The organism is Candidatus Kryptoniota bacterium, assembly GCA_036567965.1.
In the GTDB taxonomy this organism is placed as follows: Bacteria; Bacteroidota; Ignavibacteria; order Kryptoniales; family JAKASW01; genus JAKASW01.
The window spans coordinates 1-115,343 of sequence record DATCTN010000012.1 but is presented as its reverse complement, the minus strand read 5'-3'; the positions used below and the strand labels follow the sequence as shown (position 1 = coordinate 115,343).

General features: G+C 50.1%; 92 protein-coding genes, 3 tRNA genes, 3 rRNA genes and 1 riboswitch (1 of these 99 running past the window's edge). Of the genes, 23 read left to right on the top strand and 75 right to left on the bottom strand.

Annotation, left to right across the window (positions count from 1 at the left end):
• The 13 genes from pyrB to VIS48_04735 form a co-directional block, all read right to left on the bottom strand.
• A protein-coding gene (gene pyrB / locus VIS48_04795; GenBank protein ID HEY9165457.1) for an aspartate carbamoyltransferase crosses the window boundary here: on the bottom strand, positions 1-612 show its 5' portion. It extends 297 nt beyond the left edge of the window; 612 of the gene's 909 nt are visible here — the first part of the coding sequence; it begins with the start codon at positions 610-612; the stop codon falls past the left edge of the window.
• Positions 609-1,565, bottom strand: a complete 957-nt coding sequence (gene arcC / locus VIS48_04790) for a carbamate kinase (GenBank protein ID HEY9165456.1) — start codon at positions 1,563-1,565, stop codon at positions 609-611. The genes pyrB and arcC overlap by 4 nt, the downstream gene beginning before the upstream one ends.
• A 15-nt stretch (positions 1,566-1,580) precedes the next feature.
• Positions 1,581-2,501, bottom strand: a complete 921-nt coding sequence (gene argF / locus VIS48_04785; GenBank protein ID HEY9165455.1) for an ornithine carbamoyltransferase — start codon at positions 2,499-2,501, stop codon at positions 1,581-1,583.
• 26 nt (positions 2,502-2,527) lie between these two features.
• A complete protein-coding gene (locus tag VIS48_04780; GenBank protein ID HEY9165454.1) occupies positions 2,528-3,859 on the bottom strand; it encodes a cyclic 2,3-diphosphoglycerate synthase in 1,332 nt (443 codons plus the stop codon).
• Between the two features lie 298 nt (positions 3,860-4,157).
• On the bottom strand, positions 4,158-4,898 hold the full coding sequence (locus VIS48_04775) for a hypothetical protein (GenBank protein HEY9165453.1): 741 nt from the start codon (positions 4,896-4,898) through the stop codon (positions 4,158-4,160).
• 70 nt (positions 4,899-4,968) lie between these two features.
• Positions 4,969-5,499 carry a hypothetical protein gene (locus tag VIS48_04770; GenBank protein HEY9165452.1) on the bottom strand — a complete coding sequence of 177 codons (531 nt, stop codon included), beginning with the start codon at positions 5,497-5,499 and terminating at the stop codon, positions 4,969-4,971.
• 174 nt (positions 5,500-5,673) lie between these two features.
• On the bottom strand, positions 5,674-6,330 hold the full coding sequence (locus VIS48_04765; protein HEY9165451.1) for a CoA pyrophosphatase: 657 nt from the start codon (positions 6,328-6,330) through the stop codon (positions 5,674-5,676).
• A 42-nt stretch (positions 6,331-6,372) separates the two neighbouring features.
• Entirely contained in the window at positions 6,373-7,230 is an 858-nt protein-coding gene (gene panC / locus VIS48_04760; GenBank protein ID HEY9165450.1) for a pantoate--beta-alanine ligase, read from the bottom strand.
• Positions 7,231-7,236: 6 nt separating this feature from the next.
• On the bottom strand, positions 7,237-8,142 hold the full coding sequence (rocF, locus tag VIS48_04755) for an arginase (GenBank protein ID HEY9165449.1): 906 nt from the start codon (positions 8,140-8,142) through the stop codon (positions 7,237-7,239).
• Positions 8,143-8,148: 6 nt separating this feature from the next.
• Positions 8,149-8,988 (bottom strand): acetyl-CoA carboxylase, carboxyltransferase subunit beta, encoded by an 840-nt coding sequence (accD, locus tag VIS48_04750; protein HEY9165448.1) that lies wholly within the window; start codon positions 8,986-8,988, stop codon positions 8,149-8,151.
• On the bottom strand, positions 8,988-9,701 hold the full coding sequence (tsaB, locus tag VIS48_04745; protein HEY9165447.1) for a tRNA (adenosine(37)-N6)-threonylcarbamoyltransferase complex dimerization subunit type 1 TsaB: 714 nt from the start codon (positions 9,699-9,701) through the stop codon (positions 8,988-8,990). The genes accD and tsaB overlap by 1 nt, the downstream gene beginning before the upstream one ends.
• Complete coding sequence (gene tsaE / locus VIS48_04740; GenBank protein HEY9165446.1) at positions 9,698-10,126, bottom strand: tRNA (adenosine(37)-N6)-threonylcarbamoyltransferase complex ATPase subunit type 1 TsaE; 429 nt, start codon at positions 10,124-10,126, stop codon at positions 9,698-9,700. The genes tsaB and tsaE overlap by 4 nt, the downstream gene beginning before the upstream one ends.
• Before the next feature lie 13 nt (positions 10,127-10,139).
• Positions 10,140-11,711 carry a bifunctional response regulator/alkaline phosphatase family protein gene (locus VIS48_04735; protein ID HEY9165445.1) on the bottom strand — a complete coding sequence of 524 codons (1,572 nt, stop codon included), beginning with the start codon at positions 11,709-11,711 and terminating at the stop codon, positions 10,140-10,142.
• A gap of 601 nt (positions 11,712-12,312) precedes the next feature.
• On the opposite strand from VIS48_04735, the gene ilvB reads away from it, so the two are divergent.
• From ilvB to VIS48_04665, 14 genes are all read left to right on the top strand, one after another.
• Positions 12,313-14,046 (top strand): biosynthetic-type acetolactate synthase large subunit, encoded by a 1,734-nt coding sequence (gene ilvB / locus VIS48_04730; protein HEY9165444.1) that lies wholly within the window; start codon positions 12,313-12,315, stop codon positions 14,044-14,046.
• The gene (ilvN, locus tag VIS48_04725) at positions 14,043-14,534 is read left to right on the top strand and encodes an acetolactate synthase small subunit (protein ID HEY9165443.1); all 492 of its coding nucleotides are present in this window, start codon (positions 14,043-14,045) and stop codon (positions 14,532-14,534) included. Before ilvB ends, ilvN begins: the two co-directional genes overlap by 4 nt.
• Before the next feature lie 121 nt (positions 14,535-14,655).
• On the top strand, positions 14,656-15,648 hold the full coding sequence (gene ilvC / locus VIS48_04720) for a ketol-acid reductoisomerase (GenBank protein HEY9165442.1): 993 nt from the start codon (positions 14,656-14,658) through the stop codon (positions 15,646-15,648).
• 20 nt (positions 15,649-15,668) lie between these two features.
• Positions 15,669-17,279, top strand: coding sequence for a citramalate synthase (cimA, locus tag VIS48_04715; protein HEY9165441.1), 1,611 nt, complete (start codon positions 15,669-15,671; stop codon positions 17,277-17,279).
• Positions 17,276-17,506, top strand: a complete 231-nt coding sequence (locus VIS48_04710) for a hypothetical protein (protein HEY9165440.1) — start codon at positions 17,276-17,278, stop codon at positions 17,504-17,506. The genes cimA and VIS48_04710 overlap by 4 nt, the downstream gene beginning before the upstream one ends.
• A 23-nt stretch (positions 17,507-17,529) precedes the next feature.
• A complete protein-coding gene (locus VIS48_04705; GenBank protein ID HEY9165439.1) occupies positions 17,530-19,089 on the top strand; it encodes a 2-isopropylmalate synthase in 1,560 nt (519 codons plus the stop codon).
• Positions 19,090-19,142: 53 nt separating this feature from the next.
• Entirely contained in the window at positions 19,143-20,438 is a 1,296-nt protein-coding gene (locus VIS48_04700) for a 3-isopropylmalate dehydratase large subunit (protein ID HEY9165438.1), read from the top strand.
• Between the two features lie 21 nt (positions 20,439-20,459).
• A complete protein-coding gene (locus tag VIS48_04695) occupies positions 20,460-21,041 on the top strand; it encodes a 3-isopropylmalate dehydratase (GenBank protein HEY9165437.1) in 582 nt (193 codons plus the stop codon).
• On the top strand, positions 21,034-22,101 hold the full coding sequence (leuB, locus tag VIS48_04690; protein ID HEY9165436.1) for a 3-isopropylmalate dehydrogenase: 1,068 nt from the start codon (positions 21,034-21,036) through the stop codon (positions 22,099-22,101). Before VIS48_04695 ends, leuB begins: the two co-directional genes overlap by 8 nt.
• A gap of 186 nt (positions 22,102-22,287) precedes the next feature.
• Positions 22,288-23,220: a nucleoside recognition domain-containing protein gene (locus VIS48_04685; protein ID HEY9165435.1), complete on the top strand. Its 933-nt coding sequence runs from the start codon at positions 22,288-22,290 to the stop codon at positions 23,218-23,220.
• Complete coding sequence (locus VIS48_04680) at positions 23,217-23,753, top strand: spore maturation protein (GenBank protein HEY9165434.1); 537 nt, start codon at positions 23,217-23,219, stop codon at positions 23,751-23,753. The genes VIS48_04685 and VIS48_04680 overlap by 4 nt, the downstream gene beginning before the upstream one ends.
• 18 nt (positions 23,754-23,771) lie before the next feature.
• Positions 23,772-25,094 (top strand): hypothetical protein, encoded by a 1,323-nt coding sequence (locus tag VIS48_04675; protein HEY9165433.1) that lies wholly within the window; start codon positions 23,772-23,774, stop codon positions 25,092-25,094.
• 56 nt (positions 25,095-25,150) lie between these two features.
• Positions 25,151-25,534 carry a c-type cytochrome gene (locus tag VIS48_04670; GenBank protein ID HEY9165432.1) on the top strand — a complete coding sequence of 128 codons (384 nt, stop codon included), beginning with the start codon at positions 25,151-25,153 and terminating at the stop codon, positions 25,532-25,534.
• A 1-nt stretch (position 25,535) separates the two neighbouring features.
• Positions 25,536-26,624, top strand: a complete 1,089-nt coding sequence (locus VIS48_04665; protein ID HEY9165431.1) for a hypothetical protein — start codon at positions 25,536-25,538, stop codon at positions 26,622-26,624.
• Positions 26,625-26,647: 23 nt separating this feature from the next.
• Here the strand turns inward: VIS48_04665 and pyk are convergent, their stop codons facing one another.
• From pyk to VIS48_04590, 15 genes are all read right to left on the bottom strand, one after another.
• Positions 26,648-28,078, bottom strand: coding sequence for a pyruvate kinase (gene pyk / locus VIS48_04660; GenBank protein ID HEY9165430.1), 1,431 nt, complete (start codon positions 28,076-28,078; stop codon positions 26,648-26,650).
• Positions 28,053-28,811, bottom strand: a complete 759-nt coding sequence (locus VIS48_04655) for an NAD-dependent deacylase (GenBank protein HEY9165429.1) — start codon at positions 28,809-28,811, stop codon at positions 28,053-28,055. Before VIS48_04655 ends, pyk begins: the two co-directional genes overlap by 26 nt.
• Positions 28,808-31,231: a penicillin acylase family protein gene (locus VIS48_04650; protein HEY9165428.1), complete on the bottom strand. Its 2,424-nt coding sequence runs from the start codon at positions 31,229-31,231 to the stop codon at positions 28,808-28,810. The genes VIS48_04655 and VIS48_04650 overlap by 4 nt, the downstream gene beginning before the upstream one ends.
• 49 nt (positions 31,232-31,280) lie before the next feature.
• The gene (locus VIS48_04645) at positions 31,281-31,967 is read right to left on the bottom strand and encodes a hypothetical protein (protein HEY9165427.1); all 687 of its coding nucleotides are present in this window, start codon (positions 31,965-31,967) and stop codon (positions 31,281-31,283) included.
• 8 nt (positions 31,968-31,975) lie between these two features.
• Positions 31,976-33,436 carry a hypothetical protein gene (locus tag VIS48_04640; GenBank protein HEY9165426.1) on the bottom strand — a complete coding sequence of 487 codons (1,461 nt, stop codon included), beginning with the start codon at positions 33,434-33,436 and terminating at the stop codon, positions 31,976-31,978.
• A gap of 101 nt (positions 33,437-33,537) precedes the next feature.
• Positions 33,538-34,665, bottom strand: coding sequence for a hypothetical protein (locus VIS48_04635; protein ID HEY9165425.1), 1,128 nt, complete (start codon positions 34,663-34,665; stop codon positions 33,538-33,540).
• A gap of 5 nt (positions 34,666-34,670) precedes the next feature.
• The gene (locus tag VIS48_04630; protein HEY9165424.1) at positions 34,671-34,949 is read right to left on the bottom strand and encodes a hypothetical protein; all 279 of its coding nucleotides are present in this window, start codon (positions 34,947-34,949) and stop codon (positions 34,671-34,673) included.
• Positions 34,950-35,061: 112 nt separating this feature from the next.
• Positions 35,062-35,835, bottom strand: a complete 774-nt coding sequence (locus tag VIS48_04625; protein HEY9165423.1) for a YjbH domain-containing protein — start codon at positions 35,833-35,835, stop codon at positions 35,062-35,064.
• Between the two features lie 13 nt (positions 35,836-35,848).
• Positions 35,849-37,240 (bottom strand): amidohydrolase family protein, encoded by a 1,392-nt coding sequence (locus tag VIS48_04620; protein HEY9165422.1) that lies wholly within the window; start codon positions 37,238-37,240, stop codon positions 35,849-35,851.
• An 11-nt stretch (positions 37,241-37,251) separates the two neighbouring features.
• Positions 37,252-38,268 (bottom strand): N(4)-(beta-N-acetylglucosaminyl)-L-asparaginase, encoded by a 1,017-nt coding sequence (locus VIS48_04615; protein ID HEY9165421.1) that lies wholly within the window; start codon positions 38,266-38,268, stop codon positions 37,252-37,254.
• Positions 38,265-39,734, bottom strand: a complete 1,470-nt coding sequence (gene cysS / locus VIS48_04610; protein ID HEY9165420.1) for a cysteine--tRNA ligase — start codon at positions 39,732-39,734, stop codon at positions 38,265-38,267. Before cysS ends, VIS48_04615 begins: the two co-directional genes overlap by 4 nt.
• Positions 39,731-41,446, bottom strand: a complete 1,716-nt coding sequence (recN, locus tag VIS48_04605; GenBank protein ID HEY9165419.1) for a DNA repair protein RecN — start codon at positions 41,444-41,446, stop codon at positions 39,731-39,733. The genes cysS and recN overlap by 4 nt, the downstream gene beginning before the upstream one ends.
• A 3-nt stretch (positions 41,447-41,449) precedes the next feature.
• Positions 41,450-43,228 (bottom strand): vitamin B12 dependent-methionine synthase activation domain-containing protein, encoded by a 1,779-nt coding sequence (locus VIS48_04600; protein HEY9165418.1) that lies wholly within the window; start codon positions 43,226-43,228, stop codon positions 41,450-41,452.
• A gap of 5 nt (positions 43,229-43,233) precedes the next feature.
• Complete coding sequence (locus tag VIS48_04595) at positions 43,234-45,057, bottom strand: homocysteine S-methyltransferase family protein (protein HEY9165417.1); 1,824 nt, start codon at positions 45,055-45,057, stop codon at positions 43,234-43,236.
• A 5-nt stretch (positions 45,058-45,062) separates the two neighbouring features.
• Positions 45,063-45,356, bottom strand: coding sequence for a hypothetical protein (locus tag VIS48_04590; GenBank protein ID HEY9165416.1), 294 nt, complete (start codon positions 45,354-45,356; stop codon positions 45,063-45,065).
• Positions 45,357-45,484: 128 nt separating this feature from the next.
• Here VIS48_04590 and VIS48_04585 point away from each other — a divergent pair, with 128 nt between their 5' ends.
• A complete protein-coding gene (locus tag VIS48_04585) occupies positions 45,485-46,468 on the top strand; it encodes a hypothetical protein (protein ID HEY9165415.1) in 984 nt (327 codons plus the stop codon).
• A 129-nt stretch (positions 46,469-46,597) separates the two neighbouring features.
• Here the strand turns inward: VIS48_04585 and VIS48_04580 are convergent, their stop codons facing one another.
• The 9 genes from VIS48_04580 to VIS48_04540 all read right to left on the bottom strand — a co-directional run bounded on the left by VIS48_04580 (position 46,598) and on the right by VIS48_04540 (position 57,498).
• The gene (locus VIS48_04580) at positions 46,598-47,146 is read right to left on the bottom strand and encodes a hypothetical protein (protein ID HEY9165414.1); all 549 of its coding nucleotides are present in this window, start codon (positions 47,144-47,146) and stop codon (positions 46,598-46,600) included.
• A gap of 259 nt (positions 47,147-47,405) precedes the next feature.
• Positions 47,406-48,950 carry a YifB family Mg chelatase-like AAA ATPase gene (locus VIS48_04575; protein ID HEY9165413.1) on the bottom strand — a complete coding sequence of 515 codons (1,545 nt, stop codon included), beginning with the start codon at positions 48,948-48,950 and terminating at the stop codon, positions 47,406-47,408.
• Positions 48,951-49,059: 109 nt separating this feature from the next.
• Positions 49,060-49,467 carry a transposase gene (locus VIS48_04570; GenBank protein HEY9165412.1) on the bottom strand — a complete coding sequence of 136 codons (408 nt, stop codon included), beginning with the start codon at positions 49,465-49,467 and terminating at the stop codon, positions 49,060-49,062.
• A 528-nt stretch (positions 49,468-49,995) separates the two neighbouring features.
• Complete coding sequence (locus tag VIS48_04565) at positions 49,996-51,690, bottom strand: glutamine--tRNA ligase/YqeY domain fusion protein (protein ID HEY9165411.1); 1,695 nt, start codon at positions 51,688-51,690, stop codon at positions 49,996-49,998.
• Between the two features lie 5 nt (positions 51,691-51,695).
• Positions 51,696-53,150, bottom strand: a complete 1,455-nt coding sequence (gltX, locus tag VIS48_04560; GenBank protein ID HEY9165410.1) for a glutamate--tRNA ligase — start codon at positions 53,148-53,150, stop codon at positions 51,696-51,698.
• Positions 53,147-53,374: a helix-turn-helix domain-containing protein gene (locus tag VIS48_04555; GenBank protein ID HEY9165409.1), complete on the bottom strand. Its 228-nt coding sequence runs from the start codon at positions 53,372-53,374 to the stop codon at positions 53,147-53,149. The genes gltX and VIS48_04555 overlap by 4 nt, the downstream gene beginning before the upstream one ends.
• Positions 53,375-53,376: 2 nt before the next feature.
• On the bottom strand, positions 53,377-54,918 hold the full coding sequence (locus tag VIS48_04550; protein ID HEY9165408.1) for a response regulator: 1,542 nt from the start codon (positions 54,916-54,918) through the stop codon (positions 53,377-53,379).
• A 118-nt stretch (positions 54,919-55,036) separates the two neighbouring features.
• Positions 55,037-56,167 carry a homoserine O-acetyltransferase gene (gene metX, locus VIS48_04545; GenBank protein ID HEY9165407.1) on the bottom strand — a complete coding sequence of 377 codons (1,131 nt, stop codon included), beginning with the start codon at positions 56,165-56,167 and terminating at the stop codon, positions 55,037-55,039.
• Positions 56,164-57,498 (bottom strand): O-acetylhomoserine aminocarboxypropyltransferase/cysteine synthase, encoded by a 1,335-nt coding sequence (locus VIS48_04540; GenBank protein HEY9165406.1) that lies wholly within the window; start codon positions 57,496-57,498, stop codon positions 56,164-56,166. The genes metX and VIS48_04540 overlap by 4 nt, the downstream gene beginning before the upstream one ends.
• Before the next feature lie 82 nt (positions 57,499-57,580).
• A riboswitch (SAM riboswitch) is annotated at positions 57,581-57,699 on the bottom strand.
• 191 nt (positions 57,700-57,890) lie between these two features.
• Between VIS48_04540 and VIS48_04535 the strand changes: the two genes are divergently transcribed.
• Positions 57,891-58,334 (top strand): hypothetical protein, encoded by a 444-nt coding sequence (locus VIS48_04535; GenBank protein ID HEY9165405.1) that lies wholly within the window; start codon positions 57,891-57,893, stop codon positions 58,332-58,334.
• 6 nt (positions 58,335-58,340) lie between these two features.
• On the opposite strand, the gene VIS48_04530 is transcribed toward VIS48_04535, so the two are convergent.
• From VIS48_04530 to VIS48_04500, 7 genes are all read right to left on the bottom strand, one after another.
• On the bottom strand, positions 58,341-61,262 hold the full coding sequence (locus VIS48_04530; GenBank protein HEY9165404.1) for a S8 family serine peptidase: 2,922 nt from the start codon (positions 61,260-61,262) through the stop codon (positions 58,341-58,343).
• A 109-nt stretch (positions 61,263-61,371) separates the two neighbouring features.
• Positions 61,372-62,337, bottom strand: coding sequence for a DUF6588 family protein (locus VIS48_04525; GenBank protein HEY9165403.1), 966 nt, complete (start codon positions 62,335-62,337; stop codon positions 61,372-61,374).
• Between the two features lie 69 nt (positions 62,338-62,406).
• The gene (locus VIS48_04520) at positions 62,407-63,060 is read right to left on the bottom strand and encodes an adenylate kinase (GenBank protein ID HEY9165402.1); all 654 of its coding nucleotides are present in this window, start codon (positions 63,058-63,060) and stop codon (positions 62,407-62,409) included.
• Positions 63,057-64,172 (bottom strand): 23S rRNA (adenine(2503)-C(2))-methyltransferase RlmN, encoded by a 1,116-nt coding sequence (rlmN, locus tag VIS48_04515; GenBank protein HEY9165401.1) that lies wholly within the window; start codon positions 64,170-64,172, stop codon positions 63,057-63,059. The genes VIS48_04520 and rlmN overlap by 4 nt, the downstream gene beginning before the upstream one ends.
• Before the next feature lie 26 nt (positions 64,173-64,198).
• Complete coding sequence (locus tag VIS48_04510; GenBank protein ID HEY9165400.1) at positions 64,199-65,146, bottom strand: ornithine cyclodeaminase family protein; 948 nt, start codon at positions 65,144-65,146, stop codon at positions 64,199-64,201.
• Positions 65,146-66,153, bottom strand: a complete 1,008-nt coding sequence (locus VIS48_04505) for a YpdA family putative bacillithiol disulfide reductase (GenBank protein HEY9165399.1) — start codon at positions 66,151-66,153, stop codon at positions 65,146-65,148. Before VIS48_04505 ends, VIS48_04510 begins: the two co-directional genes overlap by 1 nt.
• A gap of 182 nt (positions 66,154-66,335) precedes the next feature.
• A tRNA-Thr gene (locus VIS48_04500) sits at positions 66,336-66,407 on the bottom strand.
• A 144-nt stretch (positions 66,408-66,551) separates the two neighbouring features.
• Here VIS48_04500 and rimO point away from each other — a divergent pair.
• From rimO to VIS48_04485, 3 genes are read left to right on the top strand one after another with little or no spacing between them, the layout of a single operon-like run.
• Positions 66,552-67,838 (top strand): 30S ribosomal protein S12 methylthiotransferase RimO, encoded by a 1,287-nt coding sequence (gene rimO, locus VIS48_04495; protein HEY9165398.1) that lies wholly within the window; start codon positions 66,552-66,554, stop codon positions 67,836-67,838.
• Between the two features lie 11 nt (positions 67,839-67,849).
• On the top strand, positions 67,850-69,148 hold the full coding sequence (locus tag VIS48_04490; GenBank protein ID HEY9165397.1) for a GWxTD domain-containing protein: 1,299 nt from the start codon (positions 67,850-67,852) through the stop codon (positions 69,146-69,148).
• Positions 69,145-71,256: a glycoside hydrolase gene (locus VIS48_04485; protein HEY9165396.1), complete on the top strand. Its 2,112-nt coding sequence runs from the start codon at positions 69,145-69,147 to the stop codon at positions 71,254-71,256. The genes VIS48_04490 and VIS48_04485 overlap by 4 nt, the downstream gene beginning before the upstream one ends.
• Here VIS48_04485 and VIS48_04480 read toward each other — a convergent pair.
• The 12 genes from VIS48_04480 to VIS48_04425 form a co-directional block, all read right to left on the bottom strand.
• The gene (locus VIS48_04480) at positions 71,250-72,080 is read right to left on the bottom strand and encodes a hypothetical protein (GenBank protein HEY9165395.1); all 831 of its coding nucleotides are present in this window, start codon (positions 72,078-72,080) and stop codon (positions 71,250-71,252) included. The genes VIS48_04485 and VIS48_04480 overlap by 7 nt on opposite strands.
• Before the next feature lie 35 nt (positions 72,081-72,115).
• Positions 72,116-72,715 (bottom strand): sigma-70 family RNA polymerase sigma factor, encoded by a 600-nt coding sequence (locus tag VIS48_04475; protein ID HEY9165394.1) that lies wholly within the window; start codon positions 72,713-72,715, stop codon positions 72,116-72,118.
• A gap of 6 nt (positions 72,716-72,721) precedes the next feature.
• Entirely contained in the window at positions 72,722-74,050 is a 1,329-nt protein-coding gene (locus VIS48_04470) for an inositol-3-phosphate synthase (GenBank protein ID HEY9165393.1), read from the bottom strand.
• A complete protein-coding gene (locus VIS48_04465) occupies positions 74,031-74,714 on the bottom strand; it encodes a CDP-alcohol phosphatidyltransferase family protein (protein ID HEY9165392.1) in 684 nt (227 codons plus the stop codon). The genes VIS48_04470 and VIS48_04465 overlap by 20 nt, the downstream gene beginning before the upstream one ends.
• Positions 74,711-75,436 (bottom strand): 16S rRNA (cytidine(1402)-2'-O)-methyltransferase, encoded by a 726-nt coding sequence (gene rsmI, locus VIS48_04460; GenBank protein ID HEY9165391.1) that lies wholly within the window; start codon positions 75,434-75,436, stop codon positions 74,711-74,713. Before rsmI ends, VIS48_04465 begins: the two co-directional genes overlap by 4 nt.
• Positions 75,436-76,269: an NAD+ synthase gene (locus VIS48_04455; protein ID HEY9165390.1), complete on the bottom strand. Its 834-nt coding sequence runs from the start codon at positions 76,267-76,269 to the stop codon at positions 75,436-75,438. The genes rsmI and VIS48_04455 overlap by 1 nt, the downstream gene beginning before the upstream one ends.
• A gap of 105 nt (positions 76,270-76,374) precedes the next feature.
• Positions 76,375-78,873, bottom strand: a complete 2,499-nt coding sequence (locus VIS48_04450; protein HEY9165389.1) for a YfhO family protein — start codon at positions 78,871-78,873, stop codon at positions 76,375-76,377.
• Positions 78,870-80,207, bottom strand: coding sequence for a glycosyltransferase (locus VIS48_04445; protein ID HEY9165388.1), 1,338 nt, complete (start codon positions 80,205-80,207; stop codon positions 78,870-78,872). The genes VIS48_04450 and VIS48_04445 overlap by 4 nt, the downstream gene beginning before the upstream one ends.
• A 71-nt stretch (positions 80,208-80,278) precedes the next feature.
• Positions 80,279-81,085 carry a class I SAM-dependent methyltransferase gene (locus tag VIS48_04440; GenBank protein HEY9165387.1) on the bottom strand — a complete coding sequence of 269 codons (807 nt, stop codon included), beginning with the start codon at positions 81,083-81,085 and terminating at the stop codon, positions 80,279-80,281.
• Positions 81,082-82,212 (bottom strand): glycosyltransferase, encoded by a 1,131-nt coding sequence (locus VIS48_04435; protein HEY9165386.1) that lies wholly within the window; start codon positions 82,210-82,212, stop codon positions 81,082-81,084. The genes VIS48_04440 and VIS48_04435 overlap by 4 nt, the downstream gene beginning before the upstream one ends.
• Complete coding sequence (locus VIS48_04430; protein ID HEY9165385.1) at positions 82,209-83,342, bottom strand: glycosyltransferase family 9 protein; 1,134 nt, start codon at positions 83,340-83,342, stop codon at positions 82,209-82,211. The genes VIS48_04435 and VIS48_04430 overlap by 4 nt, the downstream gene beginning before the upstream one ends.
• Before the next feature lie 4 nt (positions 83,343-83,346).
• The gene (locus tag VIS48_04425; protein ID HEY9165384.1) at positions 83,347-84,345 is read right to left on the bottom strand and encodes a glycosyltransferase family 2 protein; all 999 of its coding nucleotides are present in this window, start codon (positions 84,343-84,345) and stop codon (positions 83,347-83,349) included.
• A gap of 288 nt (positions 84,346-84,633) precedes the next feature.
• Here VIS48_04425 and VIS48_04420 point away from each other — a divergent pair, with 288 nt between their 5' ends.
• On the top strand, positions 84,634-84,798 hold the full coding sequence (locus VIS48_04420; protein ID HEY9165383.1) for a hypothetical protein: 165 nt from the start codon (positions 84,634-84,636) through the stop codon (positions 84,796-84,798).
• A gap of 48 nt (positions 84,799-84,846) precedes the next feature.
• Here VIS48_04420 and VIS48_04415 read toward each other — a convergent pair whose 3' ends face one another.
• The 3 genes from VIS48_04415 to VIS48_04405 are packed head-to-tail and all read right to left on the bottom strand — an operon-like array spanning position 84,847 to position 89,856.
• Positions 84,847-88,014: an efflux RND transporter permease subunit gene (locus VIS48_04415; protein ID HEY9165382.1), complete on the bottom strand. Its 3,168-nt coding sequence runs from the start codon at positions 88,012-88,014 to the stop codon at positions 84,847-84,849.
• Between the two features lie 37 nt (positions 88,015-88,051).
• Complete coding sequence (locus tag VIS48_04410) at positions 88,052-89,116, bottom strand: efflux RND transporter periplasmic adaptor subunit (GenBank protein HEY9165381.1); 1,065 nt, start codon at positions 89,114-89,116, stop codon at positions 88,052-88,054.
• Entirely contained in the window at positions 89,113-89,856 is a 744-nt protein-coding gene (locus tag VIS48_04405) for a TetR/AcrR family transcriptional regulator (protein ID HEY9165380.1), read from the bottom strand. The genes VIS48_04410 and VIS48_04405 overlap by 4 nt, the downstream gene beginning before the upstream one ends.
• A gap of 187 nt (positions 89,857-90,043) precedes the next feature.
• On the opposite strand from VIS48_04405, the gene VIS48_04400 reads away from it, so the two are divergent.
• Positions 90,044-92,134 (top strand): M28 family metallopeptidase, encoded by a 2,091-nt coding sequence (locus VIS48_04400; GenBank protein HEY9165379.1) that lies wholly within the window; start codon positions 90,044-90,046, stop codon positions 92,132-92,134.
• Between the two features lie 87 nt (positions 92,135-92,221).
• Here VIS48_04400 and VIS48_04395 read toward each other — a convergent pair whose 3' ends face one another.
• Positions 92,222-92,662: a GNAT family N-acetyltransferase gene (locus VIS48_04395; protein HEY9165378.1), complete on the bottom strand. Its 441-nt coding sequence runs from the start codon at positions 92,660-92,662 to the stop codon at positions 92,222-92,224.
• Positions 92,663-92,862: 200 nt separating this feature from the next.
• Between VIS48_04395 and VIS48_04390 the strand changes: the two genes are divergently transcribed.
• The gene (locus VIS48_04390; GenBank protein ID HEY9165377.1) at positions 92,863-94,827 is read left to right on the top strand and encodes an ABC-F family ATP-binding cassette domain-containing protein; all 1,965 of its coding nucleotides are present in this window, start codon (positions 92,863-92,865) and stop codon (positions 94,825-94,827) included.
• Positions 94,828-95,573: 746 nt separating this feature from the next.
• On the opposite strand, the gene VIS48_04385 is transcribed toward VIS48_04390, so the two are convergent.
• From VIS48_04385 to VIS48_04360, 6 genes are all read right to left on the bottom strand, one after another.
• Positions 95,574-96,311: a class I SAM-dependent methyltransferase gene (locus VIS48_04385; GenBank protein ID HEY9165376.1), complete on the bottom strand. Its 738-nt coding sequence runs from the start codon at positions 96,309-96,311 to the stop codon at positions 95,574-95,576.
• A 312-nt stretch (positions 96,312-96,623) separates the two neighbouring features.
• A 5S ribosomal RNA gene (gene rrf, locus VIS48_04380) occupies positions 96,624-96,740 on the bottom strand.
• A 73-nt stretch (positions 96,741-96,813) separates the two neighbouring features.
• Positions 96,814-99,855 (bottom strand): 23S ribosomal RNA (locus VIS48_04375).
• A 268-nt stretch (positions 99,856-100,123) separates the two neighbouring features.
• Positions 100,124-100,196: transfer RNA gene (locus VIS48_04370), tRNA-Ala, on the bottom strand.
• Between the two features lie 63 nt (positions 100,197-100,259).
• Positions 100,260-100,333 (bottom strand) — tRNA-Ile (locus VIS48_04365).
• Between the two features lie 118 nt (positions 100,334-100,451).
• Positions 100,452-101,989 (bottom strand): 16S ribosomal RNA (locus VIS48_04360).
• The 16S, 23S and 5S rRNA genes sit together here with 2 tRNA genes alongside, the layout of an rRNA operon.
• A gap of 512 nt (positions 101,990-102,501) precedes the next feature.
• Here VIS48_04360 and VIS48_04355 point away from each other — a divergent pair.
• Positions 102,502-103,239, top strand: coding sequence for a FlgD immunoglobulin-like domain containing protein (locus tag VIS48_04355; protein HEY9165375.1), 738 nt, complete (start codon positions 102,502-102,504; stop codon positions 103,237-103,239).
• A gap of 143 nt (positions 103,240-103,382) precedes the next feature.
• On the opposite strand, the gene VIS48_04350 is transcribed toward VIS48_04355, so the two are convergent.
• The 9 genes from VIS48_04350 to VIS48_04310 form a co-directional block, all read right to left on the bottom strand.
• Entirely contained in the window at positions 103,383-106,070 is a 2,688-nt protein-coding gene (locus VIS48_04350) for a carboxypeptidase regulatory-like domain-containing protein (GenBank protein ID HEY9165374.1), read from the bottom strand.
• 92 nt (positions 106,071-106,162) lie between these two features.
• Positions 106,163-106,543 (bottom strand): response regulator, encoded by a 381-nt coding sequence (locus VIS48_04345; protein ID HEY9165373.1) that lies wholly within the window; start codon positions 106,541-106,543, stop codon positions 106,163-106,165.
• Between the two features lie 7 nt (positions 106,544-106,550).
• The gene (locus VIS48_04340) at positions 106,551-107,843 is read right to left on the bottom strand and encodes a type II and III secretion system protein (GenBank protein HEY9165372.1); all 1,293 of its coding nucleotides are present in this window, start codon (positions 107,841-107,843) and stop codon (positions 106,551-106,553) included.
• Between the two features lie 12 nt (positions 107,844-107,855).
• Positions 107,856-108,740: a hypothetical protein gene (locus tag VIS48_04335; GenBank protein ID HEY9165371.1), complete on the bottom strand. Its 885-nt coding sequence runs from the start codon at positions 108,738-108,740 to the stop codon at positions 107,856-107,858.
• Positions 108,741-108,750: 10 nt separating this feature from the next.
• Positions 108,751-110,277: a hypothetical protein gene (locus VIS48_04330; GenBank protein HEY9165370.1), complete on the bottom strand. Its 1,527-nt coding sequence runs from the start codon at positions 110,275-110,277 to the stop codon at positions 108,751-108,753.
• Between the two features lie 21 nt (positions 110,278-110,298).
• Positions 110,299-111,540, bottom strand: coding sequence for a PilT/PilU family type 4a pilus ATPase (locus VIS48_04325; GenBank protein ID HEY9165369.1), 1,242 nt, complete (start codon positions 111,538-111,540; stop codon positions 110,299-110,301).
• A 114-nt stretch (positions 111,541-111,654) separates the two neighbouring features.
• Entirely contained in the window at positions 111,655-113,451 is a 1,797-nt protein-coding gene (locus VIS48_04320; GenBank protein HEY9165368.1) for an ATPase, T2SS/T4P/T4SS family, read from the bottom strand.
• Between the two features lie 89 nt (positions 113,452-113,540).
• On the bottom strand, positions 113,541-114,881 hold the full coding sequence (locus tag VIS48_04315) for a type II secretion system F family protein (GenBank protein ID HEY9165367.1): 1,341 nt from the start codon (positions 114,879-114,881) through the stop codon (positions 113,541-113,543).
• Positions 114,882-114,967: 86 nt separating this feature from the next.
• A partial coding sequence (locus VIS48_04310; GenBank protein HEY9165366.1) for a hypothetical protein occupies positions 114,968-115,343 on the bottom strand: 376 nt, incomplete at its 5' end.

Below are 115,343 nucleotides of genomic sequence, written 5' to 3'. Positions count from 1 at the left end.
ATGCGAGAGGTAGTCAATGATATCCTGTTTCATCTGTAAACTTTTAGGCGCTACGAAGTAGAGTTTCACCCGCTCAAATTTTCCGAGGAGGTAAGCGAGTGATCTGACAGTTCTCCCGTCCGCAAGGTTTCCCACCATAGCGATCCTGACGCCGTCAATTGTTTTTGTTTCGCGATAGATGGTGTATAGATCGAGCAACGCCTGTGTAGGGTGTTGTCCGCCTTTACCGTCTCCGGCATTTATGATGGGGACAGAAGAGACTGCGGCAGCTCTCGCGCACGAGCCGATCTCGCTGTGTCGCAGAACGATGACGTCGGAATAATTGCTCACGACACGAACAGTATCCTCGAGTGTTTCGCCGTGCATTACAGACGAAAACTGGTGAGCGCTTTCGGTTCCGATAACTTTTCCACCCAACCTCATCATTGCCGATTCGAAAGAGAACCTGGTCCTCGTAGAATGCTCGTAGAAAAGAAGTGCCATCAGCTTGTTCCTGTAGTCGTCGGTCCCGCCCCTGGCAACTACGCGTTCCATATCATCTGACATCTTGAAGAGTTCCATCAGCATCGGGACCGTGAACTGTTGCGATTCGATAATGTGATCCAATTTCATTTTCCACCCCCTGCGCTCGGTTTTCTGATATGCGTTCCCGATTCGCCCGTCAACGACTGGGCGAGATGAACAGGATCGGTTATGATCACTTCTTTACCGCCCCGTCGAATGAACTCCAGTGCCGCCTCGATCTTCGGGCCCATGCTCCCGCGTGAGAATTCACCGGCTCCAAGATATTCTTCAGCCTGGGACGGCGTCATCTCGCGGATTGCCTTCTGGTCGGAATGCTTGAAGTGGACGTACACAAATTCGACGTCCGTCGAAATCATCAGCACAGGAAAGCCCATTTCATTTGCAAGGAGAGCGGAGCTCTTGTCCTTGTCGATAACCGCTTCGACCCCTTGTATATTCGCGTCCTTTTCGAAAACGGGAATTCCCCCGCCACCGACGGCAATGACGATGATATTATTCTCAACGCATTTGCGGATGGCGTCAATTTCTACGATCGCTTCAGGCTCCGGAGACGGGACAACTCTCCTGTATCCCCGAGCGGCATCGTCCAAGATCTGCCATCCGAGTTCGTCTCGTTTATGTTCTGCATCCTCTTTATGATAGAACGGACCGATCGGTTTGGACGGACTCGAAAACGCGGGATCATCGCGATTTACTTTGACCTGGGTGATCATTGTGACAACCGGGGCAGTGATCCCTCTTTTTCCGAGTTCCGACTGAAGGGCATTCTGGAGAACGTATCCGATCTCGCCTTGCGTGGCGGCAACGCAGATGTCAAGTGGTTGCGAGTAAGTTTGCGATGAGCCGGCTTCCGACCGAAGGAGCTGTGCGCCGACCTGCGGTCCATTACCGTGAGTTATGACGAGACTGTTACCCAAAGCAGCGATCTCTGCGAGCTGCGCTGCAGTCTGACGGATATTCTCGACCTGTTCCGCCACGGTACCTCGTTGACCCGCTCTTATCAGCGAGTTACCGCCCACAGCCACCAGAACTTGTCCCAAGAAAATCCTCGAGTTTTATCTTCCTTTTAACAGCGTATACAGGATCGCCTTCTGCGAGTGAAGTCTGTTTTCGGATTGATCCCAAACGACCGACTGTTTAGAGTCTATGACGTCGTCTTCAACCTCCTCGCCTCTGTGCGCAGGGAGGCAATGCATGAAAATTGCCGACTTGCGAGCCAGTTTAAGCATCTCCCTGGTCACTTGATATCCCTGAAACGCCTGCAGCCGCTTTTCTTTCTCTGATTCCTGGCCCATGCTCACCCAAACATCCGTGTATATCACGTCGGCGCCGACGAGTGCAATTCTCGGATCGCGTTCAACCGCCACACTCGCGCCGCTCTTCCTGGCATCCTTTCTCGCCATAGCGAGGATTTCCCGGGCAGGCTCATAACCGGCGGGAGTGGCCGCCACAAAATTCATTCCCATCTTCGCAGCCATCAGCATGAGTGAGTTGCACACATTGTTGCCGTCCCCGACGAATACAAATTTTTTCTTCTTGAGATTCCCCAGATATTCGCGCGCAGTCAGGAAATCGCCGATAGCCTGGCATGGGTGTTCGTAATCGGTAAGCGCGTTAACGACAGGAATCTTCATATATTTGCCCATGTCAACACAATTCTGGTGAGCATATGTTCGGACTACAACGGCATCCATCCACCGTTCGAGATTTTTCGACACGTCGTAAATGCTTTCGCGCTTCCCCAGGTTTATGTCGGATTGCGTCAGATAAACCGAGTGTCCTCCGAGCTGGTATATTCCCACATCAAACGTGACGTGGGTCCGGAGCGACTGCTTTTCAAAAATCAGCGCTACGGATTTCCCCAGGAGGGCTTTCTTGAATTTTCCCGGATTCGTTTTCATTTTTTCCGAAAGCTCAACTAATGCGATCAAATCCTTTCCGGACCAGTCGGCAATACTCAGGAAATCTTTCTTCATTCCGATTCTCCTTTTAGGATGTGTTTCTAAGATAACTTATGCTCCGTCAAAAATCCCTCTAACACCTCCTTGAGGTCAGGCTTTGTTATCTCGGCGAGTTCATATCTCACTCTGACTGACGGCTTCTTTATTTTGATAACGCGCCTCAGGTCGATCGGGGTCCCGATTATTACTGTGTCACAGTCCACCTTATTGATGGTGGCTTCCAGGTCCTTTACCTGTTTGTCACCGTATCCCATTGCGGGCAGAAGGGTGCCCGTCTTCGGATATTTCTTGAAAGTCTCGGAAATTGTGTCGACTGCCCACCTGCGAGGATCAACGAGCTCTTTCGCGCCGAACTTTTGAGCGGCAATCACGCCCGCGCCGTATGACATCCCGCCGTGGGTCAGGGTGGGCCCGTCTTCGACGACGAGAACTCTCTTGCCGCGAATGAGCGACTCATCTTCGACTGAAACCGGGGACGCGGCTTCGATTATTCTGGCCGTCGCGTTCACGCTCAACACGTTATTTCGTACAATTGCCACATTCTCCCGGGTCGCTGATTCGACCTTGTTGATCACCACGATATCTGCAAGCAAGGTATTTACCATGCCCGCGTAGTACGAAAGCTCATGGCCGGGGCGGTGAGGATCTGCTACCGTGATAGTCAGGTCCGGCCGGTAGAATGAGGTGTCGTTGTTCCCTCCATCCCACACTATTACGTCGGCCTCCTTCTCGGCTTCCCGTAGAATTGCCTCATAGTCGACTCCAGCATATATGATTGTTCCATTTGTAATGTGCGGCTCGTACTCCTCCATTTCCTCGATGGTGCATTCGTATTTCTTTAAGTCATCGATGCTGGCATATCTCTGGACTTTCTGTTTAACCAGATCTCCATACGGCATGGGATGACGTACGGCGACAACGGTCAATCCCTTTGCCCTAAGTATGTCACATACTCGACGAGAAGTTTGGCTCTTCCCCGCACCAGTTCTGACCGCGACGACCGCAATTACAGGTACTTTGCTCTTCAGCATTGTGTTCTTCACGCCAAGAAGTTTGAAATCTGCTCCAAGTGAGGTTACCTGCGATGCTTTGGTCATTACGTAATTAAACGAGATGTCGGAATATGCGAAGACCACTTGATCAATGTTGTTGTCTTTAAGGAGCTGGGGAAGTTGTGCCTCGGGATAAATCAGAATCCCCTTTGGGTAAAGTTTTCCTGCCAGTTCAGCAGGATACTTGCGTCCGGATATATTAGGAATTTGCGTCGCGGTAAATGCGACGACTTCATACTGCTCATTATCCCTGAATACCGTATTGAAATTGTGGAAGTCTCTTCCTGCCGCGCCGAGGATTATTACTCTTGTCCGTTTCATGATTAATCCCTTTCAATGTTTTTGAGAAGAGAATGTCTTAGGAACTGAATACGGATAAAACGCTATGTGTGGGAGTGGTTTGAGGTATTCGTCAAGGCGGGCTTGTCCATTGCCGGCTTTATTAGTAGCAATGCGTCAACGGGCCCTAGTAACATACCTACAATAGGTTAGAAGGAACGGAGGAAAGTTTCAAGGACGCAAGACGTGCTGGCCATTTTGAAAGACCGGAAACGCCTCTCCCACGGAATAGTCGGTGTCAGGTGGTGACTCATCGACGTTTACGGGGCTACGTGTCAGTTCAATGTAAACGGTCTACAGCAGTCGGAGCATAGATCGCAGCTTTCACGATGAACCTGTTGTCGACCACGTCGAGCTGCGCTCTTATTGATCCGCCCGTTGGGCAACAGTACGGGTCTCCAGGTTTGAACAAGGGGAGAATGATCGACATGTTGTCAAGATCGATTACGCTCCCGCGACACAATGTGAAATGGTCAGGAAGGTACGACTTCAAAAGCTGAGACCAATCTGGAATATCAATTGAGTACCACGATCCGGACCGTCTCAAGAAATAGAATCCCATGTCCCACCCGCCGTTGCCGTTAGTCATAAAAACGTGGATGAAGGTTCCGAGTCGGGTTTTCACAAACTGTGGCGCAGTCAGGGTGAAATCCCGCGTGGATGCACCAATTTCCCAGACCTTCCTGACCGTTCCGCTGATTTTCATTCCTTCGAAAAGTGCGATTGAGATTGTAAGTCCTTTGCCCATGTGAAGACTGTCCTGAAGTGAATCAGGTACGCCGCTCTCCTGCCTTGAACAGAGGGTATAGTAAAATGTGAGTCCATCGACCGTACCGAGCAAATCGAATTCACTGACCACGCAGGGAGTGGTATCGATACCGCAAGAGGCGCACTGATGAGGAAGAGATGATATAGAGTAACTGCAAGTGTCACTCCTGTCGAAACAATCCTGCTGTGCGAAAGCAAATGCCGGTGCTAACGAAATGAATAGAAAGAAGAGAAACCTTCCGAATCCGATCATCCGCGAGTCAACATCTGAGTTCACACCTTTGTCAAGTCAATCAAACCTACGCTGGGAGTAATATACTACGTCACGTGCTGCGTTTGAGCATCTCACCGAAATGTTCTTCTCTGCAGCTGGGGCAAATCCCGTGGGTGAACATAGCAGTTGTGTGTGCCATGATATACTTCTCCATCGGCTGCCACTCCTCTTTCTCATCCCTGATCTTCTTGCAGTAGGAACATACGGGAAGAAATCCCTCGAGTAGGCGGAGCTCTTTTGAAAGCATGCGGGTTTGAGATGACCTGCGATCGACAACGACAGCAAAGGAGGAGAGCACCAGGACTCTGATGAACATGTTTACGCTCGCCTCCCCTACCGACCATGGAACTGTCCAGAATTCAACATTAAAGTAGAGTCGAACGAGTGGGAACAGAATCGCAAACGTGATTCCTGCCCAGCGCCCATTGTACCAGGATGCTAATGCCACTGGGACAAGGTAAGTAATCGGGAACTGGATGAATGGCCCGGCGATATAGTCGCCGATAACGAGAATGAGTGAAATTCCCAGCCATAAAAGGAGTAACCCGGGTTTCGGCGGTGATAATTCATTTGTTTTCATGGCACGACCAGTTTCGTTTCATATAGGTTTGACCAGTCCGATTGCAAAATGCTCACGCATCTGCGGCCACTAGAACCGGATCGCGTGAGACAGAACCTGTTACTCGGACGCTTCGTTATCTCTCTGCCGCACTGACATGTTATCAATCCATCAGCCTTTTCGATAGTAGCGTCTTCATCTCATCCTTTTTATGAAATCAATAATGATCCTTGCCGTAATTCCCCAGATTGTGCCCTCCGAGGTTTTGAACACATAGACTTTGTGCCTTGCTCCACCCCACGACTTCCAATACCGTTCGGGCAGCCCGAGTTCCTTCGACGGAAGAAGGACGACCTCGTCGTTGGTCTTGGCGTCTGTGAATGAAGGATAAATTCTGGTCATCAATTCATAAGTCTCCGGCTGGTTGTGCTGAAAGTGCGACACGGGGATGAGAAAAGCCTTTTCGACTTCCTTTGGGTTTGCAGTGATTTCACTTTCTGAAACGTCGGACACTCCTACAAATACATTTACCATGACTCCTAGCGGCACGATTACCGAATCGAGCCTTCCAATAATCTTGATCTTGCTTCTTGGAATCCCCACTTCCTCTTCGACCTCCCTCAGCGCAGCCATTTCAAGAGTCCCGTCGCTCTCATCGAACTCTCCGCCCGGCAGCGAAATCTCCCCCCCTTGCCTGATCGAAGGTGCTCTCTTCTCGAAAAGGATGTGGTACTCCCCATCGATCGGAACCAAAAGAAGGACGACCACTGAGACAAAGTACTCTCCACTCGCGTTGAGACCGGGATTTTGTGGAAGCTTGTTAGCCAATCCGGCGAGTTCGTTCAGCTTCATCTCAGCAGCCGTAGCTCAAATTAGAGACAGAGACCATGCCCATTAGTGCCCCAGGTCGTAAAGCATATTGTCTATCAGCCTCGTCTTTCCAAACCTGACCGCCAGTATCGCTTGCGCCTTCTCGAGTCCATCGGTCGACTCTACACGATCGAAAGTCGATGTGTTCACAAAACTCACGTAGTCGATCTTCGCATCGGAAACGCTGTCAATAAGCCTTATCATCTCTGACCTCACATGAACGAGGTCCGTATCACCTTCTTTGAGGATCCTCTCGGCAAGCTTCAGCGATCTGTAAATCACCGACGCCTGAGCGCGCTCCGATTCGGAAAGGTAGACATTTCGCGAGCTCATGGCGAGACCGTCGGGATCACGAACAATCGGGGCGACGCGGATACGGACGTCGAAATCCAAATCGCTGACTAGTTTTTGGATGATGAACACCTGTTGAGCATCCTTTTGTCCGAAAACAGCAACATGCGGCCTGATGATATTGAAGAGCTTCGTAACAATCGTAGCAACTCCTCTGAAGTGTCCCGGTCTGAATTCTCCTTCAAAAAGATGAGAGACCTTGTCGAGTTCGACAAACGTAAGAAAGCCTTCCGGGTACATTTCCCTGTCGACCGGCTCGAACAAATATTCGACGCCACGTGCAGCAGCCATTTTCTCGTCACGCTCCAGATCGCGAGGGTACCTCTCGAAGTCCTCGCCTCTCCCGAACTGCGTCGGGTTTACGTATATGGACATGACAACGACATCCGACTGTTTCTGCGCTTCATCCAAAAGGCTTAGATGTCCCTCGTGGAGGTATCCCATAGTCGGAACGAGTCCGATCCTTTTTCCACCGACGCGGAGTTCTCCCGCAATCGATTGCATTTCAGCGATAGAAGTTATTGTCTTCATCTATTCTCAAATGATTTTTTTCCCGAGCGCGGATGCGACAACCGCGGTGGCGAACTCAGCGGATTCGTTCCTCACGTCGAATATCGGGTTAACTTCGGTGACTTCGAGCGAGCTCATGCACTCGCAATCTGCTATCGTTTCCATTATGAGGTGAGTTTCTCTGTAGCTTAATCCACCGGGCGACGGTGTTCCGACTCCTGCTGCTACGGATGGGTCAACGGAATCGATATCAAAACTAACGTGAAGCAGGTCGACATTCTCCTTGAATTCTTTCAGTGCCCGTCCGATTATCCTGTGAGCACCGTATTTATCAATGTCAGCCATGGTGTAATACTTTATTCCGGTGCGCTTCATTATCTCCTTCTCCGCACGGTCTATATTTCTAACACCTATCAGAACGGCGTTTTTCGGGTCGACCTTCCTGAAGTCGCCGCCTATCGTCGTCAGCTCCTTGACGCCTTCGCCAAGGACTGCAGCGAAGGGCATCCCGTGGATATTTCCGGAAGGGCTTGTCTCATTCGTATTCATGTCCGCGTGAGCATCGATCCAGATGACTCCGAACCTCAAGCCGTTCTTCCGCGCGAAGCCTGATAACCCCGAAATTGTTCCCATCGCGATCGAGTGGTCCCCGCCGAGCACCAGCGGGAATTCCTTTTGCTCCATGATTGTCCCGATCTTGTGGGCGAGTATTGTCGATACTCGGACAATTTCGGGGAGGTACTTCAACTTCGGGTTGTCGATCTCCGCGCTTTCAGGAACCTTTACCGGAATATCGCCGTCGTCGAATACGGTGTGCCCGATTTCACGGAGCCTCTCGGCGATACCGGCAATCCTCAGCGCGGACGGACCCATATCGACCCCGCGCCTCCCTGCGCCGAGATCCATCGGCACTCCGACAATCCTGATGGTCATTGCGGATTACGATTCCAGGAGATCTAACAGCTGTGTTACTTTGCCCTTAAGTTCTTTTCTATGCGCGATAAAGTCGACAAATCCCTTGTCGAGAAGGAATTCGGATCTTTGGAATCCTTCCGGAAGGTCTTTACCCACTGCTTGCTTAATCACTCGCGGACCAGCAAACCCGATGAGTGCTCCGGGTTCCGCGATATTGAAGTCGCCCAGCATGGCAAAGCTCGCGGTCACTCCTCCCGTGGTCGGATCGACCATGATCGAAATGTACGGAAGTCCGGCCTTATGTAATCTCGTCAGACGAGCGCTCGTCTTGGCCAGCTGCATGAGAGAAATCGCTGCTTCCATCATTCTCGCCCCGCCGCTTTGAGAAATCAAAATCAATGGTCGCTTGAGCTTGACCGCGCGATCGACGGAACGTGCAACTTTTTCACCGACTACAGAGCCCATGCTACCGCCGATGAACTGGAAGTCCATACAGCCGAACACGACCTTGTGCCCATTTATCTCTCCGGTTCCCGTCCTTATTGCATCGACAAGTCCGGTCTTCTTCTGAGCTTCGGCAACTCTAACTTTGTACGACTTTGTATCCGTGAACTTCAGAGGATCGTTCGACTTCAGTGCCCTGTCTGTCTCTTTGAAGCTTTTCTTGTCGAGAAGGAGCTGAATATACTCTTTGCTCCCGATCCTGAAATGGTAATTGCACTTGTTGCATGTCCAGAGATTGTCCTGTAGCTGCGATTTGTGAAGTACCTCTCCGCACTTTTCGCATTTCACCCATGAGCCTTCCGGCAAATCTTTTTTTTCGCCGGAGACAATGTTCTGTTTAGACCGTTTGAACCAGGACATCAGATTCTCTCCATGATTTTTTTTAAGGGATTGCCTTTAACGGTCACGAAGTCCTTGACATACATCGGCACCAATGTTCTAAGGTCTGAAAACTCCTGCCTGTCGAACTTCTCCTGGGCCGCCATGCCCACCTCCACAGCCGAGGCGGTCAATTCGCAGAATGAGCGCTCACCGAATTTCACGTTTATGCAATCCTCCTTGACAAGTTCGGCCACGCCTTCGCCGACGAAAATCGTTTCGGAGTCAAATTCCTCGGCGATTCCCGCTGGACCAGAGACTTTATAATCGCCCGACCTCTCCGGAAATGAATTTACGAATTTATATCTGCAATAATAAAATTCCCTTCCTCTGGCGTGAAGTACCGGGACAACGGTCTTCCTATCAACCAGTATACGGGCGCGCAAAGCCAGCGCATCAAGCGTCGGAACTGCGATGATCCGCTTGTCTTCCGCAAAGGCTATTCCTTTAGCGACGCTGAGCCCGATCCTGAGACCGGTGAAGCTGCCGGGACCATTCGAGACTGCGATCGCATCCAGATCGCTGTACTTCAAGCGAAGATTCTTCAGCAGATCATTGATCACTGACACGAGCCGTTCGACATGTGCGTGCGGAACGTATATCGAAAACTCTCCCGCGACCACGCCGTTCTCAGAAACTGCGACGGAGCAAATCTTGGTCGCTGTCTCGAGCGCCAGTATCCTGTTCGTACTCATTCGCCTTCGTTTAGAGATGCTATTGAAATTTCGCGGGTCGACTCATCCACCACCGCCAACTTCACGTCGAATCTCCTGCCCGGTATGATACCGTCGAGCTTCTCCGCCCACTCCACGAGACAAATCCCGCCGGCCTCGAGGTATTCGTCAAATCCAATTCCTAAAATCTCGTCCACATTGCTTAGCCGGTACAGGTCGATGTGAAATACCGGCATCGTACCATGATACTCGTTCACTATGGTAAAGGTCGGGCTGTTTACGACTTCCGTCACTTTGAGCGCCTCGCAGACACCTTTGACAAATTGAGTCTTGCCTGCGCCGAGCTCGCCGTATAACGCAACGAATCCCCCTTCCTTCAACTGACCGGCGAACTTCTTGCCAAGTGCAATCGTTTCGCTTTCAGCTTTTGAGATGTGGATTTCCATCTTATTCGGGCTCTTACCTTGGGTCCAGGAAAATTACCGGCAGAATCATCTCCTCAAGAGAGATCCCCCCATGCTGGAAGCTGTCGTGATATTGCTCCAGGTACTTATGATACTCCGTGGGATAAACAAAATAAAAATCCTCTTTGGCGATAATGTAATTGATCGTCACACCGCGCCTCGGGAGCATGTAATCCTCCGGGTTCTTCACGAATATCGCCTGCCTGTCGTCGCATTTTAGGTTCCGTCCAAATTTGTAGCGGAGATTCGTTGACGCCTCTCTGTCACCAAGAACCTTGGAGCCCCTGAGGCTCCTCACACTCCCATGATCGGTTGTGACCACTACAGTCGCATTTGTCTCGGCCAGCGCTTTGAACAGATCGAGGAGATATGAATGCTGGAACCACGATTTCGTCAGCGACCTGTACGCACTTTCGTCGGGCGCAATCTCCTTCAAAATGTCCGAGTCGGAACGCGAATGAGCCAGTATGTCTACGAAATTTACGACTATCGTGGTCAGAGGTAATCTGACAAAGCTGGAAATATTCGATACGATATTCTTTCCGAAATCAGGATCGATGATCTTGATATATTTCGGTTCCACTCGAATTCTCTTCCGCTGAAGCAGATCGGTCAACAATTCCTTTTCATACCTGTTCCTGCTCGAGTCGTCGTCTGAATTTCCTTTGTCCCAGATTTCAGGGAACCGCTTTTCCATTTCAAGAGGAAGAAGCCCGCTGAAGATCGCGTTGCGCGAATAGGGAGTCGCCGTGGGCAATATCGAATAATAGAATTCTTTGTTGATGGCGAAATCGTCTCGCAGGTAATCTTCCATGATCAGCCACTGGTCGAGCCGCATGCAGTCGATTACGATCATCACAACCGGTTTTCCAGGAGTCATCTTCGGCATTACGTAGGTTTCGAATACCTCATGCGAGAGTTTCGGCTTCTCGGATTTCGAATTGACCCAATTCTTGTAAACGCTTTCGATGTATTTCCCGAACGCGGCGTTCGCTGCTCGCCTTTGGTCTGTCAGCGGGTCCTTCAAGCCGGTCTCAGGATGCTCGTCGATCTCGAGCTCCCAGTAAGTCAGCTTCTGGTGAATCTCCACCCATTCTTTATAGGTGAGTTCACTATCGAGCTGGCTCGAAATATCACGGAAGTCAGTAACATAATCACGCGATACGCGCTCACCGGTGATCCTGTGACCGTCGATGATTCGTTTTGCCGTAAGAAGAATCTGACTGGGGTTCACGGGCTTCGTAAGATAATCGGTTATCTTCTGTCCGATCGCCTCTTCCATAAGAGACTCGGCTTCATTCTTCGTAATCATGACGACAGGTATTTCAGGAGCAATTCCTTTGATCGCCTCAAGTGTTTTCAGACCGCCCATTCCGGCCATCATTTCGTCAAGCAGAATGAGATCGTAGTTTTGGTCGCGGAAGTTCTGGCGAACGAGTTCGATTGCATCCTGTCCGTTTGTAGCTGTATCCACCTGGAAACCTTTGTCCTTCAGGAAGATGACATGCGGCTTCAAAAGCTCGATTTCATCGTCTACCCATAGTATTCTATGCTTTTCCCCGGGCATTTTGACTCCTCTCTTCGACTATTTCGTCCGACTCGCAAAAAAATTTATCGCTGACGCCGCTAATAAACAATCCGCCATTTCAGCCACCGGGACGTATTATCTAGATCTTTGATCAAGAACTGATCGGGATGATCAATCCGGCAGAAGATAACTCCCTTAACTTAATGCAGGTTTAACAAAATAATTCCGATGAAACTATTGACAACGGCTACACCATTTCTTATACTCTATTAAGGAAAGATGATAACCAATAGCACTACATATGAGTCATTAGTAGCGGGAACGGCTTACCCGCTGTCCGAAAGTGTTGTCGGTTCTTATCTTCGTGGCCTCATTTCCATTATTTCCATCCTTATTCTCCTCCTCCTTAGCGAGGGGAATATCCTACTCGGCATTATTAGCTAAATAGCCGAAGGTTATTCCCCAGAAGCAAACCTGAACTAAAATCCAAAATCGACGAAGCGGGAATAACCTGAAGCTCAGTACTGTGCCGGGCGCGTATTGAGGTCTTTGGATTTGTTCATTTAAAAAGCTGTAAGACTGAAGCGGGTGGACATGTGACCGAATCAGACAACCTATAGAAGAAACGGAGACATGAAATATGAGCACGAACGAAATTACAGGCGCCGAGATTTTTGTAAAAGCCTTGATGGAGGAAAAGGTCGAATACATTTTCGGATATCCGGGAGGCGCCGTGATCGGTGTCTACGATGCAATGCACGACATGTCTGACATCAAGCACATTTTGACAAGACATGAACAGGGAGCAGTACATGCGGCCGAGGGATATGCGAAGGCTACCGGCAAAGTGGGAGTAGTTGTGGTAACGTCGGGCCCCGGCGCCACGAACACGGTGACAGGGATTGCCGACGCGTATATGGATTCCGTACCGATCGTTGTGTTCACCGGCCAGGTCGCGACTCATTTGATTGGCAACGATGCGTTCCAGGAAGCCGATATAATCGGGATAACAAGATCTATCACGAAACATAATTTCCTGGTGAAGGACGTTCGTGAACTTGCATGGACGATCCGGGCCGCGTTCCATATTGCTGCGACCGGCAGACCGGGTCCCGTTGTTGTCGACATGCCGAAAGACGTGATGGCGTCACGAACGGCATTTTCGTATCCTAAAGAAGTTAAGTTGAGAGGTTACCACCCGTTCTACTTCGGGCACATGGGGCAAATAAACAAGGCGGTTGAGATCATTAACGCATCGAAAAAACCGGTCCTGTATGTCGGTGGGGGCGCCATTGCTTCGAACGCCTCCAAGGAAATTGTTAATCTCGCGAAGAAACTGAACGCGCCGGTTACCATGACGCTGATGGGACTCGGAGCATTCCCAGGCGAAGACGAACTCTCGATGGGAATGCTCGGTATGCACGGAACATGGTACTCGAATATCGCCGTCGACCAATGCGATTGTCTCGTGGCGATCGGTTCCAGATTCGATGACCGCGTCACCGGCAATCCTGCGTCCTTCTCTCCGAAATCCAGGAAAGTTCACATCGATATCGACCCATCGGCGATTAGCAAGAACGTCAAGGTCGATGTGCCGATCGTCGGCGATGTCCGCCATGTGCTCGAGAGGTTGATTCCTCTGGTGAAGCCGCTTGACACTAAGGAGTGGCTCGAACAGATACGTACGTGGAAGAATGAACATCCGCTAAGGTATGAAGACGGCGATAGGATTCGGGCACAGTATGTAATTGAAAAGATCTATGAAGTGACCCATGGCGAAGCGGTAGTGACTTCAGATGTCGGACAGAACCAGATGTGGACGGCACAGTTCTACAGGTTCAAGAACCCGAGATCGAACATTACGTCAGGCGGCCTGGGCACGATGGGGTTCTCCTTCCCTGCTTCCATAGGTGCGGCGTTCGGAGTAAAAGACAGACCCGTCTTCAGCATAAACGGGGACGGAGGAATTCAGATGAACATCCAGGAGCTGGCGACGGCCGTTGGTCACAAGCTCCCGATAAAGATCGTGATCCTGAACAACGGTTTTCTCGGAATGGTGAGGCAATGGCAGGACATGTTTTACAAAAAGCGATACAGCCAGGTTTCGCTCGGGAACAATCCGGATTTCGCGAAACTCGCGGAAGCGTTCGGAGCCGCCGGGTTCGTTACTGACAAACCCGCCGAAGTTGCCCCGATCCTCGAAGAATCGATGAAGATAAACGACAGGCCGGTACTGATAGATTTTAGGACGACAAGCGAAGACAATGTCTTCCCGATGATCCCGAGCGGAGGAACGGTCGCCCAGATAATGGATTATCCGAAGAGCGTCGAAGAACTCAAGAAATTACATTCCCATATGGAGACCGTGAAGTGAAGAAACATACCATATCCGTACTTGTTGAAAACAAATTCGGCGCGTTGAACAGGATCGTGGGCTTGTTCAGCGCACGCGGATACAACATCGACAGTATTTCGGTCGGAACAAGCGAAGATGATTCAGCCGCGCGTGTCACGATAGTCTCGAAAGGCGACGACGACATTATCGAACAGATCATTAAACAGTTGAACAAACTCATCGACGTTACGAAAGTTGTGGATCTCACTTACGACAGCTTCATGGAGCGTGAGCTGATCCTGATTAAAGTCTCAGCGAACAAAACCACCCGTTCCGAGCTGATGCAAATTTCGGAAATCTTCCGATCCAAAATCATTGACATAAGTCAGCGGTCAATCACAATAGAGGCCACCGGGAGCGAGAAGAAAGTGGAAGCAATGATAAAAATGCTGGAACCGTTCGGCATCAAAGAAATCGCACGGACCGGCCGCGTCGCGTTGAAGCGAGAATTCGAGGGTGAGGTTTAGAAATGAGACAGCGGGATCCAGAACATAACTCACGGTACAGGCAGCTGATTGCTGCTGTTCCCTCATCCGTAACCCTCACCTTGTCAAATCATTCACAATCTCAAAAGTCAAAGGAACACAAATGAAAGTGTACTACGATGCTGACGCAGATTTATCTTTACTCACGGGAAAAACTGTGGCAATTATCGGCTACGGCAGTCAGGGACACGCGCATGCGTTGAACCTCCGCGACAGCGGTGTAAAAGTAGTCGTCGGCTTGCAGCCCGGGAGCAAATCAAGAGCGGCAGCTGAAGCTGAAGGACTTCAGGTAATGACGCCGTTCGACGCGTCCGCAGCAGCAGATCTTATAATGATTCTCGCCCCCGACATGGCACAGAAGAAGCTGTACGAGACCGAGATCGCGCCGAATCTTTCTGCCGGAAAGGTCCTTGCATTCGCTCACGGCTTCAATATCCACTATAAACTGGTACAGCCCCCGAAGGATGTCGATGTAATAATGATAGCTCCGAAGGCTCCGGGGCATCTTGTGAGAAGAGTGTTTACGCAGGGAGCGGGTACACCTTGCCTTATCGCAGTACAGCAGAACCACTCCAAACAGGCACTCGAGTATGCGCTCGCCTATGCGAGAGGAATCGGCGGAACAAAAGCGGGAGTTATAAAGACAACTTTCAAAGATGAAAGTGAGACCGATTTATTCGGCGAGCAGGCGGTACTTTGCGGCGGGTCCGAAGAATTGATAAAGGCGGGGTTCGAAACACTTGTGCAGGGTGGTTACCCGCCGGAGCTTGCGTACTTCGAGTGCATGCACGAGTTGAAGCTCATTGTCGACCTTTACTACGAAGGCGGACTCTCGAGGATGAACTTCTCCGTCAGCGACACCGCCGAGTATGGAGGTTATACGCGGGGTCCTCGTATCATCACAAAGCAGACCCGCAAGGAGATGAAAAAGATCCTAAATGAAATTCAAACAGGCAAATTCGCGAAGGAATGGATAAACGAGACTTTTGTGAACAAGCAGAAGAAGTTTCTCAAGATGCGGAAGGAAATGAACACGCACCTTGTCGAGAAAGTCGGATCCAAACTTCGCGCAATGATGAGCTGGCTAAGGAAGTAACAACGTCCGAGAGGATAAACATGAACGACAAGATATACATATACGACACAACGCTCAGGGACGGAACCCAGGGCGAGGAGATCTCCTTCAGTGCGGAGGACAAGGTCAAGATCGCTCAGCATCTGGACTCGTTCGGAGTCGATTTCATTGAAGGCGGCTGGCCCGGATCGAACCCGAAAGATATGGAGTTCTTCGAGCGGATGAAGTCGATCAAGCTTCATCACGCGAAGCTTGCGGCGTTCGGGAGCACATGCCGCGCCGGCTCGACTCCGGAAGCCGATGAGAACGTGAACCAGCTCCTGAGGGCAGAGACGCCGGTCGTTACGATTTTTGGCAAGTCATGGGATATGCACGTCAAGGAAGCGCTCGGAACAACCGAAGAGCGCAACCTCGAGATCATTCACGACACCGTAAAGTATCTCAAGAGCAGGCACAAGGAAGTCGTATACGACGCTGAGCATTTCTTCGACGGGTATAAATCGAATCCCGAGTATGCTCTAACGACTATTCGCGCCGCCGAATCCGGCGGTGCCGATTTCATCGTCCTGTGTGACACCAACGGCGGAACCATGCCTGATGACGTAGCCAGGATAACTGAAACTGCGGCAAGCACGGTAAAGATTTCCCTGGGAATTCATGCACACAACGATTCTGAACTTGCCGTAGCAAATTCTCTCGCGGCAATAAAGGCCGGATGTGTCCAGGTCCAGGGCACGATCAACGGATTCGGCGAGCGATGCGGGAACGCAAACCTCTGCTCCATAATCCCGAATCTACAGTTGAAAATGGGCCGCGAGGTTCTTTCGAAGGAAAGGCTGAAGAAACTGACCGAGTTGTCGAGGTACGTCAATGAAGTGGCAAATCTTCAGCCGCGGAAGAATCTTCCATACGTCGGCCAGAGCGCTTTCGCTCACAAGGGTGGAGTCCATGTAAGTGCAGTCATGAAATCTGCGCGGACGTACGAGCACATCGAGCCGGGTGTGGTGGGAAACTCGAGGAGGGTACTTGTGAGTGACCTATCCGGAAAGAGCAACGTGCTTTATAAAGCTCAGGAGCTTGGTGTAGGTATTCCGGGGAGCAACGGTCAAGCAACTGCAATTGTAAACGAGCTGAAGGCTCTCGAGAATGAAGGATACGTTTTCGAAGACGCCGACGCGTCCCTAGCGATCCTGATGAGAAGAGACGTGGGCGAGCTCGAGATTCCATTTGAACTCGAAGCACTCCGGATCATCACCGAAAAGAAGGCGAATGCCGGCGTGACTCACACAGAAGCCGTCATAAAGCTGCGGGTCGGCGACAAGATAGAGCACACTGCGGCGGAGGGAAACGGACCGGTGAACGCCCTCGACAACGCGCTCCGGAAGGCACTCTTACAGTTTTATCCACAACTCCAGGAGACGAAACTGTCAGACTACAAGGTGCGCGTGGTAGACGGTAACGAGGGTACAAGCGCGAAAGTGAGAGTCTTGATTGAAACAACGGATGAGGATTCGAATTGGAACACGGTGGGAGTTTCCGAAAACATTATAGAAGCCAGCTGGAAGGCTATGGTGGACTCCATTGTCTTCAAGCTGATGAAGGATAACGATAAAAGTAAAAGCAACAAAAGTCATTCGGAGGTAGTGAAATGAAAGCCCAGACACGAATCGAGATGCTCGAGAAAGCCTTGAGCAATGAAATGGAGACAATACGTCAGTATAACGATCACGCTGAAATCTCGGAGGATAACGAAACGAAAAGACTGTTCCGTTCGCTTGCGAGTCAGAAGTACGAGCATTATCTCCAGATAGAGCGGCACTTGAGACAACTTAAGGCCCACAACGACATCACGGACGCAATTAACAACATGTTTCAATAAAAGGCCGAGAGGTGGTCGATAACATGAAGGATAAGATTTTCATATTCGATACGACGCTGCGCGATGGCGAACAATCTCCTGGTTGCAGCATGAACACGAAGGAGAAGTTGAGAATGGCGCGCCAGCTGGAAGCTCTCGGCGTCGACATAATAGAGGCGGGTTTCCCGATTGCCTCTGACGGCGATTTCGAGGCTGTTCGTGAGATCTCGAAGGAGGTAAAGGGGTGCACTATCGCCGCGCTCTCAAGGGCGACATCCCTCGACATTGACCGCGCGTTTGAAGCGCTGCAATATGCCGCGAAGCCGCGCATCCACACATTCATCGCGACAAGCGACATCCATCTCAAACACAAATTAAAAAAGACAAGAGAGGAAGTCCTCGAGCAGTCGATCAATGCGGTCTCGCACGCGAAGAAATTGACCGGCGAGGTCGAATTCAGCTGCGAAGACGCGAGTCGAAGCGATCTGGACTACCTATGCCAGGTCATCGAAGCTGTTATTGACGCGGGTGCAGTCGTAGTCAACCTCCCCGATACGGTCGGATACTCCATCCCGAGTGAATATGGAAACCTCATAAAGACCGTTCGGGAGAGGGTCAGGAACATCGATAAAGCCGTCCTGAGCGTACACTGCCACAACGATCTCGGACTTGCGGTCGCCAATTCGGTCTCGGCCGTATTGAACGGTGCGCGTCAGGTTGAGTGCACAGTCAACGGGATCGGCGAGCGCGCGGGCAACGCTTCGCTCGAGGAATTCGTGATGGCTCTCCGGACAAGGCCGGATGCCATTCCCTTCCACCACGACATCAATACGGAAGAGATTTACAAGTCGAGCAGATTGCTTTCGACGCTGACAGGTATGATGGTACAGCGGAACAAAGCGATCGTGGGCGCCAATGCGTTTTCTCACGAAGCCGGCATCCACCAGGACGGAATAATAAAGAGCAGGATGACATACGAGATCATGACCCCGGAATCGGTCGGGATAAAACATTCTACTCTGGTCCTTGGCAAGCATTCCGGACGGCACGCGCTCAAAAAAAGATTTGAAGAGCTCGGATACTCGCTGAGCGCGGAAGAACTCGATAATGTCTATACCGAATTCACAAGACTTGCCGACAAGAAGAAAGAAATTCTCGACGAAGACCTGGTCGCGATTCTGAACAATGAACTCGATCAGGAAGAGTCGAGCTATACTCTTTCGAGCCTACAGGTCATGACCGGAACAGGCGTGAAGTCGACCGCCGTACTGGAGCTCACTGACGGAGAACAGAAATATTGTGATTCCGCCACGGGTGATGGACCTGTTGACGCAGCTTATAAGGCGCTTGAAAGGATCATGAATATCAACGGCCAGTTGGTCGACTACACCATCAAATCGGTAACCTGGGGCGGTGACGCAGTCGGGGAAGTGTTCGTGAAAGTCATCTTCGACAACGTGATCTTCACGGGACACGCAGCGAGCACGGACATCGTCACCGGAAGCGTAGAAGCCTATCTCCAGGCTGCAAATCGCGCGATCTCGGCGAGAACAAAGAAGAGTTCAGCGCATTCGACAGAAACAACTCAACTCAATGCCGTCTGAATTCATAAGACCTCTTGAACATACCATAAAGAGTAAAGGATGAGATTCTTGACATGGGAATGACAATTACAGAGAGAATAATCGCGAACCACTCAGGCAGGGATAAAGTACAACCGGGCGAGAATGTCTGGATCGACGTCGATGTGCTGATGACTCACGATGTGACCGGTCCCGGAACGATTTCAATATTCAAAAAGGAATTTGGTGAGCATGCGAAGTTATGGGATAGCGAGAAAGTCGTCGTTATCCCGGACCACTACATATTCACGGAAGACCAGCATGCAAGGCGAAATGTTGTCTTCTTGCGTGACTTTGTGAACCAGCAGTCGATACGGAATTTCTACGACGTTGGCACCCCAAGGTACAAGGGAGTGTGCCACATCGCGCTTCCGGAGGAAGGGTTCACGAGACCCGGTGAGGTACTTTTCGGGACGGACTCTCACACCTGCACTGCGGGAGCATTCGGAGAGTTCGCCACCGGAATAGGAAACACCGATGCAGCGTTCATAATGGGTACCGGGAAATTATGGGTGAAAGTCCCGCAGACGATGCGCTTCATCTTCAATGGAGAAATGCCCGGTCACCTGATGGCGAAGGATCTGATCCTCAGAATTATAGGCGACATCGGTGTCGATGGTGCTTCGTACAGGGCAATGGAATTCGCCGGCGATGCAGTGCACAGTCTCAATATTGAAGAGAGAATGACTCTCTGCAACATGGTCATCGAGGCAGGTGGAAAGAACGGTGTGATCACTCCCGATGAAAAGACAACGTCATATGTAAAGGCGAGGACGCAAAAGCCATTCACGGCGATTAAGAACGACTCCGACGCTAATTTTGAATCAGAGCGCGTGTACGACGTCTCTAAGATCTCCCCGCTTGTTGCCAAGCCGCATTCACCGGATAATGTTGAACCGGTCGAGAATCTATCAAATGTAAAGGTAGACCGCGTGTACATCGGTTCATGCACAGGCGGAAAGCTCACGGATTTTCTTTCGGCAGCAAAGATCTTGAATGGCAAACCCGTTGCAGTAGATACGTTCATCGTACCGGCGACAACGGACATCACAAATGCTTTGCACAGCACAATGCTTGGAGGCAAATCTCTTTATTCAATATTCGAAGATGCGGGCTGCAGGATCGGAAACGCGAGCTGCGGCGCATGTCTCGGAGGGCCGGAAGACACGTTCGGCAGGTTGAACGGCTCTGAGGTCTGCCTGTCGACGACAAACAGGAATTTTCCCGGCAGGATGGGCTCAAAGAACTCACAGGTATTCCTCGCTTCTCCCCTCACCGCGGCTGCCACTGCGCTGACAGGAAAGATCACCGATCCAAGAATTTACATCTGAAAATTTTCCAGGAAGGTTAAAATGCAGGGAAAAAGAATCATCGGGAAGGTATACGTTGTCGGGGACAACATCGACACTGACCAGATAATACCGGCGAAGCATCTCGTTTACAACACGCATTCGCCGGAAGAAAGAAAATTATATGGAAAATTTGCAATGAGCGGCGTGCCGGACGAAAAGTCCGGACTCCCAACCGGCGGCATAAAACTGGTTAAAGAAGGCGAGTATCAATCCGAATTTAAAATTATTGTCGCTGGAAAAAACTTTGGCTGCGGTTCATCGCGGGAACATGCACCCCTTGCCTTGCAAGTTGCAGGCATCACGGCGGTCGTCGCGCAAACGTACGCACGAATATTTTACAGGAATTCTGTCGACGGTGGATTCCTCATGCCTCTCGAGTCGGTGGAAAACATTTACAGGCAATTCAAAACCGGTGAAGAAGTAACCATTGACCTCGAGTCAAATACAATTTCTTCGAATTCAAAAGCTACGTGCAAGCTCAGCCCACTTGGTGATGCCGCGGACATCATAAACGCAGGGGGACTGTTCGCCTATGCCAGACAAATAGGAATGATCAAGTCGACGACGGGCACCGATGTTTAATATTGCTGTCATACCGGGTGATGGGATAGGCACAGAGGTTACATCGCAAGCGGTCAGGATTCTGAAGAAGGCATCACGGATACTCAATGAAACGATCGAGTTCAGCGAGCTCAAGGCGGGCGGAACAGCAGTCGACATATTCGGCAAGCCTCTCCCGGAGGAAACACTCGCAGCCGCGAAGGCGAGCGATGCGGTGCTGCTGGGAGCGGTCGGAGGACCGAAATGGGATTCGCTTCCGTACGACCTGAAGCCGGAACAGGCTCTGCTTGGATTGAGGAAATCACTCGGCCTGTATGCGAATATTCGACCTGTAATCATGTTCGACTCTCTCATCGGGTCTTCATCGCTCAAGCCGGAGGCGGTGAAAGGAATCGACATAGTGGTTGTCAGGGAATTGACAGGAGGAATTTATTTCGGGAAGCCTGCCGGGATATTTGAGGAAAACGGAACCAGGCGCGGTGTCAATACTATGACGTACACCGAGGAGGAAATCGAGCGAATAGCTATTACAGCGTTCAAGCTCGCAGCCGCGAGGAAAAAGAAAGTAACGTCGGTAGACAAAGCGAATATTCTTCATACCTCCATGTTATGGAGAGAAGTTGTAAACAGGGTTCACAAGAACAACTTCAACGAGATAGCTCTTGAACACATGTACGTCGACAATGCTGCGATGCAGCTCGTCAGAAATCCGAAGCACTTCGATGTCATATTGACAGAAAATATGTTCGGAGATATACTCAGCGACGAGGCCTCAATGTTAACGGGGTCGATCGGTATGCTCCCTTCGGCAAGCATTGGAGAGAGGCACGCTTTGTACGAGCCGGTACACGGGAGTGCTCCCGACATTGCCGGAAAAGGTCTCGCCAATCCTATAGCAAGTATCTTGTCGGCCGCGATGTTACTTGAATATTCACTCAAGCATAAGGATTTGGCAAAAAAGATCTTTCTAGCCGTAGAGACAGTGCTCAACGAGGGTTATCGCACTGCCGACATAAAATATGACGGCGGCCCTCATGTCTCGACTGAAAAGATGGGCGAGTTGATCGAAAAAGCAATTTGACCCGACGTCTTCATTATCGACCGGCTGACGTTAGCTCCTCCACACAGGCGATTCCAATCTCCCAGAAGCCTTCCAACAGTTGAAAGCATAAAATTAAGCGTTTATATTCAACCCATGGTGAAATGTGCACTTATGATTTGCCCGGACGGGCAGGCAGATTTCTGAAGAAGTGAGCAGGTTTCCCCGATGCTGAATTATGTGTGGATTGGTTTGGTCGTGATAGGCGTTCTCGCGGCTGCGGGGAGCGATATCTACGATTCGGCTAGCGACAGATACCGCAACGGTCAGGAATTCGAAGTCGCATTCGACAGCCTAGCCCCAGGCAGCGGAAATGTAAAAGTATCCGGCCAGCGGCTTGCCAAATTTTACGGAGCGGAGTCGGCCGACACCACGCTTCTTCAATTCCCTGCCACGACGAGCGGAAACGACATCACTTTGAAACTTGGGGAGCTGGCGCCGCAGATATGGAAGACTATTGCGGAAACTGCCGGTGACGCGACGCAGTTGACAGCCCACGTCGATCGTAGAGAAGGCTCGAATCTTTTCGTGGTCTTTCCAAAAACCTCGCTAGTGAAGACGAAAGCTGTCCTCGACGCGGTGATAAGTTACAGTAAGACAGCCGTTGAAATAGCGATTGGACTGATAGGTGTAATGGCTTTCTGGCTCGGCATCATGAAACTTGCCGAAGACAGCGGGCTGATCAAGATAATCGCGCGTGTGATGCAACCAGTAATGGTAAGGCTGTTTCCGGATATCCCACCTGACCATCCGGCAATGGGTTCAATCATAATGAATGTCGCTGCAAATATCCTGGGACTCAGCAATGCTGCCACGCCTCTGGGCCTGAAGGCGATGGAAGAGCTGGATGAGTTGAACCCGAAGAAAGGAATTGCAACAAACGCTATGGTGACCTTTCTCGCGATAAATACCGCTGGGCTCACGCTGATTCCTGCGACGGCGATTGCGGTCCGGGCCGCGCTCGGCTCGAAAGATCCCACGATCATTCTAATGACCTCCTTCTTTGGGGCAGGGCTTGCCACTATCGCGGGTATTGCTGCATCCAAGATTCTGCAACGCCTGAAGGTATATCGTTCTCAGATAACACCGGAATCTAAATGATAAAGGAAATACTCGGTGAGTTATCGATAGTTGCTATCCCTCTTATCGTGGCCGCGTTCGTAGCTTACGCTGCATCGAAAAAGGTTCCGGTTTATGAGTCGTTTGTCGCCGGGGCAAAAGGCGGGTTCGACGTCGCGGTAAGGATCATTCCATATCTTGTCGCGATGCTTGTGGCAATCGGGATCTTCCGCGCCAGCGGTGCGATGGATTTAATGGTAAGCGCCCTATCTCCGCTTGCAAAACTTATCGGCATGCCGCCCGAAGCGCTGCCGATGGGGTTATTGCGTCCGCTCAGTGGAAGCGGCTCTCTCGGGCTCATGACGGAGATAATGAAAAAATTCGGTCCCGATTCGTTCATCGGTGTTCTCGTGTCAACAATGTACGGTAGCAGCGAGACCACTTTCTATGTCATAGCTGTGTACTTCGGTGCCGTGAATATCTACCGCACGAGACACGCTGTTGCTGCCGGATTGATAGCGGATTTTGTCGGCATGCTGGGCGCACTTGCGATTTGCAGAATCTTGTTTTCATAAGAAGTAAATGAGACCAATATGAAATCCGTAATTTCACTTCTTGTTTTGACAGCAGTGTTCTCATCTATTTCATACGGGCAGCAATATCCACGGCCCTTATTGGCGCCGGGCCAGAGCCAGATTTCCGGCGGGCTGGGCGTATCCTGGATTGATGGTACTCCATATTACATGATCGGGGTAATGCCGGACCTATCTTTCGGCAAGATCGGTGTCGGACTTGACCTCACGCTACGCATAAACAGCCAGTCCAACAAGATTAGAAAAGTCGACTGGTCTGACGGCGCATACAGAAAGATAATCAGGTACGTGCGATGGGGTGACAAGCACGATCCGGTCTACGTACAGGTCGGACAACTTGACATGGCAACTCTCGGCCACGGGTTGATCGTGTACAATTACAACAACAGTGCAAGCTTCGACGACAGAAAGATCGGCGCTGAAGTGGATATTGATTTCACCAAATACGGTTTCGAGGCGATGTATGGCGACTTCCAGCAGGCCGGACTAGTCGGAGGAAGAGCGTACGCCAGACCGTTGAGGTTCACCCAGCTTGGGGCGATCCCGATCATCGGCGGATTTGAAATCGGCGCGACCTACGTGACAGACCAAAACAAGAATTCTGCAATTGTTATGGTACCAACTATGACCATGCGTCCTGGGCCAACTTATGGGTCGGTGGGAAGGATGTCTGAATATGGATTCGATGCCGGATTGCCAGTTCTCCGTACTCCGTTTGTCGATGCGGATCTATACTATGACTACGCGCAGTTTGTAGACTTTGGACATGGTAACGCAGCCGGTATACTCGGCACGTTTCGAGGGCTTGGTGCGGTGACAGCATCAGTGAAACTCGAGCGCCAGTGGATCGGCGACAGATTCATTCCGGAGTACTTCGACCAACTGTATGAAATCGAACGATTCGATGCCGACTCATCAGGAAATTTCTTGTCGAGCAAGGCTGAGCAGCTCGATGGCACGAAGAAATCGCAGGGCTGGTACGGTTCGTTGCTCGTGTCTGTTCTTGGACAGTTCTATATTGTCGGTGCTTACCGCGGGATTGATCATGATCCGAACGGCGGGCTGCTCCACCTTGAGACGCAGCTCCCCAATGTAATTCCAATCGTTGTATTCAGTGCGGGATATGACAGACATACGAACAACACTCTGAAGGACGCTTTCAAGCTGGACGGCCATTCACTCTTGTACGCTTTTTTCGGTTACAAGCCGTATCCGTTTATGACAGTTGGATTTAATTACTACTGGACATTCACACCAGTCGAAGGCCACTATGTCGTTCAGAGAAGAATTGAGCCGCGAGTTATGTTCAATTTCACATTCTAACAGGAACCTTTTCCTCAATTCAATCTGTTAGGTTGGGAAAAATGGAGAATCACTTTTTGAAAAAATCCTGGTTTATATTACTTATCCTAGTGGGCATCGGTATCGGCGCGCTGCTGGCCCACAAGAGGGTGTATGCGACTCAGCAATCTCAACCCGCATTCGCGAAGAACCTTCAGGTCCTCAAGTTCGTGAAGTCGAAAGATGAACTGAAGGGCTGGATGAAGATGATAAAGAACAGTCTTGGCGTGGATTGCGATTTTTGCCATAACACCGACGATTTTCCCAGCGATGAGAAGCCCGAGAAGCGCAAAGGAAGAATGATGTTGAAGATGCTCGTGCAGATTCAGCAGGATTACTTCGCATACCCGAACGCGAAGGAGCCGACATGTTACACGTGCCATCACGGACAAAAAGAGCCGGTAAACTCTCCTGAGAATTGAAATGATAAGATACTTGCCGGTTGTACTGATTCTAATCGCGGGACCCGTCCTCGCGCTTCCCCGCTTTTCGATACTCACAGGAATGCAATGCTCCAATTGCCATGTCAATCCCACTGGCGGCGAGCTGAGGAACAGTTATGGCAGTTCCGACTTCGTCGACGACCACTTACGCCTTGTCCCGGCTCACAGCGGAGATCTCAATTTCAATCCTCAACTGAATGACAACATTCTTCTCGGTGGAGATGTGAGATTTCAATATCTTTACGATGGATATCAGAAGAGGACGACCTTCCAATCGATGGAGGGATCCATTTACTCGCTCGTCCGACTTTTCACATCGACAGATTTTTTCCTGAAGTACGACATGGTTAATACCGCATACGAGGCTTACGGCAAATACAGTTTTAACTCCGGTGAATCGTATGTTAAGCTCGGAGCGTTCTCGCCTTCATACGGGATCCGGCTCGACGATCACACCGCTTACACCCGTGGCGGCAATCTCGGTTTTCTCCAGGGGCTCCCCCAGGTCGGGTTGATGTTTGTTCCGGATTACCGGGACCTCGGTATCGAAGTCGGTACGCGGTTCGACAATTTTTTCGTGACTGTCGACGCTACCAACGGTGACGGACTCAGCAATCTGAATTTCACATCGAACAAGGCGTTCATTGGAAGAGCGGAATATCTCACGAAGAGTTTCATGAACCTCATGATCGGAGCGGAAGGATACCTGACAAGCGCGACCAAAATGTACGGGGTGCACGCAGGTATTGGCGCATCCGAAAGATTGTCAATATTAGCCGAATACGATTGGGCAAGTTCCCTGCCCGGCGTGCTTCCTGCCAACTCAAATTCAAATGCGGCATTTGCGGAGGTAACTTACAGTTTCGTCAACGGGTTGTATGGAATGGCAAGGCTGGACTATTTCAGAAGTTACGCGGGGGGACCGTCCTACACTCGCTACATCGTCGGCTTGAATGTTTACCCTCTTCCTCACCTGGATTTGATGCCGCAGGTGCGGTTCGACAATTCAATTCTCCCGGGTTCGGGACACGTAGTTGAGGCGCTCGTGCAATCGCACGTCTATTTCTAGGCAAGGGTGCGAGGAAAGACCTATCAGAGAATCTTTTCTATCCGCAGCGTATTTGTGGTCCCCCTTGAAAGAAGCGGCGTTCCAGCCGTGAGAATGTATGTGTCGCCGGGGACCGCCAGCGCCTTTGATTTGAGAATGGAGCTGACCTGTGCCAGCATCGCGTCGGTATCAGACAGAGATTCCACTTCCACCGGAACAATTCCCCAAATCAGAGCAAGTTTTCGAACTACAGCAAGACTTTCAGTAAGCGCGTAGACAGGCACCTGTGGCCGGTATTTCGAGAGTGCCCGAGCCGTCGTGCCCGTATTCGTTATTGAAATAATAAAAGAGGCTTCAACAGACTTTGCCAGCGACCACGCGACTTCTGCGATCGCGTCAGTGAAATCATCGCGGACTTTTTTGTAGTTGAGTTTATGCTGTACCATGTTTAAGCGTGATTCTGCAGCCTTCACTATCTGAACCATTGTCTTAACCGATTCGACAGGAAAGATGCCCACGGAAGTTTCGCCGCTCAGCATCACGGCGTCGGTGCCGTCGAAGACTGCGTTAGCAACGTCAGTCGCCTCCGCTCTTGTCGGACGCGGTTCACGAATCATTGAGTCGAGCATTTGAGTCGCGGTGATAACCGGTTTACCATGCTCGTTGCATTTACGAATTATGGTCTTCTGAAGAATCGGGACTTCTTCTATCGGGACTTCCACTCCGAGATCTCCGCGCGCAACCATAATAGCGTTGCTGGCGGCGACAATGGCGTCGATGTCCTTAACGGCCTCCGGTTTCTCAATTTTCGAAATTATGCCCTGATTCCCGCCTAATTCTTCCAGTCGTCTCCTCAAACCCACGACGTCCGATGAATGACGAACAAATGACAATGCAATGAAATCAAAATCCTGTTCGACTCCGAATTTGAGATCTTCGATATCTTTTTCAGTAAGAGAAGGTATGCTTACTTTCACTCCCGGCAAATTTATTCCTTTATGAGATGAAAGCATACCGCCGTTGACAACCGTACATGAAACTGTTTTCCCCGAAACGGAATTCACTTTCAATTCAAGAAGACCGTCATCCATCAGAATTCTATCGCCGGGGACGGCGTCTTTCACCAATCCACCATATGTCACAGGAATAGTATTTCCAGAACCCTGGACATTTTCTGTTGTCAGAACCACGACGGCATCGCGCTTCAGCAGAATCGGTTCGATCAGCTGCCCGACTCTGATTTTCGGCCCTTGAAGATCCTGGATCACGGCGAACCGTTTTCCCGTTTCGACTTCAAGTTCCCTGATGATGCCTAATTGTGCGGCGTGCTCCTCGTGAGTTCCGTGAGAGAAGTTGAGTCTGAACACATCGGCGCCCGCATCTATGAGCGATCTTATTTTCTCTCGGGTGTTGGAAGCAGGTCCGAGTGTACAGACAATCTTGGTTTTCTTATTTTGTTTCTTTTGCAGATCCACGGTACTCCCTGATTTTTTTTACGACCTCAGTAAGAACTACTGACGCGGGCCCCTGAAGGGAAAGGTCCGCCAGCTCTGTTATCGGAGTTTCCTCGATGTTTACTTCAACGATCGCGCCTCCATGCCTCTTCACGGTCAGAGGCAGCTCGGCTGCGGGATACACCACAGCGGAGGTCCCCACCACGAACATGAAATCCGCCTCTTCAGAAAGTTTCTGCGCCATCTGCCATTGGTCGAACGGAATCATCTCGCCGAACCAAACGATATCCGGACGGATGAGCCCTCCACAATCTGCGCATCTAAAAGAATTATTCCGGTCGAAATCTTCGCCGTCGTATCTCTTTCCGCAATTGAGACAATAGTTCTTTTCAATGTTGCCGTGAAGCTCGGCTATCTGTCTCGAGCCGGCCCTCCGATGTAAATTGTCAATATTCTGTGTCACGACTGCGAATCGCGGAAAGAGCTTCTCCATTTCTACGAGTGCAAAATGCGCAGGGTTCGGCGTGACGGAACGCGTAACCTCTCTTCGATGCTTGTACCACTTCGACACGAGTTCCGGGTTTCTCAAGAAGGCATCGAAGTTTGCCAACTCTTCCGGTTTCAATTTCGACCACAAGCCGTCAGTTCCCCTGAAAGTTGGAACACCGCTCTCGGCAGAGATTCCTGCCCCCGTCAAAGCCACCACTCGTTCTGCGGACGCGAGCGATTCGAGAAAATCTGCAGTGATCATCATTGCAGAGGAATGAGTTCAAGTCGGTTCATTTCCTCACCCAGGGGAATCCGGGTCGGGAAAAATCTCACATCACCTCGAAGGTAATCGTTCATCAGGTCTGAATAGTGCAGACTTAACAACTGCCCGCATTCTCCTCCGGGCAGAGAAAAATAAGCCCCTTGTCTCCCGAGATCAACGATCATTCTCATCGACGGACCGATAGTCATTTCGTACGGATCGTCGAGGGAAAACTCGCCGTTATTTAAGGTTGTGCTGTTGCCGCCTCTTTCGTAGGGACCTAGATCGTAGAGCCTCTTTATTACGGAATTTGAACTCAAGGGATGCTTCAACTCCAAAGTGTGCAGTCTCCCCCACGTCCAGTTTATCGGGTCCGCACCGAACCGCTGACGGAGAGATTGCAACGCGTTGTTAAAGCTCTCGGCGGTCTTGAAGTTCAAAAGACTATCACCGTTGTCTGCTCCGTACAGTTTGCCGACTAATCGGGGGTCATTGATGTAAGCGTCGAGCATTCTGGTGGGAACATTTCCGATCAGGACGTATTTCCTGTAGAGCGAAGTCCCCAACTCCGGTTCAAATACGTCCCTGATCAACTCGACAAAAGTCGCGTTCAAGATTGAAGCCGCTGTGCTTTTCGCGATTATGTTTCCATCAAAGTTCCTGAGATAGACGAGCTCCTTCGGGGAGAAGTTTTCGCTGTCGCAGGCAGCGAGAATCTTCCGACTCAGCTCCACCATATATTCGGAATAGTAATCGAGCTGGAGAGTCTTGCTGAGTCCCAAGTTCATCGTATCGTGGGAAGCGATGAAAGAGTTTATTCTGTCGATCCTTGACGAGGCTTCGTACAAATTGGTGAGGTAATAGGGAAAATTCTCGGGTATTGTCTTGTTATTTGCCGTCGCATAGAAGCCGCCGGCAGGATTCAAATTCTGCGGAAGAAGTTCAAATGGGATAAAACTTTCCCAAACGAGTTTACTGTTGTTACCCGCCTGAGGTAGAAACGGGAGAGGATACTTCCGCAATGGAATATTTCCAGCGGCTTTGAATCCTATATTCCCATTCACGTCAGCAAAGACGAAGTTCTGTGCAGGAGCACCGAAATTTTTCAGCGCGGCGAGGAACTCCTCGTAGTTGTTTGCGGTATTCAGTAAGTAGATAGCCCTGATCTCGTCGCTGGGCCAGTACGCTGACCAGCGGAGGGCGACAATTCCGGAATCCTCCGACGATTGTGAATGCAGAGAACTCATCTTATACGAGTTGGACAGGACGTCGCTGACGACCGGACCCTGCTCCGCCTCACGTTTGATGAAGACGTACGCTGGTTTATCCTTTATCTCGATTGTGTCAACCTTGTTTGCAAATGCCAGGAGTTTGCCGTCATACTGAAAGGAATCCGGATTTGCCGAGTCAGGTTGAACTTCATAAAAATCGGCGTCATCTGCCATAACGTTTGTCATGCCCCATGCGATCCGATCGTTTCTTCCAATTACGATTCCAGGCGCGCCGGGAATCGAAACGCCGATCACATGAACAGTTGGGGAGGCTATGGAGACTAAGTACCATCTCGCAGGGAGACTGAAAGCGAGGTGCGGGTCATTGCAGAGAATCGGATAGCCCATCCCCGTTCTCGTGGGGGAAATAACCCAATTGTTGCTTCCGATACCGTCCGGGGATTTCGAGCCTTCCAGGAATGAGTATGCCTCGGAGTTGATCTCAATAAATCTCTCCAGCGATGTGTATGTGCCTTTTCGGTTTCGCTGAGGGAGTTTTAGATTCTGACGGTCTGAGAAAAGGGGGATCAGGACTGAGGCCTTGTCGGGACCAAGTTTATTGTAGATTTCACCGAAGACCGGCTTGGTCCACCAGGCGAGATTGAGATCCCAGGCCATCAATCTTGCCACAATGAGGCAGTCTCTTGGCGTCCACTCCCTTGGATGGAATTCCAACATCGTGAACTCCGCAGGTAACGCCTTCGTCGTCTCAATATATGCGTTTACGCCTCTACAGTACCAATTAAGTAAGTCTCTACTTATCGGTGACACGGTTTGGTAGAGTGAATCTGCGAGCTCAGTGAATCGAAGCGTCCGAAAAAGCAGATCGATATCCAACGTTCTCTCACCGAAAATCTCGGATAGTCGTCCTTCACCGAGCCGTCGGTACACCTCCATTTGAAAGAGTCGATCCTGGGCATGGACAAAGCCGAGCGCAAAGTAAGCGTCCGAGTCCGATCGCGCCTCTATATAAGGTACACCGACACTGTCCCTGTACACTACTACATTGGACCCGATGCCCGCAAGAGCGATATGCCCTTTTTCCTGGGGCAGCGAAGAGGTGCCTATCTTCCGAAGCAGGAGGAGAATACTGACGAGAATAATAATCAACGTGAGGGACGCGATGGCGAGAACCAACTTAAACCGTTTCACTTTGACAATTTAGTGAACGGAAAAACAATCTAACAGAAAAATGAGAAGACTATCCGGCGATGTTGAAGTAGAAACCTATAGCAACCGAGGGGACAAGGAAGCGCGATCTCGGCATGAACGACGAAGAAAACAAATCGAAATAATTCATTCCGCCATTGAAGTACAATCCAAGATATTTGTCGAAGCGAAGCGAGTTTCCCAATCCGAGGTATGCGGTTGCCCCGCTGGTGAATCTGGAGTTCGGAATTGTATAGTTTAAGAATGACCCGTTCGTGGGAAAAGCCCAACCCAATAACAGTCCCGCGCTGGTTTCGGCGTAGAGCGTATATGAAAGAGTCCCTAGCTTTGAGTTGATTATCGGGATCCTGAGGCCAAATTCAACAGGCAGAATGACACTCTGGTAATAGGGCGAAGTGTATCCGTCAGAACTCAAGTTCAGAATCGATGCGCGCAGGATGTAATTCTTGTACACCGGTACTTCCCCCACGGCTCCGACTCCTATCGACGTCGCGTTCAACATTACCGGAAAATACTGCGGCGCGGAAATCAAATGTTGCTGGGCAGAAAATGGGGAAAGGTCATCCTGAAAGCCGGTCTGTCCGAAATTCACGGAGCGGTATGAACTGGATGTGGCAGGAGGGCAAATTCCCTGCTTAACATCCTGTGCGCGTGCGGAACAATCTATAGTGAGTAACAACAAGAAGGTCGCCAGTCCACGGAAATACGCATTCGTCATGGTTCACCTCAGAAATTATAAGCGAATGTAAACATGAAGTTCGTGTTAGTAATCTTTTCGCTTGTTGTACTATACGAATCATACAACTGATGCGTCGTATTCCACCACCCATACTGGTACGCGAAATCCAGATCGATGCTGTTCTGCAATTTAACTCCAACTCCGCCCGACAAGAACTTCTGGGCCTGGTTGGTGCCGTCGCCGACATAAGGTGACTGTATGTATTCACCTCCGACCCTGAGGAACGGGACAAAAAGGGAATATTGCGGGTCGGTGAGAGCAAACTCCAGTCCAGCGCCGACGTTGGCGGTGGCCCTGAATTCAGACTTTATCTGGGAATTCAAGCCCGCGATAAAATCCGACGGAAGATTGGAATTCCCGAATTGGAGTTGTGACCAATCTTCATATTTTAAATCCGCCGCCAGCAGGAGTTGGGATGTTCCGCCTGATACACCGACTCCAAATTCAAACGGAGTGGTTACGTCGTACTGGCTGTTACCGCCCGGGGTATTGTATGATATCGTCGTACCCGACAGATATGATGCCGTGCCGCCGTCGGAGTAAGTTTCGTTAACCGTAATGAAAGTGGGAAATTGGATTGTGACGCCAAATCTCGCAATAGTGTTTCCGCGGTCGTCAGGCAACCGATAAAGCAAGCCGACCTTCGCGTTCCATCCGCTCAAGTCCTGATCTACCTGATCGCTCAGAGCAAAGCTTCCAAAACCGACAGCTCCCTGGAGATCGGACAACTGTCCCGTGTAGAGGTGCCTTGGATCGGTCTCAGTGAACGAACGATTATACTTATATGATCCGCTGACCAGGTTCAACGTCAACCCTATTGAAAAGTCCTGAGCTATATCCACCGCGCCCGCTGCCAGCCAATGATTCAACCCACCCGATTCATACACTGTTCCGGACTGTCCGACATTTTTGTTCACAATAATATTCCCCAGTGTGTCTTCGAGGCCGACATTATAGGGGATGTCATACGTCCCTTGAGGATCTGTCTTGGGATCGGTCTTCAGTGTCGGAATAATCGAGCTGCTCGGATTAAACCCATTAAAACTCAGAGCCGAGTTGAAGTCCGTGCCGCGATTATAGCCGAGGGCGATTACAAAACTTCCTCTCATTGTCGGGAATGGATAAACGAGCCCAAGGTTGGAGAGATCTGTCTGAGAGCTTGAGCCGGTGGTACTTTGATTGTAGTAGGTCACGTCGTTGTTATAACCGAGGAAGTTCAACCCCATCGCAAATTGTGATTGGCGCGACTGGGCCAACCCGGCGGGATTAAAAAAGGCGGCATCATAACCCTGCGACAAACCCACCATCGCGTTGCCCATGGACATCGATCTAGCGCTGACTCCGTATTCGCTCTGTCCGAGTCTGAGAGCGTCTTCCGGATATTGAGCAAATGCGTTGAGCGAAATCGAAAGAGTAATGATTGCGACTGTTATTAATTTGCTTTTCATGATGCTTCCGTTCCGATTAAGATATTTTAGAGTCGTGTACTTTCAAGTTTGCTGTATCGCAAAAAGCAAAACTAATAAATCTAGATTGTCAAAAGACAGAGCTAGCGTCGGGACCTTCCACCACCACTCGAACCGCCACTGCGTGCGGGCGCGGCGCTTGCCCTCGGCGCGCTGTAAGAGCGAGGTGCGCTCTCAACTCGGCGTGCTTGTGGTGCTGCGTAAACACGAGCCGGGTTCGAACCGTAGAACGTCCGTGCAGGTGCATATTGGCGCGTCTGAGTCCTCGTCAATACACGGTTCGATGGTCCGTAATATCTCACTGAAGGGCCGTATTGGTATCCGCGATACTGTGCAGAGATCCCTCTTCCTCTGCTTCTCGGCTGCGATTGCGGTTGTGACTGCGGCTGCGAGGGAGGTGGAGAACTCGGCGATGGATTCTGTGACGGCGGAGGCGTGCTCTGCCGTGTGGGACCTGTGTCTCGAGTGCGCGGCTGCGACTGAGGTTGAGACGGACTCTGTGAGGGAGGCGGATTGCTGCTGCCTGATCTCGTCCGCGGCTGGTCCGCATTGCCGTTTGCCGGCGGATTATTACCGGTCGTTCTTGTCCTGGTCGATGTAGAGGCGCCCGCGGTTCCGGTCGAGCTGCTTGTGTTGTTCGCGCTTCCAGTGCTGACTCCGCTGCCCGGCAGAACAGTGGTTGGGGTAGTACCACCACCATAGTTGTCCCGTCCGAAACGAGTATCTCCCGAACTTCTCACCCGTCCGTTTGATGCCGGATTGCCGTTCTGATAAGCGTAGTAGCCGCCGTAAGGTGAATACGGATAAAACGGGCTGTAATAATACGGCGAGTAGTACGAGTAGTAGGGGCTTCCATATCCAAAACCACCGTACCATGACCCGGGACCTCCATACCACGAATTCCACCCGAGACCGAAGTACCAGTTGTCCGAGTACCACCATGCAGGACTTGGAGTGTACCAATTATCGTTCCAGCCATAATAATTATAAGGATAACCATAATCGTTATTATCATAGTAATTATTCACAATTGGCGCACCGGTAGAATCGTACGCATAAGTCGTATCGTTGTAGCCGTATCCCGAGTTGTTGTCGTTCGAGTATTCGTAATTGTCTCCGCCGTTACTCGTCGCCGCGAACTCAGTGTAACATCCACCGAAAGCGAATGCGGCCCAAGCTGAAAAACTCAAAACTAACATTCTCGTTTTCATGACATTCACCTCGTATTTTTTTGACGCGGCGGATCGTCCAAACGCTTAACCGATCCGGACCTGCCTGCGTCATCCCCTTCGTACTGAAACCTCTTCTCCTCTTCGGAGAACTCGTGGAACGTTTCGTATATGCTTAAAGGAAGAGTACCACTTTGGCGCCGGCAAAGAGCACTCGTGCTGATGACCGCCGGCTGATCGAGCATCTCGCACTTTCCCGAACCGGACTCTTTGCTCAACCGACCGTCCATCGCACCCCCGTTCATCTCCGCCGTCATATTTGTCATCACACTACTTCCTTTGCTCAATTTCAATAACATCTAATTTGAAAACAAGGCGCTCAGGAAGCCTTAAAATAAATTAATACCAAAACCATAGACGAGTGATGAAGTAGGATGGTTACATCGATTGGACGTATTCGATCCTGATTGTGCGGAGGCTCCCGGTCTTCTTAAGATCGAGTAGGTTCTTATAATCGAATTCGACTGTGAAGCCGTTCCCAACGCTCCATTTCACGCCCGCGTTCATGAACCCGCGCCCGGGCTGCGCCAAGCGAAGCGTGTCCGTAAGGTTATCGTTAAATCCGAAATTATACTCCAGCATTACCGAGATATCGCTGCCGATTGTCTTGTCGGCGCCCACTGAAAAATTTATGTTCTTGTTTCCGTCTCCGTCTTCCAGCGAATAGTTGACAGCCCCGTGAACGCCCAGGTAACCAAGCATTGTGAAATACTTCGATCCGGAAGCGAAGAAGCCCGGCGATTTGTAGGAATACCGGCTGTATTGCGAGAGATACTCGTCTTTCCCCTGGGAATCGTAGCCGATCGCAAGCGCGGGAAAGTCGGGCGTCTCATCGATCAACCGGAATCTGATATTGACTCCGGGGTTCTTGTTCCAGCCCACGGGACCCGACCCGATCACGTTAGTTCCTCCGTAACTCAGGCCGAATGTCAACCTATTAAACGCACCCGCCTCCAGTGAAACCAGTAGCCCGCTCATCTCATAAAAGTGCACATTCATCCCGATCATTCCGTTGTGTAAAATGCCTGCTGTCGGCATGTCGATCAAATAGCGCGATTCGATCTGACCGTTGCTGCCGGCGCTGCCATTGACCCCACCCGCAAACGCCGCGGAGGACAGAACAAATATGGCTGCAAAAATCGTGGACTTCATCAACTGTCTCCTTTTATATTTCGTCTTCTCCAAAAACCTTCCGCGTATTCTTTGGCAGCTCAATTTTCTGTGCTTCGTCGTCCAGCTCCGAAAGGTTTTCCCCTCTTGTCTGAGGCACCTTCGGAGAATATGACTTGCTTTCGGACACCATCGTCTGTTCTTTGTACTTGTTCAGCACCTCTGTTAATTCGTTGTGTTCCCTCATCAAATCCGACTCGCTGAATATCAGAAGCTTTCTATCCTTATAAACGAACTCGCCCTCGACCATGACATCGGACACGTCGGAGTCGGAGTAATCTTCGAGCAGGGCGGAAATGGCCTCCTTGTGCGGGAGCTTACTGAGCCTGCGAGCGGAAATCTTTTTCGCATCCACGAAAGAGAGATTAGCCAGCTTACCGGTCTCGATGCTTCCGAGTCTGGAGCCCATGTTGAACATCCCAGCGCTTACTCTGGTCGTGCTGGCGAGTGCTTCTTCAGGCGGGCATCCGAATTCGAGGAGCTTTCTCATCTGACCGAATAGACCGGGAGTCTCCCAGTCGGATCCGATTGCATATTTGTCGAATACGTTCCTGATCGTTCTATAGCTTTGCGCGTTGAGGCGGCTCGGTACAAGTATGATTTTTGCGCTGGCATTTCTCGCAATCTTCAGCGAGTTGGGAGGAGTGTCGTTCATCCCGACTAAGAACGTCGCCGCGCGCAGGAGTCCGCTTCTCTTGAGAAGTTGGATCAGGTTCGCGTTGAAATTCGTCTTGGTGGTTTGGACATCTTCGGAATCCTCATCTATGTGCGAGAGGATCCAACCCGGCGCATCGGAATTTGTCCGAGACACTGCGCTGATGCCGAAGAGTGTAAGATCTTTCTGGTAAGGTACGAACAATCCGATCTTGAGGTGACTATCGACTGCCTTCTTCAGAAATGCCGATTGCGATTCGCTCTCGGCAAACGCGACCGCCTCGATGCCAGTCAGCTTGACAGCCGAGAACATTCCTCTCGCTCCCGCTTCGTCGCCAATTATCGAGAAGGCGATACCGCAAACCCCGGATTGAAGGAGCCCGAAAAAAGCGAGGTGATACATCTTCTCGTAGAAGCTCTCCGGCTGCGCGTCCAGCACCGATTCTACTTTGAGCAGATACTCATCCCGCCACTGCGAAACCGGCCGGCGCGGTTCAATGAACCTGCAGATGATAGCTTCAGGATGATAGTGCGCATTGAAGAAAGCCGGCAGGAGAATTTTACCTGCGGTATCTACAATTTCGGCTTCAGGATATTTCCTCCGCAACAACTCGATATCTTTTGAGACTTCGCCGACGAGGTTCGACCGGACCAGCACATTATATAACCCGCTCTGCATTTCATCGTTGCAAGTGAAAACATACGCCCCGGTCAGGATCTTTGTGGAGTTCATTGCCTTCTCAGTTAATCATTATACAGGAACTTGCAGTCGTAGAGTTGATTGACGCCGCTTCCGCGTAGCGCATATTGGAATCCTTTTCTAATGGCCGCACCGCCCACATCGCCATCTGCGTTCAGTGCAATATAAGCAAGTTGGAACGTTTTATCAGCCTTTATCAGTTTCGAATGCACATCGATGGCCCTCTTGACAGCAGTCTCGCACGCTTGTTGCGGTGTCATTCCGCCGCGCATGCTTTCGACAACGAGATGACTTCCAACAATGCGTATGTTCGCCTCACCGACGCCCGTGGAGGCAGCTGCTCCCACTTTACCATCGACGTAGAGTCCGGCCCCTATAATCGGCGAATCACCGATCCTGCCGTGAATCTTGAAAGCAAGTCCGGACGTAGAAACGCCCGCGCAGAGATGTCCTTTCGCATCGAGGACGAGGAGCCCTATCGTGTCATGGTTGTCGTTGAGATCGTTCATGTCGTGCTCGGGAACCCAGTTGTCCTTATCGCTCATGCTCTCTTTCCACTCGAGCCATTTCTTCCTTGCTTCGTCGGTGAGGAGATCGGTGTGCTTGAAGCCCTGAGCAAGAGCAAATTTATATGCGCCTTCTCCGGCCAGCATGACATGCTTGGTGCGCTCCATGACTTTTCTGGCAACCCCGATCGGGTTCTTGATGTTTTCAATAGCGCCGACAGCTCCGCAGTTACCGCGCCAATCCATTATGGACGCGTCCAGGGTCACTTTCATATCTTCGTCGGGGAGTCCACCGTACCCTACACTCATGATAGACGGATCGTTTTCGATCGTCATTATCCCCTGTTCCACGGCGTCGAGTCCGCTCCCGCCATCACTCAAGGTTTTCCAGGCCGTCTCATTTGCCTGCATTCCGAAATTCCATGTCGACAATACTACCTGGGAACCCATCCTTCCTCCGTTTCTCGTAATGATTTTCGGCATCCCTAATTTCGTTGCAGCGTAGGCTCCCACTCCCGCCACGGCGCTCTTCTTTATGAATTCGCGTCTCCTCATCCGGTCACCTTGTATCGTGTCCCGTCTTTCCCGTCTTCAAGAACAATTCCGAGGCCGATAAGCTCATCGCGAATCCTGTCGGCAAGCTTGAAGTCTTTATTCAGTCTGGCTTCCGCTCTTAGTTTCATCAAAAGCTCGACAAGCCCGGCCTCCAGCTTCTCACGGCCCTGAAGACTTGCAGCCGACGGCACAATGCCCAATACGTCGCCGGCAAGCTTCATAATGAAAGAATAAACAAGACCCGCAGTCTCGCGCGACATCGGGGTCGACGATGATAGAATGGTGTTGATGTCCTTGACCATCTCGAAGAGTGATGCGATCGCAAGAGGTGTATTGAAATCATCAGCCATTGCGGCAAGCCACTCGCCGTAATACCGGCGCAAATTAACTGGTTCCTCCGGGAGATTTTCAAATTTCACATCGGAAATACTTTCCCCGGAAATACTCGTCAGTAGTCTGATCACATTCCTGAGGCGGTCAAGACCTTTTGCTGCACCCGATATTGCCTCATCCGAGTAGTCGAGCGGACTCCGATAGTGGCTTTGTAAAATAAAAAATCTCAAAGTAACGGGATCGAATTTCTTAAAAGCGTCCTTCAGGGTAACAAAATTTCCAAGCGACTTACTCATTTTGACGCCGTCTACCGTAACCATATTGTTGTGCAACCAGTATTTCACGAACGGCTTGCCCGTTGCCGATTCACTCTGCGCAATTTCACATTCATGGTGAGGGAATTCATTGTCTAACCCTCCTCCATGTATGTCGAACGACTCTCCGAGATACTTCATGCTCATTGCGGAGCACTCGAGGTGCCAGCCCGGAAAACCTTCACCCCAAGGGGACGGCCATCGCATGATATGTCCGGCCTCAGCTTTCTTCCATAGCGCGAAATCTGCAGGGTTCGCCTTGTCGCTCCTCACATCCACTCGAGTACCCGTAATCAGATCTTCAATCTTTTTTCCCGAGAGTTTCCCATACTCGGGGAATTTCCTTACATCGAAATAAACATTCCCTCCGGTCTCATACGCGAACCCTTTTGCGACGAGCTTCTTCGCGAGTTCGATCTGTTCCAGAATATGGCCGGTGGCACGCGGAGAGATATTGGGCCGTTGCACGCCGAGCATGTCCATGTCTTCGAAATAACTCCTTATGAACATTTCGGCTATCTCCATCGGATCGATCCGGTCCTTCCTGGCTTCGCTTTCAATCTTGTCGTCGCCTTCGTCGGCGTTGTCCGTCAGGTGGCCCACGTCGGTAATGTTCTGGACATACAATACCTTATACCCCACAAATCTGAAGAACCTTACAATAGTGTCGAAGGAGACATAACTCTTGCCGTGTCCGATATGTGAATGGTTATAAACTGTCGGACCGCAAACGTAAATTCCAACCCTGTCGTTGTGAACCGGAACAAATTTTTCCTTTTTCCTCGTGAGCGAGTTGTACAGATAAATTTCAGTTTTCATTTCATCCCGATGAGTTCTTTTGCACCCGAGATACTTGCCTGTGTGACATCTTCGCCGCTTAACAGACGAGCGACCTCAAGTACCCGCTCGTCCTCCGACAGTCTTTCTACGCGCGTAACTGCCCGTTTGCCTTTCACGACCTTCTCCACTCTGAAATGAACGTCAGCCTGTCCGGCAATCTGCGGGAGATGAGTGATCGCGACAATCTGATGAAAGCCGGAAAGATTTTTCAGCATCTTCCCCACTTTCGCACCAATCCGGCCACTAATACCGGTATCGATTTCATCGAACACGAGGAGCGGAAGCCGATCGCTCTTGGCAAGGATCGATTTGAGAGCAAGCATGATCCTTGAAATCTCACCGCCCGATGCAACCTTTGCCAGTGGGCGCGGCTCCTCGCCAACATTGGTCGAGACGTAAAATTCGACCGAATCAAAACCCTTTTCGGTCGTGTCGTAGAAATCTCTTCCGAGTCTGACAAGCGGCTTCAAAGCCGCATCAGCGCCTTGGTACGATTTATTGGAAATAACGACTTCGAATTTCGCCTTTTCTATTCCAATTTCGCCCAGAACGCCGACAATGCTGCGACTGATTCGCTCGGCAACCTCCCGTCTCTTTGCCGAGAGTCTTTCGGCAGTCTCGGACAGGCCGGATCTGACCGCTTCGACTTGAGACTCGAGTTTCCGGATCTCGTCGTCAAAATTTTCCGCAAGCGAAAATTCCCTCCCTATCTTCTCCCTATATTCGATCGCCGCCTCCAGAGAGCCGCCGTACTTTTTCTTGAACAAGGTCAGGACCCCCAGCCTCTCCCGAATTTCCTCGAGCCGCTGAGGATTGAAATCGATCTTGCTGCTATAGCTTTGCACGAATCTGGTTATGTCGTCCACAACTGCCTTTGCGGTCTCGGTTTCGTCACGAAGAGGTTCGAACGATTTGTCGATTTGTGCCAAGTCTTCAAGTTGGTTCCTCACCACGACGAGTTGATCGTGGACGGAATTTTCGCTGTCGTATAAGAGCTCATACAGTTTCGCCGCAGCCTCAAACAACTTCTCGGCGTTCTCCAAAATCTTCAGCTCCGACTCGAGCAGATCGATTTCACCCGGCTTTGGGTCGATGGAATCAATCTCCTTGATCTGGAACGCGTAGAGATCCTGTTTCTCTTTCAAAGCATTCCGCCTTGAGACGAGGTCCTTCATCTCACCGATCAGATTCTCGAGCTCGCGATATGAGCCGCGAAAATTTTTGAGGAGCATCTCGAGACCGCCGAAGTCGTCTATGAGATCGATATGCGTCTCGGGGCGAAGGAGTGACTGGTGCTCATGCTGGCCATGAAGATCGACGAGGGAATCTCCGAGCTCCTTAAGTTGCGAGACCTGGAGCGGGGTGTCGTTTACGAACGCGCGGCTCTGTCCCTTCTGGTTGACCTCACGCCGGACGATCACTTCGTCTCCGCACTCGATGCCCGATTCTTCAAGAAGCCGCCGGACCTTCTTGTTACCCGTAACCGTGAATATGCCCTCAACGATCGACTTGTCGGCGCCGCTCCGGACATCCTCGACGTTGGCGCGCTCGCCGAGAATCAGACTGAACGCATCGATTATGATGGACTTGCCGGCCCCGGTTTCGCCGGTAATGATATTCAGACCGCTGCCGAACTCAATCTCAAGTTCCTCGATCAAAGCGAAGTTCTTTATGGTAAGATTCTTCAGCATGTTCTATTTGACATTAAAATACTTCGCCTCCGGGTGATGAACAACAATTGCCGTAGTGCTCTGTTCCGGGACGAGCTGATATTCCTCGGTCAGAGTCACGCCGATTCGCTCCGGGCTGAGAAGCTTAAAGAGCTTCGACTGGTCCTCGAGATTCGGACACGCGGGATATCCAAATGAATACCTCGAGCCGCGATAGCCCTGAGAAAAGAGTTTCCTGACATCACCGGCATCCTCAGATTGGATACCGAGTTCAGTTCTTACGATCTTATGCCAGTATTCCGCCAGCGCTTCCGCGCTCTCCACACTCAGGCCGTGAAGATAAAGATAGTCCTGGTAATTCCCTGCGTCGAACATGTGGTGCGTGTACTCGCTCGCCCTGGTCCCGATCGTCACGGTCTGCAACTCAACTACATCATATGTTCCCGAACTTACGGACTTGAAATAATCTGAGATGCAGAGGAACCTGTCGTCGCTTTGTCTCGGAAAACTAAACCGTACCCATTCAAGGAGTTGTGTCTTAACGGGAGCTCCGGGTTTCAGCGATTTCCATTTCGAATATAGATCGTTTTCATCCACAGGACGATATATAATCAGATCATTTCCATCGGATTGACATGGGAAGTAACCATAAACAACTTTCGGCTCGAAAAGTCTTTCTCTTTTCACTTTCAATTTCAATTCGGAAAGAGCAGGGTAGACTTTGTTTTCTAGAAGCCGGTTATATTCCCCTTCGTCCTTTCCCTTCTTTCTGAATTGCCACTGTCCACGTATGAGCGCGACCTCGTTCAAATATTCCCAAATCTTCTCAACCTTAATGTCGCTCACTATCGTGCTCCCAAAGAAGGGAGGGATCGGAACCGGAACATCCGCACTGACTTTGCTGCGGTGGGACCGATCGCGCTCCGGTTCTACTTTCCTGGTCCGATTCAACTCGAGGGCTTTATTCAGAGATGACGAGGACGTGGTGGCGCCTTTGAGTTCCGCGACATCGATCTTTCCCGATTTGATGTCTTCTCCCGCTCTATTTGTATTTGAATACGCGGGATCCCTTAAGCGGGACATGAAATGGAGACCGTCGAACGCATCGTTGGCATACGAGAGGTAGCCGTTGTAGACGCTTCGGAGATCATTCTCCACATACCTGCGAGTGAGCGCCGCTCCGCCCAACACCACAGGAATTTTCAAGCCGCGATGTTCCATCTGCTCGAGGTTTTCTTTCATGACTACGGTCGATTTCACGAGCAGACCGCTCATCCCAATGGCATCGGCGTGATTTTCCTCCGCGGCTTCGATGATCTGCTCGATCGGTACTTTTATTCCAAGATTGACTACTTTGTAGCCGTTATTCGTGAGTATGATGTCGACCAGGTTCTTGCCGATGTCGTGCACATCGCCCTTGACGGTCGCAAGGACCATGATGCCTTTCTGGACTCCCTCGAGCCGGTCCATGAAAGGCTCGAGGTACTTGACAGCAGTTTTCATGGTCTCGGCGGATTGAAGTACAAACGGAAGCTGCATTTGCCCGCTTCCAAAAAGTTCTCCGACCACTCTCATTCCATCAAGAAGAATCTCGTTAATAATTCTGAGAGGCGGATATGTCTCAAGAGCTTTTTTAAGTTCGCTGTCTATCCCGATTTTGTTGCCGTCTACAATCCTTTTCTTAAGCCCATCCTCAAGGGAGAGCGATCCGGTGTCTTCCTCCCCGCCGGGTTGGGACTTCGCACCCGAGTAATAATTCATCAGCTCAACGAGCGGGTCATAAGTACATTTGAGTTCAGCCATAACTCTTATGCCACCTCATATTTCCGCTCGTCATAAATCAACTGTCGGCAAAGTTCTCTACCACGTTCGTCTATCTTATACAGCGGCATGATCTTCTGGGCATTTACAATTGAAAGGTCAAGCCCCGCTTCGATCGCATAATGCAGAAAAACGGAATTAAGTACATGCCGCACGTGGGCGTTCAGGCCGAATGAAGCGTTGGATACTCCAAGGATCGTGTACGACTTCGGAAACCGGCTCTTGATCATCCTGATCGCTTCGACCGTTTCGATTCCCGATTTGCGGAACTCCTCGTCGCCGGAACCCAGAGTAAAGGTCAACGTGTCGAAGATCAGGTCTTCCTCGCGCATTCCGTACTTATCGATCGCGAGATCATGGATCCTTTTAGCGACCTCGAATTTCTTCTCTCGCGTCTTGGCCATGCCGGATTCGTCGATGGTCAGAGCGATGACAGCTGCCCCATATTTTCGGCAAAGCGGCAGGACACGTCTGAGCCGTTCCTCGCCATCCTCGAGGTTTACCGAGTTGACAATTGCTTTACCCGCGTAACGCTTCAGCGCTTCCTCAATCACGGCATACTCGGTGGAGTCGATCATAAGCGGCAGAGCGACCTGCGTGTTAAACCGCATCATTACCTCGCGCATATCGCGGACTTCATCCCTGCCGACATACGCGACGCATACATCCAGGATGTGAGCTCCTTCTTTCATCTGTTCCTTCGCCAACTGGACCATGGCATCGTAATTCTCTGCAAGGAGTAGCTCTTTGAACTTCCTAGAGCCATTCGCGTTGCACCTCTCGCCGACAATCACAGGCGCAGGATCGAGATGAAGAGCAACACTCGAGTAAATGGACGAAACCGAAGGGACATAAGCGAACTCACGTTCTTTCGGTCGAGATTCCGCCGCGATTTTCGTGAGACGCGCAATATGCTCGGGAGTCGTTCCGCAGCAGCCGCCGATTATGCTTACTCCGAATTCATTCACAAATCTCCGCATCCAGTAGTCCAGCTCGTTCGGAGTGAGATGATAGCAAGCTTGTCCTCCGATGTTCTCCGGCAGTCCGGCGTTCGGCATGACGAACACAGGCTTTGGGGAATTCTCACAGAGGTAGCGGACATTCTCCTCCATCTCTTTCGGGCCGGTGGCACAGTTCATACCGAATACGGTCACGATGTTGTACGGCTCTATCGTTGTGAGTGCGGCTGAGATTTCCGTCCCCATGAGCATCGTTCCCATTGTCTCAATCGTAATTGAGAGGATGACTGCCACCTCTGTTCCGCTCTCAGACATAAATTCGCTTATTGCAGCGAGCGCCGCTTTCGCCTGAAGAAGGTCCTGACATGTTTCCACGATCAGAAGATCGGCACCGCCGTCCACGAGGCCTCTCACCTGCTCTTTGTATGAATCACGCAGTGCATCGAAACCGATATGGCCGAGCGAAGGAAGTTTCGTTGTCGGGCCCATTGAACCTGCAACGAGCCGTCGTCTTCCATTTGAGGAATACTCGTCGGCGATTTTTCTGGCAATTTCAGCGGAACGTTTGTTTATTTCATATGCGCGCTCAGCAAGTCTGTACTCCACAAGAACCACCGATGTAGCGCCGAACGAGTTGGTTTCAATAACGTCCGCTCCCGCATCAAGAAATCCTCTGTGGACTTTTTCGGGAGCTTGGGGAAATGTCAGGTTCAAGTATTCGTTGCATCCGGCAAAACTCTCACCTCCGAAATCGGCGGCTGAGAGATTTTGCGATTGAAGGCTTGTCCCCGTGGCACCGTCGAAGACAAGAATTCTATGTTCAATAATCTCTAAAAGTTCTTTGCTTGTCATTTGGCTCAATTTTCAATCAATTTAGCTTCGATTATGGGAAATTCAAACGGATCGCTCAACACGAAAAAGTCTGCACCAGATGATGTTTCGCGCATTGACGAGTCGAAGATAAAACCGATAGAACATTCCGACAAATTCCACATCATATGAGGAGCTCCACGCTCTGGTTCTTCTGTCGATGGCGTACCGTTGTGAATGGTCTGCGGATTTTGCTCCAAACCCAACATGTCTCGTTTAGCATGCAACCATGTTCCATTTACGCTGACGCGGGCAGAGTTGTTAGCAATTTGCAAACCCATTCCAACCGCAGCGGCTTGGTTGATGCAAATCTTATTGCAAATATGCCCGATGTCTGCGATATTCTTGCGGAGGCAGTCCCAATTGGATAATGAGAGCGGTTCAAATTGACTTAGAGGAGGTTTGATTTATGCCAAAGTCGTTCAAGCCAACTGTCGTATTTGTGTTTATCCTTGCGGTAGTGTTTGCCGCGTTCTTCTTCGTGAGCAAGCATGTTACTGCTCTCGCGCGTGTAAATCCGTTTTCAGAAGATCCGTTCGACGCGGTCGGTGGATTCGGAGTTCAACTTACACTCTTTACGGCTATCGTTTCAATGCTGAGAGTTTTCATCCCGCGTTCAACGAGTGACATATCCGCAAGTCAAAAACTCCTCGTCATCCGAGGATGCACCGTTTCCGTGCAGTCTGTCGCTGTAACACTCGCAGCTTATGTAGTCGCAATGATCAGGTATCCTTCGGAATGGATATTTTCACCTCAAGGACGAATTCTCGCCTTTCTGGTGGCTGGTATGACTATACTCGCTGCGATCACGGCGTGGCGTATCGATTTGCTCGCTTACAATGCCGGCTTGTCCGCCGACCTTCCGGCAAGAAGGATGGCGCTCATCAACTGCCTCGTAGGAATACTCATACTCGGGATATATCCTGCCGAATGGCGACAGACCATTTTTGGTTCTATCGTGACTGCAGTTCTGGGAGTCGTGGTGCTTCTCCTCCTCACCTGGGCACTGGCCGCTGCGCTCTCTCCGCGGATCGATATACACATCGAGGATTTCCTGGACGATCTTGGTAGTCTGGGCAAATGGTTGGAGAGTAAAGGGAAGGTCCTTGCGGGGATCGTAAAGGGTCTCGGGAAGATTTTGTCAGTTGCTCCGGCCGAGTCGCGAGCGCTGGGCATCAATCCGCGCAAGCACCCGTGGAATTTTGCAATAGTGGTTTCACTTGTCGCGGGAATACTTCTTGCGCTATTCAAGGCGTCGACCGAAGGTCTGTTCCATGATACAAGCAGACTTATCCTTGTCTCGGTAACCATGATAGGGATTGAATTCGTCGGCGTTCTCCTTGGCCACTTCTTGTTCACCCGGTACCTCGGAATATTCCGGGTGGAGGAATAGTCACTGGAAGAAGTTGCGCTGAGTTGAAGCCGTCACGCTGAGCAGCGTGATGTAAGGTTGTGGGTCCGCAGAATTATTAGGGCGCATCCAACACTTTAAGTTAAGCTGGAACAGCGAATAAGACCTTTCTCAGAATCTCCAGCCGAGTCCGACATAGACCGTGTTCACGATTTTCATGAGCTTTCGGTATTCGAGTGTAGAGGTTTCCCCCGGTGCCCATGCAAGAAAACCGCAGTTGACGCAATTCCTCGTGTCCACCATCCACATCTTCTCTCCGGATACGCTGACGTAAAATGCTGAGCGACCAAGCGGAAGAAGTGCACCGATCCGATAGGAGTAATAATAATCCGGCTTGAAGGGGTCAACGTCTGATTGATATACCATGTAGCGGGGGAGCCCGATGTTTAGCTGTCCAAAAAAATATTTTACCGGATACAGAGTCGCTCCCACGCCGGCACTCGACGGCCCGATACCTACTCTCAGATCAGCGCTCGTGAAATAATAAGGGAAAAAACTCTGCTGGAATTCAAAGCCGTCGAGTCCCACGCGTATTTCGGAGGCGAACCGAGGAAACGAAACGGCAGTTGTTGCACGCGCAGCGGAGTCTACAGATGTCGCGTTCGAATCAGGCGGACACGCCGCGACAGTCAGTAGCATAATCAACGAGGCAAATGTCATCTCGTGCACCTCCCGCTAAATGAATCTGCTCATCTCGCCGGCGGAAAGATCTTGGACGAGCATACCAGCATCTAAATAATATTTCAGCCTAACATGAAAATCAATTCTGCACATCTGGCGGAGTAGTCTCCGGTGAATCAATTCCTAACGCCGTATCGTGTTATTAACCGCACAGCAGAAAGCGGCTGACACTCGAGCTGCTGGTGATAAGTCATTCATAGATCCATTGCCAAGTTACCAACTCTGATATTGATCTCGCCTACACCTCCAGGTACAGCTGCCTGTCGAGAGTTCTGTACTGAATCGCCTCCGCAATGTGCTCCGGCATGATATCTTTACTCTCTCCAAGATCCGCGATCGTCCTCGCAACTTTCAGGATTCTGTCATAAGCACGCGCGCTGAGTCCGAGTTTCGTTATCGCCTGCTTCAGTAATTCTTCGCCCTGTTTGTCCGGCTGGCAGAATTCTCTAATCTCTTTGCTTTGCATGTCTGCGTTCTTGAACAGACCTTTTCGCCCTTCGAACCTTTTCCGCTGAATGCACCGCGCCTTCTTCACTCGCTCTCTCACAGCGGCGGATAGCTCACCCGATCTCTTGCTCGAGAGCTCCGCGTATTTCACAGCAGGAACTTCGATATGGATGTCGATTCTATCGAGAAGCGGCCCGCTTATCTTGGACATGTAGCGTTGTATCATGGTCATGGTACAATTGCAGGTCGCCGACGGGTTCCCGTAATTTCCGCATGGACATGGGTTCATTGCGGCCAAAAGCATGAACTGGGACGGGTAATCGAGTGACAACTTCGTCCTGCTTATTGTAACGTGACCGTCTTCAAGCGGTTGACGAAGGACCTCAAGAACGCTCCTGTCAAATTCCGGAAGTTCATCAAGGAACAAGACTCCATGATGTGCAAGCGAGATCTCGCCCGGCTTCGGTATCGTTCCTCCTCCGACGAGCGCGCTATCCGAAATCGTATGGTGCGGCGATCGAAAAGGACGCGTCGCAACCAACCCCGCATCGACCGGAAGGAGCCCCGCTACCGAATGTATCTTAGTGGTTTCCAGGGCTTCGTCGAAGGTCATGTCCGGAAGAATAGTGGGGAGTCTTTTCGCGAGCATTGTCTTGCCGCTTCCGGGCGGACCTATCATGATGACATTGTGACCGCCAGCCGCAGCGACCTCCAGAGCGCGCTTAACATTTTCCTGTCCCTTCACGTCGGCAAAATCGAGAGGATATATCTGCTCCTGGTTGAATAATTCTTCCTTATCAACGTGAAACGGCTCGAGAAATTTGTACTCGCCGTTTATCAATTGTATCGTCTCGGCAAGTGTCTCGACTGGATACACGTTAATCCCATCCACCATAGCCGCTTCTTTTGCATTTCCTTTTGGAAGTATTATCGCCTTCTTCCCCCGGTCGCGTGCCTCGACGGCGATCGGAAGTACACCATGGATGTGCCTGACAGTTCCGTCGAGTGCGAGCTCGCCAAGTATAACGAAGTCGTCAAGCTCGCCGCTTTCCACTTGTCCCATGGCCGCGACAACACCCACGGCAATCGGAAGATCGAATGCGCTCCCCTCTTTCTTTATGTCGGCGGGCGCGAGGTTGATGATCACTCTCCTGCTCGGGAACTTGAACATCGAATTCTTGACCGCTGCTGAAACCCGCTCTCGGCTTTCCTGCACAGCGCTATCGGGCAAGCCGACAACTATAACTTTTGGAAGACCCGATTCGATGTGGACTTCGACGTCGACCATGAATGCGTTTACGCCGTAAGTCGCCGCACTTACCAAATGCGAAAACATAGCCCCTCCCTGACTTTTCTGACTCGAATCTATTTTTTGTTGAGACCACCAAAAAATGACAATACGTTCTTCGACAGTTGTACTGTCGAAGAATATTCGCGGTGGAGATCTACTCCAGGCGGTCGATGGTCATAATCGATTCATCGTCGAGATAGTAGTTGCGAGCGCTCGAATAAAGCCAGTGTTCCGGTCTGTCAACGAATCCCTTGCGAACGGGATTTAAGTGTAAGTAGTCCAACTTTTGCTGAAAGAATTCATGACTGAGGAGACCCACCGGGTGGCATCCCGTCTGCCACACCTTGAAATCATTTCCTCTCCCGGCCCTGTTCGCTGCTACTTTGAAGTATCGGATGAGTTTCTGATCGTTCCGTTCAAGTAGCAGACGCGAAATCTCAGCAGAGGTAAACCTTTTATGATCGCGCACGATTCCCGACAAAATCGCTTTCTCCGATGAAAGGACTGCGTGCACATGATTCGGCATAATAACATAACCGTGGATCCGTAGCCCTTTCATCATCCGGCAGAACTTCAGGGAGTCGATAATCACGTTAAAGAAGTCCGGGGAAGTGAATATGCATTGCCATCCAACAATCGTATCAGTGCAGAAATAGTATCCAGTCTGTTCTGAAAATGAACAAGGTGTCATTTCATTTAGCGCTGCCTGACAAGAGTTAAACTCTTGTTGGATCAAGTTCGACAGTATAACTGTCGAACAGCTTACCATGGACTTCGACGTCGACCATGAATGCGTTTACGCCGTAAGTCGCCGCACTTACCAAATGCGAAAACATAGCCCCTCCCTGACTTTTCCTATTCGACGCCTTATCTTACTCAAATCCCGGGATAAAGGAAAGCCTTTGGAGAAGTTTGCAGGATGATTGGACGTGAATAATTCAACCACCGGGACATGGCGACACGGAGGTAAAGACGGACAAGAGTGCCTGATTTGGAGGGCAGGAACCACGGGCCGGCGGTGAAAGGTACGCTCTCTGCAAAACCTCCTTGTCCCCTTTGTCTCCGTGATTCAATTTCGATCCCCTCTTTCTCATGACTTTTGAATCTTCGCCCAAGTATCGCGGAGAGTCACTGTCCTATTGAATATGAGTCTTCCCGGTTTCGAGTCGTCGTCGACGCAGTAGTAGCCAAGCCTCTCAAATTGAAATCTGTCCTGAGGCTTTGCAGTTGAGAGCCCCGGCTCAAGCTTGCAGTTACTCACGATTTCTAATGAGTTCGGGTTTATGAATGATTTCCAATTCTCACCCGCTGGATCTTCAACGCTAAACAGCCTGTCGTACACCCTCGCTTCCCCGTCAACCGCATGTTGGGCAGAGACCCAGTGGATTGTCCCTTTCACTTTTCTCTGGCTTGCCGGTGAACCGCTCTTCGTTTCGGGATCATAAGTGCAATGAACTTCCGTTATGACCCCCGTCGTCGGATCCTTCACGAAATTCGTACATTTAATTATATACGCGTAACGAAGTCTGACCTCCGCTCCGGGTGACAACCTGAAATATTTCTTCGGAGGATTTTCCCGAAAATCATCCTGTTCGATGTATAAGATTTTCGAGAACGGAATCTTGCGTGTCCCCATCGATTGATCTTCAGGATTATTTACCGCTTCCAGCTCCTCCACATGCTTATCCGGATAATTATCGATTACAAGTTTTAGAGGATGAAGGACTGCCATTACTCTCTTAGCTCGTTTATTTAAATCTGCTCTCAGGCAATCCTCAAGAACCGACACGTCGATGATGCTGTCGGCTTTCGAAACTCCGATACGATCGGCAAACATTCGGATCGCCTCGGGAGTATATCCTCGCCTTCTCAAACCTGAAAGCGTCGGCATCCGCGGATCGTTCCAGCCGCTCACATTCCCATCCTGCACAAGCTGCAGCAATTTCCTTTTGCTCATCACTGTGTAAGTGAGATTCAGTCGGGCAAACTCAATTTGTCTCGGGTGATGTATCCCGAGCTGTTCCACAAACCAATTGTAAAGGGGTCGGTGGTCCTCAAATTCAAGCGTGCAGATAGAATGCGTGATCCCTTCAATCGAATCCGATTGTCCGTGGGCCCAATCGTACATCGGGTAAATGCACCACTTGTCTCCGGTCCGGTGATGTGTTGCATGAAGTATCCTGTACATAACAGGATCCCGCATATTTATGTTAGGCGACGACATGTCAATTTTAGCCCGGAGCGTTTTCGAGCCGTCCGGAAATTCTCCTTTTCGCATACGCTCGAAGAGATTCAGGTTCTCTTCAATGCTCCTGTTGCGATATGGACTCTCCTTTCCAGGTTGAGTAAGTGTACCCCTATGTTCACGAATCTGGTCGGCGTCAAGTTCATCGACGTACGCAACGCCCTTCTTGATCAGAGCGACCGCGTAGTCATACAATTTGTCAAAATAGTCCGACGCATAGTATTTTCTGTCGTCCCAGCTGAAACCCAACCACCTTACGTCTTCTTCGATCGAGTCGACATATTCAACTTCCTCTTTTGTCGGGTTGGTGTCGTCGTAGCGCAGATTGCACCGGCCGTCATAATCCTTCGCAGTGCCGAAGTTGAGACAAATCGATTTCGCATGACCTATATGAAGATATCCGTTCGGTTCCGGTGGAAAACGGGTGTGGACCTTCTTGTACTTTCCGCTCTTCAGATCTTCATCGATTATGTCGCGGATGAAATTCCTTCTCTCCGGCGATTCAGTTTTCTGCGATTCCTGATTCTTCTCGTTTTCCATTTTGCTCACTTGATCTTCTCGATTGCCGAATCAATTCTTCTGATGGTCTCGTCCCTTCCCAGTATATACACGATATCAAAGAGGCCCGGTCCTTCGCCCATCCCCGATACCGCTAAGCGAAGCGGATGGATCAGCTCGCCGTTCGGGATCTTCAGCGATTCAGCCACTTTGTGGAGGGCAGATTCGTAGTCTTCCTTTCGTGCGGCGGAAATTCGGGAGAACTCTTTGGAGAGCGCATTCAGATACTTTCCTGATTCGGGTTTCCATCTTTTCCTGACAACTCCCTCGTCATACTCAAGCGGCGGCCTGAAGAAATACGGGCTCTTCTCATAAAAGTCCTTCACAAAAGAAACTCGGTCCCGCATTGCGCTAATGACCCGCAGCAAGTACTCATCTGCGAAATTTCTTGAGTCAATTCCGGATTTCACAAGGAATTCTTTAAGCATTGAAAGCACATCCGCATCCGGTTTCAGGCGAAGGTGTTGGAAATTCAGCCAATTCAGTTTCTCAATATTGAACACCGCTCCGGACTTGTTCACCTTCTCGAGTGTGAATTCCTTCTGTAGTTCTTCAAGTGTGAAGACTTCGCGCTCATCTCCGGGGTTCCAGCCAAGGAGGGCGATAAAATTGACGAGTGCTTCCTTTAAATAGCCTTTTTGCTCATAGTCTTCGACCGCAACATCTCCCTGTCGCTTGCTCAATTTCGACCGGTCCGGATTTAGAAGGAGCGGAAGGTGAGCAAAGATCGGAAGCGTCCAGCCGAAAGCCTGGTACAATAAAACATGTTTGGGTGTGCTCGAAAGCCATTCTTCCCCCCGGATGACGTGTGAAATCTCCATCAGGTGATCGTCCACGACATTGGCAAGATGGTACGTAGGGTAGCCATCCGATTTCAACAAGACCTGATCGTCGATCTGTTCGCTTTTGAATTCCACGTCTCCTCGAATAACATCGGAGAAACGGACCGTGACGTTGTCCGGTACTCTCATCCGGACGACATAGGGTTTTCCCGAAGAGATGTTCTCACGGATTTCGGAATCAGGGAGCCGGAGACATGTCCGGTCATATTTTGGAGTTAGCTTCTTCTTCTGCAGTTCTTTTCGCATCGCCTCCAGCCGTTCCGTGGTGCAGAAGCACCTGTAAGCGGCGCCCTTCTCCAAAAGCTCGTCGACATGTTTACTGTAAATTTTCGTCCGCTCGCTCTGAACGTAAGGCCCGAAGTCTCCTCCGGCGCCCGGGCCTTCATCATAATCCAACCCGGCCCACTTCATTGTCTTGATGAGGTTATCCACGGCGCCTTCGACATACCTGTTCCGGTCGGTATCCTCGATCCTGAGGACGAATCTTCCGCCGTTCTTTGCCGCGAAGAGGAAATTATAAAGCGCGGTCCTGAGTCCGCCGACGTGAAGAAAGCCTGTCGGGCTCGGCGCGAACCTTACCCTGACGATCCCTGAAGTCATCCGCCTGATCCCGCGGACGCTTCCTTTTTGGGCTCGTACTTGATCCTGAGCTGCTGCATCCGGTAGCGGAGCCTCGAGCGTGTCAGCCCGAGAATCTTCGCAGCCTGTATTTGGTTTCCGCCCTTGATGACCGAGACGTCTTCGTAGCCCCTCCTGGTAAGGACTGCGTTGAGTGAGTTGTTCAGAAGTTCATCATCGTCAACGATGAGGACTTTGCTGGCCACTCTTATTTCTCTCTCTGGAATCGAACAGTGACAGTGGTGCCTGCCCCCGGCCGGCTTTCGCACACCAGGCTCGCGTCATTCAACTCGAACAGACGATTGGAGATAGAGAGTCCCATTCCGGTGGCGCCCTCTTTCGTCGTATAGAACGGCTCGACCGCAAGCTTCGCGACATCTTCGTCCATTCCCACTCCTGTGTCGACAATCTTGAGGAGGATTTCATCCTCCACGTCCGATTCCTCGAGTTTCATTTGCAGCTTTCCGCCGTTCGGCATCGACTCGATTGAATTCTGAACGATGTTGAGCAACGCATGGAGAATTTGCGACTTGTCCGCAAGGACGATGTCCTGCATGTCGCTCTTTTCAATCTCGAGAGTGATCTTGGATTTCTGCAGCGAGGTCCGGGACAGTCCCGCAATTTCCGAAATGAGCGGTCCGAGCCTGAGTCTCGACCTCGCGGGAGTTTGCGGCTGTGCGAAATTCATCGTCTCTCTGATCACTTTTTCAATCGCCGAGACACCCGCAAGTGCAGCCTTCGTGAAATTCTTTTCGGGAGATTCCTCACCCAGGTTTTTTTCCAGATATTGCAGGTTCACCGACACGACATTCAACGGATTCCTTATTTCGTGAACCAGACCATTAGAGAGCCTGCCGAGCGCCCGGAGCTTGTCGAGAGATATGAATCTCTCCAGCCATTCCTTTCGGCGGGTTACATTTCTGAGTATGATGAGGTACAGGTTCTCCTCGGTGGGTACGTGCGACCCACTGATGTCAAGAAAGATCCTGCTCTTCCCGCTCTCATACGTGCTTTCAAATTGAACAGGCTCACCGCGGGAGAGCTTCTCGAGAAGAAGCTCGCCGAAAGGCTTCAACTCGTTCAACTTCTTCTGACCTATTGATTTTTCGTTCAACCCGAGGATCTTCTTCGCATGGGCATTAACTTCGACTATGGTAGCGGCGATTTGGCTGACCAGGAGTATGCCATCGTTCGCCGACATGAACAACTGATGATACTTCTGTCGCTCACGATCGAGCTGAACGTTTTTCTCCACGAGCTTCCGGTTTGTCTCCTGAAGCTCCTTCATTTTTGCTTCAAGTCTTCTGAAGAGTACGGTTGAGTAGCCCTTCAGGTATTCTTCTTCCGGAATAATCCTGCCGGAAGGAGGCGCGGCTTTCGTAACCGCCGAATTCTTAATCTGGACAAGCGCTTTCAGAAGTTCATCCGCATCCGCCGTTTTTCTTATTACTTTGGCAGCTCCTACACTCAACGCGAATTGGATGTCGGACTTGTCCGTATATTCGCCGGTGACAATAATGACCGGAATATTTTTGTACTCGTCCTCCTCTTTAAGCGTCCTGCACAGAACGAACCCATCCATCCGGGGCATGAGAGCGTCGGATATGACGGCGTCGAATTTCCCTTTGCGTACCACCTCCAATGCCTCGTAACCGTCGGACGCCGTTTCGACCGTATACCCTTCGCCTTTCAACACTTCGGAAAGGGCCAGGCAGTTATCGGGGTCGTCATCTACTAAAAGGATGTGCATTTTCAGTGAATTTTGAGAATAGTTTAACTAACACGTGTAAAAATTGCAACGAGCCCCCCTCACCCGTACCTCCGTTTTGCAGTACCACTCGCTCCAGATGCGCAACAGCAAGTGCCTGCTAGATTTTCAGATTGCTCTCCAGAAAATCGGTTATAATCCTGTTTAACTGATCGAACTCGATGAGAAAAGCGTCATGACCGTGAATTGATCTGATCTCAGCATATCTCGCACCGGGGATCATAGCGGCAAGCCCGCGCTGCTCTTCCGCCGGATAAAGCACGTCTGATGTAATTCCAATACATAACGTACGGCACTTGATGCCGCGCAGAACATCCCTGAGTTCTCCCCTGTCACGCGCGACGTCGTGCATGTCCATCGCCCTGCTTATGTAAATGTAAGTGTTCGCATCAAATCGCTCGACCAGTTTGACGCCTTGGTAGTGCAGATAGCTTTCGACCTGATAAATATTTTTGACATCGAAGAAATTCGCTCCGTTGTCCTCACTCAATCTTTCCCTTTGAAACCGAAGCGTGAACGACTCCGGACTCCTGTAGCTTATCATCGCGATCATTCTAGCGAGCGCAAGTCCACGAGACGGTTGGCCGAACGCATAGTAGTTCCCGTTTCTGTAAGCGGGATCGTTAAAAATTGCCTGCCGGGCGACTTCGTTCAAGGCAATTCCCCAGGCTGTATGGCTTGCACCTGTGGCTATCGGAGCGACACGTTCGACCATCTCGGGGAATGAAACCGCCCATTCGATTGCCTGCATGCCGCCCATCGAACCTCCGATCACGAGCTGCACCTTCTTTACGCCTAGCCAGTCGAGGAGACGTTTCTGGACGCGGACCATGTCCCTGATTGTGCCGGGAGGAAAAGCGTTCCCGTACTCCTTAAGAGTCTTCGGATCGAGAGTGCTCGAGCCGGTTGTCCCATAGCATCCGCCAATGACGTTGGAGCAGACCACAAAATACTTTGAACTATCGATAGACTTACCGGGACCGATGATGCTGTCCCACCAGCCGGGGACTTTGTCTTCGTCGGAGTTGTAGAAAGCAACGTGTGCATTTCCCGTCAACGCGTGACATATAAGGATGCAATTCGTGCCGCTCGAGTTCAACTCGCCATATGTCTCGAACGCGACGTCGACAGGTCCGAGCTCATCTCCCCTTTCAAAGTGAAAAGGTTCGGCTTCAGTATAAAGCCGAACCTTTTGTGTTTTGACGATCGTTTTGCTTAATGTTTCGATCATGCCTTCACGGTCTGTTTGACTGAATTAAGCGCTTCATCGAAATCATAAATAATATCGTCTATATGTTCAATCCCAACCGAGACACGGACCATGTCGGGTGTAACGCCCGCAGAACGCTGTTCCTCCTCCGACAACTGCTGATGAGTGGTTGAAGCAGGATGGATGGCGAGGGTTTTTGCATCACCGACATTCGCGAGGTGGCTCGTCAGTTTCAGGTTATCAATGAAAGCCTTCCCGGCTTCAAGTCCGCCCTTGATTCCGAAAACGAGAATGGAACCGTAAAGACCTTTCCTGAAATACTTCTGCGCTCTCAGGTGATCCGGATGGTCCTCGAGTCCGGGGTGAATTACCCAGTTGACCAGCGGATGCTTCTTCAAATGCTGAGCCAGTTTCAATGTGTTTTCGTTGTGCCGCTCGACTCTCAGGGATAGCGTCTCCAGTCCCTGGGTGAAGAGGAATGAATTGAACGGGCTGAGCGAAGGTCCGATGTCACGGAGCCCCTCAACTCTTGCCCTTATTATGAAGGCGATGTTGCCGAACGGACTTGAAGGTCCGAACACTTCGAAAAACTTCAAGCCATGATATCCCGGACTCGGCTCGGTGAAGACCGGGAAGTTGCCGTTCCCCCAATCAAATTTTCCGGAATCCACGATTACTCCGCCGATCGATGTGCCATGTCCGCCTATCCACTTGGTCGCGGAATGGACCACTATGTCGGCGCCGAAATCAATCGGACGGCAAATATACCCTCCTGCGCCGAATGTGTTATCTACAATCAACGGAATTCCTTTCGAGTGCGCCAGTTTCGCGAGCGCCTCGAAGTCGGGAATATTAAGCTTCGGATTGCCGATCGTCTCAATGTAGATAGCCTTCGTCTTCTTGTCGATCAACTTCTCGAATGCCGAGACTTCGTCACCTTCCGCAAATTTCACATTTATTCCGAGTCTGGGGAATGTCACCTTGAACTGGTTGTACGTTCCGCCGTATAGGTCGGATGTGGAGACTATGTTTTCGCCTGCCTGTGCGATTGTGGCGATCGTGAGAAATTGAGCCGCCTGTCCGCTGCTCGTCGCAAGCGCAGCGGCACCTCCTTCAAGAGCTGCGATCCGTTGCTCGAACACATCCGTAGTCGGATTCATTATCCTTGTATAAATGTTGCCGAACTGCTGGAGGCCGAATAAGGCGGCTGCATGTTCCGCGTTGTTGAAAACGAATGAAGTAGTTTGATAGATCGGGACCGCACGCGAATTAGTCGCCGGGTCAGGCTTCTGGCCCGCGTGAAGTTGGAGAGTCTCAAAGCGATACTTCCTCTCTTTACCGTTACTGCTCATATCTTTCTCCTCTTTTTTCCTCTATATATGAAAAAACCTCTCCATGCATTTCAGAAAGATAGCAAGAAGAGGTTCTGATTCTGGCTCATCTTTCCCATGCAGAATATCATGGGCAGGAGTTAGCACCGGACTCCCCGCAATTGACGGGGACGGTTGCCAGGGTTTCGTCGGGCCTGATCCCTCCACCCTTCTCGATGAAGTTAAAATGATTTGTAAAGAACTAATTCAATATAATAATCTGGAAAGAAATGTCAAGTATAAATTAAATATTTTTTTCGCGAGACTTCATTTTGTTTTCGCGGAGCAAGGCGGAAAGTCGATTCCGTTTTGCAAGAGGTACGGCAGTTCGCTATCTTCTGTCCGTGAAGATGACAGCCTATCTCTCAGGAGGAATGGAGTATGCAGAAAATTACGGGGCTGATTGGAGATCGGGAATAGAGGAGTGGCTGAAAGAGTCTCTGGCTCACGAGTCGTTCAATCCCGTGAGGGCGAGCGAAGTGTTTCTCTCAACTGAACATCCCGGATTAGATTTCAGACTAAGCAAGCAAGAAGATCTGACGATTCACCGGAAGGTCGCGCGAGAAATCGTAAACCTGGATAGCCGGGAAATAATTCTGCGCAGCAATTACCTGATTTGTTTTTATGATGAAAGCGCGCAGCGCGGGGCAGGGACGAAGGGAGAACTTACGGTCGCGGCTTTATTCGGCAAGCCCGTCTATTTGGTGCTCGGTATGCCGGTTTCGAAAATACCGAGTTGGGTGATCGGGTGTGCCGATGATATTTTTTCCGACTTCGATTCGCTTAAGAAATTTCTGCTGGGTCGATTCCGCAAATAGTTAAACTCATTTTATTATGGCAATTTTGATCCGGTCGATGTAAGTCTGGGTTCCGGAAACCGCTTTCAGCTGGACGAAGTAAGCCCCGCTTGGCAGACTCTCAGAATTAAAAATGAAATTGCGAATGCCGGCCTCAACTTCTTGGTCTGCAATAGTTCTCACTTTCTGACCCAGGATGTTGAAGACTTCCAGCGTAATTCTCGACTTTGAGAAAACGTTTGCCTGGATTGTGGTGCTGGGGTTAAATGGATTTGGAAAGTTCTGGGCAAGTGAAGCTATCACCGGAATGGGCGGCGGAGTCACGACCTGAGTCGGCGTGCCATAGATTTCTCTTGCCACTACTACCGCGCGCTCGAGATCTTGCAGCGTATCCCCCGCTGCCAGGATGAAGACCAGCGCCGTATCTTGATTCGGTGGAATAACAACAGGGCCTGCCGATACGACCATCGACACATCGCTCGGACCCGCTTTCGGATCAAGTATACCTTCCGACATCGCCTGCCACTTATGGAGCTTCGTGAACCCCTGGTAGATTCCGTTGACAGGGTCCGCGTTATCTATTGCCGTGAAATTTGGACTCCCGCCCTGCAGTAAGGCGCAACCGGCAAATGTCCTTTGAGAGCGCGTCGTATCGTACGCGTAACCGAGTTGGTAAGATCTGTCATACGCCGCAATGTTATTCGCGCCATTGGTACCTACATCCCAATCGAGAAAGAGCCCGCCGAAGAAATTGTTGATCGGTGTGGGATTGAGATTGTGAATTGTGTATTTGAGGATGACAAAATTGCTTGTCGAATCCCTTTCAAACGCATAGGTGTGGAGAGTAACATGAATTCCCATCATATTTTTTAATGCGATGCTATCGCTGAAAACAGCAACACCTTCCTGATCCGCCGTTGGACCGGGTGACTGTACCGTCACCAACGCCGACGGTAGAAAATCGTTCGACTCCTCATTACCGGTGGAATCGCGGGCGACGTCCACTACGTTTGAGCTTGACTTCCCTGCCATGAACGCTCCCTCGAAGAGGACATTGTTAACGTCCGGCGAATAAATAAATCCTATGCCTTGTGAATTATCCGGATAATCGTTGAAGCCAATATTTCCTTTCGCCGTTATAGTTGTTAGGACATCGTTTGCCTTCAGCTGGTTGAAAAGAGGCTTCAGCAAGACAGCGAACACTTTGTAGTCACTATAGCTCCCGTCCCGAATCTCAATGAGAAATGTAGCTATGTGTCCGGCGGGTACACCATCCGCGACTTTGAAGCTCATGGGATTGCTGTTCAGACTCTTGCTAGCCAGTGTCTGAAGAGCCCCAATAGTCAAATTACTATTTACGACGGTGACATAGGGATCAGAGGAAGTCAGAGTGAGCTGGAGGTTTGTCGCAGGATTCAACAAGTCGGTGGCGGTCCCGAATACCTGGATAGTCTCGCCGTCAGTAAAATTGCCGTCGTTATTTCCAAACACCGAGTCGCTGCATACGATATTGTCTATCTTCACTGCGGGTGAAGAGACGGTGACGGCACGATACGCGTTTACGCGTCCGTAACCTAACATATGGACATAGCCGGTATTTGTATTTATTGTATCGATATTATCCGAGGTGACTCGAACCTGTTCAAGTATTTGCTCCGGTGTATAATGCGGGAATTTGCTCGCAACAAGGGCTGCTACCCCGGACGCACATGGCGTTGCCATCGATGTTCCACTCAGCTCTGCGTAGGTATTGGTACCCCAGGTCGACCAGATTGACATTCCTGGAGCCGAAACCGAGACATTGTAACTGTAATTTGTAAAATAAGTCTTTGAGTCTTGAGCGTCGGTTGCTGCAACAGAGAGCACATTGTCATAATAGGCAGGTGTCTGGAATTCCTGATTACCATCATTTCCTGCCGCCGCCACGACGAGAGCGCCCTCCGAAGTTGCATAGTTGATCACGTCCTGTTCGAACTGAGAATAACCGACGCCGCCCCAGCTGCAGTTTATTACTCTCGCGCCGTTGTCAGCCGCGTACGCAATCCCCTCAAAGCCATAGAGAATGTACGGTTCACCGGAGCTCGGATCTACCTGGTCGCCCTCTGCAACTTTAACCGCCATTATCTTGCAGTGCGGCGCCACGCCGGCGATACCTATGGAGTTATTCGAAACTGCGGCAGCGATACCCGCAACATGTGTTCCATGGTACGGTGCATCTTCCATGGGATTGTTGTCCGGGGCGCCGCTGCTCCCGCCGAAATCCCACCCAATAGAGTCAGCGACAAAGCCGTCAGCGTCACCGCTCCATCCGCTATTGATGTCCTTCCAATTGTGCCAGATGTTCGCGTACAAATCCGGATGCATCCAGTCCACTCCCGTGTCAACGATCCCTATTGCGACCGATGTGTCGCCCTGCGTAACGTCCCACGCCTGAAATGCCTGTATCAGCGGAAGCGCATACTGATCTGAGAGAAGTGAATCGTTTGGAGTGAATGTGACATCATTGATTTTGTAAATGTAGTGAGGTTCTGCGTACAAAATATCCGGGTTCTTCATTAAGGACTGAGACAGAAATGCCGGAGTAATTGAGCCGGAATAATGGATGATGTAAATATTATTCAAGAGCGCTGAGGACTTGTCCAATTTGATCCTCAGCATTTGGAGCATCGGCTTCATTGAAGCGAGATCGGCTTCCTTCAAGATCCTGCCCGGAAGCTCGGGCACGTTGTAGAGATCCTGCAGCGATTGTTGAACACCAGGCTTGAACTTGACTACCACGACTCCGGGAAGGGCAAGTTTTGCGGGATTTATTGTCGTGGTCCTCTCCTGCGGCGCAGATGCACGGTTGCCGCCATGCGCGTTGGCAAGAGCGCGTGCACACATGCAGGCGCTCGCAATGAGGACCGCAAAGACGACAAACGCGGCGCGGGAAAGAAGTCGAAGTCTCAAATGGTGCTCCTTTTAAATAAATCTAGATTCATTGTCTAGTCAAATCAACAAACAAAAAAGGCTGCAAGGTTTCATCAATCTTGCAGCCTGTGAGATTTATTACTCGAGACTAAATGGAAAAACCAACGCCCACAGTCGCCGAGCTGACTGCGCCAAGGTCATAATCGCCGTTTATTGTTAATGGGCCAAGTCCGAGGCTGAGTCCGGCCAGAACTCTAAAATGGTTCTTGCCTTTCATGTTGAATGATACCGGTATCGGAGTTGCACCTGGATTCGGAGTAAACGAATAAGTAAAATCGACGCTTGAACTTTCGTATTGAAGTCCGCCATAAATGGTGAGGATAGCAAACGTCTTGCTCACTTCAACGTTGGCCGCAAAAGCGGAAGTCTTCAGGAGGTTTCCACCCGTCGAGTCTTTGATTGAGAAATTCTGGATTCCGAGTTGCACTGCGACATCTACCGGCACCAGAGGAATATACTGACTGATGCTGTGTCTTATGGTGAAGCCGAAGAGTTGCAAAGAACCGTAGCTCGACAATTTGATCTTCGGAAGGAATCGTACCATGACGTCAGTTCCGAAGAGTGTCCCCAGTCCGAGTTGGGGAATCGGAAGAGGAGCGATGCTCGTGCTGACCAATCCGCCTATCGTTGGCTGAGTTGTCGTTGGAAGTAGTGCCTCATGTGGAGTGTAAGTGACAGACCCGGGAGTCTTGTCCCCAAAGATTGTCGGTCCCTGGGCGGTCACCGTGGCAGGATGAGCGGTAGTTACACCGCCGATCGTTATGTACTCGGTGTCCTCATAGCTGAGGGAGAAAGACTTGTCGGCACTCCCGACAAAAGCTGCGCCGACCTGTACGCCTATATAAAGGTGAAGTCCCAAGGGGAGCAAGCCGGTCATGGTCGCTCCATGGAAGAGACCGGAATTCATATCAACGCCAAACGAATTAACAAACGGGGCAACGTACGCTTGGGCGTACGGGGATGCCACTTTGCCCAGGCTGGAACCGAGATCCTGCGCGTTCGCAAAGCCAGCAAGCACGAAGACCACCATAACTGCGGAAATGGTTTTACGCATATTTCCTCCTTGATTTTATGAAGAACTTAGAGCCTGATGAAAATAACAAAAGTGCCCGTAATCAACAATTCAAATTTTGCGACTTCTTGAGACGGCTTCGTCCAGCCTTTTTGTCACATCATCTATTTCTCCGATGCCATCCACTTCGATAAGCATTTTCTTCTTTGAATAGAATTCTCTGACCGGTTTTGTCTGTTTTTGATAGACTTCGAATCGGCGCTCAATAGTCTCGCGTTTGTCGTCGTCACGCTGATAGAGCTCGCCGCCGCATTTCGGGCACTTCGGACCGGCAAGATGGTCCGCCTGCAGGTTAAATATCGATCCGCAGTTCCGGCAGACGCGCCTCGAAGTGAGCCTTTCCATCAACACATCCTTGTCGACTTCCATGATCACAACACTGTCGACTCGTATCCCCGATCTTGAGAAGACCTTGTCGAGCGCTTCAGCCTGGGGCAAGGTCCTTGGGAATCCGTCGAGCACGAATCCCTTCAGCGCATCTTTTTCTTTTAGCCTGTCCTCAATGATACCTATTACGACATCATCCGGGACGAGTTCCCCGCGATCCATGAATGATTTCGCTTTCTTCCCGAGTTCCGATCCCCGCGCGATGGCTTCTCTTAAAATGTCGCCGGTCGCGATATGGACAATATTATTTTTCCTCGACAGAATTTTCGCCTGCGTTCCCTTTCCGACGCCCGGCGGCCCGAACAGAATGATTATCATACATTCACCTTTGCGTATTTTTTCTTTCGATTGTTTTTTGCTGCAAGTTGACCGCAAGCGCCATCGATGTCTTCTCCTGCGTTCGATCTGACGAACACAGTTATCCCCGCTGACCTGAGGATGTCCGCAAATTCCTCAATTCGATCACTTGGTTTCAACCCGAGCGCTTCTGGATTTATCTGCAAACCGACTTTGCTCAAATGATCGAGCGGATGGTATCGAAGAAGATTTATCTTTAGCGGAATCGTGCGTGACAATTTTATGAGTCCAGCCGCATCCGATTTTTTGTCGTTCAACCCGTCAAAGAGAATGTACTCGAAAGTGACCCTGTCCCGCCTGCGTCGGGCGAATTCCGACACCGCAGGAATAAGCTTGTCCAACCCGTGCTTCCGGTTTATGGGCATTAACATGTCTCTAATTCCGTCGTCGAGACTGTGAAGTGAGACAGCCAACCTGAATTTTATTTTCTCATCCGCGGCGGCGGGCAGTTTGTCCACAATGCCGGCAGTTGATACGGTTATCGCTTTTGCTCTTATGTTGACCGACCTGTCATCGGTCAATATTCTTATCGCTCCGAGCACCGACTCCAGATTCAGAAGCGGTTCACCCATGCCCATGAAAACTACATTCGTAATCCGCTTCTTTGCGCGGCGTTGGGCAATGTAAACTTGCGACAGTATCTCACCGGCTGTTAGATTGCGCGAATATTTCATTGCACCGGTTGCACAAAACAGACAATCAAGAGGGCAACCGACCTGCGTGGAGACACAAACGGTCTCGCGAACCAGTCCTCCCTCTTCGGGGGATTTTTCTTTCGGGATCAGGACAGTCTCTATGTTGTTTCCATCTGAGAGTTGGATTAGGAACTTTATGGTTCCATCGGTCGGCGATTCCTCCGTGCGAACAACCTCCGGATGCCTAATCTCCGCGATGCTTTCAAGTTTCATCCTAAGCGATTTAGTGAAATCAGTAATCGTGCTGAAGTCATTAACGCCGCGTTGATATATCCACCCGAATATCTGCGCACCCCTGTAAGAAGGTTCTTCGATCGACGAGAAATATCTTTTCAGCTCGTCGACAGTCATGCCGAAGAGATTGACTTTAGATGACAATGAGGAAATTATTTCGTGGCTCGGGGTCATAAGTCGATTTGTCGTCCGGCCTTTTCCTCTGTGGCCCGCTGGTACAAGAATTTCGCAAGGGAAACGTCCCATGGTGCGATTCCCTGGGATTTGAAGATAGTAATTTCTTTTTCGCTGCTCCGCTTCGCATGTCCGTTGAAGAGATCCTGGAATTCTAGGATGTTGTTCCAATGAAGCTTGCCCTTCTCGGTGAGAGGAATAAAATCCCCGCACTCGAGTTTTCCCTGCTCGCGGCTGTCGATCACAATTACGCCCGCCCGCTCGACAGTCTTCTCGTCGAGTTCTCTCTTGATCAGCGTGTTTGCACCGATAGCATTGACATGACAGCCGACTCTCAAATAATCTCCGTTCAGGACCGGCGTAGCAGCGGAGGTGGCAGTTACGATCACATCAGCCTCAGCGACCTCGGTAACATCCTTTACCGCCTTCAGTGAAAGTCGGACCTCTTTCTGCATTTTTTCGCAGAATTCTTCGGCGTGGTCATGGTTTCTGCTGAACACCTTCGCTGCCTTGAACTCCCTGACTCGGGCAAGAGCCATCAGCTGAGTCTCGGCCTGATAACCCGATCCAATCAATCCAAGATATTCCACATTTTTCTTTGAAAGGACCCGCGTGGCCACACCGCTTGCGGCCCCGGTTCTTAGTTGACCCAGCTTGTCAGCCTCGATCACCGCGAGGAGTTTGCCCGAACTATTATCGAACAGGTAGACAAGGAATTTCGACTGGCCCCGAAAGCTTGTGTATGCCTTGTAACCGAAAACACCCTCCTTCTCAAGAGATGCCGGCATAAAATGAAGAAATCCGTTTTGCATGCGGAGTCTATTCCTGGGAGTGAATACCACCTCTCCAGCCGCCATCGATCTCCCGACGCTTTCAACTGCCGATAGCGCGTCATCAATTCCGACCAGCCGCGATACATCGTGCTCAGTTAGATGAAGCGGCATCAAATCACTCCGGAGTGAGCGCGCTCGCGCATTATCCCGGCAGCGATGAGTTTGCCGTGCTCTCTCCCGTTCTCTATGAATATTTTGTTGCAATCAAATCCAGCAACGATGGACCCCGCGACATAGATCCCACCGACATTTGTTTCAAGGGTGGACGGATCGTGGTGTGGAACACCCGTATTTGAATCAACCATTACGCCGAGTTGACCGAGAAATTCTACATTAGGATGGTACCCGGTTAGCAAATACACGAAATCGCTTTCCACCTCGAACTTCTCCCCACCCATCTCCGTGATAATCCTGTCCGATCTTATCGCGATGATTTTCGAATTGAAGTGCGTCCGGATCTCCCCTTTGCGGACCCGGTTCTCAATGTCCGGCAGGATCCAATACTTGACGCTCTTCCCGAACCAGTCCTGCCTGTGAATCAATATCACGTTGACCCCGTGTCTATAGAGGTCAAGCGCAGCTTCTACGGCGCTGTTCTTTCCGCCGACGATTACGACTCGCTGTCCATAGTGCCGACCCGGTTCGCCATAGTAATGCGAAACATTGGGGAGCTCTTCACCGGGCACCTTGAGCAAATTCGGATTGTCGTAGAATCCGGTTGCCACAACGACATTATCGGCGGATACAAAATCCGAGAGTGATGCGGAGTCTCGCATCATCTCCACGACGAATCGGCCTTCACGATTTCCGCGCGGTTCGACTGAGAGCGCCCGTGTATTGCCATTGAACTCAATTGAATGCGCCCTTGTGACTCTTGTGTAGTAGCTGACCGCCTCCGCCCGCGTCGGATGCGTAGCCGTCGAGATGAATGGTACGCCCGCGATTTCCAATAACTCAGCGGTTGAGAAGAATATCATTTCTGTCGGGAAATTTTGAATCGAATTTACAATCGCTCCCTTGTCAATTAGCAATACCGAGAGGCCCGTCTTTCCCGCCTCGACTGCGGCGGAGATCCCCGCCGGACCCGCACCGATGATTATTAAGTCGTACTTCTTCAATGAATCTTATCCATTTCTAAATTCGTGTGAGCAAGTTGTGATTCATACTCAGGGAACAACAAAATAGAGCAACTAATTCAACTTGGGTCATGTTCAGAACAACCTGGCAGGAGGAATTCAGATCAAAGACCGTTCCTTCACGCTCAGCCGCCACGGCGATAAAGGCTGCATTCGGAGAGGAGAGCTGAAGGTGGGATTTGAACCCACGACCTGCGGTTTACGAAACCGCTGCTCTACCGCTGAGCTACTTCAGCATAAATAACATTCTTACTTGAAGCTATGGACTAATATAATTTGCAGCGGCCGAAGTTTCAATTTTCAAATGTTTGAAGGGATTCGGCGCTCCATCCGCCTCTTTGCACCATTGGAATGAATTCAAGGCTACGGTAAATTGATGCATGAGGGAAAAGAAAATTCATCTTATAACGCTCGGCTGTCCGAAGAATCAAGTCGACAGCGAGGTCCTCGCTGCACAGCTGAAGGCGAACGGATTCGGGTTCGCAGCGAGTGCTAAGGACGCAGACATCGCCGTCATAAATACGTGCGGGTTCATCGATGCGGCAAAGCAGGAATCGATAGAGACGATTTTAAAGGTCACTCAGCAGAAGAATTCGGGCAGACTTAAGAAGGTAGTTGTTACCGGGTGCCTCGTTGAGCGCTATAAGAAAGAACTTCGGGAAGGAATGAATGAAGTCGACGCGTTTTACGGTACGAGAGAACTCGCAGACATTTTGGAGGAGCTCGGAGCTGAGTACAAATATGAAATGCTTGGCGACCGTGTGCTATCCACTCCTTCTCATTATGCGTATCTAAAGATTTCGGAAGGATGCGACAATCCGTGTTCGTTCTGTGCAATCCCCTCTATGCGCGGAGTGCACGTGTCGAAACCTGTGGAGCAGGTAATCCATGAGGCCGAGCTTCTCGCGGAAAAAGGTGTGAAAGAACTGATAGTTGTCGGGCAGGACACAACCTGCTACGGCCTGGATATCTATGGGAACCGCGAGTTGGCGGGACTTCTATCTAAACTTGATGCGGTTCCGGGGATCGAGTGGATAAGACTTATGTACGCTTACCCCTCGAAGTTTCCCGAAGAAGTACTCGATGTCATGAGTGCGAGCAAGAAGATCTGCAAGTACATCGACATTCCTATTCAGCATATTTGCGATCCGGTCCTGAAGTCCATGCGCCGGGGAATTACCAGGCGAAGACTTGAAGAATTACTGACCAGGATCCGGGAAAAAGTACCGGGGATCGCAATCCGGACCACCCTGATTGTCGGTTACCCTGCTGAAGGAGAGAAAGAATTTGAAGAGTTGTACAAGTTTGTGAACGAATTCAAGTTCGATAGGCTGGGTGCTTTCACCTATTCGGTCGAAGACGGGACGACTGCAGCGATACTCGGAGATCCGGTGCCTCAGGAAGAGAAGGAGAGGCGGCACGCGGCGATTATGGAAGCACAAAGGTCGATCATATGGAATCTGAACAAGGAGAAAATGGGAAAAAAGCTGAGAGTCCTGGTCGACAGGGAGAATAATGGTGAATTCATAGCACGTACGGAATTTGATGCCCCTGAGATCGATTCCGAAGTGGTGGTCGCACCCGGAGGAAACGCGAAGGTGGGAAGTTTCGTTGAAATGATTATAGACGACGCATACGAACACGATTTGTACGGCACCGCCGTCTAAGGAGGTGGATGATGTCCGTTAAGTGGTTAATCGCGCTTGTTCTTCTATCGACTGGGGTTTCAGCGCAAGTCGAGATGCAGTCCAACCAATCATACTCTCTTCCGCACTTCTATTTTGATGCGCTCAATTTCAGATCCGCTACAAGCGAGAGCAGGCTCGATTTCTATTTTCAGATCCCTTATAACGAGCTGCAATTCGTAAAGGAAGGAAATGAATTTTATTCCGCGTACGAGATTTTTCTTCAATTAACGGACAGCGACGGGAATCCGGTATTGTCGGAAAGCTGGAATGAGAAGGCTGTCGCTAAGAAGTTTGACGAAACCGTCGATCCGAATATATTCTCGTCCTCACAAAGACATTTTACCGTCAAACCTGGCTCGTACACCCTGCAGGTCGCAGTCACCGATTCGGAAACCAAGAAATCATATATGGCGCAACGTGCTTTTGTGGCACGAGATTTCTCAAGTGAACCGGAGTCGATGTCAGACATAATGCTGTTGAAGGGCTCATCGCAATCTGAGGGGAAACACGTCATCGTCCCGAATGTCGATGAGAACGTAATATCTCAGAAGAAATCGTTCCCAGTTTTCTATGAGATCTACTTTCAAAAGCCATCAGATTCGGTTCTCGCGGTCACGGAGATTTTCGGTCCGAAGAACTCTGTGGCCTACTCGAGCGGCGAATGGATGAAGGGTGCTGTCGGTGCCAATCAGGAATTTGCATCCATACCGAAGGACTCGCTCGCGATGGGCGCGTACAGGTTAAGCATCAGTCTCAAAAGATCTTCGAGTGAAGATGCCGAAGTGCTGGCGGCCGCAACGCGCTTCTTTACGATCCATTTCCCTGAGCTCCCCCTGACAATAACGGATCTCGACAAGGCGGCTGACGAAATGCTTTACGTCGCGAGAAGCAGGACGATCGACAGCATAAAATCTCCGCCTGACATTTTCGTTAAGGAAAAGAGATTCATCGAATTCTGGCAGAGATTCAATCCGAACCCCTCTTCGCATCAGAATCCTCCGATGGAAGTCTACTATGAACGAGTCGCATATGCCAACGCTCACTTCAGCCGCTACTTCCCTGGGTGGAAATCCGATATGGGCATGATATACATAATGTTCGGGCCGCCAAATAGTGTCGACAGGCATCCCTTCGAGATCGACAGCAAACCCTACGAGGTCTGGTACTACTACCAGAGGAATCGGACGTTTGAATTCCTGGACGACACGGGCTTCGGCGATTATCGTCTTCTTAACCCGCAGTGGGACAGCGAATCTCCACCCTACGGCCCCGACTTTTCCCCAAGGTGACCGGCGTCGATAAGCTGAAGGTAATCTTCATCTGGCATCATCACCAGCCTTATTACAAGACTGACGGCACGTACCTCATGCCGTGGGTTAGAATGCACGGCATCAAAGACTACTGGGACATGGTGAGAATCCTCGACGATTACCCGACAATCAGGCAGACGTTTAATTTTGCGCCGTCCCTCCTCGAACAAATCGAAGACTACCTGACGACGGGGGCAAAAGACTTAGCACTTCTCCTTTCGCAGAAGGACCCGGAGTCTTTTACTGATGAAGATAGAATAGAGGCGTTGAAGACTTTCTTCTTCGCGAACGAATCCCGCATGGTCCGCCGATACCAGAGATACGAGGAGCTCCTGGAGAAGCGAGGGCCGGTGAAGAATGAGCGGGATCTTTATTCATCGGCAAAGAGATTCACATCGCAGGATTTCCGCGATCTCCAGGTATGGTGGAACCTGGCATGGGTCGGCGAATACTCCCGATTTGACCCGCCGTTCAAGCAATATCTCGACAAGGGAAGGAATTTTTCGGAATCGGAAAAGAAGGATCTCCTCGACGCCCAGATGACAATTCTAAGAAGGATTGTCTCCCATCATCGGAAGGCGGCTCGTGACGGACAAATTGAAATTGCCATTTCACCGTTTTATCATCCAATATTACCTCTGCTCTGTGATACCGAAATAGCGAAAAGAGCGGACCCGGGAATCAATCTTCCGATTACACATTACAGGCACCCGGAAGACGCGAAGTACCAGATCGAATCAGCGTTGCGTTACGCAAAGAAGGTGTTCGGAAAAAATCCTGCGGGGATGTGGCCGAGCGAAGGTTCAGTGAGCGATGACGCCCTTGCCCTATTCGCAAAATCAGGGGTAGGCTGGGTCGCAACCGACGAAGGTATCCTCCGGAAGACTCTCGCAAATCAGGGACGCGCCTCCGCAGGCGAATTCGCGGAGAAGTACTTTGCTTACAGGTATCAGTCCGGAAAATCGGCAACAAATATTTTCTTCAGGGATCATACACTTTCAGATCTCATCGGCTTCGCTTATTCCCGATGGAGCCCTGACGATGCAGCGAGAGATTTCATTTCGCGCTTATTGAAGATCAGAGAAATGATATTGAATAAGGGTGGACCGGCATTACTGAAGTACGCGTCGGCGAATATCGTGCTTGATGGAGAAAATGCCTGGGAGTTTTATCAAAGTGACGGCAAAGACTTCTTGCGAACGCTCTACCATCTTTTCGAGCATGAGGACCGTCTTGAAACTGCTTTGCCTTCGAAAATGAAAGTGAAACCGGGAAACGTATTGAAGCACATCGAGCCCGGATCCTGGATAAACGGAAATTTCAACATCTGGATCGGACATCCGGAAGACAACAAAGCATGGGACCTGCTCCACGACGCGCGCGAGTCGTTCAGTAAGGCAGGAAAAAGGATATCGAAAAAAAAGAGAGAGCTGGCCTACAAGGAAATTATGATCGCCGAGGGTTCAGACTGGTGCTGGTGGTACGGTGATGAGCATAAGTCTGTGGAGTCTGTGAAGTTCGACGAACTCTTCAGGTACCATCTGAAACGAATGTATCTCCTGATCGGTGAGGAGCCTCCTAAAGTCCTGAACGATCCGATCAAACGCAAGCTCCCAGGTTTGGTCCAAACCGAGCCCAGCGGAATTATTACTCCCGATATCAATCGCCCCGATCGTCTCCAAGATTGGAAACAGGCCGGATCGATCGGTCACGAGGATGACAGCGGATCCATGCAGCGTTCAGGGTTGACGATTCGGCGATTGATGTTCGGGAACGATCAACAAAGTATTTATCTCAGGATTGAACCTTCAAGAGAATTGGCTTCCGAAAAAATTATTGTAGATTTCTATTCACCGTGGAGATTGAAATTTGAGGTGGGCAGGGACCCTGTTTTCAGATGCGAAGCCTACGAGCCGGGGAAACGCATTACTCTGAGCTGTAATATGAACAAGAACATCGCAATCGCACTCAACTGCGGCGAGATGAGTTCTGCTGAGGCATCGTTCTCTTTAGTGGTACTTGAGGGGAAGGATCAGATCGACAGCTTGCCACAGCAAGGAGTCGCTAAGTTCAAATTATTTCAGTAGCTCTTGATATTTACTCCGCCCATTCCGGATTCAATCATGATATGAAGGTAGGGACCGGTTGTCATCTTTGATCGATAGACACCGCCGCCCTCCGAATAGAATCCCGCCACATCGACGCCCGTCAGAAAACTCTCAGGAGTCGTGATGGTAGTATTGATATCCGATGGGATTGAAATATCTACCGATCCGAGACCCGTCTTTATTCTTACATCGCAGTCAGTCGTGAACTTTCCGCCGAAATCGACCTTGATCGAACCGATCCCGCCCTCGAGGTCGATCGACTTTGCGCGTGCGTTGGCGAAGTCATTGACGGAGATGCTCGAGATACCCGCTTTTATCGTGACCTTCTCGCATTGAATTTGGTTCGGGGTGGAGAAGTTAAGAGAGAAACTGCACACTCCGGTGGAAAACGCCGCGTCGGTGACTTTCATTCCACCGAGGTCGACATTGGCGTCGCACACCCCAAAATTTGCAGTCATCGACATCGGGACAGATTGTGACAGCTCAAGATTCACTGAGTCTTTCGTATTGTGGAAACGCCAGAAGGAATAATCGTCATCCCCTTTGTTGTTCGACAAACGGAAAGTTCCCTCATCACCGTCCACATCGTAGCTCAAGCGCGGCACTTTCTCCTCCTCTGAGTACGAATAGAAAATCTTGAATGCTTTTGACGGATCATTGCTCTTTCTCAGTCCGAGGTCTACCGCTCCGAGCTTTAAAATCACGGTAATGTGTTTGGCACCGCGCAGGTCCTCATCCGTTTTGAGATTTCTTTGAGCTAGTGCGGTTGATGCCACCAGTAGTACTGCTATTAGAGTCTTCACCTTAATTGTCAATACGGTTCGGAGCTCATTTTGTTTCAGTAATGCCTTATCCTGTCTTTCAGAAATTTGTACATCATTTCACGCGCGCGAAAGAGTTGGACCTTGATTGTGTTTACGGGAAGCCCGGTCTTCTTGGCGATTTCCTCATAACTAAGCTCATCTTGATGCCTTAGGACGATCACTTCACGGTATTTCTTCGGCAATGATTCGATGGCTTGTCTAATAAGCTTCGACTTCTGTTCGCGTAGCATGTTAAGATCAGGTTCGTAGGTGGAGTCCGGAATCTCATACTCCATTTCGCCATCATCGGTTCTGATTTGTTCGTCTATGGAGTACACCCTGAGCCGCTTCTTCCTGATGTAATCGATGCAGTGGTTATTCGTGATCTTGAATAGCCACGAGGCAAACTGGTGTTCGTAGTCAAAATCCCCCAGGTGCTGGAACGCCTTTATGAATACTTCCTGAGTAAGATCTTCGATCTGACTTCTGTCCTTGACAAGCTTATATACTATCTGAGCGACGGGATTCCTGTATCTTCTGATCAGCGCCTTGAAAGCTTTCTCGTCGCCGGCAATTGCCTCTCGTACGAGAACGGCGTCCTCTTCAGCTCGTTTGTGGCGCTCTTCTTCTTTCATTCGCTCTTACTTGTAATACTCAACACCAAGATGCGTAATCAATTCCTCTCCCATCAGATATCGCAGAAAATTCTTCAGCTTGGTGAGCTGTATGAAAAGGTCGTGTTCGGGATAGAGCTCGGGTGCACACATCGGACTCTTGAAATAAAACGAGAGCCACTCCTGTATCCCGGAAAGTCCTGCGCGCTTCGCAAGATCGAGGAAGAGAATCAGATCGAGTAGAACGGGAGCTGCGAGAATCGAATCACGGCAAAGGAAATTCACTTTGATCTGCATTGGGTATCCAAGCCAGCCAAAGATATCTATGTTATCCCAGCTTTCCTTGTCGTCTCCGCGAGGCGGGTAATAGTTGATCCTGACTTTGTGATAATAGTTCGAATAGAGCTGCGGGTATAGCTGCGGCTGAAGGATATGCTCCAAAACGGACAGCTTGCTTTTTTCTTTTGTCTTGAATGAACCGGGCTCGTCGAGGACCTCACCGTCCTGGTTGCCGAGAATGTTCGCGGAGAACCAGCCGTTCAGTCCGAGCATCCTTGCCTTGAGCATCGGCGCTATTACGGTCTTGAGGAGAGTCTGGCCGGTTTTGAAATCCTTTCCTGCTATCGGCACTCCGCTTTTTTTTGACAGCTCAATCATTGCAGGAACATCCACCGTAAGATTTGGAGCACCATTCGCAAACGGGATCCCTTCCGACAAGGCGGCATAAGCATAGAGCATGCTCGGTGGTATAGAGGGGTCGTTGTCAGCAAGGGCTCGCTCGAAACTTTTCAAAGTCTGATGCGCCCTCCCTTGCTCGATGTAGGTCTCGGTGCTCCCACACCACACCATTACTCCTCTTTGAGAGTTGTGCTTTTTCATCGTGGCTCTGATATCCTCGCGAAGCAACCGGACCTGTTCCTTTTTCGAGCGAGTATTCTTGATCACCTTCGGACGCAATCGCTTCACGTAGTCCTGCTCGAAAACCCCGGGCATGATCTCAACACTTTGCAAAAATGGCTTGACTATCGAAAGGTCCGCTTGGTTGAGCACACCCGCTTTCTTTGCTGCTTCGTAGGCGCTACCGCCGAATATGTCCCAACCGGCAAACACCAGGTCGCTTACTTCCGCGAGAGGAACAAATTCTTTTAACCTGGGACTGCGGTTCTCGGTCCTTTTTCCGAGCCGGGCCGTACCTAGCTGAGTAAGGGAGCCGACCGGTTGTCTGAGACCTTTTCTCACGAGATCTACTCCAGCCATTAGTGTTGTCGAAACGGCCCCGATTCCCGGTAGGAATACAGTCAGAGGTCCTTCGGGCCTGATAATTTTTTTCCGGCGACTAAGACTGAGCTTTTTCATTTTTGAATTGCCTGTAGACATAGAACAACCTTTGAACTGCAGTGATATTTGTTAGTAATGCCAGGAGGACAATGGAGACCGCAAGCAAGAATGGAGGATGCTGAAAACCCTTTCCCAGTGCGTTGTCGATTAATGGTCGGAAAATGCGCTCAAAGAAATCGTCAAACACATTCAGGACGAGTCCTGCGCCGAGTATGACAACTCTTTCCTGCCTTCGCGCGAGCCCGACATTTGCCTTGAAGCCAAGGGTTTCAGCGCGAGCTCTGATATAACTCACCATTATCGATCCGCCGATCGCGAAAAACGCGGCAATCGAGGTGAGATAGAAATGATGTCCGACCAAATAAAATCCTAGTCCAAAGAATACCGTGACTTCAGAGTACCTGTCGATCGTGGAGTCGTAAACCGCTCCGTATCTTGTCACCCTTCCGGTTTTTCTGGCCACCGCGCCATCGATCGTGTCGAAGAGTCCGCTTATCAAAACCAGTATTCCGCCGATTTCCAGCTCGCCCACCGCAATCTCGCGGGCGGCATAAATGCTCATCAGAAATCCCAAAGTTGTCAGCCAATTCGGGTTCGCGTTCCGTGCCCCCAGCCACCTCGCCAGCGGTTCGAGTATCGCCTTGAATTTTGTTTCGAGCCATTCGGGAATCAGACTGATCAATTATCCGCCCCCTCGATCATAACCACGAATTCTCCCCGCACTTCCGACGGTCTGATAAGTTCGCGCATCTCCGAAATTTTTCCCCTGTAAAAAGACTCATGAATTTTCGTGACCTCGCGGGCGATAACGCATCTCCTGTCTCCAAAGTGCTCGAGGAGTTCTCCGAGAGTTTTCACGATTCGATGAGGGGACTCGTAGAAGACCACGGTCCTGGCTTCTTTTGAAAGCAGGGCCAGCTTCTTTTGTCTCCCCTTCTTGAGAGGAAGAAAGCCTTCGAAAACAAACCGGTCAGTTCTCAGTCCGCTCGACGAGAGTGCCGCGATAAAGGCCGCGGGACCGGGCAAAGGTGTTACCTTGATTCCAGCTGCGACGGCGTCGCGTACGAGAACATATCCAGGATCCGAGATACCCGGAGTACCGGCATCTGTGATTAATGCCGCGGATTCTCCGCCCAATATCCTTCCGACTATTTCCGAAGATCGGCCGGCACCGCTTCGCGAATGGAAGCTCAACATAGGCTTTGAGATTCCATAGTGCTTCAAGAGTACCGAGCTCGTTCGTGTATCCTCGGCGGCGATGAAGTTGACGGACTTGAGCGCCTCCAGCGCCCGTAAAGTGATGTCTGATAAATTTCCGATGGGTGTGGCAACAATCAGAAGCTTGCCGGGGTTATTTCGAGTTTCGTGAGATGGTCCGGCCAGATCGGACCTGGGTTCTGACACTACGCTCCCCAGTCTCTCAAGTACCTGAAATCCACGTTGATAGTCCTGTGGCCGACCTTCGCGATGATCGGCGGCCTCCGCTTGAATTGACTCCGAACAATCATACGATGAAGACTCTTCACCATCTCTGCCGGGTGACCAAGTGAAGTGACTTCTTCCACACTCATCTTTTGATCGACAAGCAGATAGAGAACCTCGTCAATCTGCCGGTATGAATACCCGAGTTCAGCCTCATCGGTCTGTCCTACCCAGAGATCAGCAGTCGGCTTCTTCTTTACGATTGAGTCGGGAACCCCGACAAACCCGGCCAACTGCCAGACCTGAGTCTTGTAAAGGTCACCGATCGGGTTTATGGCATGTGCCATGTCGCCGAACAGCGTTCCGTAGCCAAGGAGCAGCTCCGTCTTGTTGCTAGTCCCGAGTACGAGGGATTTGTCACGCGCTGAAATATCATAAAGAGCAATCATTCGTATCCGCGAGAATATATTTCCCTTGCGGACATTTCCCAGCCCGGGCTCCCTGGCGATTATTTTGTCAGCGGCCTCGCTTATATCGAATGTTTCAGTCTTTAATCCAAATTTGCTCGCGAGCAGATTCGCATCGGATGCACTTTCCTTGGAAGATGTCCTGTACGGCAGTATCACACAGAGCACGTTTGCCTTTCCGATCGCTTCTGCAGCGAGCACAGCCGATAGAGCTGAATCTACGCCGCCGGAAAGACCAACCACAACTCTCTTAAATCCGGCCTTTTCGACCTCCTCGCGAATGAATCGCACCAGCAGATCCTTCACGAGTGCCGAATTGATCTTCAGATCCTTTACCTGGGTTTCCATGCAATCAAAAATTAAGAAACGGCAGCCCGTTAATCAACGAGGACACGAATCGTGACCCGACTGACGACTTCAAGCCGCACGCGAGCATTGCGTCACTTTTCGAAGTCACGCGGCCGCGGCCGGTTCAACCCTCTTACGCCTCTTTGCGATGACGCCGGGCAAAGTCGACACCAGGAGAAGTATGACCAACCCGTTCGATGCCAGCGTGAGACCTCGACCGAGTGAATACATCCTCGGCTCAAATTTCAGTTCTATTTCATGATTTCCTTTAGGAACCAACAATGCACGGAGGAAGTAGTCTGCCTTATAAATTTGCGCTGGATGGCCATCTATATAAGCTTTCCAACCGGCCGGATAGTAGACATCGCTAAGGAGGAGAAGATTGTTACCAGATGTTGTTGCTTCCATCTTCATCGACTGGAGTTCGTAATCCGTAAACGTGACCCGGCAACCCGTGTCCGTTGGATCGACTTTCAAGCCGGGATCCTTCTCGAACATGACTGTCTTGCCTGGATCGAACGCACCCGTGCGAATAGAATTTAGAATAACCAAACCGGATTCGACTCGATAATTATCCACAAAGAACGCTCGCGGCAGCGTGTTGTCGTTCTCCTCTACGATTCTCGACCCCTTGAAAACAATTTTCCCGAGCGACGGGTCGGGTTTATCCATTATGACATACTTGATTCCAAGGAGTCGCATCAAATTAGGATTTGTCAGGCCGACTACATCGATCATATCCTGGTACACTCTCAATTTCGCGCCGGAATAACCGTTCGCGCCCTGCACAAGATAGGTCGCAAGCTCCAACGATGTGGCGGGCTGACCCCTGTCCAGAAGAAGCGTTCGGCAAAGGCTGCTGTCGCTCTTCACAAACTGGATATAATCGGGCGTAACGAATTGCTCCTGTTGAGTCTTGCGATCGTAAAGCTGCATCGGCAGGTAATCCACCCGCCACAAATCAATTATAAGAAGCAGCGACAGGATACCACCACCGATCAGGGCAGTGATCTTTCTGTTAATGAAAAAGTAAATCGTGCCGCAGGTAATAAGACATATTATCAGCGACGCATATAAATCGCCCGACATGTTGTTAAACAAGAGCGTGAAGAGCGCATCCTGGACCTGTTTACCCTGCGATTGAATGACCCCTCTGTAGTAATCCTGGAGGGCGCCCTGAAGGAGGAGAGCCAGCAAGATCAAGACGCCGAAAACAATTGTCGATGTCATCATACGTTTCGCCAAAGCAGAATCAGAGTTCTCGCGAGCTTTGGCCACTGCATCGACACCGAATGCTGCCAGCACCGGTACGAATATCTGTACCAGGACAAGAATCATGTTCGGTGATCTGAACTTGTTAAAGTACGGGAAGTAGTTGAACATCAGGTCGTACAGTACCGGAAACTCACGACCGAACGAAATGAGGAGCGAGATAAAGATGATGACCAGGCTGGCGATTACCAGTGGATTCTTCCTGTTCCTCCAGAATCCGATCACGGCAAACAGCAGGACGATCACGCCCATGTACGGCGACGCAACCATGAATGGTTCGGGACCAAAATAAGTATTGGGATGAACCTCCTGGTTGTTCGACAGCGGGCCGTTGTACGTGATGTCGCCGAAACCGTAAAACGACGGCACGAAGAAAATCGCCATCTCTTCGGGGGCGAAGGACCAGTTCGTCGCGTACTGATAGTCGAGCCCGCCGCCCGTTTGAGTTTTGTCTTCGGCCGTCTGAACAATCGGAGACGAGCCGCGTATCGAGTACTTACTGTACTCATAGGTAGAAAAATAGAGATCGGATGACATGAGAAGGGCAATGACGCTGGCAATAACCAACACGCCCGCAGATCGAAGCGTACCAACGACCTTTTCCTTCTTGACAAGATTCCTGACAAACATGTAAATCAAATAGATTCCGATTGCAAAGTAAGAATAGAAGATCATTTGTATATGGGTGGACTGAAATTCAAGATGGAGTGCGACAGCCAGCGCTACAACGTAAATCCATCTGAAGCGCCGACCGAGTTCAATGACCAGGAGAAAGATGAACGGGAAGAAGGCGATGGCGGCAATCTTTGTGTTGTGCCCTACCATTATCCAGTTGATTATAAATGTCGAAAATATCGCCGCAGTTGCGCCGAAGAACGCCGCAAACTTTGTGAGGTTGAATCGCCTTAACAGCCAAAACATTCCAATCCCGAAAAGAAAATAGTAAACCAACACCCAGCCGATGTCCGGATTAATCAGTGCGTATGATAATGCGCGATCAAGATCTAACCACGCGTCGAGCACAAAGTCATACCATCGGGCTCCTGTCGTCAGCAAGCTGGCAAAAGACGGCATGCCGCTGAATGCGTAAGGGATCCAGAGCGGAAAAACTCCTTCGTGCTTTGCCTGATTGACAAACGGATCAAGTCCCTGCGAGGCGTTAATGTCCGGCGCGATGAAAACCTTGTTTCCGAAAATTCCCTTATTCAAAAAAACCACGAGGAGTACCAGGAGCAGCAATATGAGTACGGGCGTTTCATATTTGGTCGGAATGAGTTGTTTATCCTCTACCACTCGTTTTGAGGCTTTCTGTTTTCCAGATTGCTTGCTCATTGGTTTCTCTCTAGGATTTTTGTGAACAAAAGTGCAAGTTTGCGCGTCGCTTCCTTCCGGTCGTATGCCATGATCGCTTCTCCCACCGGCTTGAAATCTCCGCCATATCCCGGACCTCCTTCTCTGTCGCCGATGAAACGCAAATAAAATGCCATTATCGCCGACATTGCCGCGTCGAGGTCGCCCGGTCCAACGACTATCCCGCTCCCGGTGCTTCTTATGATCCTCGCCGCTGCCCCATCAGGGGCAAATGCAATTATTGGATTTCGCGATCCAATATATTCAAACACTTTACCCGGAACAATTTCCCGGCTGAGCGGAGACTCATCGACGATCAGGGCGAGCAGGTCCGATCGTAGAAGGAGCCGGATGCTTTCTTCATGAGGAACATATTCCTTCACTTCGATCATGCCTCGGAGTTCCGGATGCTCGAACATCTCCCTTACCTCTGCTCCAAACCTGCCGGCGAATACAAGTCTCAGCTTGTCGGTTTGAATCCTGCCTTCGTTCTTGAGCCGGGTTATCGCGTCAAGGAGAAGGCGCGGGTTTCTCTTACCGTACAATGAGCCGGTATAAGTGATTGTGAATGCCTTGTTCTTTGTCTTCTCGATTGCCGGATAATCTTCAGAGTCGAAGCCGTTAGGTATGTATTCCAGTTTCGACTTATCGAGATCGGGATATTTATTCTGAAGATCTGTTCCGATTCCCTCCCAGGCCACGTCTACACTCTTGGCATTTGAAATCGAATTCCGTTCCATACGCCGGTCGATGGCCGCAGGAATGAACCACCGCTTTGGTGCAGATATAAATCCTGTCCACGGATCACGTAATCCCATCACCCAGGGAATGCCGGTCTTCGCCTGGAGCTTGCCCGCAATCACGGCTGAAGTGTATGGAGGGGAGCTGGAATACAGAATGTCAATCTTCTCCTTCTTGACGATGTCGAGCCCTTTTCGCAGAGCGTAAGGGTACCATCCAATTCGCGCATCGGGTATGAAGAAAGTCGAGCGGATGAATTCTGAAATCTTCTCCGCGATTCCCCTCTTTTTCCCCGATGGAATATTCTCAACATCCACTGCGGCACCCCTCTTTTTCCCGGTCAGTTTTCTGTAGATACCGTAGGGTTCGAAGATCTTTGTTCGGTATACTTTGGCTCCTTCAGGAATTGATTTCAGGAGTGACTCGTCTACAGCCGGGAAATCACCATCCGCGACGGTGAGTACAGACGGTTCATAACCAAATGACGGCAGATATTTCACAAACTTTAATACCCGCTGAACTCCCGGCCCGCCCGAAGGAGGAAAATAATATGACACAATGAGAACTTTCTTCATCGACTTTCTGGATGAAACTTCATCTAAACTCAAGAACGGAGAAAATATGAATTGGGTGTCTGCATTCCCAGTTATCCGCCTTTACGCGCAATGACAAGGAGTCCACTCCCCTTTTCAGGAGGGAAGTAATAGTCGAATGTCATGAACACGAGTGCGAATGGAAAAACGAGAATGTAATAAAACGGAAGAACCAGCATAAATCCGAAACTCCTGTTCAGTAGACGAACCGGGATCCTCACTGCCAGATTCCAGTACCATGACCCTATCTTCCCGTAAGTGTATCGGATAGACTCGATTTTGAAGCCGGCTGATTCGAGCTTCGACGTGATATCGCTCTCGGTGTACCCGTCCCTGTAGTGCTCATCGATGAAAGAATGCTCCCCTTCTTCGTGAACGTTCGATCCTCCAAAGTTGCTTGGCGTGGAGATCAGGACTTTTCCACCAGCCGAAAGGAGCCTGAAGAAATTCGTGAACACCTGCAAGTCGTTCTTGATATGCTCCATCACATCGACGGAAATTACCAGGTCGAATTTTCGGTCGATCTCGAGTTTTTCAAGATCCCCCTGTTGAAATGAAAGTCGGGCGATCCGCATCGCTCCGGCAAATTTGTTGCACTTCTCCACCTCGTCCCCGTTAATATCCACTCCGAGTACTTCGGCGTCCGAATTCTTTGCAACATAATATGAGTATTGACCGAATCCACTTCCCGCGTCGAGTATGGTTCGCGGCTTCAATTCACGCATGGTCTTCCGCAGCCCGCGTTTCACATGCCATTCGCGAAGGAAGATTATTCCAAGGAGGGCATAGAGAGCGCGTCTCAAGAACGTACTATCTCCGATGATTGAGCTTAGTTTGTCTTTTATTGGCTCGTATTTCAATTGCTTCTTTCCGCGAGGTCTTCGATGGCACCCACAAGATTATCCCATGAAAATTTTTTCTTCTGTTCGCGCACGCCTGCTGAAAACCTTGAGCCGAGATCCTCTCGAAAGAACCTGACGATTCCGTTCGCGAGATCGTCCGCCGACGCGGGCTTGACGACAAGTCCGGTGACTCCGTCGAGAACTATTTCCGCCAGTCCGCCGACATCCGTCGTGATGACCGGCCTGTCAAAGTTATATGCGATTTGCGCGATCCCGCTTTGAGTGGCATTGATGTAAGGAAGGATGACTACGTCGGCCGCCGAGAAATAGACCGCCACTTTCTCATTCGGGACATAATCGCCGACCACAATGACCTCTTCATTTAATTTTAAGCTCCCGATTTGATTTCGATAAGCGGTCTCATCGTCGTAAAATTCTCCAACCACAAGCAATTTATACCTGATCTTTTCCAAAGCCTTGCGCGTGGCGTCCAGAAGTACGTTCAACCCCTTGTATTTCCTGATGTATCCAAAAAAGAGTGCAATCTTTTCATTCTCAGCAATTCCAAGTTGTCTTCTTGCTTCGTCTCTGTCGATCGGCTTGCCAAATATTTCATAAACCGGATGAGGGACAAATCTGTATTTGGGATGCTTTGCCAACGCAAGCAGGTCCCTCTCCACCGCCTTTGACTGCACAATGAAATAGTCGGCGATTTTAAAGAACCATCGAGTGAGAACTTTGTCAACCGGCGTTTTCTCATGAGGGAGAACGTTGTCGCAAATCAAAAGGACTTTGCATCCGGTTCTCCTCTTTGCAACTCTTGCCGCCACGCCGAACGCCGGCGCGAAGAACGGCATCCAGTATTTGAATATCACAAGGTCGGGCTGAAACCTGGCCGCGACGCGCCCCGCCTTAAACCAGGTCAGCGGATTAAGTGTGTCAATGATCTGGACCGCAGGAACCTTGTAAGCGTCTTCTCCGGCTTCCTCCTGGGATTTTCCTGGAAAAAGAAAACGGGGGTACTGCCTCTTAAACGTCACGACTGAGACTTTATGCCGGAGCGAAAGATGTTTATAAAGCAGCGCGACATAATGTGCGATTCCACCGCGCAGCGGGTAAGCAGTACTTATTATTACAATTCTCATTTCGCGGAAGGCACCGCGGGCTGTGACTCCCACACCTCCGAAACAGCCTGAAGGACTTTTTGCGGCGACAGGTGATCCAGGCAGAAGTAATCCTTGTTAGTGCATTTAGGCAGGAAGAAACACTTACATTCCTTCTCCGGCTCGACAATTTTCCCGAGACCGTAAAGCTCGAATTCATATTTGTTGAAAATATTGTTTATGAGAACGACTTTCTTGTTCAAGCCGATTGCTATATGGAGTCCCATGGTGACTCCCGTTACTACTAGGTCAACCTGGTCGACGAGATTGATGAATTGTTTCAAAGGGAAGAAGCCCGGGTAAAGTGCGCCGCTTGACGCGGCTACAGATTTGTTGCGTTCGTTCTCCTGCTCACCTCCGAGCAAAACCACTCCAAAGCCCTTCGAGATCAGTTCCGATGCTACTCGCGACCAATTCTCTTCGCTCCACAGCCTGCTGGTCCATCTTCCGCCGCAGCCCGTGTTAAGTCCTATAAGAGGATGAGCCAAACCCAGTTCCCATTTGTAGCCGTCCGAATCAAAGTTTGACAGCCAGTATTTTTCCCCCGCAAACGTAAGCCCGCACATCTCGAACGTTTCCTGGAGATAATTTTTCCTGTTTGCCTTGTTGAGATCGTCGAACAATCCTGTCAAGTACTTATGATCGGAAAGCCCGTCGATGGGAATAGTTTTTCCATCTCGCAGCACGAAGCCCCGCTTGACGCGCGCCTTGACTTTCAATGCGAGAGCGGCCGCCTCGTAGTCTTTGTCAAGCGAAAAGAGGTAGTCAAACTCAGTTTCCTCGATCTGGAGGATTGACGACACGTCGAACTTCAATTTGCGGTCTACTTCATCCGGGAGGAAATCTGGAGCATGGGTGAGCCACCATATCTCTGCCTGCGGATGAAGCGCCTTCAATTTCCTGACTAACGGCGTAGTCCTTATTACATCACCGAGGGCACCGAGTTTGATTATTAGTATTCGCTCCCTGATCGGCTGGTAGTAGTCACAGTTGCTGCAATGTACACCGTAAAGCTTATTGGGCTTGCAAGGGACGTATCCGCGGAAAAAGCGGCAGTCGGTTTTGACAACCTCTCCACCGAAAACCCCGTTTCGGGTTTCGTTCGACGACATTACTCTAATTAAATACCTTCTCTTTGATCACATATTCTTCAGTCACGTTCGTCCTCGTAATCATTTCGCCCAAAAGTCCAATTGAAATGAATTGAACGCCGACGATAATCAGAAGAATGCCAACCGTGAAAAGAGGTCGATTGCTGATTGCTGTTTTTCCCAGTGCCCATTCAATTGTCAACTCGAGATCAATCGCGATTCCCACCAGCAGCGTAATCAAACCGATTCCACCGAAGAAGTGAAGCGGTCTCCTGCTGTACCTGGTAGTGAAAATGACCGTGACGAGATCCAGGAATCCGTGCCAAAACCTGCTCAGGCCAAATTTAGTCTTTCCGTATTTCCTCGGATGATGAAGCACCGGAATCTCGGCAACTCTGTAGCCGGCCCAGTGAGCAAGAGCCGGAAGGAACCGATGCATCTCACCGTACACTTTTATATCCTGGACCACTTCCCTTCGATACGCCTTAAGCCCCGAGTTGAAATCGCGAAGCTTCATCCCTGTCATCACTGATGTCACAAAGTTAAAGAACTTGGACGGGATTGTCTTGCTGAGCGGATCATGCCTCTTCTTTTTCCAACCGTTCGCGAGATCGAACCCTGACTCGAGCTTCTCTACAAGTTTTGGGATTTCGTTAGGATCGTCCTGAAGATCGGCATCCATCGTGACAACTATTCGTCCAATCGCATGTTGAAAACCCACCGATAGTGCAGCGGACTTGCCATAATTACGGCGGAAACTTATGTACTTGTACCTCCTGTTCTTACGGTGGATTTCGCGGAGCAACCTCAGCGAATTGTCCGTAGAACCGTCGTCGACGAAGATGACTTCATATGTTGCATTCATCCTGTCGAGCACGTCCCTGAGTGAAAGCGAGAGAGGCATCAAAGATTGATCCTCGTTGAGGAGCGGAATCACAACGGAAATATCGATTCTCTTGGGAGGTCTATTTTGAATCGGCCGGTGATGTTGCTCTTCGTTTGGTCTTTGGATGGTTTCGCTCATTCTGATACCGATATTTTTATCAAAAAATACCTTTGACGCGGCAAAGATGCAACGAAACGTGGTGATTTGTACCGCCACCGCGGAGCCTTTCACTTTTTCGCTGCATGTGAGCCTTGGCACAGTTTCTTAGGCAAACGCAGAAGAAAATAGGCGAGTCCTTGATTGAACGGCCTGCTGTTGGTAAATTTCATCGTTGAAGTTGGTAAATATCTAAGTGAATGTTTAGTAAAAACAAATATCTCATCAAATCGGACTTCCGCGAATTCTTTGTCATGGGATTCCGGGCAAATGGAAAGCTTTTTGGAAATGTCTAAGTTCATGAAAGTGGTTGGGTTGCTCTTCCTCCCGATAGCGGCCATTCTGATCGTAGCGGCAATGCTAAATGGCAGAGCAGGAAAAATCGGCAAGGGCTTCTTCATTCAGGAATACGACGAACAAAATATTTACGGATAATAAGGGTCGCTGACCACCGTTTGGGCTGCGGCTGAATCCCCTCCTAGATCATTTTCCTTGTTGAGCCACTGGGTCCGCATATTGCGGTCTCGGTTTGATTCTTATTGACGAGAGCCAACTCAATTGCCGGAATAGCGCCGGGAATTTTTGCTTCAACCCGTCGACGTATGTGTACATCACGGGTATGAGGACAAGCGTCAACAGGGTTGAGCTGATCAATGCCCCGATGACTATGATTGCCATGCTCTGCCTGATATCGCTCCCAGCCCCGAGTCCCAGAGCCAGCGGCAGCATTCCGAGAACCATCGTTGCTGTCGTCATCACTATCGGCCGCAATCTGGTAGGACCGGCTTCGAGTATTGCCTCCTTCATTCCGAGTCCGCGCGCACGAAGAGTGTTAGTGTAGTCAACAAGCAGGATCGCATTCTTTGTTACAAGTCCCACGGACATGATGACACCGATCATCGAGAATGTATTGAGCGTCTGCCCGGTCAGGAAAAGGGCGATCAGCCCTCCCACCAGTGCAACCGGAAGTGAAAACATGATTGTGAATGGATGCGCATAGGATTCGAACAGGGACACCATGATCATATAAACGAAGAGTATTGCCATTCCCAGCGCCAGCCCCATGTCGCTGAACATGTCCGACATATTCTCGTTGTCGCCGCCAAAGAAGACTTTAATATCCGAAGGCAGATTCAGAGAAGCGATTCCGGTCCGTATGTCTCTCGTTGCGTCGCCGAGGCTTCGTGAGCCGGTCAGGTTTCCGAGAATCGTGACCAGACGCTCACGATCCTTCCTGTCGACCTCGACCGGTCCATTACCGCTGACTACTTCCGCAACTTGATTCAGATAAATCTGCTTGCCGGACCGCGACATCAATGTGAGATTGCCGACATCAGAGATTCGATTTCTATTCTGTTCTGCAAGCTGTAGCCTGATGTCATAGTCCGTGCCGTTGTCGCTGTATTTTGTGACCACGTTTCCCTGGATAGCCGTCTGAAGTGCTGCCGCAATTTCGCCGAGCGTTAAGCCGAACGATGCAGCCTTCTCACGGTCGACAATCACCTGCAGTTCCGGTCGCGCGTTCTCCCACGTACTCTTCACATCCGTGACTCCGTCGGTCTTCGTCATGATATCCGAAACCTTCTGAGACGCAGACACGACTTCTGATAGATTCGCGCCCTGAATTTCCACTTCGAGTGGTGAATAGTTGGCGGTACCCCACATGCCGATGACGCTCGCCCTCCCGCTCACTCCCGGAAAATTATCCGCAATACTCCTGACATAAGCCATTTCACGGTCGGTGCTTGCCGTTCGCCTCCACGCCGGCACGAGTTTGATTTGGATTTGCCCGACGTTTGGTGTGGTGGATCTTGAGAACATCTGTTCGGACATTCCGACCGTACTGAAAAATCGTTCTATGTTGGGATCCTCCTTCAGGCGATTCTCAATCGCAGCGATAGTCTCATCGGTTTTCTCAATAGGAGTTCCCACCGGCATCTCGACGATTAAAGCGAATTCTCCCCTGTCCGCCTGAGTCATGAACTCTGTGCCGATCAAATGCAGCGGAAGCGGGATAAGACTAACCAGCAACGCGATGCCGCTTATTCCGAGAATGGTCTTCCTTCTCTTTAGACCCCAATCGAGAAGTTTCCTGTAGCCGGCGTCGAGCCGTTTCTGCAAATCTTCAAACCAAATAATGAACCGACCTAAGATTGTAGCGTCCGTGTAATGAGTGAGCTTAGACCATTTTGATGCGAGCATTGGCGTCAATGTAAACGAGACAAAGAGTGAGATTAGAGTCGAAACAACGATTGTCAACCCGAATTCCCGGAAGATTTTGCCGACCAGTCCACCTACCATCGCAATGGGGAGGAACACGACCACGTCAACGAGAGTAATCGCTATCGCGGCGAATCCAATTTCACTCCGCCCATTAATGGCGGCAGTCTTTTTATCCTCGCCTTTCTCCAGATGTCGGTGAATGTTCTCAAGGACAACTATGGAATCATCAACGAGAATGCCTATCACAAGGGCCAGCCCCATCGTAGAGACAAGATTGACGGTGAATCCCATTGCATACATGAAGAAAAAAGTGCTGATAAGAGAGGTGGGTATAGACAGTAGGACAATCAGCGAATTGCGAACCGAATGGAGGAACAGGAAAAGCGTAATTGCCACCATGAGTACGGCAAGTCCAAGATCGCGCCTCACTTCGTCTATCGAGTTGCGGGTGAAATCGGTTATGTCCTGGGCAATAGTGAATTTCAGATTACGATCGGTATACGTTTTCTCCAGACGCGCCAGCTCTTTTTGGACGCCGTCGCTCGTCTTAACCGAGTTTGCGTCCGAAGTCTTTTGAATAATCAACCCAATGGCGGAAGTACCCTCAATCCTGCTGAAGGTCTGATCTTCCTGTTTATAAGTATCCCTTACGTCGGCTATATCGCTCAAATGCACAACACCCCTGGAAGTCGACGCGATTACCATATTACGAAGCTCATCGAGGCTCTGGAATTTCCCTGAAAGTCTCACGGTAAACTCGCGTGTTGCGGCAGTTACCGTTCCCGCCGGAAAATCCAAGTTGTCGTTGCCGAGCGCCTGCGCCACTTGCATCAACGACATGTTGTAAGCCCTCAATCGTGCATTGTCAACCTCCACTCTTATCTCACGCTGCTTCCCGCCGACCAGAGTAATACTCGCTACACCCGGAACCTGCTCAAGAGCGGGTTTAACATTGTCCTTTATGAACTGATACAATACAACCGGGCTCATCGATCCTTCAGCGGAAATTCTCACGATGGGAAAAGAATTGAGATCGGCTTTCTGGATCTTCGGCGCTTCAGCTTCTTTCGGAAGGGTGGAACGAACCATGTCCACATTTCTCTGCACGTCGTTCACCGCAGTGTTCAGATCTGTGCTGAACCCGAACTGCACGACAATTATCGAAACGTTTTCCCTCGAGTAGGAGCGAATATTGTCGATATTGTTTAATGAGCTCAACCCATCCTCAAGAGGTTTGGAGATGTCGTTCTCAACCTCTTTCGGTCCTGCTCCCGGATAAACGGTCGCTACGGTGACAATCGGCCAGTCCGTCTTAGGCAAGAGGTCGACACCCATTTGGTTGTATGAATACAATCCCAGAACAGCCATCGCAACAAAGATCATCGTGATGAAAGCCGGGCGCTTTATCGCAATTTCTGTAAGTCTCATTTTAGATCAACTCCCTGACGACGTCTCGACATCTTTTTCAGTTGTCTATCGTGTATCTGACTCTAGCACCATCCCTGATGTTCTGTTGTCCGAAGTCTACCACCAGATCGCCTGGATTAAGTCCTGACACGATCTCAATAAGCGAATCATTCTTTGATCCGACGCTGACATGTTTCAATGAAACCAAAGAATCTTTCACGACAAATACCGACGGAGAATTTGCTCCCCCCTCGATCAGCGCAGCCACGGGAACGACAAGCGCTCCGGAATCTCCCAAAGCGGTCAGCTCAGCCTTGGCGAACATCCCGCTTCTTAGAGACAGGTCACGATCATTTGGTAATTCGATCTCAGCCTGAAAGGTCCTCGTCTGCAGATCAGCTTTCAAAGCAATCGTCTCCACATTTCCCGAAAACTCACGATTCGGAACTGCATCCGACTTAATCTTGACCTTGCGCCCGATACTGACATACGAAACGAAGTTTTCAGGAATTCCTACCTTCAGCTTCATACGGCTATCGTCGACGACGGTTGCGATCTTGGTACCCGGAACCACCATTTGGCCAATCACAACAAATTTCTCCGCCAGCCTGCCGGCAATCGGGGTCCTCAAGAAAGTATAGTCATAATTTCTCTGTGCAAGCTTTAATTGCGCGAGTCCGGCTTTAGCTCCTACCTCCGCATTCTCAACCTGTGTTTCCGAAACAGCATTCTGAGAGAACAGCTCCTTTACTCGTTTCAAATCCGCATCTGCTTTCATGCTATTCACCCGTGCGGACTCGAGGGCAATTTCCTGCAAATCGTTTTCCACCTCAGCAATGCTCGAATTTACCCGGACGTATTCTTTGACCTCGGTATTGATCTTGGTGATCTTACCGCTTGTCTCCGAAATGATGTCCGCTTCATGGATACCCTCGAGCGTGCCGGTCATATCAAGACTTCGTGAAACCGACCCATGTTCCACTCTTGAGACCGTCACAGACATTATCGAAGACTTTGCAGCATCGCTACCTGCCGAGGATTGGGAACGCAACCTCAGTATGACCACCGCCCCGATGAATAGTATCGATGCAACAAAGATCAGCATCAACCTCTTCGATTTCATTTTTTCTTAACCCCCTTTAGACGTCTTGACATCTTTTTTGTTTTCACATGGACTTCGCGTGACGACTTATCTTTCGGATCGCGGCTTAGAAGAAGACTTACCAAAAACGTCACACATTTATCATACAGTAAGTCGTATTCGACTTGGTGCAGAAAAGATTCCTTGCTGATGTACTTGTTGTCACGCATAGATTCCGCGCGGCCTTTCAAATTGAGAACGCCGCTCAATGAAACCCAAAACAATATCACTGCTTCATAGGAAGATAGTTCTTTCCGAAAATCACCGGCTTCCATTCCTTTCTGCACAAACTTCGCGACGTAACTCAATACCTCGTCACTCACTTTTTCAAGTTCTGACAGCACATCCGGTGATACCTGTTCATTCGCCACGGGACTTTCAACCATCGCCAGCATTTTGAAAAGGTAGTTCTCCTTCCGGCTGAAGTTGCGATAAGCCTCCGCGAATCCATGAATGATTTCTGAAGGCGACCTTTCTTCGGGACCTGTGGCTTCGAACATCAGTAAAAGTTTTCGGAGTCCAAGAGCCATCAGAGAAAAGTAGAGATCTTCTTTGCTGCGGAAGTACAGATAAATCGTCCCTTTGCTCACCTCGGCTTTTTCGGCTATTTCATCCAGTGTCGCCCCATAGAGACCTTTGTCGAGGAATACGGACTGGGAAGCAGCAAGGATGGCATCATGGCGCATCTGCTTTTCCCGCTCTTTTCGTTCAGGAATGCCCATTTTACTCTCCTGACAGATGTAGTTTGTACATGACCGTCGGTCAGTGAATAGGCCTTTGATCATCAAATCGATAAGCACGAAACGACTTAACTTACGACAAATCGTGTAATATTGTTACGCCAAAATTGGATTTGACGAAACGTCACTTTATTTTTGGCATTAGTGCCAATTGAAACCGGAGTGGAAAATGAGAAGGGATGTTTTTGTTGCCATAACAGGAATGTTACTCACAGCTTCAGTGGTTTTCTCCCAGTCGGAAAGTGAATATGAGGCGAAGTTTCTTGGATATCCGAATGCTGACAGTTGCAGGAGAAATTTGTTTATCCTGACACAGGAGCCTCATATGGCTGGAAGTCCGGATGACAGCCTGCTCGCGGTGTTTGTAAACAATCGTCTGCGGGAGTACGGCATCAATTCAGAGATAATTACCTATTATGTCTATCTCCCATATCCGAAAGTTGAGGAGCTCGAAATGACTCAACCGGAAGACTATAAATTCGATCTTATGGAAAAAGGATGGAGCTGGGATAAAGACAGTTACAATTCGACCGCCGTGATTCCCTTTAACGCGTATACTCCGAGCGGCGATTTGAAGGGCCAGATCGTTTACGCCAACTATGGTCTGCCTGAAGATTACGAATATCTTGAACAGGTCGGAATCGATGTCCGCGGAAAAGTTATGCTTGTGCGATACGGAAGAAGTTTTCGCGGAATAAAAGTGAAAGTCGCAGAGGAACATCACGCGGCGGGTGTAATTATTTTTTCCGATCCGGCCGATGATGGATATGTTGAGGGAGACATATATCCGCGCGGACCCATGCGGCCGAAAGATGCGGTTCAGCGCGGAAGTATTCAGGATCTCACAATCTATCCCGGAGACCCGCTGACACCAGGGTACGCTTCTACAAGAGACGCGAAGAGGATTCCGCTGAATCAGGTTACGGATCTCCCTCATCTCCCGTGTTTACCTATATCGTATGGAAATGCCGAGAAACTTCTGTCCAATCTTGCGGGACCGCCTGTACCGGATGGTTGGCAGGGAGGACTTCCCTTTCATTATCATATCGGACCGGGTGCAACCGAAGTCCATCTCACGATTGAAATGGACTACGAGATAAGACCGATCTGGGATGTAGTAGGTACGATACCCGGTCGAGCCGACCCCGAAGAAAAAGTTGTTGTCGGTAACCACCGGGATGCCTGGGTGTATGGTGCGGTTGACCCGAACAGCGGGACAGCATCGCTCCTTGAGACCGCGCGCGGGCTTGGAGAACTTCTGAAGTCGGGTTGGCAGCCTAACAGGACCATCGATATATGCTCGTGGGATGGAGAGGAATTCGGCCTGATCGGGTCGACAGAGTGGGGCGAGCAAAACGCAATTGACCTCACGAAGAATGCAGTCGCATATATAAACATCGACGCGCCGGTAAGCGGGACAAACTTCGGATCAAGCGCGGTACCCTCGCTCGATAAGTTCATCATGGACGTAACAAAATCGGTAACTGATCCCAAGATTTCAAAGAGCGTATTCGACAGCTGGTATATGAATCAGAACAAGAATTACTTCATGAAGCACTCGCAAGTGCCCGATACGGCAACGACGCGGTTGGGAAGACTGGGAAGCGGATCGGATTACACGGTCTTCCTTGACCATCTCGGCGTTCCGTCATTTGATTTCGGATTCGGCGGCCCATACGGAGTTTACCATTCAATGCTCGACGACTTCTTTTGGATGGAACATTGGGGTGATCCGACGTTCCAGTACCACGCGACTGTCTCGAAACTGCTTGGCATCGCGATTCTCAGACTGGCAGACGATGAGCTGCTTCCATTCAGGTATTCAGATTACGCGAGACAAATTTCAAATTATGTGGATGAAAGAGAAAAGAAGGCTGCGGACCTCGATAAGCTGAAAGGAATTGATTTCAAGTCAGCTGAGGCCGCCGCAGACAGTTTTGTGTCTGTGACACGGGAATTGGATTCAGTCTTAGCACTGGATAGGTCGCCTGACAACGAACAGGTTAATTCGGATTTAATGCGGATTGAAAGAGCATTCACAAATGATGCAGGCTTGCCGCAAAGTCCATGGTTCAAGCACCAAATCTACGCGCCGGGATTCTACTCCGGCTATGGGACACAGCCGATCCCGGGTGTCGCGCGGGCTATCGACAGCGGAAGTCCCGATGAACTGCAGAAAGAGCTGACCGTTCTTTCCGAAGACCTGGAGAAAGCGACCGACATAGCGCGGCATATCACGGAGAACCTGTCCAAGCGCTGACTGCCCCGCGCACTGGGCACAAATACATTTTGACTCCACGCGGGTGACTTGTTAGGGCGGGATTCGAGAAGTTACCGGAGTTATGAGCTAGATTGATTTCTGAAGGACGGATTGTTTCTTCGTTTCGCTGAATCCGAGCGTGCGATAAAAGATATTAGACTCTACGCGTTTTACATTTGTTCGGACCCTGATTGACTGCTGACCAATTTCTTTCGCCCACCTTTCGGCCTTTTCAACAAGTTTCCTCCCTATTCCCCGGGTTCGCGACTTTTCGTCGACAACAAGACCGACTATTTCCGCGAATTCACCCGACTCAATCGTTATTCTGGATGCACACTGGATCCAACCGACAACCAGTCCCTCAATTTCGGCGACCCATACCCGATGCTCACGCTCTGAGTCTATTTTCTTCAAACGTGACAGCACCATGTCGGGATTTGCTTGGTATCCAAGTTGACTACACAACTCAGATACTCGAACCACATCTTTTTCAGTGGCTTTTCTTAAATCGATTTCAATATCGTTCATTAATCACCTCTTAACGGAAGAACGGCAAGACTTGTTATCAGGAACACCGCGTAAAAATAGCTTGCAGATGGCTAATAGCAAACACCCGGTATCCTGATTCAGGTCGAATCCGCTTCTGATAAAATCCATCTCCATTAATATTCCGCATTCTGATTATATTTTTATCTCAATTACTGCATCTGGAGAATCGTTGGAGTGAAATGTTAAGCGCGAAAGATCTGACAATCCAATTCGGAGAGCGATTTCTCTTTCGTGGATTCTCATTCACGGTGGGCGCTCATGATCGAATCGGTCTTGTCGGACCGAACGGCGCGGGGAAATCGACCCTGCTCAAGACTGTTGCGGGATTAGTGCAGCCGGATCGGGGAGAAATCGGCAAGGCGCGATATGTGACGGTGGGATACCTTCCGCAGGAAGGCATCGCATCGTATGGAAAGACACTCTTCGAAGAAGCCGAGACCGCATTCGAAGACGTGATACAGGTGAGACAGGAGATAGATGAGGCGCACAAGCGGCTTGAGGAACTTGATCCTGCTGCCGCCGAATACGCGGACACACTCGAAGTTTTCGGCGAGCTCCAGCACAAGCTCGAAGACCTGGACGCCTTCCGGATGAAGTCTCGGATTGAACAGGTGCTCATCGGGTTAGGTTTCGTTGAGTCGGATTTCCACCGTCTGACAGACGAGTTCAGCGGCGGTTGGCAGATGCGGATAGAGATGGCGAAGCTCCTCCTCAAAGAGCCCTCTGTTCTCCTCCTCGACGAGCCGACGAACCACCTTGACATCGAGTCTCTTCAATGGCTGGAGCAAAAACTCAGCTCCTACAACGGGGCAGTCATCCTCGTGTCACATGATCGGGCGTTCCTCGACAATCTCACAAAGCGGACTTGGGCACTCAGTCTCGGGCGACTCGAAGAGTATTCCGGGAATTACTCGTTCTATGAAAAAGAAAAAGAAATCCGAAAGGAGCAGAAGCTAAACGCGTTCAAGAACCAGCAGCAGCAGATCAAACAGACCCAGCAGTTCATTGACAGGTTCAGGTATAAAGCGACAAAAGCCCGACAGGTACAGAGCAGAATAAAACATCTCGAGAAAATGGAACACATCGAAATTGAGGACAACGAAGAGGAGATCCATTTCCATTTTCCCGAGCCGAGGGCGAGCGGACACACCGTGATGGAGCTAAGGAACGTAAAGAAGAGCTACGGCGTCACGAAGGTTTTCGACGGATTGAGTTATCTTGTCGAACGGGGAGACAGGATTGCGGTGCTGGGAGTCAACGGAGCAGGCAAATCAACGTTTGTCCGAATACTTGCGGGGGTGGAGGCGGTCGATTCGGGTGAAATCAAAACCGGCTACAACGTCATCCCTTCTTATTTCGCCCAGCACCAGGCAGAAGAGCTCGAGCTGACCAGCGACGCGCTGGGGATTGTCGACAGCGCGGCTACAGGCGAAGTGCGGACCAAGATAAGAACCATATTGGGTGCATTCCTATTTCATGGCGACGACGTATTTAAGAAAGTCTCTGTTCTATCGGGAGGAGAAAAAAGCAGGCTGGCGCTTGCCAAGATGCTTCTGCAGCCTGCTAACTTTCTGATCATGGATGAACCCACAAACCATCTCGACATGAAGTCGAAGAGGATTCTACAGGAAGCTCTAGACGAATTCAAAGGAACATTCGTGATAGTCTCACACGACAGATCTTTTCTTGATCCATTGGTGAACAAAGTTGCAGAATTTCGTCACGGGGCTGTGAGGACATTCCACGGCAATGTCAGTGATTATCTGTGGAAGAAGAGGCAGGAGCAGGACATTTCGACTGAAGTCGCGAATCAATTGCCGGCTGTTGACCGAGATGGGAGCGATCTCAGGCCGGATCTCTCCGTGAAGGGGAGAAAGCGCCTTGAAGCGGAGAAGAGGAACGAGCTCTCGAAGAAGTTGCGGCCATTGAAAGAAGAGTTGATGACAATTGAAGAAGAAATATCCCGGATGGAAACAAGACGAAAAGAAATAGAAACAATGATGGCCAGGCAGGACTTTTATAAAAACGGTGAAGAAGCAAGGGAAGCTTCAGTTGAGTATCGGGACTTGGTGAAGAGTTTGGATGGATCCTATTCCAGGTGGACAAGATTGACAGAAGAGATAGAGAACCTACAGAAGGCGTAAAACGATCCCTCCGGTCAACTGAAGGGTGACTGGGTCAATTCAAAATCGAGCTTGCTTTTCTCGTTCATTCGGCGGACAACGGGGGGAGGATCCCGGTTTCTACCAGCACGCGTTCCGCCTCTTCCACCTCTTGATAAGGGACCATCAGTTTAAGTTCGTTAATAATATGGCCATCGTATTCCCCTGACGCGCGAAACAATGTGTACTCCGGGGCACCGAGAGATATCGGACTCGCTTTTCTGGAATAAAGAGTGGGATGTAAGCCCTCCTGCTTCAGGCAAGTTTCCGCATACTGCATTTGAAGGATGTCGTTACCACCGAGTACTCTTGCGTTTCCCGCAATGAGCTCGTACTTGCAGTGCTAGGTGCATAAGAACGTCTTGTTAACCCACAGTCCGCAATCCGTACAAAACGGGCTGGAACAGATGACGCATGCGCCTTCAGCTAAAGCACCGGGATGATTTGCACAATCGACATTTTCCTTGAAGAGACTCCCGCAGTTCGGACAAAAATCGTTATCCGGCGCGGTCGGGGAGCCACACTCGGAACAGACGAACGCGTCATCTTTCATGTCACCGCTTGCGAATTCCGTCATAAGGTTATTCTTATGTTAATCAAACCACAGTTGAATCATCAGAGTTGATCTCATTGTAACAGGTTTCTCGGCAGGTATCAACTGCACCTATTGGTCGAGTTCACGACACGATTCCAAATTCAGATTCTGATAAGCTGAATTGCGCATCAAGTCAGGTCGACTTTATATAGGAGCTCCTCTGCTTCTGTGCCATGACTATTTGTGTGCGGCCTAGATAAATCGCGGGAGTATGAATTTGCCGCAGTATTTCCTTGTTCTTCTCTCGTTGCCTCGCATCGCCTTCCCTCGCGAGCGATTTCCAGGTAAGCGCATAAGCTAAAGGAAGGACCAGCAATCCAACGATCGAAGACTTGCGGATATGATCCGTCTCAATCTGTTTGATAAAGAGGCCGTTCGTGTGAAGAATGTGGCGCAATTGCCAGAATGTTAGAGGGTAGATGTGTTCAATCACCCAGTTCTTCTCAAACTCGCTGCTAGGCCTCACCGCGAGAGCATAGAAACCGGTCATTATGAATCTGATCCTGGATGCAAAATTAATAATGTTGGGCGTAGTGATGATCGCGAAAGCATTTTCTTTCAATACCCTGTTCAGCTCGGAAGCAAACTGATACTGGCTTTCAAGGTGTTCAATCCCCTCGACCGTAATCACAAGATCGAAGGAGCTTGATTCAAAAGGCAACGGATCATTCAGGTTGCCTTTGCGGCATTTCACTGCAGTCGCATCGAACCTTTGGGGATTGATGTCCAACGCCTCGACGTTCTTGTAACCATGTTCGATCAACGCCTGTGTAAGGCTTCCTTCGCCAGGCGCCAGTTCAAGAATCCGGATGCTCTTGTCCGGCAGATTTGATTTTATGATTTCAAATACTTTCGCCTCTATTCTATTCACTGTCCCTCCGGATTTTTACCTAATATAAATTGAGTCAACAAATTTCCCGCATGTGCGGATGGCAATTGACTGAAACATGGTTAAAGTGACGGCGAAGACGCACCCGTTTAGCACGCTGGCTCCCCGACAACCAAAGTTTTCAGCTTGATATCTTGAGTATGTGTGAAGGACAGTATGTTGTAAACATGGAGCGGACTCGCGGAGAGTTACACGCCCGCATGATCGGGCTGCCGAATCTCGCCGCTGTACAAAATAGAAAGCCCCGCCAGAAAGGCGGGGCTTTATGCCGAAGGCATACCTTCGGAAAAATACTCCCGGCAACGACCTACTCTCCCAGACAGTTACCCATCAAGTACCATCGGCTCTGAGGGGCTTAACTGCCGTGTTCGGAATGGGAACGGGTGTTTCCCCCTCGATATAGTCGCCGGAAAAAATTGTGACAACTGGGAAGAGTGCTGAATCAAAAACATTTCGTCAATCATCTGGCGTCTCAGAAAAAGATTAGGTTAAGCCTCACGACCTATTAGTACTGCTCGGCTGAACGCATTACTGCGCTTACACCTGCAGCCTATCAACCTGGTAATCTTCCAGGGGTCTTGAGATCTCCGTCTTGCGACGGAGAAAGGGAAACCTCATCTTGGGGTGGGTTTCGCGCTTAGATGCTTTCAGCGCTTATCCCTTCCGGACATAGCTACCCAGCCGTGCCGCTGGCGCGACAACTGGTACACTATGGGTCCGTTCGCTCCGGTCCTCTCGTACTAAGAGCGACTCCCCTCAAGTTTCCTACGCCCGCATCAGATAGGGACCGAACTGTCTCACGACGTTCTGAACCCAGCTCACGTACCGCTTTAATTGGCGAACAGCCAAACCCTTGGGACCTCCTACAGCCCCAGGATGCGATGAGCCGACATCGAGGTGCCAAACCTCCCCGTCGATGTGAACTCTTGGGGGAGATCAGCCTGTTATCCCCGGAGTAGCTTTTATCCTTTGAGCGACGACCCTTCCACGCGGAATCGTCGGATCACTAAGCCCTGCTTTCGCACCTGCTCGACTTGTTGGTCTCGCAGTTAGGCACCCTTATGCCTTTACACTCGACGCACGATTACCAACCGTGCTGAGGGTACCTTTGGGAGCCTCAGTTACCATTTATGAGGCGACCGCCCCAGTCAAACTACCCGCCTGGCAATGTCCCCGAACCGGATTACGGTTCCGGGTTAGAGTCCAAGTAAAACAGGGGTGGTATTTCACATTGTGGCTCAGCTCCGGCTAGCGCCGAAGCTTCAAAGCCTCCCACCTATGCTACACATGCCTTGCTCGAATCCAATGCCAAGGTATAGTAAAGCTTCACGGGGTCTTTCCGTCCCGATGCGGGGAACCGGCGTCTTCACCGGTACCACAATTTCACCGAGCCCGTGGTTGAGACAGTGCCCAAATCGTTACACCATTCGTGCAGGTCGGAACTTACCCGACAAGGAATTTCGCTACCTTAGGACCGTTATAGTTACGGCCGCCGTTTACTGGGGCTTCGGTTCAAAGCTTTGCCTTGCGGCTAACCTCTCTCCTTAACCTTCCAGCACCGGGCAGGTGTCACACCTTATACTTCCACTTACGTGTTAGCAAAGTGCTGTGTTTTTGATAAACAGTCGCTTGGGCCATTTCTCTGCGCCCCGACGCGAAGTCGGGGGTCTCTTTTCCCGAAGTTACGAGACTAATTTGCCGAGTTCCTTAACCACGGCTCACTCGAGCACCTTAGGATACTCTCCTCATCTACCTGTGTCGGTTTGCGGTACGGTCTGCCTAAAATCTCCCGTACGAGGTTTTTCTTGGCAGTCAGATTAGGACCAGTTTGTGGGCATAAGCCCTCCCGTTCGCGTTTCAGAGTGCCTTGCGGCAGGAAGGCGGATTTGCCAACCTTCCACTCCTACGCGCTTAGGCCGTCTAAGCCAACAGACGGTTGATCTTTCACCCCTGCGTCACCCCTTACGGTCAGACGATTTCAGACAGGTACAGGAATTTTCACCCGTTTTCCATCACTTACGCCTTTCGGCCTCAGCTTAGGGTCCGACTAACCCTGAGACGATGAACGTTGCTCAGGAAACCTTAGACTTTCGGTGGACAAGATTTTCACTTGTCTTATCGTTACTTATGCCTACATCTTCTCTTTCATTCGCTCCAGTATGGCTCGCGCCACGCCTTCTGATGCATTGCTGCACCACCATGTCCACCATGGTCGCAAATAAAATGCTCCTCTACCAATCCGTCTCGACGAATCGAGACGAAGTCCATAGCTTCGGTAACAAGTTTTAGCCCCGAGAATTTTCGGCGCCGAGTCGCTTGACCAGTGAGCTATTACGCACTCTTTGAATGAATGGCTGCTTCTAAGCCAACATCCTGGTTGTCTCAGCAACTCAACATCCTTTGATACACTTAACTTGTATTTAGGGACCTTAGCTGATGGTCTGGGTTATTCCCCTCTCGGCGACGAAGCTTATCCCCCGCCGCCTGACTCCTAGGAAACATGTTATCGGAATTCGTAGTTTGCATGGGTTTGGTACCGTTGTGACAGCCCTAGCCCAAACAGTGCTCTACCTCCGAAACACTCTTACCTAAGGCTAGCCCTAAAGCTATTTCGAGGAGTACGAGCTATTACCGAGTTCGATTAGCTTTTCACTCCTACCTTCAGCTCATCCGAGTAGTTTTCAACCCACATCAGTTCGGGCCTCCATGAGGTTTTACCCCCACTTCACCCTGGCCAAAGGTAGATCACCCGGTTTCGCGTTTGCCGCCCGCCACTGAATCGCCCTATTCAGACTTGCTTTCGCTACGGCTCCGGCCTAGTTATGGCCTTAACCTTGCGACGGACGAGCAACTCGTAGGCTCATTAAGCAAAAGGCACGCCGTCATCCGCCTTGCGGCGGACTCCGACCGTTTGTAAGCATACGGTTTCAGGTACTATTTCACTCCCCTCTCGGGGTTCTTTTCACCTTTCCCTCACGGTACTTGTACACTATCGGTCACCAGACAGTATTTAGTCTTACGAGATGGGTCTCGCGGATTCCCACAGGCTTCCACTCATCCCGTGGTACTTGGGAACGCTTATCAAAGAGTCACTGCGCTTTCGCTTACAGGGCTTTCACCTTCTTTGGCATGCACTTCCAGGCATTTCGACTAACACAGTGATTTCTGACTCTTCGACCTACTGCAATTCGGTCTACAAGCGCCCCACGACACCGCCGATACAACGGTTGCAGCCTTTAACATATCGGACGGTTTAGACTGTTTCCCGTTCGCTCGTCGCTACTAGGGAAATCGCTATTGCTTTCTCTTCCTAAGGGTACTGAGATATTTCACTTCCCCTCGTTTCCTCTGCCGCACCTATGAATTCAGCGCGGAGTCGTCTCGCATTACCGAGACGGAGTTGCCTCATTCGGAGATCCCCGGGTTAAAGGTTGTATCCACCTACCCGAGGCTTATCGCAGGTAGCCGCGTCCTTCGTCGACTTCTGGTGCCAAGGCATCCACCGTATGCCCTTAGCAACTTAACCGAAAAATCCTTTTTTGAGACTAGAGTAACCAGACTTTCTATTACTTATTTAGGGACGGATCATCTTTCAATGATGACCCTAACAGAAATGTTCCAGACTCAGCAAGCTCTCATGACCCGTTGGCTAAGACGACCGAAGCCGTTTCGCTACTAAATGTCAATGCGCTTGCTCTTCCCAAATTGTCAAAGAACATATTCAGCGATCAGCCGTCAGCCTTCGGCTTTCAGCGTGCTGACCGCTGTCAGCTGACAACTTACAGCTGACTTCGTGGAGCTGAAGGGATTCGAACCCTCGACCCCCTGGTTGCAAACCAGGTGCTCTCCCAGCTGAGCTACAGCCCCGTAGCTGGTGATCGTGGTACACCTTTCACGTCTGACGCACTCGATGTACGGCCACGCCTACAGTGGGCCTGAGTGGAGTTGAACCACTGACCTCACGCTTATCAGGCGTGCGCTCTAACCACCTGAGCTACAGGCCCAGTGTTTTACAACTGAAAGAAAGAACAAAAAAAATCTTGACAAGTTGTGCACGGTCGCCTTCATCCACGAAGGATTTCGGCGACGCTACGAGCATATCAATCGATTTAGGCTCCTTAGAAAGGAGGTGATCCAGCCGCACCTTCCGGTACGGCTACCTTGTTACGACTTCGCCCCAGTCACCGATTTCACCTTAGGCACCTGCTTCCTTGCGGTTAGCGTGGCGACTTCGGGTGCTCTCGGCTTCCATGGCGTGACGGGCGGTGTGTACAAGGCCCGGGAACGTATTCACCGCGCCGTGCTGATGCGCGATTACTAGCAATTCCAGCTTCATGCAGTCGAGTTTCAGACTGCAATCCGAACTGAGGCCATTTTTCAGGGATTGGCTTCGCCTCGCGGCTTTGCAACCCGTTGTAATGACCATTGTAGCACGTGTGTGGCCCTGGACGTAAGGGCCATGAGGACTTGACGTCATCCCCACCTTCCTCACTGCTTGCGCAGGCAGTCCCATTAGAGTGCCCAGCTTTACCTGATGGCAACTAATGGCAGGGGTTGCGCTCGTTGCAGGACTTAACCTAACACCTCACGGCACGAGCTGACGACAGCCATGCAGCACCTGTACCAGCTCTCGACTTTACGAGTCGTTTCCCTTTCAGGATTCTACTACTGGCCTTTCAAGCCCAGGTAAGGTTCTTCGCGTTGCATCGAATTAAACCACATGCTCCACTGCTTGTGCGGGCCCCCGTCAATTCCTTTGAGTTTCAACCTTGCGATCGTACTCCCCAGGTGAGGTACTTAATGCGTTGGCTACGGCACCGGGCAATAGCCCGACACCTAGTACCCATGGTTTAGGGCGTGGACTACCAGGGTATCTAATCCTGTTTGCTACCCACGCTTTCGTCTATGAGCGTCAGTACCGGTCCAGATGGCCGTCTTCACCACCGGTGTTCTTCCTGATATCTACGCATTTCACCGCTACACCAGGAATTCCGCCATCCTCTCCCGGACTCAAGACCCACAGTTTCAAAGGCTGTTCTACAGTTGAGCTGCAGGATTTCACCTCTGACTTGAAGGTCCGCTTGCAGACCCTTTACACCCAGTGATTCCGGACAACGCTCGCCCCCTACGTATTACCGCGGCTGCTGGCACGTAGTTGGCCGGGGCTTACTTTGGAGGTACCGTCAGTGGCGCATAGCACCAGTTTCTTCCCTCCCTACAGAGGTTTACAACCCATAGGGCCTTCATCCCTCACGCGGCGTCGCTGCTTCACCCTTTCGGGCATTGAGCAATATTCCTCACTGCTGCCTCCCGTAGGAGTCTGGACCGTGTCTCAGTTCCAGTGTGGCTGACCACCCTCTCAGGCCAGCTACCCGTCGTAGGCTTGGTGGGCCGTTACCTCACCAACTACCTGATAGGACGCAGGCTAATCTTCAGGCGCTCTTGCGAGCTTTAACAACTGTCACCATGCGGTGCCGCTGCATCGCTCGGTATTAGTCCCGATTTCTCGGGGTTATCCCAATCCTGAAGGCATATTGCCTACGCGTTACGCACCCGTGCGCCAGTGATTCCGACTTATTGCTAAATCGGAACCCCTCGACTTGCATGTGTTAGGCACGCCGCCAGCGTTCGTCCTGAGCCAGGATCAAACTCTCCGTTGTAAAAAAACTTTTGAGCCAAAGGCTCATCAGCTTTTCGCTGAGAGTTCGCCTGACATCTCTTTGTGTCAAGGCTGAACCTTGAAATCGAATTGACTTCTCGCTGTGCACAGACTTGTCAAAGAACTTCTCCCGAACATGGTTCAGGAACCGAAAAAAATCGCCCCCGCAATACGAAGGGGGCGTTCCAAACTCAAACTTATTCAGGAATTCTTACGACCAAGGGTCGTTCAAAGCATTGAAATATATACTGTCCACCCTCAAAAGTCAAGAGTTTTTCGCGCCTGTTCACATTATCGCTTGCATTCATTTTCCCTCCCTCCGGTAATTTTTGCATCGGGTTTGTAATATTTGCCGCCACTTCACCACATCAGACAGCAGCATCCTCTTGACCGAACCTCAGACCGTCATTTTTTGATGCTTATGATTGATTCGACCTCGGTAGTTAAAGAGGTTTTCCGGCATAGCGATTGTTTAATTTTCACTATGGAATTTAAGGAGAGGTCATAAAGCGTATGGCAACAACGATTGAACCACTGACATTTCAAAGACCCGACCATATGATAAGTCCGAGAATTATGAAATCCATGTCGGAGACTTTTTCAGTTTCAAACGCAGAGGCGTCTCTACGTTTCTTAGTGTCGTCTGACGGTATCGACATAAAATTGATTAACTCCGCTCCGATTTTTGCGATTCGATTTGAGGTGAGATTTGCAGACAAGTTTGCGTACCGCACTCCGGACCTCTCCGATCGAGTCAGAAATTTAAATAACTACATAAACTTCCAAGACAACACGCTCACATTCGTCCTCCTCGATATGGGTGGCAAGGGAATCCAAGCCGGGGACGATACAATTGTCCGGATACCCTCTGAAGCCAATCAGAATTTTGAAGTAGCATCCTCTTACGCATCCTTCGGTAATTTCGGGATCGTCGAGATAGCCCATTCGACCTCAAATGGCTTGAGCGAAGAGAATGCGCTGGTGCTCGAACAGAATGAGCCGAATCCGTTTAGCGGGTCCACAAGAATAGAGTTCAAACTTCCCGAGCGAACAAGTGTGAGGTTGGTCGTATACGATGTCGCGGGCGCGTTGATTCAGACTCTTCTCGATGCAACGGTCGGTGGGGGAGTACATAGTGTAGAATGGGACGGAAGAGATGACAATGGAAAACCCGTCGACTCAGGTGTGTATTTTTACAAGCTGTACGCCGGCATCAACAGCGTAACTCAGAAAATGGTTTTCTTGAAATAAGTTTCCCTCCAAGCCAACGCTCAACAAGGGGGTGTGACCCAATCGGATCGCACCCCCTTTATTTATGCCTGGGGACCTGGGCACAAAAAAAAACCGCCACTCACATTGATTTCTCAAATGAATGGCGGTCAATTTCTAAATGACTAAGGTTCCAGCACTCCGCTGAAAGTATTGGTCACCTGCGCGTTGGCACTGTTTCTGCCGGTCACGGTGACTGTCACTGTGAAGGCCAGATTTATCGCAACATTCTCAGTTCCAGATACAACGACCACGAATTCGGTAGATCCATATCCCCTTGTCAAGTAGTCGCCAAGTGTAGCTGGCAGACCATCCGCGCTCACTTTCCAGGTTACTCCTGAATTGGATGGCGGAGGCGTGACATCTACACTAGCAGATACTACATTCCCCGATTCGAGTGGGTTGCCGAATCGATCTGAGATATGTACAGGGATGTTGACCGAGCCGCCGCTGTGCAGTATAACAGGCGCTATCGATAGTGAATCATTAAACAGAATCGGACCCGTGCTCGCCGAGAAACAAATGAGTCCGCTGTCAGACACTATGCTTGAATTCTCGCCTTGAGTAAACGACTTTACGTACGCGTAGCCAGTCCCATCTCCGAACAACGTGCTATCTAATCCCGGAACCTGAGGTAACGGTTTGCCGCTGTAGAGAGTCGCGTTTGCGTGACCGTCAACGTCCGTCTGCCCTGCAGCAGTTATAATACCGCCGATCGGATGTCCGAGTCCGTCGCTTGTGGTGAAGTAGACAGCCGTCTTGGGTGCAACTGGGTTACCGTACTTGTCGCCAACTTGCACAGTGAATCCTTGCGCGACCTCAGACCAATCATATCCAGCAAAGTTCTGTGAGTGAGGAGGATTGGAATTCAGCTCGAAGTGAGCTTGATCAGGGAAGCCGCCATCCACTGTGACAACATTAGGAAAAACTTTTACGAACGAGCCGCTCGAAAGCGCTATTTGCGCAGTCAATTGGATTGTGCCTGCAGCCGTTCCGCTGTTTATTGTGGTGGAGACATCTCCGGAGCCATCACTAACCGCGGAAGTGGGAGTAACATAAGCACCACCTTGTGTGACTGGAATACCGCTGGGAACAAAAGTCACGGTGACCTTATGGTTAATGTCTATCGGGAACCCGAGACTGTCGAGCACCTGGAATGTGAGAATACTAGTCTCATTCTTCCCCACGCCATGGATCGATATCTCCTGTGTTGATATGTTCAGAAGCGATATTGACCTGGCGATTCCCCTGGCAGTGTTGCTGTCTCCTCCGACAATGACAGGCTTTGCGGAAAGTGAGATGTTATTACTTATCGTCTGGCCAGCATTTACTGAAAAGTTGATCAACGTATCATTATAGCTGTTCAGACTAAACAGCAAAGTCCCGGAGATAGAAGACAATCCCTGCAGATTCATGTCGAAAGAATAGCTCCCACCAAAGGATGTTTTTGTGCTATCCACTTTTATGGGAGTCGTAACATACACGGACACACCTGAAATAGGCAACTTGCTTTGAATATCTGTGACATAACCTGTGATATGCGCAGTCGTCAGACTATTGTCTAATGAAACCAAGATGTTCCCCAGATAGTTTGCTCCCTTTACAAACGTCTGAACAAACTGATACACTTTGTATCCGGGTTCTGATACAGTCATAGTTGCTGTGATTGAATCCAAGTCAAAGAGATTGACTGCCAGACTGAATGATCCATCCACAAACGTCGTGGTCGAATCGAGAACAATCGACGAAACTGAATGACTGTGTGACTTGAGGGAAGCCATGAACTTTGTATTTGAACCAGGGTTCCCGCTAAGGGCAACGATCACTTTTGCTCCCGCCAGTACATATCCGCTGAGGCTATCGCGAACTCTGCCGGTAATGATCGCGTAGTTATAGTTTGATGTCATGACAACATTTTCCGTAAGTGATTCTCCGGAATTTATAGTAAAATTCGCGGACGCATCATTATACCCGGTTTGCCTGAACGTTAATGTCACCGGAGCGGAGGGCTGCCCTTGAAGGTTCGGATCAAATCTGTAAGTACCATCCCCTAAAGTCTTTGTGCTGTCTCCAGCTATTGAAGATGAGAGAACAACGTTCACACTTGGGATCGGCTGCCCTGTTCGACTATCTGTGACAGTACCAGTGATGTGCGCAATTGTCGACCCTTTGTCAATTGGAAGGAAAATAGTCCCGATACTGTCAGTCCCGCTTACAAGGGTTAGATTGCTCCTGTATGTCTTAAAGCCAGCTTTTGTAATAGTCAGGGTTGTAGGCAGAGACTTAAGACCCTCGAGGTTGATATAAATTGCGAAAGCCCCATTCTGGAGTGTGGTGGCAGTATCGACTGCACCAGGCAATGAGATTGAGACTGAAGCGTCCCTCAAAGGATATGCAGTGCTGCTGTCTCTGACCACACCCAGAATAATTGCATAGAAGGCAGGATCAATATCAAGCGTGATTGGAAGACTTAGATCGCCTTTCACGTTTATATTGCTGTATGTCCTTGATTTGAATCCAGTAGCTGACACAATCAAAGTCACATTTACGCCGGCGGTGTCGGAGGAAATTTCCAGCGGAGGGAGTTGAAACTTGCCGTCACTTCCAGTATATGTTGTATCTCTTACGCTGCCATAGATTAAAATCACCGATGCTCCTGTGACGGGAGACGACGAGAGCGAACTGGTGACAGTCCCCGAAATAGTGGCAGAGGTTGGCACTGAAGTCCCGACAATGTTGTTGTTTTTGCAGCTCCAGTCAAAAGCAATCGCCAAAATGCCTATCAGAAGCGCCGTACCGAATCGAACTTTCATATCAACCTCCGAATAAAAATTCTCATGTTCAAATCTTTTTTTCGAATTTACTAACCTGCCTTCCCAAATTACCGAGGGCAGGTTTTTACAAATTATTTTCCGAGAGCGCGATTTATCGACGTAAGTATATCATCCAGGTCATACGGCTTGCTCACAAAATCTGACGCCCCCAGACGGAGCGATTCGATTGCATTCTTTACGTCAGCATAAGCCGTCAACATTATGACCTTCGTCTCCGGGACGTTGACTTTAACGTACTTCAGAACCTCAAATCCGTCGACCTTGGGCATCTTGATGTCTAGGAGAACAACGTCGTAGCGGTCTCCTTGTTCGTTTTTCTTGCGCACAAATTCGATCGCTTCATCACCGTCACCCGCGCTTTGGACCTCGAATGCTTCTGCCTCGAGCTCGCTGGCGAGGAGAAATCTCAGAGCCTCTTCGTCATCGACAACCAAGACTTTCGGCTTCGACATTAACTTCTCACTTTCCTGCCGACTGATCGTTGTTCTTGATGCTTTGTTCAAGACGTTGTAGCTCCTGTTGATAAGTTTTGTTTGGCTGTGCTCCCGCCGCGGCATGCGCTTCGAACCGTTCCTTCAAAGTGGGAACTATAGTCGCCTTCATGAGGATTACGAGTTCTTTCTTCTGATCCACGACCTGGTCTGAACCCGTCAAGTACCTGATTCCGAACACCCACCACGGAAGGTCTTTTAATACAGGAATTCCTTCGCGATGAATCGTAACAGTAGTACTATACAATCCGCCAATTGTCGTCTGTTCACCATCTAACAGCAGGACCTTTGTCGTTGCATTTTCAGTGTTAATTACCTGCCCGGTTTGCTGGCTTCCACCGAGAGAGCTGTTCGTCAGATCAAGATCGAGGCTGACAAAATCCACACTGTCCTGGCTGTAGACAGTTGGCGTGACGCTAATAATTATTCCGGCGTTATACATCTGCTGGACTGTATTGCCGGCAAAATCCTTGGTAGTAACGAAGAAATTCTGGCCAACCTGTATACGACCCGGCATGCCCGACCTCACAGTTACTTCGGGGCTTGCGAGGATTGTCCCCAAATCCTCCGTCTCGAGGAAACCAAATAGTGCTGAAAGTGTCCCAAAGTTGCTAATAGTATACTGGCCGCTAAGATTAAGTTGGCCTGCCACGCTTGCCGGCTGGCCCTGAGTGATTGTCGCGCCGGACGATATAGTCGCATTTGGAATAGTGATATTCTGGGTGGTCAGCGGATTAATTCCATTCACTGTATTCTGGAGAAGCAGATTAATATTAATCCCACGTGAGTCCAGTTTCGTGATGTTAGCCTCAAAGAAAACCGCTCTGATGTTCACTTCCCTGCTATCAAGAGTAGGAGTTCCGGCGGGGAGGGCTTGCTGCAGTGTCTGCTTCTCTTCGCCCTTGACGACCACTTGCTGCTGACCGGAAATTACCTGGATGTAGGTTTCATACTCTTTGTACCAGAGACCATTTTGCCTCAGAATGGCCTCCAGGGCGTCCAGCCATTGCATACGGTCGACATCAACGCCGATTGGCGTGGTGCGGTTATCAGGATCGACGATGATTTTGTTGAGGAACTTGCGACTGTAGCTGTCGAGAATACTTATCGCTTGGTTAAACGGTGTAGTGGCAACGATAGTGACCATCTGCTGCGGCGAAACATACTCGTGCCTCAATTCCTTAGGCTCGGCATTGATTTGCGCCCTTGCCTCACTGCCGATGCTCAAGAGCACAAAAAGGTACAGTACCAGTTTTTTCATTACAGTCCTCTTCTATTTGCCAAATCTTACGTTTAGAGCCACGCGGTCAATTATTCCGCCCTTGTTTAGCGTGAATTCCGCCTGATTCTTGTTCGGATCGATCCTGGTCAGGTAACCCAAGTAAACTTCGTCGCCAACCCTGAGAATGTGACCTTTGCCCTTTTCATCGACGATAAATATCTTATCCGCCATTACTGCTCGCAGGTCCGATCGTTCGACATCGACAAGCCCTCTTAGATTCGGAGGGGGTTCGGATGAGATCATCGGCTTCAGGAAATTCAACCCAACGCTCACCGGACGATAAAGAGTCTGATCCTCACCTCTCTGCTCGGATGACACGCCCGAAAGAGAAGCATAGAAAGCGTGTAACTCCATAGTGAAAGGCACAATCGTTGTTGGTTTCTCCTGAGTCTCTTCTCTCACTTCGTGGCCTGTCAAGGACAGCTCTCCTACCTTGTAAAGCAGTCTCGCATGCTCCAGATACCATACAAACTTGAAAAGATTATCGTACGAAGTCTCACCTTTGAGATTGTAAACGTTGTAACCATAATCATGAAGAGATTTGTTTCCCTGGTATAACATGTCAAACTTCACAAATCCGCTCGCGTCCATTATCCGATTGAGGTATGCATAAGTCACAGCAGTAGTATCATTCGTCGGGATGACTTTGAATCTCCTTGAATATTTCGCCTTCATTTCGGCGAGTTTTTGTTGTGAAGATGTCAGTTCCTCTTCAACACCAGGCCGTTGGGCTATTGTCTGGTCCAGGGAATAGATTTCCCTCTGAAGTTTGTCTTGCTCACCGGGCTGGACAACTTTTGTCAGATAGAATCCGACGCCGAAGATCACAGCCAGGAACGCCGCGAGAACGACGGTATTTCTCAGTGCATAAGTCATATTATGACTCTCACCTTCCAGAGAATTTTAGATCTACTTGGAAATCATAAACTGTCTTGCCGCGGATATCCGCGACCATGACTTTTCTCAGTATAGAACCGGGATAGGATTGCGCAAAGCGCGGTATCCGGTCACGGTAGATAGAGAATCCCTCGACGGAATAGGTATCGTTGTTGATCTGATGAACATCGACCAGCCACATGCTGCCTACCTGTCTTGCGGTTTCTGACAATGAGGCCATCAAAGTGGACCAACGAATCGTATTTGGCATGAGTGAATCAAGAAGAGTCGTCGCTGCGGAGTATTTTACAAACTGTGCCTGCACTGTCGAGATCTGAGATCTCAACGCGGATATCTCTGCAGCTTGTGCTTGCTTCGTAACAATATCCGATTGGATCTTCTTGATCTTGCTTTGATTCGAAGCATAGTTATAGGTAAAGTAGAATGTTGAACCAAACACAAAAGTGGCAAGCACAAGTCCGTGCCACGCCAGCTTAAATATCTTTTGACTTTCAAGGATCTTATGGGGTGTCAGGTCAGCCACATAAAAAGTCTTCGCCTTACCGGAGACCGCTCTCACCGCAGTTGCGATGGGCACTGCATATTGTGGAATCAAATCTGCTCCGCCAGCAGGAAGCTGAGCGACGTCCACCCTCGAGAGCTGCAGGTAATCTACCTCTGCACCCACAAGAAGCGAAGACAGGAAGCCCTTGATGTCAAAGTTCTTGCACTCACCGCACAAGATAACGCGGTCGATTCTGGGAAGGCTTAGATTATCCTGTCCGAGCAAGATCCTGCTGTAGATTGTATTTTGAACGCTGAATGAGTCTGCTCCTTCGCTAATTATGGGCGCAATATTAAAGAGCCCACGGCCGCGCATGAAAATCAGGCGGGTATATTCGATGCCTACATAAACTACCACGGTAATCTCGTCAACCTTCAGAGCGTAGTTATTCCTGACGAGATTTACGAGTGCAACGTCGCTACTCTCGACAAAGGCTATCTTGGGCATCTTCGAACCCAAATAAGGCTTTGCACTCACTATAAGATCCAGAGCGGGTATATCCTGTTCCCGGACCACGCCGATATATGTCGACTCAGAAGTTGTCGGAAGAATTTCCACCTGATCCTTCGTAATCCCGGCGCGCGTGGCCTGCAACTCTTCGATAATCCTTGCCACAATCTTTTCGGGTTTTTGCTTCATCGGCACTTCGACCGGGTGGTAGAAGATGTACGGTTCGCCTATCGATAGTGCAACGACATTCTTTCTCTTTCGATACCTGTTAAACAGCTCCGTAACAATCGACGAATTATTCTCATTAAGGGGAGTCTCGGCGGCGGTTGCCTGCGTCAGGTCGATTGTTTCCGCGGTGGATTCGCCACCTCCTCCAGCGGCCGCTGCAACCAGCTCGAGTCTCTGAACGAGTTTCGCATCGTAGAGATCGACCAGCGAGATCTTGTTGCCGCGACGGACAACATTCGCGACCTTGAGATCGACTCCGTCTACATAAAGACCTAGAGACCTATTGGCTGACATGTTGAACTCCTTTGTTGAGACTCACATCATTTGCAGGAGCTGTTCCATCCTGCGTTTGTTGTTCGCGTAGTTGAGTGCATTCTCCTTCGATATTCTCCGCTGCACGTAAAGCCGCTTAAGATCCTGTTCCATAGTAACCATACCGAGTTCCGAGCCCTCAGCTATCATCTGGTAAATTTCGCTCGTGTTCTTATTCTTCACCGCTGCCTTAACCGATGGGCTACCTATCAAAATCTCCTTCGCAAGCACGCGTTTACCATCCAGGCTTGGTATTAACTTTTGAGATATGACACATTGGAGGACATCAGCCAGACGCTGCCATACACGTTCTTGTTCGACCGGAGGAACTTCTGCTACTATTCTGTCTATACTTTCAACCGCAGATGCGGTATGCAAAGTCGAGAAGACCTTATGCCCGCTATCTGTTATCTCAAGAGCCGTCATGATAGTGTCGGCGTCGCGCATTTCTGAGATCATGACGATATCAGGATCCTGCCTGAGTGCCTCGATTGCTCCCTCTTTGAAAGAAAGAGTGTCACGGCCCACTTCACGATGACGGATAATGCACTTATCCGACTTATGGACGTACTCAATTGGAGATCCGATTATCACGATGTCCGAGTTCACAGTGTGATTATTCATGTCGATTATCGAATCAAGACTCGAGCTCTTCCCTGAGCCGGTGATACCGGTGATGAGTATGAGTCCTTCCTTAGTGTGAGCCAGGCTCAGCACATCAAGCACGTTTGGATGAAGTGCAAGATCTTGGATTGAACGAATCTGCTCGTTGATCGCGCGCATGTTGAGAGCAACTTCATCGAGATCGAGATACGCGTCGGCCCTGTACCTATATATCTTTCCGTTGTCACTCAGCGAATAAGAAAAATCCAGGTTGCGTTTGTCGTAGAAAAATTGCCTCTGTCTGTCGCTCAATATGTTTTGGACGAGGATGCTTGCTTCTTCGGAAGAATACGCACCCCATGAGTCGTCGGGGCGCTTGGAGCCAAAAATCCTGTACCAGATTTTACCTTGTGCTCCGAATCCGCCGAGATCAACATCAGACGCGCTGTTGTCACGCATCTTCATTAGGAACCCGTTCAGATGACCTTTGATTTCGATACGCTGGTCATCAGGCAGATTCGAGATCATGTTACCGATAAATATATGCCTCTCGAGACCATGCACGAGTTCCGACACCTGTGATGCAAGCTGCTTGAGCAGACTTCTTGCGCCTGCCATGCTTGATGTTTGAACCGCTTCCAATTCTCTCCTCTACCTACTTCTGCTCAATTGATTCGCCGCACGAGACCGCGAGGTGGTCGAGTTACGTCCAGAATCCGGTTCGACTGAGCGAATGTTTGACTTCAATGATTCGTCCTAGTCTTCAGTAGTTGTGGCGGCCACTTCTTCCATAGTGGTTATCCCTTCGAGCACTCGATTGATTCCCGCGCGCCGGAGCGTCCACATCCCGTCCTTTATTGCCTGATCCCGGATGTCATCTTCATTTATGTCTTCACCAGCCGACATGATTATATGTTTTATTTCGCGAGTGAAGTAAAGCGCTTCATGGATTGCCGCCCTGCCCTTGTAGCCGGTCCCGCCGCACTTCTCGCAGCCGATGGCTTTGTTGATGGTGTGTTGTTTTAGTTCTTCCTCTGTGAATCCAAATCGAATATAAGCCGGGTGATCTATTTCGTCTTTTCCGACCGGTTTCTTGCAGTCCGCACATAATGTCCTCACTAGACGCTGAGCTACGATGATGTTCACAGCGCTTGCTAAGAGGAACGGCTCAATGCCCATCTTATACAACCGGGCTACAGCACTAGATGCATCATTGGTGTGAAGCGTAGAAAACGTAAGGTGACCAGTGTTCGCTAGCTTCACCGCGATTTCTGCCGTTTCACGATCGCGTATCTCTCCCACAAGTACGATGTCAGGATCGTGACGCAAGATCGATCTTATCGCCTGCTCGAATCCCATCTTAGGTCCGATGCGAAGCTGCCTGGCACCATTGATTATGTATTCGACAGGGTCTTCGACCGTCAGTACATTTACAGTAGGATCAATCACCTGATAAAGTGCTGCGACAAGAGTAGTAGACTTGCCGCTTCCCGTTGGACCGGTCAGAATAATCATTCCCTGCGGCTTGTTGATGGCCTTGTAGAAAGACTCCCGGGCCGGACCCTGCAGTCCGAGCTTTTCAAGATCGGTAATAACCTTACGATCATCAAGGACGCGGATGACTATTGTCTCAAATTTATGCTTGAATTCGCTGGCTACCATCGGCAAGATTGAGACACGAAAGCGAATCCAGTGGTCGTCAACCTTTCTCTGAATGAACGCGTCCTGGGCTGCCTCCCTCTCAAATCGGTCGGCGCCTTTTGATCTGTCTTTTACAACAGCGGAAATCGCCTCCGGGAGAACACCCTCCTGAGTGTACCATAATCTAAGATCACCGTCTATCCTGAAGTGAATCTCGGTTTTGCTCCCGTCCTTTGGAACCACGTGAACATCGCTCGCTCCCTTGCGAACCGCCTCAACAAGCATTCCTTCCACAAGGTTGATTAGAACGCTTTTGTTGATCTCAGCTTCAAGCTGCTGCTCGTCAATTCCCTCTTCCTCGCCGGTGGTTATCTCTCCCATCTCTTCTTGCGACGAGCTTGAGAGGACTTTGAGGAACTCATTTTCAGGCGGGAAGACCTTGTCGATCAATCCCTGGAGATCCTTTAATCTTACGTAAGCAACTTCGTATCGCTTGGCGGCAAAGCTTCTTGCAAGTCTGGGTATCTCCTTATTAGTCGGGTCGGCTGCAACTATGATGAGTTTGTCAGGCCTGGCCTCATCAAACTTCAGAGGAAGCATCTTGGCATTGATAATCTCATCTTTCAGATTGTCCCCGGATTCTACAAGCTTCTTGACGAAATCTATTCTCACCCCGTCGATTACTTCGTCCGCTAGGTAGATCTCCCGAAATCCGTATAGATTCGCCACCTCTTTGAAAACGAGGTCGTGTTCAACATTAAAATCAGATACAAGGATTTGCGCGAGGGTGCGTCGGGTCTTTGAATCTTCGGCTTCTTTTTTCTTTATCGCAAGCTCAAGAGTCTCGTAATCAATTATGCCCTTCTTAAGGAGCGTGTAGCCTAGCTTATCACTTATATCTATTTCTGGCATTCTATACCATCATCTTCCATGGCACTGGTACGTGCATGCTCTTCACATCTTCGTTAACGCGCGTAAGATTCTGCACGATGGTCAGCATATCATCCTAAAGCCGGGTTCTTTGGACTAATCATCGCCGATTCGGACGACACGATCGTCAGTGCGATCATTACAACCATGATAACCATCGAAACGAAAACCTGGATCAAGTCGATTGCACTTTTCAACTTGTAGCCCGTTTCCTTCTCGTAGTAGTTGGCCAGCTGCAATGCTGTGCTCTTTACCGTTCCTGTTTCAGCACCGCTGTGGAATCGAGATATCGCGGTCTCGGTAAACACATTTGCAGCTGCTAGCGATTCGGTCAGTCCTTTGCCCTGAGTAACCATCATCGGTATCGCCACAGACTTGATCTGGTGCTCCATATATTTGTTCCCACATGCTTCTGCAGCAAGTCTAATGACATCAATATTCTCACCTGAGCCGCTGTACATGGCATAGAACACGCGACAGAATATTTCGATGCACTGCTTGTGCAAGAGCCCGCCGATGGCAGGCATCCTTATTGTGTATTTGTCCAGATAGAATCTTCCTTTTTCGGTGGAGACAAATCGAGCGAATATTATTGAACCCGCGACCAAAACCAATCCCATCCACCAAAAGTTCTGAGTGAGGAAATGGCTCAACTTCAATGTCGCCGCGGTCATTGGCGGAACCTGGCCAAGTTTAGCAAACAACTCCGCAGTGGCAGGGAAAATATAGGCCACATAATAGATCACAGCAATGAGGAGAACGAACATCGTAACGGCAGGCATTATGAGCGCGCTCTTCAAGTTTTTCTTGAAATCTGCCTGGCGTTCAAGAAACTTAGCGGTACTCTCGTAGATTTCCGCCATGTTTCCGCTCTTCGATGCCAATCCAAGCATGTGTGCTGTGAATTTCCCAAAAACCTTCTCGTGTTTCAGAAACGCCTGCTCACTGTCCTTACCCTGTTTCAGATCATTATTAATATCCCTGACAGAATCTCTGAGAGTTTTATTCTCAATGTCATTTGTCAGCAACTGGAGAATCTCGTTGAACGGCAGTTTCTCCCGCAGCAGATCTGCACTTACCCTGACGAATGTAACAACCTCGGTGGCCGGTGGCTTCGGCTTGAAGTCAAGGAACTTTCTCTGGACGGAGAGCACCTTATAATCAAGGTGCTGTAGAGCTTGTTCGACTTCCTGCTTTGTGAACGCTTTCTGCTCACCAGTAACGGGCTTTTCAACACCGCGCCTGACTCTGTATACAAAAGTCGAACGGGCTCTAAGATCGGTGAGTCGAAATTGATTTTTTTGTGACAGGTCCTGGACGATCTTCTTTGCCTGGGCACGAGAATCTGCGGATACAATCCCTTGTACCGCTCGTCCACCTGCTTTGATACCCTGAAATCTAAATTCTGGCACTCAACGCCCTCCTCATCGTGAAGAAAAATAAAAGGGCAGAAATCCCGGGTTACAGGACACTGCCCTAAACAAAACGTGCGCCTTGGTTAGTTGAGAACCGTCGCCACAGCCTGATCCGGTGTGATCGTGATATAGGCTTTGACGTTGTTTGCGTTGTCGTTGCCTTTTTCCTTACCGCAGCCGACTATGTAAATCGTCTGTGCAGTGGCAGCAATCGAAGCGGTATCGCCAGGCACGTATGTAGCTCCGGACGGCTGAGCTGATACTGCCTTGTAGCTACCATTAGCATTTCCGGTGTCCACGAAAGCCAGTCCGAATCCTTTAAAATCTTGTCCACCGCCAGCCATCGATATCGGCTTGCGATAGAACTGCTGGGCTTTCGCACCAAGGTTGTTGAGGTCATTGATGACCTGGTCACGGTTCGAACTCTGAGCGTTACTCTTAAACATTGATATTCCAACG

Bases quoted from the DNA above. Each gene is read 5' to 3' on its own strand.
- argF (HEY9165455.1), bottom strand. From the start codon at position 2,501: ATGAAGAAAGATTTCCTGAGTATTGCCGACTGGTCCGGAAAGGATTTG.
- VIS48_04780 (HEY9165454.1), bottom strand. From the start codon at position 3,859: ATGAAACGGACAAGAGTAATAATCCTCGGCGCGGCAGGAAGAGACTTC.
- VIS48_04775 (HEY9165453.1), bottom strand. From the start codon at position 4,898: ATGATCGGATTCGGAAGGTTTCTCTTCTTTCTATTCATTTCGTTAGCA.
- VIS48_04770 (HEY9165452.1), bottom strand. From the start codon at position 5,499: ATGAAAACAAATGAATTATCACCGCCGAAACCCGGGTTACTCCTTTTA.
- VIS48_04765 (HEY9165451.1), bottom strand. From the start codon at position 6,330: ATGAAGCTGAACGAACTCGCCGGATTGGCTAACAAGCTTCCACAAAAT.
- panC (HEY9165450.1), bottom strand. From the start codon at position 7,230: ATGAAGACAATAACTTCTATCGCTGAAATGCAATCGATTGCGGGAGAA.
- rocF (HEY9165449.1), bottom strand. From the start codon at position 8,142: ATGACCATCAGGATTGTCGGAGTGCCGATGGATCTCGGCGCAGGGAGG.
- accD (HEY9165448.1), bottom strand. From the start codon at position 8,988: ATGTCCTGGTTCAAACGGTCTAAACAGAACATTGTCTCCGGCGAAAAA.
- tsaB (HEY9165447.1), bottom strand. From the start codon at position 9,701: ATGAGTACGAACAGGATACTGGCGCTCGAGACAGCGACCAAGATTTGC.
- tsaE (HEY9165446.1), bottom strand. From the start codon at position 10,126: ATGGAAATCCACATCTCAAAAGCTGAAAGCGAAACGATTGCACTTGGC.
- VIS48_04735 (HEY9165445.1), bottom strand. From the start codon at position 11,711: ATGCCCGGGGAAAAGCATAGAATACTATGGGTAGACGATGAAATCGAG.
- ilvB (HEY9165444.1), top strand. From the start codon at position 12,313: ATGAGCACGAACGAAATTACAGGCGCCGAGATTTTTGTAAAAGCCTTG.
- ilvC (HEY9165442.1), top strand. From the start codon at position 14,656: ATGAAAGTGTACTACGATGCTGACGCAGATTTATCTTTACTCACGGGA.
- cimA (HEY9165441.1), top strand. From the start codon at position 15,669: ATGAACGACAAGATATACATATACGACACAACGCTCAGGGACGGAACC.
- VIS48_04710 (HEY9165440.1), top strand. From the start codon at position 17,276: ATGAAAGCCCAGACACGAATCGAGATGCTCGAGAAAGCCTTGAGCAAT.
- VIS48_04705 (HEY9165439.1), top strand. From the start codon at position 17,530: ATGAAGGATAAGATTTTCATATTCGATACGACGCTGCGCGATGGCGAA.
- VIS48_04700 (HEY9165438.1), top strand. From the start codon at position 19,143: ATGGGAATGACAATTACAGAGAGAATAATCGCGAACCACTCAGGCAGG.
- VIS48_04695 (HEY9165437.1), top strand. From the start codon at position 20,460: ATGCAGGGAAAAAGAATCATCGGGAAGGTATACGTTGTCGGGGACAAC.
- leuB (HEY9165436.1), top strand. From the start codon at position 21,034: ATGTTTAATATTGCTGTCATACCGGGTGATGGGATAGGCACAGAGGTT.
- VIS48_04685 (HEY9165435.1), top strand. From the start codon at position 22,288: ATGCTGAATTATGTGTGGATTGGTTTGGTCGTGATAGGCGTTCTCGCG.
- VIS48_04680 (HEY9165434.1), top strand. From the start codon at position 23,217: ATGATAAAGGAAATACTCGGTGAGTTATCGATAGTTGCTATCCCTCTT.
- VIS48_04675 (HEY9165433.1), top strand. From the start codon at position 23,772: ATGAAATCCGTAATTTCACTTCTTGTTTTGACAGCAGTGTTCTCATCT.
- VIS48_04665 (HEY9165431.1), top strand. From the start codon at position 25,536: ATGATAAGATACTTGCCGGTTGTACTGATTCTAATCGCGGGACCCGTC.
- VIS48_04655 (HEY9165429.1), bottom strand. From the start codon at position 28,811: ATGATGATCACTGCAGATTTTCTCGAATCGCTCGCGTCCGCAGAACGA.
- VIS48_04645 (HEY9165427.1), bottom strand. From the start codon at position 31,967: ATGACGAATGCGTATTTCCGTGGACTGGCGACCTTCTTGTTGTTACTC.
- VIS48_04640 (HEY9165426.1), bottom strand. From the start codon at position 33,436: ATGAAAAGCAAATTAATAACAGTCGCAATCATTACTCTTTCGATTTCG.
- VIS48_04635 (HEY9165425.1), bottom strand. From the start codon at position 34,665: ATGAAAACGAGAATGTTAGTTTTGAGTTTTTCAGCTTGGGCCGCATTC.
- VIS48_04630 (HEY9165424.1), bottom strand. From the start codon at position 34,949: ATGACAAATATGACGGCGGAGATGAACGGGGGTGCGATGGACGGTCGG.
- VIS48_04625 (HEY9165423.1), bottom strand. From the start codon at position 35,835: ATGAAGTCCACGATTTTTGCAGCCATATTTGTTCTGTCCTCCGCGGCG.
- VIS48_04620 (HEY9165422.1), bottom strand. From the start codon at position 37,240: ATGAACTCCACAAAGATCCTGACCGGGGCGTATGTTTTCACTTGCAAC.
- VIS48_04615 (HEY9165421.1), bottom strand. From the start codon at position 38,268: ATGAGGAGACGCGAATTCATAAAGAAGAGCGCCGTGGCGGGAGTGGGA.
- cysS (HEY9165420.1), bottom strand. From the start codon at position 39,734: ATGAAAACTGAAATTTATCTGTACAACTCGCTCACGAGGAAAAAGGAA.
- recN (HEY9165419.1), bottom strand. From the start codon at position 41,446: ATGCTGAAGAATCTTACCATAAAGAACTTCGCTTTGATCGAGGAACTT.
- VIS48_04600 (HEY9165418.1), bottom strand. From the start codon at position 43,228: ATGGCTGAACTCAAATGTACTTATGACCCGCTCGTTGAGCTGATGAAT.
- VIS48_04595 (HEY9165417.1), bottom strand. From the start codon at position 45,057: ATGACAAGCAAAGAACTTTTAGAGATTATTGAACATAGAATTCTTGTC.
- VIS48_04590 (HEY9165416.1), bottom strand. From the start codon at position 45,356: ATGGGTTTGCAAATTGCTAACAACTCTGCCCGCGTCAGCGTAAATGGA.
- VIS48_04585 (HEY9165415.1), top strand. From the start codon at position 45,485: ATGCCAAAGTCGTTCAAGCCAACTGTCGTATTTGTGTTTATCCTTGCG.
- VIS48_04580 (HEY9165414.1), bottom strand. From the start codon at position 47,146: ATGACATTTGCCTCGTTGATTATGCTACTGACTGTCGCGGCGTGTCCG.
- VIS48_04575 (HEY9165413.1), bottom strand. From the start codon at position 48,950: ATGTTTTCGCATTTGGTAAGTGCGGCGACTTACGGCGTAAACGCATTC.
- VIS48_04570 (HEY9165412.1), bottom strand. From the start codon at position 49,467: ATGATGAAAGGGCTACGGATCCACGGTTATGTTATTATGCCGAATCAT.
- VIS48_04565 (HEY9165411.1), bottom strand. From the start codon at position 51,690: ATGGAAAACGAGAAGAATCAGGAATCGCAGAAAACTGAATCGCCGGAG.
- gltX (HEY9165410.1), bottom strand. From the start codon at position 53,150: ATGACTTCAGGGATCGTCAGGGTAAGGTTCGCGCCGAGCCCGACAGGC.
- VIS48_04550 (HEY9165408.1), bottom strand. From the start codon at position 54,918: ATGCACATCCTTTTAGTAGATGACGACCCCGATAACTGCCTGGCCCTT.
- metX (HEY9165407.1), bottom strand. From the start codon at position 56,167: ATGATCGAAACATTAAGCAAAACGATCGTCAAAACACAAAAGGTTCGG.
- VIS48_04540 (HEY9165406.1), bottom strand. From the start codon at position 57,498: ATGAGCAGTAACGGTAAAGAGAGGAAGTATCGCTTTGAGACTCTCCAA.
- VIS48_04535 (HEY9165405.1), top strand. From the start codon at position 57,891: ATGGAGTATGCAGAAAATTACGGGGCTGATTGGAGATCGGGAATAGAG.
- VIS48_04525 (HEY9165403.1), bottom strand. From the start codon at position 62,337: ATGCGTAAAACCATTTCCGCAGTTATGGTGGTCTTCGTGCTTGCTGGC.
- VIS48_04520 (HEY9165402.1), bottom strand. From the start codon at position 63,060: ATGATAATCATTCTGTTCGGGCCGCCGGGCGTCGGAAAGGGAACGCAG.
- VIS48_04510 (HEY9165400.1), bottom strand. From the start codon at position 65,146: ATGCCGCTTCATCTAACTGAGCACGATGTATCGCGGCTGGTCGGAATT.
- rimO (HEY9165398.1), top strand. From the start codon at position 66,552: ATGAGGGAAAAGAAAATTCATCTTATAACGCTCGGCTGTCCGAAGAAT.
- VIS48_04490 (HEY9165397.1), top strand. From the start codon at position 67,850: ATGTCCGTTAAGTGGTTAATCGCGCTTGTTCTTCTATCGACTGGGGTT.
- VIS48_04475 (HEY9165394.1), bottom strand. From the start codon at position 72,715: ATGAAAGAAGAAGAGCGCCACAAACGAGCTGAAGAGGACGCCGTTCTC.
- VIS48_04470 (HEY9165393.1), bottom strand. From the start codon at position 74,050: ATGAAAAAGCTCAGTCTTAGTCGCCGGAAAAAAATTATCAGGCCCGAA.
- VIS48_04455 (HEY9165390.1), bottom strand. From the start codon at position 76,269: ATGGAAACCCAGGTAAAGGATCTGAAGATCAATTCGGCACTCGTGAAG.
- VIS48_04450 (HEY9165389.1), bottom strand. From the start codon at position 78,873: ATGAGCAAGCAATCTGGAAAACAGAAAGCCTCAAAACGAGTGGTAGAG.
- VIS48_04445 (HEY9165388.1), bottom strand. From the start codon at position 80,207: ATGAAGAAAGTTCTCATTGTGTCATATTATTTTCCTCCTTCGGGCGGG.
- VIS48_04435 (HEY9165386.1), bottom strand. From the start codon at position 82,212: ATGAGAATTGTAATAATAAGTACTGCTTACCCGCTGCGCGGTGGAATC.
- VIS48_04430 (HEY9165385.1), bottom strand. From the start codon at position 83,342: ATGTCGTCGAACGAAACCCGAAACGGGGTTTTCGGTGGAGAGGTTGTC.
- VIS48_04425 (HEY9165384.1), bottom strand. From the start codon at position 84,345: ATGAGCGAAACCATCCAAAGACCAAACGAAGAGCAACATCACCGGCCG.
- VIS48_04420 (HEY9165383.1), top strand. From the start codon at position 84,634: ATGGAAAGCTTTTTGGAAATGTCTAAGTTCATGAAAGTGGTTGGGTTG.
- VIS48_04415 (HEY9165382.1), bottom strand. From the start codon at position 88,014: ATGAGACTTACAGAAATTGCGATAAAGCGCCCGGCTTTCATCACGATG.
- VIS48_04410 (HEY9165381.1), bottom strand. From the start codon at position 89,116: ATGAAATCGAAGAGGTTGATGCTGATCTTTGTTGCATCGATACTATTC.
- VIS48_04405 (HEY9165380.1), bottom strand. From the start codon at position 89,856: ATGGGCATTCCTGAACGAAAAGAGCGGGAAAAGCAGATGCGCCATGAT.
- VIS48_04400 (HEY9165379.1), top strand. From the start codon at position 90,044: ATGAGAAGGGATGTTTTTGTTGCCATAACAGGAATGTTACTCACAGCT.
- VIS48_04395 (HEY9165378.1), bottom strand. From the start codon at position 92,662: ATGAACGATATTGAAATCGATTTAAGAAAAGCCACTGAAAAAGATGTG.
- VIS48_04390 (HEY9165377.1), top strand. From the start codon at position 92,863: ATGTTAAGCGCGAAAGATCTGACAATCCAATTCGGAGAGCGATTTCTC.
- VIS48_04355 (HEY9165375.1), top strand. From the start codon at position 102,502: ATGGCAACAACGATTGAACCACTGACATTTCAAAGACCCGACCATATG.
- VIS48_04350 (HEY9165374.1), bottom strand. From the start codon at position 106,070: ATGAAAGTTCGATTCGGTACGGCGCTTCTGATAGGCATTTTGGCGATT.
- VIS48_04345 (HEY9165373.1), bottom strand. From the start codon at position 106,543: ATGTCGAAGCCGAAAGTCTTGGTTGTCGATGACGAAGAGGCTCTGAGA.
- VIS48_04340 (HEY9165372.1), bottom strand. From the start codon at position 107,843: ATGAAAAAACTGGTACTGTACCTTTTTGTGCTCTTGAGCATCGGCAGT.
- VIS48_04335 (HEY9165371.1), bottom strand. From the start codon at position 108,740: ATGACTTATGCACTGAGAAATACCGTCGTTCTCGCGGCGTTCCTGGCT.
- VIS48_04330 (HEY9165370.1), bottom strand. From the start codon at position 110,277: ATGTCAGCCAATAGGTCTCTAGGTCTTTATGTAGACGGAGTCGATCTC.
- VIS48_04320 (HEY9165368.1), bottom strand. From the start codon at position 113,451: ATGCCAGAAATAGATATAAGTGATAAGCTAGGCTACACGCTCCTTAAG.